Origin of the sequence: Sulfurivirga caldicuralii, from assembly GCF_900141795.1 — a bacterium.
Lineage (GTDB): Bacteria > Pseudomonadota > Gammaproteobacteria > Thiomicrospirales > Thiomicrospiraceae > Sulfurivirga > Sulfurivirga caldicuralii.
In genome coordinates this window covers 1-115,343 of the sequence record NZ_FSRE01000004.1, presented here as the reverse complement: position 1 = coordinate 115,343, position 115,343 = coordinate 1, and the positions used below count along the sequence as shown (strand labels likewise).

Below are 115,343 nucleotides of genomic sequence, written 5' to 3'. Positions count from 1 at the left end.
GCGAGCTCCGCTTCCTCATCCGGATAATCCAGTTTCACATGAAACATGAAACGATCCAGCTGTGCCTCTGGCAACGGATAGGTGCCGGCATTTTCCAGCGGGTTCTGCGTAGCCAGCACCATGAACAGTTCCGGCAACGGACGTGTCTCGCCCCCTGCGGTAATCTGATGCTCCGCCATGGCCTCCAGCAATGCGGCCTGCACCTTGGGCGGGGCGCGGTTGATCTCGTCGGCGAGCACCATTTCGTGAAACAGCGGCCCCGGCACGAAGCGCAGTTCGTGCGTTTCCGGGTCGATGATCTCGGAACCGGTCAGATCCGACGGCATCAGATCCGGGGTAAACTGAATGCGCTGAAAGCGGGCGTGCACCGCCGCCGCCAGCGCCTTCACCGCGGTGGTTTTGGCCAGCCCCGGGGGACCTTCCAGCAGCACGTGTCCGCCGGCGAGCAGGGCGATGATCATGCGGTCCACCATGGCCGCCTGGCCAATAACCTGCTCGCTCAACTGGGTGCGCAGCTGCTCGAACTGTTGCCGCAAGGTGTCGGACATGGACAATACTCCCTATTTGAATCCCTGCATTCTATTGCGGTCACAGGGCTGCTGCCATCAACTTTTTCCATCTGGCCATAAGGCCTATCCCGACTACAATAAACCCCATGCTGGAAGACCGCAATTTCGACAACCTGGTCGATAAATTCGAACGCCGCATTTACGGCACCTTCAAGGGACAACTGCGGCTGGAACTGCTGCAGCAGGATCTTGGCGCCCTGCGCAATTGCCCGCCCCTGCACGTGTGGGATGCCGGCTGCGGGCTGGGGCAGATGGCATGCTGGTTTGCCGAAGCGGGGCACGAGGTAATCGGCTGCGACATCTCCCAGCGCATGCTGGAACGGGCGCAGCAGAGCGCGCAAGAACGTGACCTGCCCATCACCTTTCATCACGCCCCGGCGCAGGCCATCGCCCCGAAGCTACCGCCGCAGGATCTGGTGCTGTTCCACGCCGTCATCGAATGGCTGGCGCAACCGCTGGAAACGCTGCAGACCGTAGCCGACAAGGTCAAACCCGGCGGCCACCTGTCGCTGCTGTTTTTCAACCACCATGCGCTCATTTACCGCAACGCCCTGCGCGGCACCTGGCGGCTGCGCTACATTCTGGATGAGAAGTGGCTCGGCAAGGGCAAAAAGCTCACCCCGCCCCATCCGCAAAAGCCAGAAGCGCTGTGCGACTGGCTCGCTGCGCACGGATTTGAGATTATTGCCCACACCGGCATCCGCGTATTTCACGACTACATGGACGAAAGCGTGCTGGTGCAGACCGATCTCAACGAATTGCGCGAGGTGGAACTGAAATACTGCCGCGAACCCACTTTTCGCAATATGGGACGCTACATCCACCTGCTGGCGAGGCGCACGGCATGAAACGGCGCACACTGCTGACGCTGCTCGGCGGCGGGCTGCTCAGCGGCTGCACGCCCAGTGAAATCCGCCGCGGCATTTCCGCCGCACAGCATCTGGCGCGCAAGGACGTGGCCGGCGCCATTACCAGCCAGGTCCCCAGCGTGGGCGTGCCTGTGGTGGACAGCCTGCTGCGCCGCCAGCTAGCGCAGCTGCTGAAACAGGCCGGCATCGTCTGGGGCGACAAAAAGGTGCCCAGCCGCCGCGAAGTGGTGAAATACACCGACCACTACCAGTCCCGCGCCCTGATCGACTTCAGCCGCGGGCAGATCACCGTGGAGACGCAGCGCGACCGCGCCGCCCTCAGGCAGGCCATCGTCGCCACCCTGCTGGCACCGCAAGACCCGACCCAGTTCGACCTATTCAGCGACGCGCCACCCATTACGCTGAAAAGCGAGCCGTTTCTCTACCAGCTGGTGCTGGACCAGGACCGCAAGCCCATCCGCACTTTGTGGCGGGCGCGCCGCTACGCCGACTGGCTCATCGCCCACCGCCTGCAAAGGGTCACCATCAATGGCAAACCGCGCCTGCGTGTGCAGTTCGCCATGGTGGACAATATTCCCGGCGTGCAACAGCACCGCTACGCCGCCTACGTGCTGCGCCACGCGCGCCGCTACCACCTGCCTGCTTCCCTTATCTGGGCCATTATCGAAGTGGAGAGCAGCTTCAACCCCTACGCGGTCAGCCCCGCGCCCGCCTATGGCCTGATGCAAGTGGTGCCGCGCACCGCCGGACGGGACGCGCACCGCTACCTCACCGGGCGCGACGGCATCCCCTCACGCACCACCCTGTTCAAACCCGCCAGCAACATCGAATACGGCAGCACCTACCTGCACCTGCTCAACAGCCGCTATCTGGCCGGAATCCATAACCCCACCAGCCGCCGCTACTGCATTATCGCCGCCTACAACACCGGCGCCGGCAATGTGCTGCGCGCCTTCAGTAGCCGCCGCAGCCACGCCCTCGCCCGCATCAACGCCATGACACCCGCACAGGTGTATGCCCACCTGCGCCGCCACCTGAGCCATGCCGAAGCACGCCGCTATGTGCAGAAGGTAGTCGCCGCCCAGCGCAAATACGCCTGAATGAACGCTCAACCTGTTGGCCACCTTTCAGCCCCTACTACCCCAGCGGCGAAATATTAAAATAACCTGACTCACGGCAACCCCGCTGCGAACGGTCGCCAAAAGCACCACCATCCGAAAAAACGCGACACTCTAAAACAACTTTGCTAACATATGCCTGCACAGACAACCTTGCAAGGTTTTTTAATTTCGATGGGGCACTTATTGAAAATAAAGCACTTTCAAAATTTAATCCACAGAGTTATCCACAGAAAAACGCTATTATTGATAATCATTTTCAAAATGGCGTTTCGACCGTTCCAAAACCCCTTGCAAGCAGCTGTTAAGACTGTACTGTTCGAGTGTCAATCGACACTCCAAAGTCCCGGGACCCCTTAGCCGACAACGGCGAAGCCGTTGGGCGCCGGAGCAATGCGACGGCGTCACAACCACCAGGTGGGCGCCGGAGCAATGCGACGGCGTCACAACCACCAGGTGGGCGCCGGAGCAGCGCGACGGCGTCACAACCACCAGGCGGGCGCCGGAGCAACGCGACGGCGTCACAACCACCAGGTGGGCGCCGGAGCAACGCGACGGCGTCACACCCACAAGGTGGGCACCGGATCAACGCGACGGCGTCACAACCACCAGGTGGGCGCCGGAGCAAGGCGACGGCGCAGGCCCAAAGGGCCGTCAAAGGCTGTTAAGAGGATCCGCCTTCTTACTCACAACCCCCGGGTTTATGGTCCCGGACCCCGCAGCCGGCAAGCGCACTGCCAGGTTGCAGCTCCTCTCGGAATCTTGCTCTGCCGTGAAAATGGTTGCAGTTTGCCGCACGGCTCGTATGATGAACCCATGATTGAATTACGGCTTTTCCCATGCTGCTGAGTCACCTGCAGCATGAACTGTGGTTCCAGCTGCTGCTGGTGCTTGTGTTCGGTTTCCTTACCGGGCTCGAAATCCGCGAATACCGTCGCAATTTCGGTAAGGAGGAGCCGCAGCTCTACCTGGGCAGCACGCGCACCTATACCTTTATCGCGCTAACGGGCTGGGTGCTCTACAAGCTGACGCCCATCAGTTTCTATACCGGGCTTGGGGCGTTGACGCTGCTGTATGCGCTGCTCTACTGGCGGCAGTTGCGCCTGTCGTTCACCAGTATGTTCACCTTCATCATCGCTGTGCTGGTGTATCACTACGGCATGCTGGTGGACAAATACCCGCTGTGGCTGCTAGTGGCGGTGTTCGTGGCGATCGTGTTTCTGCTGCACATGCGCGAGCAGTTCGTGCGCGTCAGCCGCGCGCTGGCCCCGGTAGAGGTCTTCACCCTTGCCAAGCTGCTGCTGCTTTCGGCGGTCATTCTGCCGCTGCTGCCGGACCATCAGGTGGCGGCGTGGCTGCCGGTCACGCCGTTCAAGACCTGGCTGGCGGTGGTGGTGGTCTCCGCCATCAGTTATCTGGGCTATGTGGCGCAGCGCTATCTGTTCCCCGACAAGGGCGTGCTTATTACCGCCCTGTTCGGCGGCATCTACTCCTCCACCGCCACCACGGTGGTGCTGGCGCGCCAGTCCAATCAGCTGCCGCGCCCCTACCGCAAGTGGGCGGCCGGCATCGTGCTAGCCACGGGGATGATGTATCTGCGCCTGATCGCCATCGCCGCCTTGTTCGATCTTGCCATCGCCCGCCTGATCGCCGTGCCGCTGGCGGCGATGGCTCTGCTGGCCCTTATTGTGACGGCCGGGCTGCTGTGGATAGAGCGGCGTGATGGCTTCAAGCCGGTGGCGATCGAGCACAGCCACACCAATCCGCTGGAACTGAAGGTGGCATTCGTCTTTGCCGGCCTGTTCGTGCTCATGGCGGTGATCACCCAGCTGGTCACCCAGCATTTCGGTGAAATGGGGCTCAGCATCCTCTCGCTGGTGGTGGGCTTTACCGACATTGATCCGTTCGTGCTCTCCATCCTCAACGGCCAGTTCCACGCCAGCACCGCGCAGCTGGCCAGCGCCATCGTCCTCGCCGCCGGCTCCAACAACCTGCTCAAGGCGGCCTATGCCGTCTGGTTCGGCCACCGCGATAGTGGGCTGCTCAGCGCGCTGTGGCTGGGCATTCTCGGTCTGCTCACCATTGTGCTCGGCTTCATGCTGTTTTAAGGGGGGTCCCCGACTTTTTGCGCGGCCGATTTTTCGCCGCTACGCCAAAGCCGCTAAAATGCCCTGCATGGACACCTTTGACCCGCACAACACGCCCCGCGACACCCTGTTTGCTCAGCCCGCTGAAGCACTGGGCGCGTTTCAGTTCGACCAGTCGGTGGCGGCGGTCTTTCCTGACATGATCCGCCGCTCTGTGCCCGGCTATCAGACCATCCTGGCAGGTATCGGCGAGCTGACGGCGCGATACTGGCAGCCGGGCAGCCGCCTTTACGATCTGGGCTGCTCGCTGGGCGCGGCGGCGCTGACCATGCGCCGCCAGCTGCCGGAAGAGGCGGAATGCACCATCGTGGCGGTGGACAACAGCGAGGCAATGCTGGTGCGCGCGCGCGAGTATGTGGACGCCTATCGCTCGGACATCCCCATCGAACTGGTGTGCGCGGACGTGTGCGACATCCCCATCGAGAACGCCTCGGTGGTGGTGATGAACTTCACCCTGCAATTTATCGACCCGGCCCAGCGCGAAGCCCTGCTGCAGCGCATATACGACGGCCTACGCCCTGGCGGCGTACTCATCCTGTCGGAAAAGATACACTTTGACGATGCGGCCATTCAGGACGCCATTGAGCACCTGCACCTGCAATTCAAGCGCGCCAACGGCTATTCCGAGCTGGAGATCAGCCAGAAGCGTTCCGCGCTGGAAAACGTGCTGATCACCGATACGCTGGACACTCATCTTGCGCGGCTGCACCGCGTCGGTTTTGCCCATGTGGCGCCGTGGTTTCAGGCCTACAACTTCGCCTCGCTGCTGTGTATCAAGGGTGAGGCCCCATGATCGCCGTTTTTTATCAGCACCTTGCCACCCTGTGGCCCCTGCTGGAGCAGGACAGGGCCTTCAAACCGTGGCTTACCCGCTTGCCGCGCCGCTTGGCCGAGGCGATGGACCCGGATAGCAACGGCCATCTGCCCCGCTTCAGCGAAGCGGTCGTGACGGCGCAGGCACTGCCCCAGGCGGAACGAGTGGAACTGGACATGGCAGCGATTACGGCCCACGGCACACTAAACGAAGCACAGCGCACGCAGCTGGTGGCCGCGCTGAAAAAGCTGATGCCGTGGCGCAAGGGGCCCTATCGACTGTTCGACATTTTTATCGACACCGAATGGCGCTCGGATGCCAAGTGGGATCGCCTCGTGCCCCACCTGCCACCCCTTGCGGGCAAGCGCATGCTCGATGTGGGCTGCGGTTCCGGCTACCACCTGTGGCGCATGCGCGGCGTAGGCGCCGAGGCAGTGATCGGCATCGACCCGACGCAGCTGTTTCTGGCGCAGTTTCTGCTGGTCCGCAACCTGCTGGGTGAACACCCCGTGTGGTTTCTGCCGTTGCCGCTGGAAGCCCTGCCCGAACCGCAGGGCGGTGCCTTCGATCTGGTGTTCAGCATGGGCGTGCTCTATCACCGCCGCAGCCCCATCGACCACCTGCTGGAGCTGAAGGCGCAACTCAAGCCCGGCGGCACGCTGGTGCTGGAGACACTGGTCGTGCCGCAAGCCTACGGCCAGCTGCTGGTGCCGCAGGACCGCTACGCGCAGATGAAAAACGTCTGGTTCATCCCCTCCGTGGCCGAACTGAGTCGCTGGCTGGCGCGCTGCGGCTTCAACAATATCCGCTGCGTGGATGAAACACCCACCACAGCGGACGAGCAGCGCACCACCGCGTGGACCAAGGGCCAGTCCCTCAGCGATTTCCTGGACCCCGCCGATCCCACCCGCACCGTGGAAGGCTACCCCGCCCCCCTGCGCGCCATTGTGCTGGCTGAACGCTGATCCCCTGTAAAATAAGCGTAACCAATTTTGGACGCCATCATGCAGATACATTTCAATCGAATTGTCGATGCGCTCAACCACCACATCATCGGTCAGCCACACCTGACCAGCCGCATGCTCATCGCCCTGCTGGGCGAAGGCCATCTGCTGGTGGAAGGTCCCCCCGGACTGGCCAAGACCAAGGCGGTGCGCACCCTGGCACAGCTGGTGGAGGGCGACTTCCACCGCATCCAGTTCACACCCGACCTGCTGCCCTCCGACATTACCGGCACGGAAATCTTCCGTCCGCAAACCGGCACCTTTGAGTTTCAGCCCGGCCCGATATTCCACAACCTGATTCTCGCCGACGAGATCAACCGCGCCCCCGCCAAGGTGCAATCCGCCCTGCTGGAGGCCATGGCCGAGCATCAGGTCACCGTGGGCAACCGCACCCTGCCCATGCCAGAGCTGTTTATGGTGATGGCCACTCAGAACCCCATTGAGCAGGAGGGCACCTACCCGCTGCCGGAAGCGCAGCTGGACCGCTTCATGCTCAAGGTGAATATCGACTATCCCCGCGACGCCGACGCCGAGCGGCGCATTCTCGAGCTGGTGGAAAGCGAGGCGCGCCACAGCGACGACCCCCTGCCGCAGCCGCTGACGCAGACCCAACTGTTCGAGGCGCGCCGTGCCGTGCTCGATCTGCACCTGGCCGACAGTGTGAAAACCTATATCGTGCAGCTGATTCTCGCCACGCGCAGCCCGGCAGACTACGACGCCCAGCTGGCGCAGTGGCTGCAGTATGGCGCCAGCCCGCGCGCCACGCTGGCGCTGGCCCGTGCCGCCCGTGCCCATGCCTGGCTGGCCGGCAAGGACTTCGTCAGCCCCGACGACGTGCAGCAGGTGGCCGCCGATGTGCTGCGCCACCGCCTGCTGCTCAGTTTCGAGGCGGAAGCCGACGGCATCACCCCTGACGCCGTGGTAGAGAAACTGCTGGCGACGGTGCCCGTGCTCTGACCATGGACGGCCTCTACCCCAGCCTGCAGGATCTGACCCGCTGGCGCACGCTGCTGGCGCATCGCAAGCTGGCGCACCAGCAGCAGCTGATCGCACAACTGGGTGGCCAGCAGCGCAGCCCGCGCAAGGGCCGCGGCATGGAGTTTGCCGAAGTGCGCCCCTATCAGGCTGGAGACGAAGTGCGCCACATCGACTGGAAGGTGACCGCGCGCAGCCAGAAGCTGCACACCAAGGTGTTTACCGAAGCCCACGAGCGCCCCACCCTGCTGCTGCTCGACCAGACCGGCGCGCTCTGCTTCGCCAGCCAGGGGCAACTGAAATCCACGCTGGCGCTGCACGCAGCCAGCATCCTCGGCTGGCTCACGCTGGCGCAGAAAGATCGCATCGGCGGGCTTACCTTCGATCAGCAGCGCCACGCCTGGATTGCACCACAGCGCCATGAACGCGCCCTGCTGGAACTGCTGCGCCACGCCAGCGCCCTGCAACAGGCCGCCCGACCGACCCCGCGCAGCCCGCAGGCGTGGCAGCAGGCACTGGAACAGACGGCACGGCTGGCGCCCACGGCAAGCAAGGTATTTCTCGTCGGCGACGGGCTGGCGCTCAACGAGTCCGCCTTCAAGCTGCTGGGCCAGCTGCGCCGCCATCACGATATCGTCCTGCTGCACGTGCAAGACCTGCTGGAGAACCACCTGCCCGACATCGGCGTGGTGGGTGTGCGCCAGGGCGAACGGGCGCTGTATGTGGACACCCACGATGCCCGCCTGCGCCAGCGCTATGCCCAGCACGCCGCCGAACGCTGGCAGCAGCTGCGCAGTCGCCTCGCCCAGCTGCGCATTCCGGTGCTCCGCCTGCACACCCACGCCGAGCCCCTCGGCCAGCTGATGCAACAGGGCGTGGTGCGATGAACGACCCGCTCGCCAGTCTGCGCGACATCGTGCTGCCGCCACCGGTGGGCTGGTGGCCGCTGGCGGAGGTATGGTGGTTCATTATCGTCGGTACCATCGGCTTTGTGACCTGGTTCGTGTGGTTCCTGTGGCGCAACTGGAAGCTGGACGCCTACCGCCGCGAAGCGCTGCAGCAACTGAACGCCATCGAGCGCCGCTGGCGGGACGGCGAGCTGGACAACCCCGTGGAAGCCGTCAACGCCCTGCTGCGGCAAGTGGCAGTCACCGCCTATACGCGCGACCGCATCGCGCCCCTGCACGGCAAGGCGTGGGCGGCCTTTCTGCGCAACAATGCGGTACGTGTCATCGCCCCGGACGATCTGGACGAACTGCTGGCGCTGGCCTATCAGGCGGATGTGTCACGTGAAACGGAAAAGATCGAACGCCTGCTCACCTTCGCCCGCGAGTGGATACGGAGGCATCACCAGTGACGGTGTGGCTGGACGCAATCAAACAGCTGGACTTTCTGTGGCCGTGGGCGATCGCCCTGCTGCCGCTACCCTGGTTCGTGCGTCAGTGGCTGCCGCCCGCCCCACAGGAAGCCCCCATCGAAGCACCCACGCTCATGGAGGGGCTGAAGGCCGCCGTGGGCGGTGAAAAGGGCCTGCTGCAACAGCGCATCCGCCGCGAACGCATTCCCATCTGGGCGTGGTGGCTGTGGGCGCTGGTGGTGCTGGCGGCAATGCGACCCGTATGGTACGCCACGCCCACCGACTTCACCCAGCGCGGCAAGGATATCCTGCTGGCGGTGGATCTGTCCGGCTCCATGGAAAAGCCGGACATGCGCGTGCGCGGCCAGCCGGCGGATCGTCTCACCGTGGTCAAGCAGGTGGTGCGCGACTTTATCGCCAAGCGCAAGCACGATCGCGTCGGCCTGATCGTGTTCGGCTCGCGCGCCTTTTTTATCAGCCCGCTCACCTACGACCTGAACACGGTGCAGACCCTGTTGGATGAATCGGAAATCGGCATGGCCGGCAACAATACCGCCATTGGCGATGCCATCGCCATCGCCCTGAAACACGCGGTGGAACAGGATGCGCACAAGCCGGTGCTGATCCTCCTCACCGACGGCGCCAACACCGACGGCATCACCGACCCGCTAGCGGCCGCACGGCAGGCGAAGAAACAGGGTCTGAAGATCTACACCATCGCCATCGGTCGCGACAACACCCTCGGCAAGCTCCTGGGCGGCGGCTACGACTACGACGAAGAGATCCTGAAAAAGATCGCCACCCAGACCGGCGGTCGCTTTTTCCGCGCCAGCGATGCCCAGTCGCTGGCCCAGGTGTACGACACCATTAACAAGCTGGAAAGCGCCCCCTACGCCATTCACAGCCTGCGTGCCCACAGCGAACTGTTCGTGTGGCCGCTGGGGATCGTACTGCTCATCAGCTTTCTCATCGCAGGCAGCCGCCTGCGGAGGCAGCGCACATGAGTTGGGACAGCCTGCACTTTCTGCGACCGCTGTGGCTGATCGCCCTGTTGCCGTCGCTGCTGTTGTGGTGGGGCCTGCTGCGGCGCCAGCATCCGCTGGGACGCTGGGCTGCGGTAATCGAGGAACGCATTCTGCGCCTGCTGCAGCTGGAAACGGGTACCCCGCCGCAACGCTGGCCGCTGCACGGCCTGCTGGTGCTGTGGACGCTGGCAGTGCTGGCCCTTTCCGGCCCCACCGTATCGCAGGTGAGCGTGCCCGCCCACAAGACACGCACCGGCACGGTGATCGTGTTCGATCTTTCCCTGTCCATGCTGGCACAGGATGTGCCGCCTTCGCGGCTGGTGCGCGCCCGCTACAAGCTGCTCGATCTGCTGGAGCGCACCCCGCAGCAGAAGTACGCCTTGGTGGTCTATGCCGGCTCCGCCCATGTGATGCTGCCCATCAGCGATGATACCGCCACCCTGCACAATCTGGTGCCCAGCCTCAGCCCCACGCTGATGCCCCGTCTCGGCAGCCGGCCCGATCTGGCCATGGAACAGGCCGATGCGCTGCTGCGTGGCGCACAGATCGAGCGCGGCCACATTATCTGGATCACCGACGATCTTGATCGCGAACAAGCGCTGCGCAACTTTTTCAAATCACACGACTATTCACTGGCGATTCTGGCCGTGGGCACGCCTGAAGGGGCGCCCATTCCGCTGCCCAATGGGCAGATGCTCAAGGATCGTGACGGCAAGCTGGTCATCGCCCGCCTGCCGTGGGCGCGACTGCAGGCCTTTGCCCGCGAAGTCAATGCCGTGCTGACGCCGCTGACGCTGGATGACAGCGACATCGAACGCATCCGCCCGCCGTTTGCCGTGGGCAAGGCGCAGGATGCCGCCGAAACCGTGCGACAGTGGCAGGATCTAGGCCCATGGCTCGTGCTGCTGGTCGCGCTGGGCAGTGCCCTGCTGTTCCGCCGTGGCTGGGTGTTCGTGCTGCTTACCGCCCTGCCGGTGCTGCACCCCCTCCCTGTCTTCGCGCAGGCTGACAACGACAGGCGCGAAACCAGCCGCAGCGACTGGCGCGACATTTTCCGCACGCCCGATCAACAGGCGTATCAGCAGTGGCAGCTCAAGCATTACGATCTGGCCTGCGACCTGTTTGAAAACCCGCGCTGGAAAGCCGCCGCCTGCTATCGTGCCGGCCGGCTCAAGGATGCGCAACGCGCCCTGCGCAACCCGAAAAGCGCTGAAGACTTCTACAATCTGGGCAATATTCTCGCCCGTCAGCACCGCTACGCCGAAGCGCTGCGGCAGTATGAAAAGGCCCTCAGCCTGCGTCCCGATTTCGGGGATGCCAAGGCCAATGCCGAACTGATGCGCAGGCTCTTGCGCCAGCAACAGGCGCCGCAATCCCAGACAAACGGCAACACGCCATCGGCACAGCAGTCCAATCCCAACACCCCACAGCAAAAACCGGAAAAACGGCCCCCACCACCACAAAACCGCCCACAACCGGCAAAAAAACCAGCGCAGACACCCAGCCCGCAGGCAGCAAAAAAACCGCCCGAAAAAAAATCGGGGACCCCCCCTGCCGGCGGACAAAAGGCACCGGCTCAGCCTGGCACCAGGTCAACCAGGAAGGCCAATCAGGACGGCAGCCCGGATAAAGCGGTTACCGTGCCGGCCAATCCCTCGGCAAAGAAAGCCGACAACAGCAAACAGCTTGACACACGCAAGATCGAACCTTGGCTGCAACAGGTCCCGGATGAGCCGGGTCTCTATTTCCAGCGGAAATTTGAATATCAGCTGCAGCAAAAGGGCCTGCAGCAGGAGGAAGACAAGGCATGGTAAGCGCACTGCGTGGACTGATCCTCATGGGACTGCTCATCCTCTCGGCCAGCGCATTGGCCACGACGCTGGAGGCCGAAGTGGACCGCGCGCAGGTGGAGATGGGCGATGTGATTACGCTGACCGTTACCGCCCGCGATCTGTCCGTCACCCAGTCCCTGCCGGCGCCGGACTTTTCCGTGCTGGATCAGGATTTCAGGCGCTTGGCGCAGGAGAACAACACCCAGCTGATGGTGGCCAATGGCGCCATGCGCAAGTTTGAGCAGTGGCGCGTGCAGCTCTCGCCGAAACGCACGGGCATACTCACGATCCCGCCCATCAGGGTGGGAAAAATGTCCACCCGGCCGCTCACGGTCAACGTCAAACCGGCAAGCAACTCGTTGAAAGATCATCCTGCCTATTTCCTCGACAACAGCGTGAGCCCGCAAACGCTTTATGTGCAGCAGCAGGGCCTCTATATGCTACGCTTCTACTACCGCGGCGATCTGATCAACGGTGCAGTGGCACCGCCCACCTTCGGCACGGCACAGGTTCTGAGGCTGGCCAACCAGGCCACCTACCGCAAGCTGGTGGACGGGCTGCCCTACACCGTATTCGAATGGCGCTATGCCTTTTTCCCCACGGAGGCCGGCACACTCACCATTCCGCCGCAGGGCTTTCAGGGCCAGCTCTATCTGGATCAGCGTCTGCGCCAGGTAAGCGGCAACACGCAGCCGCTCTCGGTGAAAGTGCTGCCGATTCCGAACAGCTGGCCAGATGGCACGCCGTGGTTGCCTGCACACAACCTCACCCTCAAGGCCCGCTGGATCGGCATCGACAAGCCCCTCAAGGCAGGCGATACCGCTACCCTGGAGCTGACCATCGACGCGGATGGACAGCGGGCCACCCTCATTCCCGACCTGCCCATGCCCAAGGTGGACGGTATCCGCTTCTACACAGAGCCGCCGCAGCTGGATAACGATCTGCGCACGGATGGCGTGCATGGCCGCAAGGTGCTGCGCTGGACGCTTCTGTTTGAAAAGCCCGGTGAGCTGACCCTGCCGGCGCTGGCGCTCGCGTGGTGGGACGTGAACGCGAAGCATATACGCAAGGCAACCCTGCCGGCACGCACCTTCCATATTGAGCCGGCAGCCAGCCGTCAGACGCTGAAAGCCATCGAACCTAAAAATAAGGCCCCGGTAGTCCATCCCGGCGCGCCCCAGGACAGTTCGGCTCTGCAGCGCTGGCAGCTGGCCACCGCCGCAGCGACGCTGCTGGCACTGGTTTTCATGGGCCTGTGGTGGCGGCAGCGACGCCTTAGCGTCCGCACCACCCATCAGACGGAGACCGGCGACACTCAGGCCACGCGCCACCCGACGGGCCGAAAGCAGAGCGACCTGTGTCATCTGGCGCCCAAGGCCTTTTATCGTACTCTGCTGCAACAGCGGGACCGCTGGCCCCAGGACCGCAACTTTACCGAAGCTATGCATACACTGGAGCGGGCACTGCTGGTTGAGCCCGATACCCATCAGGCCGAAGCGGCCAAAGAGACCCTTTGTCGTCTGATTGAACAAATCCCTGCCAAAAAAGCGCCACCCGCCTCGACGCTGAAGCCCCTTTATCCCGACGCTTAGCTTTCATATAGTTCAGAAGGTTTTTCACCAAAACAACGAGGAGGATCATTTAATGAAGATGCGTTCACTTGCCCTGGCAATGCTGGTTGCGGCGCCTATCGCCGCCCAGGCGGCGGACACAGTCAATAATGTAGGTGTCGGCATTGTCGGCGGCACCGCAGGCGCCGGGATTGCGCTGGGCTACAGAATTAACGACAAGGTTACCCTGCGCGGCGAATTCACCAAATGGCGCCTGAGTGATACTAAGACCATCGACGACGTGGATTACGACGTGGATCTGGATCTGGGCTCCGTTGGCGCCTATCTGGACTGGCACCCCTTTGCCGGTAACTTCCGCGTCAGCGCCGGGTTTGCCAACAACCTAAATGAACTGCGCGTAAAAAACGCCTCCACAGAAACGACCACAGTAGGTGATGCAACTGTATCGATTAATCCGGGCGACCTTCGAGGCAAAGCAAATTTTGACTCTGCACCCTATCTGGGCATTGGCTGGGGCAACGCAGCACCCAAGGGATGGGGGTTCCGCTTTGATCTGGGTGCCTGGTTCCTCGGAAAAGCCGATGTATCCCTGAGTGCATCAAACACTGTGCGTACGGCAATTCAGGCACAAGGCAAAGATCCTGATACGGAAATCCGCAAGGAAGAGCAGAAAGCCAGAAACGATATCGGCGATGTGGTTTACCCCAATGTCTCCATTGCCGTGAGCTACGGCTGGTAAACCCAGGCTAAAACCTGCATGCTCCAAGCCCCGCTCCTGCGGGGCTTTTTGTTTTCAGGCACACGGCGGGACAATGGGTTGAAAACCGCGGATACACGCCCCATCAGAATAGATGTAAAGCAAAAAAATGAAGTCTGTAGCCGCTTTTTGTTAAACAAAGCAGCACGCGCAAAAGTGGATAGTGGTAAACTATTTTAATAAAAAATTTGATTAACTATAAAGATTGCCCATGAATGACAAGACACTTCTCGACTGGGATGCGCTGATTGCGCTCAAGGCCGTGGGAGAAAAGGGCACCCTCAAGGGTGCAGCTGATTCCCTCGATCGCGTGCCCAGCGCCATCAGCTATCAGATCCGCAAGCTGGAAAAACAGGTGGGTGCCAAGCTGCTGGAAAAGACGGGCAAGCGCGTCATCTTCACCCCGGCGGGTCGGGCACTGATGAAAGAGATCCCCGAGCTGATGGATGTGATGCAGCAGACCATCCATCATGTGCAGCAAGTGGCCCACGGCTGGGAAGCGCAGCTTACCATCGGCATCGAAGCCATGGTGCCAATCCAGCCGGTACTGGATGTCATCAGGCAGTTCCAGGCGCTGGAAACGCCTACGCGCATTAATATCCAGCGCGAAGTGCTGGCAGGCGCATGGGATGCGGTAATGACCGGACGCTGCGATATCGTCGTGGGTGCACCCGCACCCATGCCGGAACAGCGGCAGCTGCTGACCAAAGCCTTGGGCAAGACGGCGATGGTGGACTGCGTCGCACCGGATCACCCCGTGCTGCAAGATCAGGACAATGCGGACGACTATCCCATCATCGTTCTGGAAGATACCGCCTGTCAGCTGCCGCGGCGCAAGGCCAAGACGAACGATCACCGCAACAACCTGCGGGTCAGTACCCTGGACGACAAGCTGCAGGCCCAGCTGGCCGGGCTCGGTCACGGCTGGCTGCCGCAGTGGCTCGCCGCCCCCTATCTGGAACGGGGTGAACTGGTTGTGCTGGGCGAGCCGGAACCCACCAGCGAACAGTATCTGGTGTGGCGCAAGACCGACCGCGGTCAGGCGCTGAAGTGGTTTGTAGTGGCCCTCGGCGAAATCACGCTGAGCTGATGGTTGAATGAGTGGACGAAAATGATGCTGTTTTATCTGAGTGATCGCGCCCAGGCGCTGTTTGAAAAACGCTTTCCTCTGGAAGCCACGCCCGCAGAACTGCCCCGCGACAGCCTCAACTGGAGTGTCGAGGTGCGCGCCGTGGATGATGTCGACGGCAAGCAGGTCCCGGTGTGCGTGCTGGTGGAGGAAGTCACCCAGTTCGGGTTGCTGTTCACCTTTGCCGGTGAGCAGTTTGTGGCCCACTTCCCGGAAGTGTTTGCGCGACGCCTTACCACCCACCTGTCCGCGCTGCTCTCCAACTACCGTGGCCATTGCGAAAGCGAGCTGGAGCACCTGGCTGATCTGACCAGCGCACTGGCGCACGAAATCACGCGTGAACTGGTCTTTACCCGCGGCGTCACCAGTGCCGATGCAGCACGCACCATCGATGAAATCTACGCGGAATTGAAAGGCACCGCCCTGCCCGATTCAGAGGCAGCCATGGTGGAAACGGAATCCCGCCTCAACACCGTGCCGCGGGCTGTCGGCCACGAAACTGTGCTCCCCTATCGCGATTTTGGCCAGCTCATGTCGCTGTACGCCACCACGCGCATGATGCGCGACCCCGCCGAAGCGGAGCGCTTTCTCGATCAACTGGGCAAGAGCGTCGGGCTGTAACGCGCGCGTTGCAGGAGTTGGCGGCAGAGGATTGGCGCGAGCCGCTGGGTTTGACAGGGTCAAATGCAAGGCGATCCACAAAGCAGAAATCGCCATTGCGCCGCACCCTGCAGGGGCAGGGTGATTCTCGTCCAATGCAGCGTAGTGGCTCGTCCCCATGAAATGACCCTGACGCGCTCGCCTTGTTCCAAATCAGAATCACCCCGTTCGGTGGCCACTCCGGTCATGCCTGCAGTCTTATTCGACCAGCAGCTCGATACGCGGCGGCTGTTCGGATAGCCTGGCAAGCGGACGACACAGCACCAGGCGCGCCGAATCAATATTGCCAGCTCGCTGCAAAATCGCCCGCTTCACCTGCACCTGACGCTGCCGCACCAGCGAAATCAGCGTTGCAGACACCTTGTCACCAGCAGCACCCTTCGGTAACTGACCCGCCTTCTGCAACGCCTGTTGATCCGCCCTCGCAGCCTGAGCGCACAGTTTCACCACCAGTTTCGGACGTTTCTTCACAAGCGTAGCTATCTTGTCCAGATAGGCGGAAGGCGTTTTCATACGCGTGCTGCCTGGAACGAATTCAATCGGAGCCAGCCGAATGGCGGTAATCTGCTCGTAGAGAAACTTACCAACGGTAAGATAGGTGGCATAGGGCTGCAGCAGTTGCGACAGGCCGGTTACAGCTGCCTGCTGCACCGCCTTTTTGAACAGAATGCGGAACACGTCCATGAAATGGAACTGGGGATCGTCGAGATCGCCACTGATGGGTAGCCGCAGGCGAATTATGCCATCGTCTTCCTCCAGCAGTTTTAGTGCCTGTTGCAGGGCCAGTGCCTCGCCTGCCGTTTGGGAGGACGCCAGCGGATTCGCAGGTTTGCTCGAGTTCGCAGCCGTAGTGTCATCAAATTCCACACCATACAGTGTCAGCTGCGTGTCCACATTGAGCCGACTGCCGCGCAATTGCCCCTTGGCATCCACATTCAGCGTGCCACTGTTGAGCCCCACCTCCAGCACCTGACGAATCCATGGGGTCCAAGCCGTCAGGTCCAGATCCCGAGCCTGCAGGGTGGCGTCAAGCGCATGTTGAGGCAGCCATTGCAACGAACCTGCCGAGGTAATCTTTCCAAATGGCGGCCGCACGGCATCCATCGAAAAGGTTGCTGATCTGCTTGAGACCGTGGAAAAGTCATTCAGTTGCAGTCGGCGCACCAGCAACCGCTCCGCCGCCGGCGCCGGCGCGCGCAAGTGCAGGTCCAGCACCCCCTGTTGCAGTAGGAACTGACCCACGGACACGCCCCACACTGGCGACGTTTCCCCGCTGCTGGCTGCCGGGTGTGGCGTATTGAGCTGGGATGACGATTTTGTATCGGGCGTCTGTGGCTGCTCCCAGTGCAACAGTGCGCCATCGATAGCCACTTTCTGCACGTTGAGGCGCCGCTGCGACAAATCCCCATCCCCAGCGGCCACACGCAACGCATTCACCAGAACCCGATCTTCTCCGTTACGCGCATCGGCCCGATCGACGACGATCGCCTGCCACTGCACGCCCGTCTTGTCATAACTCGCCTCGGCAAGCGCCACTGAACCCACTTGCAGCGATTGCCCCACAGAGGTCGCCTCCACGCCCTTTAGCTGTCCGGAAAGCCCTGCAAGCCCGATTTCAGGCGGCTTGTTCCCCTTGGCAAAAACTGTCGCCCGCAAAAAGTCGGGGACCCCCCCCGAAAAGGCCATTTCCGCCACCTTGAGACGCGTGGCTTCAGTCTGAATTTTTAGCGCTTCGGCACGGAGCTGACCACCAAGACTGAGTTGCACGTGCGAACGCGGGTCCGCCTTCACCTGGACATCCAGCCCATCGCCGCGCAGGGTGTTGAGATGCAGTCGCGTGTCGGCCTGCATCGCCGCCAGGCCTTCAAGGCGCGTCGCACCCTTGAAATGCGCATTGAATGTGTTGCCTGAGCGCGTCACCTGCAGAGCGGTTGCATTGAAGGTCGCCCGGCCAAGCAGGACCTCGGGCGTGCGCAGGTCGTGCGCGCTACCTGTGCCCGCAAAGTTCACACTCAGCTTCTTGTCAGTGTATTCCCCTCGGAGCGTACCCTTGATGTCAACGCGGCCAGCCTGCTGCTTGTTTATTTTTAGCGCCTGAATCGAGCCACTGCCCCACAACTTAAAGTGAGCGGGATCAAGCCCAGTTGCGTCAAAGCGCCAGTTCTGCGTCAGCGTTTCAAACGCCAGCTCAGCAGCGTCTGGCGCATAGTGTTTCAACCACGGCTCGAGCTGAGCGGCGTTGAGCTGCTGAATGCCAATAAAACCCTGGGCGTGCTGCGCGGGCACGTCGACAGTGGCTTCGCCGGAAATGCGGCTGTTTTCCCAGAACAGATCCCAGTCTGCCTTCAGCGGCTGATCCTCGAAGGGCAGATGAATAGCAGCAAGACGGACATTCTGGATGCGCACAGATTGCGTTGTGGTGCCGGGCTTGAGCTCGACGCGCAGATTTTTAACCACCGCCCGTTTTAGCGAAAAGGGAAACGGCAAGGCCGGCGCAGTCGCAGGGGTGTTGGGCTCGGACTGCAGCGGAACCGTAACATGCCCCCAGTGCAGCGCATCCCTGTCAAAGGCAAGGGACACCGCACCGCCGTTGATCTCGATACCATGGACGGCTAAGCGACCCTTCAATGCGGCCGCAACATCAACCGCCAAATGCACCTGTTCAAGATATTGATGCTGGTCAAAGCGAAGTTCGCGAATCCACAGCTGCCCCCGTAGGGGATTGCCACCGACATCGCCGACCCGAGCGTGTGTGAATCCCAGCTCATGCAGAGCCGTTTCCAACCCCATGCGCAGCAGCGGCTGCCAGGCAAGGCTCAACCATACCATCAGCAAAAGGATGGCAAGCAGAACAATGCGAAGCAATTCGGCGATGTGTTTCACGTGAAACATCAATTGCCATTGAAATGGCGTTCAGCAATCTTCTGCACTTCCGGGTAGTTGGTCTTGCCGGTTCCCAGAATCGGCACCTGCTCCACCAGAATAACCGTCTTGGGAATCATGATCTCGGCCACGCCCGCCTTGCGTGCGGCCTCCTTGATGGTCTGCTTGCTCAGCGTCTCGTCATCGGTCACCAGCACCAGCTGTTCGCCGCGCTTCGGATCCGGCACAGAGACCACTGCATGGTGTCCCTCTGGTGAATGTTTGTTGATGTAATTTTCCACCGCCGTCAGCGAGACCATCTCGCCAGCGATCTTGGCGAAGCGCTTGGCACGACCAAGAATGGTGACGAAACCTTCCTCGTCCACCTTGACGATATCGCCGGTATCGTGCCAGCCATCCTTGGGTGGTACCAGCACACCCGGGTTGTCGTTGAACAGATAGCCCTTCATCACATTGGGGCCCTTCACCCACAAGCGACCCCCTTCGGCGATGCCCGGCACCGGCTCGAGGCGATATTCCACGCCCGGAATGAACTGGCCCACTGTACCCGACTTGTGCGACTGCGGAATATTCACCGCCAGCACCGGCGAAGTTTCGGTAACGCCATAGCCTTCGTAAATCGGCTTGCCAAACTTGTCCGCGTACAACTGTCGCGTCTCCGGACGCAGACGCTCAGCGCCGGCCACAAAGGCGGCGATGTTGTAGAAGTCCATGGGATGGGCCTTGCGCGCGTAACCGGTAAAGAAGGTGTCGGTGCCAAACATGTAGCGCGCATTGACCTGATAGGCCATTTCCGGAATCACCTGGTAATGCAGCGGCGACGGATAGAGGAAACAGCGGGCACCCTTAAGCAGCGGCCAAAGCAGCCCCGCCGTCAGACCGAAGGAATGGAAGGTGGGCAGCGCATTGAACACAGTTTCATGGGGCAGCATCTGCAACATGGCGCTCACCTGCTCAATATTGGCGAGAATGTTGGCATGGGATAGCACCACCCCCTTGGGCGCGCCTTCAGAACCGGAGGTAAACAGCACCACCGCCTCATCGTCCGGCTCGGCATAAAAACCCGGCACGCTGGAATCCGAACGCAACACGCCCAGCACCTTGCTCAGGCCGCCGATCTGTTCACGCACGTCTTCCAGAAAGATGATCCGAACCACCTTGGCCAGTTCATCTACCACGGCATGCAGCGCCATGGCATCCACGAACTTGCGCGAGGTAACCACCGTCTCGACTTCGGCCGTGCGGCACGCGGAACACATGGGCCCGGCGCCGGCGGTGAAGTTGAGCATGGCCGGCGTATGGCCATACGCCTGCAGCGCAAAGAAGGTGGCCACCAGCCCGCTCACGTTGGGCAGCAGCACACCCACCCGTTTCTGCCCGGCGATTTCCTTTTCCAGGGCATGACCCAGCACCTTGCTGGCGATGATCAGTTTCTTGCGCGACATCTGCGCCTGGTTGATGTCGTTCAGACAGATTCCCTTGCCATCGTAGAAATCCGCCGCATGGACCAGCTGGGCAAACAGCGAACGCGGCTGATAGCGCGCATAAAAGGCGTTGTCGCGCATCAGCAGGAACAGTTTGTTCTGCAGATAGCGGTGTTTCTGATGTCCATTGAGGTCCGCCGGCGCTGCAATCTCTTTTGGCGGCAGCACCGTCAGCACGATTTTCGGGAACCAGCGCTGACGCACCCACGCTGCTCGCGTACCGTCCAGATAAGAGAATTTGGAGAATTGTGCCCCTTCGATATGAATGGGCACCACAATCGCACCAGTCTTTTCGGCCACCATCGCCGTGCCATCATACACCTTCATCAGCGAGCCGGTGGTAGTGATACGCCCTTCCGGGAATATCATGCACTGCTTGCCCGCCTTCAGCGCCTTGATCAGATGTTTGGTGGCCATGGCATTGAGCATGTCCACCGCCACGTAATCCGCCAGCTTCAGCAGCCACTTGCGCAGGCCGACGATCTGCCGGCTGTCGATCATGAAAGTGGTCCTGCCGGGGATGAAAAGATCGATCAGCGGACCATCCAGCAGCGAGACATGGTTGGCGATGAGCAGAATGGGGCGCTCGCTCTGACGGGCGGCGTGGTAATTTTCCAGCCCGCGCACTTCCACACGGTAAAAGAGCTTGAACAACAGCTTGGCAAGAAATTTCACCGGCTTGACCTCATGCAATCTTCCAATCGTATAAGGATACCACGCCTGTATCCAATCAACTGCCGTGCAGCGCGTGCCATCCCATTGCCAGTCCCGCACCCAGCACCATGAACAGCGCATTCATCACATTCAGTGCGGCAAACAGCTGCCCCCGATGCGCCGCATCCGTATAGCGCTGCAGCCACACATACAGCGGCACGATCCACAGTCCCCCCGCCAGCGCCGCCAGCGCAAACAGCGCCCACCACAGCGTATTGTGCTCGGGAAAGACGAGCCACACCCCTGTCAGTGCCAACGCCGCCGCTGCCTGTGCCCACCATGCCCATGGCAAACGGATGTGCTCACGGTGCAGAAGATAAGCCAGGCCAGCACCTGCAGACAGGGAAATGGCAAAAGTCATCAGCAACCAGGCGGCACTGGCCGGCGCACCCAGCGCATCCGCCATCAGTGGAATCTGACTGAGCACAATGCCGCCCAGCATCCAGAACAGACTGATGGAGAGCATGATCGGCCAGGCGTGATGACTTCGGGCAAAACGCAGACTGGTGTGTACCGCCCGCCACGGATTCCACTGCAGGCACAACGTCCGCGCCGCAGCCGCCACGGGCGGCACCCACAACGCAGCCAGCCAACCGACCACGGACAGGGCCACCACCCCCACCAGCCAGGGCTGTACACCCCAATGGGCATAGCCGGCGGTGCCGGCCAGCGTGCCCAGCAGAATGGCCACAAAAGTCGAGCCGCTCCACCAGCTATTGACCGCCACCAGATCCTCATCTCGGAAGAAATCCGGCAGGATGCTGTATTTCACCGGTCCAAACAGGGCCGACTGTGCCCCCATCAGAAACAGCACCATCAGCAGCAGCCAGGGCGATCCCAACATGAAGCCCACTACCCCCAGCGCCATAATGAACACTTCGCCGCCCTTGATCCAGCGAATCAGCCTGTGCTTTGGCAGACTATCCGCCAGCTGACCCGCCAGCGGCGAGAGCACCACAAACGGCAGAATGAAGATGCCCGCCGCCGCGCTCACCCACACCCCCTTGTGCGGCAGCGTCGCCTCAAAGGTGAGCCACATAACCAGCAGGTTCTTGAACAGATTGTCATTTAGCGCGCCCAGAAACTGCACGGTAAACAGGCTCCAGAAGGCACTCTGCGGTTTCACGTGAAACACAAAATAAACCCCTTAACAAATCAAGAAAAGTTGTGCCAGTCTGTGGGCCTGTTTTGGGCGGTAGCCTTTCAGTCCTGTGTTGCGTCTTAATTTCCGACTGATGGTGGATGGATGTTGAGTTCACAGGCGATCGCGCTGATCCCTTTTCCTGTTATTTTCAGCGCCCAGATCTGGTATCTTTCCTCTTGGGTCAGTCGTTGGTAGTCGGCCATGGCGCACCTCTTTCGTGGTGGTTAGAAGGCGCACAGTCCATGCTATCCCGGCTGGCCCTTCTTGTCACCTCAAGGTGCTGCACTGATTAGTTGAATCCGTGAATAATGACAGGAGTTAAAAATGAAAAGGATAGCGATAGCGATAGCCTTCCTACTGCTGGCGGAACTAGTATATGCAGGCCCATATGAGAATGGTCTCAAGGCTTACGCGAATGGAAATTACAACGAAGCGGTAAAGTGGTTTAAAAAAGCCGCTGATCAGGGGGATGCTATGGCGCAATTCTTCCTGGGGGGTATGTACGCTAATGGCCAGGGAGTGAGGCGAGATTACAAAGAAGCGGCAAAGTGGTTTAAAGAAGCCGCTGAACAAGGGTATGACTGGGCGCAATACGAGCTGGGGCTTATGTACCAGAACGGCCAGGGAGTGAGGCAAGATTACAACGAAGCGGTAAAGTGGTATAAAAAAGCCGCTGAACAGGGGCTTGCCGAGGCGCAAAACAACCTGGGGGTTATGTACGCTAATGGCCAGGGAGTGAGGCAAGATTACAAAGAAGCGGTAAAGTGGTACAAAAAAGCCGCTGCACAGGGGGATGCCGAGGCGCAAATCAACCTGGGGGTTATGTACGCTAAAGGCCGGGGAGTGAGGCAAGATTACAAAGAAACGGTAAAGTGGTACAAAAAAGCCGCTGAACAGGGGGATGCTATGGCGCAATTCTTCCTGGGGCTTATGTACGATAATGGCCAGGGAGTGAGGCAAGATTACAAAGAAGCGGCAAAGTGGTACAAAAAAGCCGCTGAACAGGGGCATGCCAAGGCGCAAAACATCCTGGGGCTTATGTACGCTAATGGCCAGGGAGTGAGGCAAGATTACAAAGAAGCGGTAAAGTGGTTTAGAAAAGCTGCTGAACAGGGGCATGCCGGGGCGCAAAATAACCTGGGGGTTATGTATGTTGAAGGCCAGGGAGTGAGGCAGGACAAGTCGAAAGCGAAAATGCTTTTTGGGCAGGCCTGCGACAATGGCTTCCAACTCGGATGCGACAATTACAGAATCCTGAACGAACAAGGCATACACTAAGGCTTTGCATTCTTTGCCAGGCTGAAAGACTAAAAAATCAAAAAAATTGAATAGCGTTTATTTCAAAAAAGCCTAACGCACTATCGTTTATTGGCGGGGCGGAGATGTTGCCAACCATTCAAGCGATAGCAACCTCTCTTTCCGCCATGCCATTAATACTACCTTTACCATCGGTGGCCAGCAATTGAGTATTTCCACCAGTATCGGCATCGCCTGCTATCCTGATGACAGCGACACGCTGCAAGCGCTGCTGTCCTTTGCCGACAAGGCCATGTTTCACGCCAAGGCGCAGGGGGGCACAACCCTGCGGGGCATTGTGGACATTGCCCGCGCCAGCGATATGCATGTGGTCGCCGAAGGGGTGGAGACGGCCGAACAGCTGTCTGCCGCACGCGAAGCCGGTGTCGAACTGGTGCAGGGCTACTACTACGCCCGGCCCATGCCGTTGGAGGCGTTGATCGATTTTCTGCAGGCACAAAAAACCCGTCCTGAGGACGGGTCAAAAGACTAAGCCGTAAAGCGGCACTCAGCTGTCGTAACGGGCACGCAGGGTTTTGGCCGCGGCCACCATATTGACCAAGGCCGGCTTCACCTCCGCCCAGCCACGGGTCTTGAGACCGCAGTCCGGGTTCACCCACAGGCGCTCTACCGGAATGACTTCGATCGCCTTTTCCAGCAACGCAATCATCTCGTCGGTTTCCGGCACATTGGGCGAATGAATGTCCCATACCCCCGGCCCGATGTCGTTGGGATAGGCATGCTCCACAAACGCCTGCAGCAGCTCCATGCGCGATCGGCTGGTCTCGATGGAGATCACATCCGCGTCCAGCGCTTCGATGGCGTCGATAATGTCGTTGAACTCCGCATAGCACATGTGGGTGTGAATCTGCGTGTCATCCGCCACCCCATTGGCGCTCAGCTTGAAGGCGTGCACCGCCCAGTCCAGATAGGCCGCCCAGCGGGATTTTTTCAGCGGCAGGCCTTCGCGCAGCGCCGGCTCGTCGATCTGAATCACCTTGATTCCAGCCGCCTCCAGATCCTGCACCTCGTCGCGGATGGCCAGGGCGATCTGACGCGCCGTCAATGAGCGCGGCTGATCGTCGCGCACGAACGCCCACTGCAGCATGGTGATGGGCCCGGTCAGCATGCCCTTCATGGGGCGGCTGGTGAGGCTCTGGGCATATTTCGACCATTCCACCGTCATGGGCGCCGGACGGCTCACATCCCCATAAATAATGGGCGGCTTGACCATGCGGGAACCGTAGGACTGCACCCAGCCATGCTGGGTGAAGGTGTAGCCCTTCAGCTGCTCGCCGAAGTATTCCACCATATCGTTGCGCTCCGGCTCGCCGTGCACCAGCACATCGATATCCAGTTCTTCCTGCACCTTGACCACATGGGCAATCTCCGCCTGCATGGCGGCCACATAATCATGCTCCGGCAGCACGCCCTGCCTGTAGTCGCGGCGCGCCTTGCGGATTTCCGGCGTCTGCGGGAAGGAACCGATGGTGGTGGTGGGCAGCAGCGGCAGCTTCATCCAGGCCTGCTGAGCCTGCTTGCGCACGGCAAACGGTGACTGGCGCTCCACGCTTAGATTTTTCGTTTCCTTCAGGCGTTCCTGCACGGCCGGGTCGTGAATCAAAGCAGCTGTTTTTCGGCTTTCCACCGCCCGGGCATGGGTCTGCCAGATCTCACTGTCCACCACGGCAGCATCCTTCAGGCTGTCGTGCAGCAGTTTCAGTTCATCAAGTTTCTGTCTGGCAAAGGCCATCCACTGCCTGATGGTGGGATCCAGCTTGTCTTCCAGCGACAGATCCAGCGGCACATGCAGCAGCGAACAGCTGGGTGCCAGCCACAGGTTTTCACCACGGTCTGCATGCAGCTTCAATAGTCGGCCCCGCAGGGTATTCAGATCCGTTTTCCAGATATTGCGCCCATCAATCCCGCCGACGGACAGCAACTTGTCCTGCGGAAAAGTTTCCAGCCATTCCCACTGATCGTCACCACGGGTGACATCGATGTGCACACCCTCCACCGGCAGCGCTTCGATCAACTCCCTGTGGGCCAGCACGTCATCGAAATAGGTGGTCAGCAACAGCTTCACCCCCTGCCCGCTCAACGCCTCATAGGCACGGGCATAGGCCGCCTGCCAGTCGGCATCCAGCTCCATCACCAGCGCCGGCTCGTCGATCTGCACCCATTCCACGCCCATGGTTTTCAGACGCTGCAGAATCTGCTGATATACCGGCAGCAGCCTGTCAAGCCATGCCAGCCGATCTCCTTCCCCCTTGGACAGATACAGATAGGTCACGGGACCGACCAGAACAGGTTTCACGTGAAACCCAGCCTGCTGCGCATCCGCCACCTGATTGAACAGACTCTCGTCGGTAATAGCGAAGGTGGTATCCGCTTCCAGTTCCGGCACGATATAGTGGTAGTTGGTATCGAACCACTTGGTCATTTCACAGGCGGGCGCCGGCGTCCCCGTGGGGGCACGACCACGGGCCATGCGGAAATAGCAATCCAGATCATAGCTGCCGCCTTCGTTGCGGTGTCGCGCAGGGATATGGCCCAGCAGCGTACTCATGTTAAGCATGTGATCATAGTAGGCAAAATCCCCCACCGGGATCAGCGCCACACCGGCATCCTGCTGCAGCTGCCAGTGACGCAGACGCAGTTCATGTCCCACCGCCAACAGCTCGTGCTGCGACAGCTCACCACGCCAGTAGCGCTCCAGCGCAAACTTCAGTTCACGCTGGGCGCCAAAACGGGGAAATCCGAGGTTATGTATCATGTGTTCATCTCCTGTTTTAGGTGATGAACAGGATAATGAACCCACAACAATAAAAATTGATGATTATTTAATTTAACATGAAATTTATTCATGAGGTAAACCCATGATCTGGCAGGATACCCTTACATTTTCAACTCCCCGCCGCGGCACCTACAACATTACCCGCGAGATCGAGGCTGCGGTAGCCGCGAGCAGCATTCGTACTGGCCTGTGCAATCTGTTCATTCAGCACACCTCCGCCTCGCTGATCGTCACGGAAAATGCCGACCCCTCCGTGCGGCGCGACATTGAATACTGGCTGCAGAAAACCGTAATTGACGGCGATCCCCACTACGAACACAACTATGAAGGCGATGACGACATGAGCGGACACATCCGCACCCTGCTGACGGAAACAAGCCTGAGCGTTCCTGTCAGCCAGGGGCGTCTTGCGCTGGGAACCTGGCAAGGAATTTTCATTTATGAGCATCGCACCGGACGCTTTAACCGCAAGGTGGTCGTGACCATTCACGGAGAGTAAGATCAAGGCTGCAATGTATTCCCCCCCCGAAAAAAGGTACCAGCCGGCAGTGGAATTTTCCGATAAGAGATGACAAGGAGATTCCACATGAAAGAATCCCGCTACAGTGACAGCCAGATCATCAGCATTCTAAAGCAGGCGGAGGCTGGCACCCCCGTGGCCGAACTGTGCCGTGAGCACGGCATGAGCAGTGCTGCCTTCTACAAATGGCGAGTCAAGTACGGTGGCATGGATGCACTCCTTATGAAGCATCTGTGCGAACTTGAAGAGGAAAACCGCCGTCTGAAGAAGATGTACGCCGAACAGCGCCTCATGGCCGAGATCCGCAAGGAAGCCCTGGAGGGAAAGCGCTAAGGCCATCTCAGCGCCGCGAGGATATCCGCCCCGAACAGAACAATATCAACGAGCTGATCGCCATGGTCGGCGGCGTGCCGCTGACCAGCGACGGGGTCATGATCGGCGCCATTGGCGTCAGCGGCGCGCCCGGCGGTGAAAAGGATGAAGCCTGCGCGCTCAAGGCCATCGAAGCACTGGAAGACCGTCTGGAAGGCTTCTCATTGTTTCGGACGGCGCGTGATCAGCCAAGGTAGCGGCGTGTCCAGGCCCAGGCATGGCGCACGATGGTTTCCAGATCGGAATGGTGCGCTCGCCACTGCAGGACCCGCTGGGCCTTGCGGCTGTCCGCCACCAGTTCCGCCGGATCACCCGGTCGCCGCGGCCCCACCTGGACTGGAATGCGGCAGCCCGACTGCGCCACAACCCGCTGACACACCTCAATGACCTCCTTCACGCTGTAGCCGTGGCCGATGCCCAGATTGAAGACATCATAGCCCTTCACGCGGTCTTCCATCAGCGCACTCAAGGCGGCATCATGGGCGGCCACCAAATCCCATACATGAATGTAATCGCGCACGCAGGTGCCGTCGGGAGTGGGATAGTCTTCCCCGTAAATGGTGACGGCCGGTCGCTTGCCCAATGCTGCCTGCAGCACCAGCGGGATCAGATGGGTTTCCGGATCGTGACACTCGCCGAGCTCTCCCTCCGGATCGGCGCCGGCCGCATTGAAATAACGCAGTGAAACGGCGTCGAAGCTGTAGGCCGCCACCGCATCCTCGATCACCTGCTCCATCATGCGCTTGCTGCGGCCATAGGGGTTGATGGGCCGGGTGGGTGCCGTCTCCGGGATGGGCACGCTTTGCGGGTTGCCGTAGGTGGCTGCGGTAGAAGAAAAGATCAGCCGCCGGACGCCCGCCCTGTCCATGGCCGCCAGCAGATTCACGGTGCCGGAGACATTGTTCTGGTAATAAAGCAGCGGATTCTGCACCGACTCCCCCACCAGCGAGCGGGCCGCAAAGTGGATCACCGCATCAAACGCCTGTCCTTCCAGACAGCGTTCAATCGTCTCCGGCCGATTCAAGTCCCCTTCAAACAGGGTGCCATAACGGGCGAGAAAGCGAAATCCGGTGCTGAGATTATCGAAAATCACCACCTCGTGACCTGCGCGCGCCAGCCACTTGGCCATGTGGGCGCCGATATAGCCGGCCCCGCCGGTCACCAGAATCTTCATGGTTTAACCCCCCGCCGGAATGCGGAACAGATCCGCATTGATCCACAGGTGCGCCAGAATGCTGGCGGCATAGCCCAGCGCCACCACAGGCGTCCACTTCAGATGGCTCATGAAGGTATACATGCCCTTCGACTGCCCCATCAGCGCCACCCCTGCGGCGGAGCCGATGGACAGCAATGAGCCGCCGACGCCGGCAGTCAGGGTGACCAGCAGCCAGTCGCCGTGACTCATGTCGGGCATCATGGTCAGCACCGCAAACATCACCGGGATGTTATCGACGAGGGAAGAGAGAATCCCCACGGAAACATTGGCCCACAGCGCACCCCACTGGTCGTAGATGAGGTGAGAGACGCTGTCCAGATAGCCAATGGTTCCCAGACCACCCACCGCCAGAATGACGCCGAAGAAGAACAGCAGCGTGTCCCACTCCGCCCGGGCGATCTTGTTGAAGATGTCAAAGGTGACCGGATGCACCACTTCTGTTTTCGTGCCCTCAGTAGTGACACATTCGATCACTTCCTTTTCACCTGTGACCTTGAGGTAATAACCGTAGAACATCAGCAGGCTGAGACCGGTCATCATGCCCAACACCGGCGGCATGGAAAGGAAGTTGTGAAAGGAAACCGCCATGGCAATGGTGACGAAGAACAGCACCACCACCGCCAGTGCACCCCGCTTGAGCTGAATGTGCTCGTCCAGCTTTTTCGGATTGGATTTGGGAATGGCAAAGTGCATGATTGCTGCCGGCACCACAAAGTTCACCAGCGAAGGCACAAACAGATCGAAGAACTCATGAAACTGCACCACCCCCTTCTGCCATACCATCAGCGTGGTAATGTCACCAAACGGGCTGAAGGCGCCACCGGCGTTGGCCGCCACCACCAGATTGATAAACGCCAGCGCAACAAACTGGGGCGAGTCCTTGCCCACCGCCAGAATCACCGCACCCATCAGCAGCGCGGTGGTGAGGTTGTCGGCCACGGGCGAGATGAAAAACGCCAGAAAGCCGGTAATCCAGAACAGCTGGCGGTAGGTAAAGCCCTTGGCCACCAGCCAGCCGCGCAGCGCGTTGAACACATTGCGCTCGTCCATGGCGTTGATGTAGGCCATGGCCGCCAGCAGAAACAGGAACAGCTCGGCGTATTCAAGGATATTATGGCGCACCGCCTCCTCGGCCACATGCCCCATGCCGTGCTGATTGTAGACCCATGCAATCAGCGCCCAGATCAATCCTGCCGCCAGAACCACCGGCTTGGACTTGCGCAGGTGGGTCACCTCTTCAACCATCACCACCGCATAGGCAATCACGAAAATCGCCAGCGACACGTACCCCACCCAGTGATGGGACAGGTCAAGGTGATGACCGCTCATCTCCGCTGCAATGGCCGCAAACGGCAGCAGCAACACAAGAGACAGCGCACTCCAGGCGCCCAAGGGGGACTTGATCGGGGTATTCATAAGATTCACACGACTCAGATTAAGGTTTTAAGGTTTTAACCGCGTTATTTTAGCGAATACTACAGCTGGCGACGCAGCACAAAGCCGCCCCAGCTGTCCAGTTCGTCCCGATTGGCTGCCGGAAACTGGGCGATCTGCCCGACCCAGGCCACTTGCCAGTGGGACCAGCCGTAAGCGATGCGCAACAAGCCTTTCCACTGCCAGCTTCTCGGCCGAAGCGCCACACCTCCCTCTTCGATCAGCAGCAGGTGCGGCAGCCAGTTAAGCTGCACCCCCAGATCCGCCTGCCAGCCGGTCGAAAGCGGCTCCAGCGCATCGCTGGCGCTGGTGCCCACCATCTGGTCATACAGGCGCACATGCAGCGCCTGCGGGCCCATGCGCAGCAACAGGGACGCCCAGCCTCGATTCAGCAGTGTCCCGGCTTCAGCCCCCATCCCCGCCTGCAGACTGAGCGGCAGGGTTGCATCGTGCCACAGCATGCGCCCCTGTCCGGCCATGACGCCCAAGAGCGGCTGATCCTTGAGTTGATAATGCCAGCCGCGCAGTACATCGTTGCCAACCCAGCGATGGATCTGATTTTGGATCTCTCCCATGCGGGTGCTGGGTCCCAGCCAGCCCAGCTGCACGCCGAGCATGTTCAGACGGCCATGCTGCTGCTGAAACAACACGCCGTTGAGCACGAGCACCCCCGCATAGGACAGATCATCATCCGGCGGCGGCACTGTCTGCGTGTTCAGCGGGGTAAATACCAGGCCCTTGAGCTGGAAAACCTGCACCCAGTCGCGATCGAGCCAGCGGCACGCACCGGCATGCCAGCCTACATCCAACCCACCGGTATAGTGACCGTCACGACCGGCCAGCAGGTCATTTTCCGTGGCCAGATAGAGCTGCTGCGCGTGCGCGGCCTGAACGGCCGTCAGCAGCAGAAGCAGCAGCGCCTTACAGATCGATGTCATCGATATCCTGCGGTACAGGTGGATGGCCGTCGTAGATCAGATCCAGACGGTGCTGGTAGTAGGCTTCGCGAATGAAGATATAGGGGTCCGGCTGGCTTTCCAGCTGATCCAGCAGCACGGCATTTTCCGCATAGCTGCGCGTGGTATCCAGCAGGCGCATGGCCAGTTCCACATCGCCGTCCGCCTCCAGCAGCGCATCATAGACCGGATCCCAAGCCATCTGCGCGCCGGCCCCCACGGCTTCGCGGGTGGTGTAGGGTCCCAGCAGCGGCAGAATCAGGAAATTGGCACGGGGCCATACGCCCCAGGCATACAGGGTCTGGCCCAGATCCTCCTTCTGGTAGTCCATGCCCGCTTCCGTGGCAATGTCCAGCAGGCCGCCCAGACCAAACATCGTATTGATGGCAAAGCGCATGAAGTCGGTCGCTGCCTTTCCCCCTTTGCCCTGCAGCACATCGTTCAGAAACGTCCACGGCACGGACAGATTGGTAAAGAAATTGTGCAGCCCCTTCTGGGCGGGTGCCGGCAGGCTGTCATAAGCCCTGGCTATGGGCCGCCCGAGCGTGCGATGCACGCCCATATTGAAATCGAACATGCTGCGGTTGAACGATTCGTAAGGGTCACTCTGATCAAACGGCTCGGGCTGGGAAGCGGGCTGCGCACCCCAGCTGCCGATCGAAACCAGCAGCAGACCGAACAAAAGCAGGGCCCTCATTGGGCGGATACCGGGGTTACACAGTTCAACTGAATGCTTCTGAGCGCGTCCACAACCACTTCCAGCGCCTTTACGCGCGGAAAGCTGCGTCGGTATGCCAGCGCAACCGTTCGTGCCGGCACGGGGCCCTGAAGCGGCTTGATGACGATGTCTTCCAGGTGGTGCTGAGATGCGGTGCACGGCAGGATGGTGATTCCCACGCCCGTGGCTACCGTGTACATGAGGGTTTCCAGCGAACTGCCCTCCAGCGTGTGTTGCAGCTGGCTGTCCTGCGTCGCAAGGAAGGGATAGGCTTCCAGCACCTGATCGCGGAAGCAGTGACCGGCGCCCAGAATCAGCACCGTATTCTGTTTCAGATGCTTTTTGGTAATCACCGGCTCTTCAGCCAGGGGGTGATCCTTGGCCAGTGCCGCCACGAAGGGTTCTTCGTAGAGTGGAATGGTCTCCATGTTCTGCTCATTGAACGGCAACGCCAGAATGGCCATGTCCAGTGTGCCCTGCGCCAGCTTCTGTGCTAGACCATAGGTATAGTCCTCCTCCACGATCAGTGGCAGCGTGGGTACCTGCTGATGCACAGTATGGATAAAGCGTGGCAACAGGTAGGGGCCGATGGTGTAGATGGCGCCCACGCGCAGTTCGGATGAGAGGCTGTCCTGATCGGCGCGGGCGATTTCCTCGATATCGTGCACCCGCGCGAGGATTTCCCTGGCGATTTCAATGATACGCTGCCCCGTGGGGGTAATGAGGATTTCGCTCTTGCGACGTTCGAACAGCACCACATTGAGTTCGTTCTCCAGTTTGCGAATGGCAACACTCAATGTGGGCTGGCTGATATTGCATGCCTGCGCTGCCTTGCGGAAATGTCTGTGTTCTGCAACAGCGACGATGTAACGCAGTTCGTTTAGAGTCATGGAGTGTGGGTCCTGTTGTCTATATAAGGGTATTTAAGTTTTTGTTTCTTTCTGTTTTTCTTTGCCAGTAACCCGGCTGTTGACAGTATCCGATTTCTCTTTTTTTTCAGTGGCTTGGCGTGTGGTTAAACCGTGTGCAAAGTCCCATGACCTGCGCGGTAGTCGTTGGGGATCATTTGTGGATAAAATCATATTGATATAGTTTAGCCCAATTTATCCACAAAATTCACTCAAGCATTCACAGGACTTATACCCATGACGACCGACTGTTTGAACAGAATTCTGACGCGCCGCAGCGTTTACGATTTCAAGCCAACGCCCATCGATGATAGGGTGATTGAGCGGGCCCTGCTGGCGGCGGTGAGCGCGCCCAATCATGGTCTGACCGAACCATGGCGCTTTTACGTGTTGGGTCGTGAAACGCAAGGGGCCGTGGCAGAGATTTATGCTGATCTGCGCGCCAGCAAGCGTTTCGATCGAGGGGATGCAGCCTGGCAGAAGGCCTACGACAAGGCGTATGCGCGCTTTGCAGCAATTCCCTGTGTGGTGCTGGTGGGTCAGGTGCTGGCCGAGGATCTGGTGCAGCGGGAAGAGGATTATGCGGCGGTGGCGGCGGCCATCGAGAATTTCCTGCTGGCGTTGTGGTGCCAGGATATTGGCTCGCAGTGGAGTACCGGTCCGGTGATCCGCGATTTACGCACCTATGCCCTGCTTGGCATCGATTCGACCCAGGCGCGTCTGCAGGCAGCGCTTTACTGTGGCGAGCCGGCCTGCATGCCGCCGGCGCGTGAACGCAGCTGGGAGACCGTGACGAAATTTCTAAAGTAGCAGTTCGTCGTCGCTTTCGTACAGCAGCGAGGGCTGCAGGCTGCTGCGCAGGCTGCGCTTGAACAGAATCTTGTTCTGCACCACTTCGGGCAGGTCGGTAAACAGAATGAGCCCCTTGTCGATCAGAATATCGATCAGGTCTTCTACCACGCGGACCATCTCCAGGTCCATCTGCTCCAGCACGGCGTCGATCTTGTGCTGATTGGCTTCGTTCTTGAGCCACGCCTGCACGCGGGGATCGCTCAGCGTAGTGGATTCATAGCCAGGCCTGGACACAAAGGAAAAGTCTTCCAGCGTGCCGTCCGCCCCCCATTTCACATACAGCATGACACCTCCTTTGTGCGGACTACTCTTCCGCTTCGCTGAGCACCGGGCCCAGCAGCTCGATCAGGCGGTCGTTCTCGCTATAGTCCACCGGACAGTCGATCACGTGAAGACCGCCTGCCTCCAGGGCCGATTTTAGCGCCGGTTGCAGCGCTTCTGCACGGTCGATGCGGGTGCCCTGTGCACCGAAACTCTGTGCGAGCTGTACAAAGTCCGGATTGCCGAAGGAGACATAGGCGCTGCGGCCAAACTGACGCTGCTGTTTCCACTCGATCAGGCCGTAGCCACCATCGTTCCAGATAAGGACGACCATGTTCACGCCCAGACGCACCGCCGTTTCCAGCTCCTGCACGTTCATCATGAAACCGGCATCGCCGCTGACGGCTACCACCGGCCGTTCAGGATAGGTGAGCGCGGCGGCAATGGCGCCCGGCAGGGCAATGCCCATGCTGGCAAAGCCGTTGGAGATGATGCAGGTGTTGGGCTGTTCGGCGCGGAACATGCGTGCCATCCACATCTTGTGGGCGCCCACGTCCACCACGGTGATGCCTTCCCGCGGCAGCACGGTGCGCAGGTCCCAGATGATCTTCTGCGGTTTCAGCGGCCAGGCGGTGGAATGGCTGCAGCGGTTCATCTCTTCGATCAGCGAATGGCGCAGCTGGCGGCCGATACGGCTATGTTTCGGCGCGATGCCCAGATGGGTCAGGCGGCGCAGGTTCTTGGCGATATTGCCCACCAGTTCAATGTCGGGCAGGTAATCCTGATCCACTTCTGCGGCGGTGGTGTCGATATGGATGATGCGGTGGCTGTGGTGCGGGTTCCACAGATAGGGGTGATACTCCACCATGTCGAAGCCCACTGTAATCACCAGGTCGGCATCGCGAAAGCCGCAGTTTTCGTAGTCGCCCGCCTGCAGCCCTGCGGTGCCCAGCGCCAGCGGGTTCTTGAAGAAGGGCACTACCCCCTTTGCCATGAAGGTATTCACTACCGGAATCTGCAGTGCTTCGGCAAAGGCTTGCAATTCCAGATGGGCATGGGTGCGGATGACGCCATTGCCGGCGAGAATCAGCGGATTTTCCGCCGCATCGATCAGTTCCGCCGCCTTTTTCAGATGGCTTTCCGGTGCCATGGGCAAGCGTTCACGCCGCACCGGCAGCGGTGTATTCGGCACCGGCATCTTGGCGATGTTTTCCGGGAAGTCGATAAAAGTCGCACCCGGCTTTTCGCTCTGCGCCACCTTGAACGCCTTGCGCACCACTTCCGGTACGGTTTCCGGTTCCAGAATCTGCGCGGCGTACTTGCTGATGGGGTTGAACAGGCTCACCAGATCCAGTACCTGGTGGGATTCCTTGTGCATGCGCGTGGTAGCAGCCTGCCCCGCCAGTGCCACAATGGGCGCACGGTCCATGTTGGCGTCGGCGACACCGGTGACCAGATTAGTGGCGCCGGGACCGAGAGTGGAGATGCACACGCCCGCCTTGCCGGTCAGGCGGCCATACACATCCGCCATGAAGGCGGCACCCTGTTCGTGGCGGGTGGTGATGAATTGGATGGGGCTGTCGGCGAGGGCGTCGATCAGGTCCAGATTTTCCTCGCCGGGAATACCGAAGATGAAGCGAACCTCTTCCGCTTCAAGACACTGGACCAGCAGTTGTGCGGCGTTTTGCAAGGGGGTGTCCTATTTGTTGGCCAGCAGCCAGTCGACGGTCTGCCACAGGCGCGTGCGGCTGCCGTTCATCACCACGTCAGTGAGCCACTGTCCGTTAACCACGATGGCCGGCACGCCATCGATGCCGAAATCCTGCGTCAGTTTGCGCGCTTCCTTCACCTGCGTGTCCACCTTGAAGGACTTGAACATGGTATCAAAGTCCTTGGGATCCACACCGAACTGGCTGTACCACGCGGCCAGTTTTTCTACGCTGAACAGCTTGAGGCGATCGCGGTGCAGGGCATCGAACAGTGCCTTGTGGGACTGCTCCAGCACGCCGAGGTTTTTTGCCGTGAAGAAGGCGCGGGCAAAGAAGATCCATGCCGGGCTGTCGATGACTGCGGGGTAGCGTTCAAAGGTGACGTCAGCCGGCTTTCGCTGCAACCAGGCGTCGATGCTGGGTTCCAGATGGTAGCAGTGTGGGCAGCCGTAGAAGAAAAACACGGTGACGTGCTTCGCCTTGGGATGCGGACGGGGTACCTTCTTGTATTCCACCCCTTCCATGGGAGGTTCGATCTCGTCAGCATGGGCTAGCGGCGCCAGTGCGGCGGCACCCAGCAGGGTGGTGAAATGGCGTCGGGTCAGTTTCATCATCGGCTCCTTACAGTTTGCCGTAGGAATGCAGGCCGGACAGGAACATGTTCACGCCCAGAAAGGCGAAGGTGGTGACCAGCAGACCCACCAGCGCCCACCACGCCATGGGGCGGCCGCGCCAGCCCTTGGTCATGCGCAGGTGCAGCCAGGCTGCATAGTTGAGCCACACGATCAGCGCCCAGGTTTCCTTCGGGTCCCAGCTCCAGTAGCCGCCCCAGGCCTCGGCTGCCCACACCGCGCCGAGAATGGTGGCGATGGTGAAGAAGGCGAAGCCGAAGGCGATGGACTTATACATGAGCTCGTCCATCATCTCCAGCGACGGCATCGCCTTGACAAAGGTGCTGTCGGGTTTTTTGCGCGCCAGCGTATCGGTGATCAGATAGGCGGCCCCTACCATGGCCGCCAGCGCAAAGGCACCGTAGCCGAGGAAATTGGCGGGCACGTGCAGCTTCATCCAGTAGCTCTTCAGTGCGGGCACCAGCGGCTGGATGTGATACGCCTCGCGGTCGAAGGTGTACCACAGCAGAAAGGCCACGGCGGCGGAGACCACCAGCATGACGAAGCCGCCCAGTGCGCGGGTGCGGTATTTCTGCTCGAAGTAGAGGTACACCAGTGCGGTGATCACCGAGAAAAGGATGAATACTTCATACAGGCTGCTGATGGGAATATGGCCGTAGTCCGGATTGATCAGATAGGACTCGTACCAGCGCATCATCATGCCGGTCAGGCCAAAGGTGGCGCCCGCCCAGGTCAGGCCCGTGGCTACCTTGCCGGCAAACTCGGAGCGGATGAACAGGGCGAAGAAATAGCCGGCCGTGGCCAGCACATACAGGGCGCTCATCCACATGAAGGCGCTCTGGCTGGAGAGCAGGTACTTGAGCAGGAAGAGCTGCTCCTGCACCTTTACGTCATTGCCATGGCTGCTGTACTGCCACACCCCCAGCAGCGTCAGCGCCGCGACGCCAAGCAGATAGAGACGGATACTGGGCCAGAAGGCACCCAGGGCGATGAGGCCTGGCACGGCACCGATCAGGATGGCCTTTTCATAGACATCCATGTAGGTGTGCAGATCCAGCCAGACAGCCACACCGGTCACAATGACCAGCAGGCTCCAGACAATGCCGAACAGGCTGAAGCGTTCCTTCAGGGTCGGGTTGGTCTGCATATGCTCTGCATAGGTGTCATTAACGGTATTCACGGGGTCCCTCCGCAGGTTTGCTGTAGCCGCGCCAACAGGCGTTTGAATTCCTTTTCCATTTCCGGCGTATTTTTATTGTCTTTCGCCGCGATCACCACAGTATGACCATTGTCTGAAGTGGTTGATTTGTCAAAGTATACCCAAACCCGGCGCTGACGTACGTAGAAGAGCAGGAACACGCCCAGCGTCAGCATCAGGCTGCCGAAATAGACAATGTCCTTGCCCGGTGATTTGGTGACCTGCAGGCCGGTGGCCATCAGCAGCTTGAAGCTTTCCAACTTGACGAAGATGGGATAACCGAACTTCGGCAACGCCAGCACGGCGTTGATGGCGTCCTCAAACCAGGTCTTGTCGAAATCGGTCAACTCGTCGCGGGACTTGATCCTGCCCTGCTGCTTGAGCATTTCCACATACAGCACCTGCAGCCCGTCGGTGAGCTGCGCCAGGTAGAAGTCCTTGATCGACTTCTGCTTGTCCTCGGGCACATTGGTCTTGATGAAATGTTCGATGCCCTTGAAGCCGGCGTCGCGGAACAGGCGGATCAGGTTCTGCCACAGCTGAATCTGCAGCGCCTGCTCGCGCACGCTCAGCTTGCTGAACTGCGGATCGCTTTTGATGTACTGCGCGAAGATTGCCAGCCGCTTCTGATCGTTGTTGAGCAGTTCGATAAAGGCCATGAAGCGCTTGAGACTGCGTTTTTCGTCGGCCGGAATGAACAGGTAGCGGTAGGGCTCGGCTACCGAGTCGCGCACGCCGGCCACGAAGAATTCGCGTCCCTGCTGTTTGAGTGGCAGCATGTAGGTTTCATACTCCTTGGCGGTGCCCTGCTCGTTGCGGATCTTGTAAACCAGTTTCGGACCGTTGTTGTGCATCTTGCGGCCGGTCTGTTTCTCTTCTTCCGGTGTAGTCGGCACCACATTGTGCAGCTTGAAGTCGTCAAATTCGAAGCGCAGCTTGCCCTGTGTGGTTTCGAGAATTTCCTTCTGGCCGATGCGGCTGGTCATTTCCATCGGCTGTGTTTCTGCACCGGTGAGCGGATAGAGCTTGAGCTGCAGCTGGGTGCCGCCGTCCTCAAAGGAAGACTGATAGATGGCTATGTCGCCCAGAATGAGAGGATGGTTCACTCGCAGGGTATGTTCGACGGTCTTGCCGGTTGCCTTGTCGCGCACCACCAGATCGGTGATGAAGTCCTTGGGCATGCCGGTGTCGTAATAGTTGATGTGGAATTTCTTCACGATCATTTCGAACGGCAGCTGCTGCAGGAAGTAGCCGCGGTCGTAGGGCAGGAAGATAAAGTCGGCCTTCTGGCCCTCGGGAATGGTGACGGAGCCGCGGAAGGAGATGTTGTCCTGCGGCAGCACGGCCTTTGGATTGATCTGACTGATGGGCACATCGCGGGTTTCCGGCACGGCCTGGCCGGTCATCACCTTGTACTTCAGCATCAGGTTGGAATCCACCACCGCGCCGAGCAGGATCACCACGATGCCGATATGGGTGAGGAAATAACCAAGGCGGTTCCAGCGCCCTTTCATGCCGGCGATCATCACGCCCCGTTCGCTTTCTTTGCGCTTGAGCTTGAAGCCCTCCTGTTTCAGCGCCGCTTCCATGGTCTGCAGGGCGACATCCGACTGAGTGCAGGCCACTTCGGCGTGGTTGGGCTGGTGCAGCAGCGCCGTGCGCGAGAGGTTTTCCGCATGGCTGTTCATGTCGCGCAGGAAAACCGGCACATGGCGGATCACGCACGTGGTGGTAGAGACAATCAGAAAGAGGATGACAAGAACGAACCACCAGGTGCTGTAGATGTGGAAGATGCCGATTTTCTCGAACAGCTCTGCCCAGAAGGGGCCGAACTTGACCACATAGTTCTGATAGGGCTCGCCCTGTTTGACCACTGTGCCGATGACGGAAGCAATGGCCAGCATCACCAGCAGGGTGACGGCCAGACTCATGGAGCTGAAGAAGTCGTAGACTGCGCGGGCGCGGGAAACGGGTTTGGCCATATCGGTTCACTGCGATTGATAAGAATCAGCAAGTATACGGGCAGCACGCCTTCAAGGCAAAAAGATCACCGTCGATCATGGGGATACCGACACGCCTTGCGCTACCATATAGGCTTCATTATCACAGGAACAATTTCATGCAGCATCCGCTCTATCAGCAGGCGCGTTTTCTCAAAAGCGCGCCCAGCATCAAGCAGGCCCCGCCCGATGAAGGCTGGGAAGTGGCCTTTGCCGGGCGCTCCAATGCCGGCAAGTCTAGCGCGCTCAACACCATCACCTCGCAAAAGTCACTGGCGCGCGTGTCCAAGACGCCCGGGCGCACCCAGCTGATCAACTTCTTCGAGCTGGACGATCAGCGCCGTCTGGTGGACCTGCCCGGTTATGGTTTCGCCAGGGTGAATGAGGCCATGCGCCGCGAATGGGAACGGCATCTGAGCGAATATATCGAAAAGCGCGAATCCCTCGCCGGGCTGATCGTGCTGATGGACATCCGTCACCCGCTTACCGAGGTGGATGAGCTCATGCTCGGCTGGACGCAGGGACTGGAGCTGCCGGTGCACGTGCTGCTTACCAAGGCAGACAAGCTGAAGCGGGGGCCGGCCAAGGCCACTGTGCTCAAGGTACAGAAGTATCTGCAGGAACACTATCCCCACGCAACCGCCCAGACTTTCTCCAGCCTCAAGCGCGAGGGCCTGGTGCAGGTATGGGCCAAACTGGATAAATGGCTGCACTATGAACGCCCAGCCAAAAAGGCTGACTGAATCGACAGAGAGGGGGGTCCCCGACTTTTTACAGAGCTGATTTTTTTCGGCTGAAAAAAAGGCGCTATTTGCAGCGAAAATGCACTAAAAATCGTTAAAAGAGGCACATCATGCAGTTTTCATCACCCTTGAGACACAACGCCCGCCGCATGCTGCTGCTGGGCGCCGGCGAGCTGGGCAAGGAAGTGGCCATTGAGGCGCAGCGGCTGGGACTGGAAGTGATCGCTGTGGACCGCTACGAAGGCGCGCCGGCGATGCAGGTGGCACACCGCGCCCATGTGATCGACATGCGCGATGCCGATACGGTGCTGGAAGTGATCCGTCGCGAGCAGCCCGACTGGATTCTGCCGGAGATCGAGGCCATTAGCATTGAGGCGCTGTTTGCCGCCGAAGCCAAGGGCTTTACTGTCATTCCCAATGCGGAAGCGGTCAACAAGACCATGAACCGCAAACACATCCGCCAGTTTGCGGCCGAAACCCTGGGGCTGAAAACTGGTGCCTACCGTTTTGTGCGCTCCGAAGCGGAGCTGGCACAGGCGGCGGCTGAACTGGGCTGGCCCTGCGTGGTCAAGCCGGTGATGAGCAGCTCCGGCCATGGCCAGAGCGTGATTCATTCTGCCGATGAGGTAGGGAAGGCGTGGCAGTTTGCGCAGGCAGACGCCCGTGGCGATGCCAGCGAACTAATCGTGGAGGCCTTTATCGATTTCGACTATGAAATCACCCTGCTCACTGCCCGCAATGGCCGCGAAACGGTGTTCTGCGCGCCCATCGGGCATATTCAGCAGGATGGCGACTACATCTTCAGCTGGCAGCCGCACCCCATGGAGGACAGCGTGCTGGCGCAGGCGCAACAGATCGCCCGTACCATTACCGACGGCCTGGGCGGTCGTGGCATTTTCGGCGTGGAGCTGTTCGTCAAGGGCGATGAAGTCTATTTCTCGGAAGTGAGCCCGCGCCCACACGACACCGGCATGGTGACGCTGATTACCCAGAACAAGAGCGAGTTTGCCTTGCATGTGCAGGCGGTGCTGGGCCTGCCGCTGGACTTTACCTTCATGACTCCGGGTGCCTCGGCGGCCTATAAGGCCAGTGGACATAGCAGCGCGCCGGTGCTGGACATCCCGGAAAATCTCTTTTCCGCCGATGGATTGGTGCGCGTATTCGGCAAGCCGGTATCCCATTGCGGTCGGCGCATGGCAGTGGTGCTGGCCCAGGCGGAAACCGCCGAGGCGGCGCTGGAAAAGGCACGGGCGCGGGTGGCGCCCATTTCAGATCATTGACCTGGCTATCCACGCGCACGTGGGCTGACGCCGCTTCAGGCGCCGGCGCGCTCTTTCAGTGCGCGGCTTCCCAGTTGGGGCCGATGCCCACATCGGCCACCAGCGGCACGCGCAGCGTCATGGCCGATTCCATGGTTTCCCTGATGGTTCTGGCGATGGGGTGTTCCAGTGTTACCTCGCCGGGCACCTCGAACACCAGTTCATCGTGCACCTGCAGGATCATGCGCGTGTCGCCATAGAGGGCATCCGCCGGCAGATCCTCGCGCAGCCAGGCGTCGATGCGGATCATGGCGGTCTTGATGATATCGGCCGCAGTGCCCTGCAGCGGGGCGTTGATGGCGGCGCGTTCGGCATACTGGCGCACCTGCGGGTTTTTGCTGTGGATGTCAGGCAGATAGAGGCGTCTGCCCATGAGGGTTTCCACATAGCCCTGCTGCTTCGCCTTTTCGCGGATTTCGTCCATGTAGCGCCTCACCCCGGGGTAGCGCTCGAAATAGGTGTCGATGTAGGCCTGGGCTTGCTTGCGGTCGATCTCCAGCTGCTGGGCGAGGCCATAGGCGCTCATGCCGTAGATGAGGCCGAAGTTAACCGTCTTGGCGTGGCGGCGCATCTCGGGCGTGACCTCATCCACGGGCACGCCGAAGATTTCGGCGGCGGTGGCCCTGTGGATGTCCAGCCCCTGTTCAAACGCCTTGATGAGGTTTTCGTCGCCGCTGAAATGGGCCATGATGCGCAGCTCGATCTGCGAGTAGTCGGCGGCGAGGATTTTTGAGCCTTGCGGCGCGATAAAGGCCTGGCGGATGCGCCGACCCTCCGGCGTGCGCACAGGGATGTTCTGCAGGTTGGGGTCGGTGCTGGAGAGGCGTCCGGTGGCGGTGACCGCCTGCTGGTAGCTGGTGTGCACCCGCCCGGTGTCGGGGTCGATCTGCTTCACCAGCGCATCGGTGTAGGTGGACTTGAGTTTGGCCAGGCCGCGGTATTCCAGAATCAGCTTCGGCAGCTCATGGCCCTGCTCGGCCAATTCCTGCAGCACGCTTTCGGCGGTGGAGGGCTGACCCTTGGGGGTCTTCTTGAGCACCGGCAGCCCCAGCTTGTCGAACAGAATCGTCTGCAGCTGCTGGGGCGAATTGAGATTGAATTCTTCGCCCGCCAGTTTCCACGCCTGTTGCTCCAGTTCCTTGAGCCTTTTGGCCAGCTCCTTGGAATAGGCTTTGAGCTGCTCGGCGTCCAGCAGCACGCCGGTATGCTCCATGCGCGCCAGCACCGGCTCCAGCGGAATTTCGATCCCTTCATAGATGTGGCGCAGCTTCTCGTCCTGTTCCAGCTTCGGCCATAGCACCTTGTGCAGGCGCAGCACCAGCTCGGCATCCTCGGCGGCGTAGGGGGCGGCCTGTTCGAGCGGGACCTGGGCGAAGTTGATCTGCTTGCGCCCCTTGCCGGCCACGTCGGTGTAATGGGTGGTGCGGTGGCCCAGATATTTCAGCGCCAGCTCGTCCAGCCCGTGGCGTTCAGTGCTGTTGAGCACATAGGATTGCAACATGGTGTCGTGGGTAATGGGTTCTAGCGTGATGCCGGCATTCTTGAACACATGCCAGTCATACTTGAGGTTCTGTCCCGCCTTGGGCGCCTGTTCCAGCAGCGGGCGCAGCGTTTCCAGCACCTGATCTATGGGCAGCTGCTCCGGCACGCCGGGGTAGTCGTGGGCCAGCGGCAGGTAGGCCGCTTCCACATCGTCATCGTCGGCCACGGCGAAGCTGATGCCCACCAGTCTGGCGCGCATGGGATCCAGTGCGGTGGTTTCGCAGTCGATGGCGAACAGCTCGGCTTTTTTGAGGCGCTTGACCCACACATTCAGTGCAGCGTCATCAAGGATGACCGGCACATCCTGCGTGGTATTGGTCTGCGCCGGGGCGTTCTTTTCGTCCTCGCTGCCGCCGAACAGGGGATGCCCGGCCAGCTTGCGGTTGAGCCAGCTGTTGAATTCATAGCGGCGGATCAGTTCCAGCAGCTTTTCGTCGTCCTCCGGCTGCTTGACGAGATCCTGCCAGCGGATGGGCAGGTCCAGATCGGTGCGGATGCGGGTCAGCTCGCGGGACAGCCTGAGCTGATCCAGGTGGGCGCGCAGGTTTTCGCCCACCTTGCCCTTGATTTCGTCGGCGTGGGCGATGAGGGCGTCTAGATCGCCATACTGCTGCAGCCACTTGGCGGCGGTTTTCGGCCCCACCTTGGGCACGCCGGGAATATTGTCGGAACTGTCGCCCATCAGCGCCAGATAGTCCACCATCTGCTCAGGTGCCACGCCGTATTTTTTGATCACGCCGTCGCGCTCGAGGATCTGATCCTTCATGGTGTCGATCAGGGTAATGTGATCGTTCACCAGCTGGGCCATGTCCTTGTCGCCGGTGGAGATGAGCACCTGCTTGCCTTCCCTGGCGGCCTGCGTGGCCAGCGTACCGATCACGTCGTCCGCCTCCACGCCGTCGATCACCACCACCGGAATGCCCAGCGCGCGGATGAATTGGTGCAGCGGCTCGATCTGCTGGGCCAGGTCGTCCGGCATGGGCGGGCGGTTCGCCTTGTAGGCCTCGTACATTTCGTGACGGAAGTTCTTGCCGCGGGCATCGAATACCACCGCGATGCGCTGCGGCTGATAGGTGTCCAGCAGCTTGCCCACCATATTGATCACGCCGTACATGGCGCCGGTGGGGGTGCCGTCGGAGGTGGTCAGCGGCGGCAGCGCGTGATAGGCGCGGAACAGGTAGCTGGAGCCGTCAACGAGAATGAGGTCGGGTTTTTGCATGGGGCCTTCCTGAAAGACTGGATCAGGCTGAAATAATGGCACCATCGCTGCCTTTTGGCAAATCCCCGCTGGGGGCTCGCTGTCGATTTGCAGTAAAATCCTGTTGATCGACGATACGGCAGGAAATCATGTCCGTTTACACCACTATTACCGAAGACGAGCTGTCACAGTTTCTCACCCGTTATGATCTGGGCACCCTGCGCAGCTTCGAGGGCATTTCCGAAGGCATCGAAAACACCAACTATTTCGTGGACACGGAAGCGGGGCGCTACGTGCTCACCATTTTCGAACAGCACAGTTTTGACGAGCTGCCCTATTTCCTCAATATCATGGCCTTCATGGCCGAGCACGCCATTCCTACTGCGCATCCCATTGCCGACAGGGAAGGCAATTACCTCAACCGCCTGCACGACAAACCGGCGGCGCTGGTGCAGCGTCTCGATGGCTGCGGTGTCGAGCAGCCCAATGTGCGCCAGTGCGCCGTCATGGGCGAAACCCTGGCGCGCTTTCACCTGGCCGGGCGCGATTTCGACGGCTACCGCGCCAACGACCGCGACCTGAGCTGGGCCGAGCGCACCTTTGCCGAGATTGAGCCCTATCTGGATGAGGAAGACAAGGCACTGCTCAGGGACGAGCTGGCCTATCAGCAGGCGCAGGACTGGGCGCATCTGCCGCAGGGGGTGATCCATGCCGATCTGTTTACCGACAATGCCCTGTTCCGCGGCGACGAACTGGCCGGTATTATCGACCTCTATTACGCCTGCAATGCGCCGTGGCTCTACGATCTGGCAGTGATGGTGAACGACTGGGCGCGGGATGAAGAAAACCGTTACGATCTGGAGCGGGTCCGCGCCATCATGCAGGCCTATCAGCAGGTGCGTCCGCTGACCGAACTGGAGCAGGCGGAATGGCCGGCGGCGCAGCGCATGGCGGCGTTGCGGTTCTGGCTGTCGCGTCTCAAGGACAAGGTGTTGCCACGGGAGGGCGCGCTCACCATGATCAAAAACCCGGATGTGTTCAGGCAGGTGCTGTTGCACCACCGCACCGAACCGCTGCCCCATTTCGCATGAACAGGCTCAGCTGCGAGCAGGGCGCAGCAGCGCTCCAGGCGGGCGAAATCATCGCCTATCCCACCGAAGGGGTGATGGGTCTGGGTTGCGACCCCTGCAACGAAGCGGCGGTGATGCGCCTGCTGGCCCTAAAGCGCCGCCCTATCGAAAAGGGGTTGATTCTGGTGGGCGCCGATCTGGAGCAATTGCGCCCGCTCATGGATGCCTCACGCATCGAAGCCGATCACTGGGCGCGGCTTTCGGCCGGCTGGCCCGGGCCTGTCACCTTTGTGGTGCCCGCCAGTGAAAGGGTGCCCGCCTGGATTCGCGGCCGCTTCGTCAGCGTCGCCCTGCGCGCCAGCGCCCATCCCGTGGTGCAGCGGCTCTGCCGCGAATTTGGCGGCCCCATCGTCTCCACCAGCGCCAACCTCAGCGGTGAAGCCCCGGCGCGTGCCTGCGACGAACTCTCGCCCGAGCTGTTGCAACACCTTGCCGGCTGCGTGGCGGGTGCAATCGGCGATTTGCAGGGCCCGACGCCGATTATTGATGTGTTGACGGGCCGAACCTTGCGCTGATACGACTCAACCGCTTTCGAGCGGTTTTTCGTTTGGCAAGGAATTATCTGGGTTGAAATCTCATCCACCCACCAAGCCGGGGACTTCGTTGGCGATCTGCCAGATGCGCCGCAGCAGTTCGGCGCGTTGTCGGGTGTTGGTCATGTTGACGCCTTTTTATGCAGTGCATTCAGAGTGTGCGTAAGGCCGGACAGCCGCCGGGTGCGGTTGTGCACGGCGGCTTCGAATACATTCTGTTGGGCAAAAATGATAAAGCCTTTTTTGGCGCGGGTGAGGGCGGTATAGACCAGTTCGCGGGTGAGCAGTGGCTTGTTCTCGTCGGGCAAAAGCAGCAGCACGCGTTCGAATTCGGCGCCCTGTGCCTTGTGCACGGTCATGGCCCAGGCGGTTTCCCATGCGGGCAGCTGGCTCGCGGGGATGGCGCGCAGGCCGGTGGGCGCGTCCGCGTCTTCGAACCACGCCATGGGGGTGCCGCGCCAGGGCAGAACGATGCCCATGTCGCCGTTGTAAAGGCGGAGGCTGTAGTCGTTTTCCTGAATCAGGATGGGCTGGCCGGTGTGGATGCCGTCCTGCAGCGGGGACAGGTGCGTGCGCCAGTGGTGCAGCAGCTGCTCGTTGAGGGCGTTGGCGCCGACGCTACGATCGTGGCGCAGGGCGGTGAGGATACGGAACCGGCTCAACGCCTGCATTAGGGCCTGTGCCTGTGCGGCAACGGCATCGAAGCTGTCTGCCGGTTGCAGCTGCTGCAGTTGCGCCAGATAGTCGGCAAAGCCGTCATCGATGGCCTGCAGCAGTTCCCTGCGCTGCGGCGGCAGAACCTGCAGGGCCTCATCGCCCGCCTGCAGCTGCGCCCAGGCGGCCTCGGCCTCGCCTGCTAGCACGGCATCGGCCAGTGCGCCGATGGTGCGGTTGAAGCGGTGGCTGCGTTGCAGCCTGCAGTGCACCTGCGGCAGGGCGGCGACCAGATCACCCAATACATTGCCCGCCTCCACCGAGGCAAGCTGGTTGGGGTCGCCCATGAGAATCAGGCGCGTGTCGGCCTTGAGTGCGCGGCACAGTTTGGCCAGGGTGAGCGCATCCACCATGGAGGCCTCGTCCACCACGATCAGGTCGTAGGGCAGTGGATTGTCGCCATCATGGCGCGGCTGTGGCGTGCGGCCAATGCCCAGCAGGCGGTGCAGGGTGCTGGGGATGAGCCGCTGCAGGTGGGCTTTCTGTGCATCGGAAAGTGGCAGATGAGCAATGGCCTTGTCCAGCGACTCTTTCATGCGCTGCGCGGCCTTGCCGGTGGGTGCGGCCAGGGCGATGGTGAGCTTGGGCTCCCCGCGCAACAGGGCAGCCAGCTGCCATGCCAGCGTGGTGGTCTTGCCGGTGCCGGGGCCGCCGGTGAGCAGGGTGAGCGACTGGCCAAGCGCGCGCTCGATCTGGGTGAGCTTTTCGGGATCGAGGGCCTGGGCATCCGCCTGCGCGAGAAAGTTATCATCCAGCTGAGCGGGCGTTGTGTGCCGGAGCCGCGGTGCCAGCGCCTCGGCGATGTCGCGCTCGGCCTGCCAGTAGATATGAAACTGTGCCAGATTGTGGTGCAGGATCACCGGCGCGGGTTCGCTGCCGTCGCTCACCCACGGCTCGTTGCGTAGCGCAGCGGCGGTGGTTTCATCCACGGGGATGGCGGTGTCGCCGCGCTGCTGTGCCTCAAGCAACTGCCCAAGCACACTGCGGGCAAGGCTGCGATCCGCAGGCCTGAGGCTTTTGAGCAGCGCAGTGAGTACGGGGCTGGAGAAAGGGGGGTCCCCGACTTTTTCAGCGGCGATTTTTTCGCGGTGTTCGTTCATGCCTGCCTAACCTTGATATTGAGCGCATTTTGCGCGTTTTTAAGCTCATCTGGCGTAAATTGGATGCGATAGACGCCATTTTGTTCACCTGTGCGCATGCCGCGCACGAACAAGTAACGCACGCCTCCCAGATGCTGTGCCGGGTCGTAGCCGGGTAGGGTGGCGCGCAGGTGAGCGTCCACTGCGAGGGTGTAGATGAGTGCTTGCAGGGTGTAGTGGTGTTCCGCCATGGCCGCGGCGAGGGTGTCGGGGTCGTAGGCGGGCAGGCGGTTGGTCTTGTAATCGAGAATGTAGTAGCGCCCCTCATGCTCGGCGATCAGATCGATATAGCCCTGCATATAGCCGCGCACGGCCTGGGCAGGCAGCGGCGCCCAGTCGGGACGGTGGCCCAGCAGCGCGTCCAGCGCGTGGCTGTCGATGCGGGGGGTGTGCAGCACGAAGTGATGTTCACGCCAGTTGCGGTGCGCGGGCAGCTCGGCGAGGGCGAAGGGATCGCAGTTGCCGTGCAGGGTGTGGCTGAGTAGGGTGCGCAGTTCTGCAGGCGCCTGTTTGCCAAAGCCGTAGCGCTGCCACAGGGTTTTCAGACGCGACCAGTCGGGCTGTTGAAAGTCGGTCTTTTGGAGAAAGTCGTGCACAAGCTGGCCGAATACGGCACCGGCGGGCAGGTTGTCCTGCACCGGCGCGCTGGGGCCTTCGTCCAACCAGCGCGACCACGGGGTGTCGTCGTCGCTGTGGCGCGTCAGCGCGCTGTAGCTGGTGAGGCGGCGGCTGTTGCGGCGCATGGCGGCAAAGTCCGGTGCGGGTGGCGGCTCAAGATCGATTTTCATCGGCGGGCGCTGCCACGGGCGCAGGGGTGCATTGTCGTATTTGTGAAAGATAAACGCGGGATGCGTTCGCAGCTGTGCTTCCTTGGGCGGCAGGATGCCGTCTAGGGCATTGCCGGCCTTGTCGCTTTCTTCGGGTTGGATGGGGTTTGGCCAGTAAATCGTGAGGTGGCTTTCGGCACGGGTGCAGGCCACATAAAACAGGCGGCGCAGCTGCTGTTCTTCCTGTTGCTTGAGCGTTTCCTTGTCGTCCCCGCTGAAGCTGGCGCGGGTGCCTTGCGGGGTGGGCACACCGATGGGGAAGGATTTTGAGTTGGTGCCGGAGCCTTTCCACGCGCCATAGACGAACACCACCGGATACTGCAGACCCTTGGCACTGTGCATGGTGACGATTTCCACGGCGTCGTCGTCCCGCTCCAGCCTCAGCACGGCCTCGTCACCGGCGCCATGATGCTGCTGCAGCGCCCAGCGCAAAAGCGCCTGTGGCGTGCAGCGGTTGAGCTGCGCCTGCTCGTGCAGCAGCTCCAGCAGGTGGCGGGTGTCGGCGATGCGCCGGTCGCCGTCCGTCAGGCGCGCCAGCCGCGGCCAGGTGTCGGCGTTTTGAAACAGATCCAGCACCGCGGCGAGCGGGCCGTTCTGTTGCCATTGGCTATGGGCGTGGGCAAAGGCCTGCTGCATGGCGGCGTAGTGCTGCGGGTCGTCCAGCTGCGCCAGCGTGTGCTGAAAGTAGGGGCCGATCAGTGCGGCGCGCACGAGGTCGCGGTGGGTTGGCGTGAGAATGGCCTGCAGCAGGCGCAGCAGATCCACGGCGCTGTCGCTCTGCCACACGCTGTCGCGGCTGGTGAGCACGCTGGGCACATTCACCTTGCGCAGGGTCTGCTGGATGGCGGCGGCATCGCTGTTGCTCTTGGCGAGGATGGCGATGTTGCCGGGGCGCAGCGGTTTGCCGCGCAGCTGACCTTTTTCAAGGGTATGAACCACATCCCGCGCCAGCTGTGCAAGGGTGGCCTGCTTGCGGTCGGACAGCGCTTCGCCGATGACAATGCGTATCCTTTCTGCTGGTTCGCCATTGAGGGCAAAGGCGGTTTTTTCTTGGGACTGACCTGCTTTGACAGGCTGATACACGCAGCGGTCATCCATAAAGGTGTTCTTGCCTGCGAACAGGGCATTGAAGCCGTCGATCAGGGTGGGGTGGGAGCGATAGTTGGTATCCAGCGTGTGGCGGTGCTGCGCCGTTTGCGTGGCGGCGAAATAGGTTTCCAGATTGGCGCCGCGGAAGGCGTAGATGGCCTGCTTGGGGTCGCCGATAAGAAACAGCCGGTGTGCATCGCTGTCGCTGAATAGGGTGCTGAACAGACGCCACTGATCTGGGTCGGTGTCCTGAAATTCGTCGATGAGGCAGGCCTGATACTGCTGGCGCAGCGCCTCGTGCAGCGACGCATCCGTGCCGACGCGCTCAGCCAAGCGGTGCTTGAGGCTATGGTAGGTAAAGGCGCCGCGGCGGTCCAGTTCCTGTTCGCGCAGGCGCTGCCACGCGGTGTATTGGTCGCGGAACCAGGCTTGCACAAATTGGTGCAAGTCGGGGAGAGAAGCTAAATCCTGACTTAAATTGAGCAGCTCCTCAAGGTGTTCGGATGACAGGGTTTCTTCCAAGGTGTGCCCGGCTTTTTCAAGGCGGATTCTTAGATAAGTTTCTAGTGTTGTCTTCTCCTTGGCGGGAAGTTTAGGAAACTCGCCGTTTTTAAGAGGGGTCAGCACGGCCTTGTTACACGGGCCTTTGTTGTATCGATCGCAGTGTTGATACAGGGACTCGGCGACGGATTCCCCCAGCGCTTTCAGTCTTTCAGGCGTCCATCTGCTTAAAATCTTTGCTCGGCGCTGTTGCAGGGTCTGCAAAGAATCTAAAGTAAAAGTGGCCCCTTCCCCCAAATTATCAAAGCGCTCATAAAGTTTGTCGGGGTTTTGCCAGGTATTGACGATTTCCCTGCGCAGTGCCGGGTCATCGAGCTGTTCGATGCCATGCCACAGCTGATCCACCAGCGCCCTGTCCAGCGCCTTGTGGTCGTCTATGAGCGACGCATCCCATGCCAGCCCGAGCGCCAGCGCATGCTCGCGCGCCACCTGCATGGCAAAGCTGTCGATGGTATAGATGGCGGCCTGATCTAGCATCATTTTGGCGCGCAGCAGCGCGGTGCGTGCCTGTTCGGGATCCTGTCTCTGCAGCCAGGCGAGCAGCTTGGCGTCGTCCGTGGTGCCGCACTGCAGCGCCTGCTCCACTTCGCCCAGACGCTGATAGATACGCTCGCGCAGTTCGGCGGCGGCGGCGCGGGTAAAGGTGACCACCAGAATCTGCTCGATGGGGACGTTCTGCTCCACCACCAGCCGCACCACCAGCTGCGCCAGCGTATAGGTCTTGCCGGTGCCGGCGCTGGCTTCGATGCTGTGCACGCCGGGGGGCAGGGGGACGTTGTAAAGATCAAGGGGCATGGCGGTCATTTGAGCATCTCCTCGTGTGCACGCCATGGGGTGATAAGCGTCGTCAGTTGTTTCAGCGCCGATTGCAGTTGCGCACGGATTGCCGCATCGTCCAGATGGCGCAGCGCGTGCAGCAGTGTGGCATCCGGCCCGCCGCCACCATAATCGTCAGCGGGTCGCAGACCACAGGCAAGTTCGGCGGTGTGCCACCACTGCTCCTCATCCTTGGGCGGGTCTTCCCGCAACAGCGGGGTGAGCCAGTCGGCGTGATAAACCGGCGGCTGCTTAAGCGTTTGCTCGAACAGCGCCAGCCAGCCGTTGAGCAGGGTAAGGGCCCGTTCCTGTTTCAGCGGCCGGAAATGCAGCACGGCGGGATAGCGCTGCTGCTTGCTGGATTTGGGGGTTTCGCGATAGGTGATCCAGCTGCTGCGGGGGCCAAGCACCGCGTTGATAAGCAGGTGCTCGAGCCAGAAGCGCAGCCGTTGCGACCCCTTCAGGCTGTGGGGATGAAAATGGGCGGCGCCGTGGCGGTGCAGGCTTTGGCTTTCATGGGTCAGTGTCCAGCGTCCCAGCTGTAGCGCAAGCGGCTGCGGATCGGCTTCGTCGGCGAGCGGCAGCACCCCTTTGGCGTGCTTGCTGCGCAGGCGTTCCATTTCGTTGAGGGTGCTTTGGGCGACCAGCTGCCCCGCACTGTTGCCGGGCCAGCGCCCCAGCGCCTGCCAGTGGGCCAGCACCGCTTCGGCAGGTGCGTCCTTGAGGGCTTCGCGCAGCTTCCATTCATCCAGTGCGTTGACACTTAGTTTTTCCCGTGGCTGTGGCGGCTCTTGCGGTTCATTCAGGCGGATATTGGCCTGCTGCAGCGCCCAGTGCACCGGTCTGGCCAGGGCATTCGCCAGCGTTTCCAGCGGCAAAGTGTCCTCGGGCCACTCAAGTGGTTGCTGCCACAGAGGTTCTGGCGGCGCGGGCTGCGCCTGCAGGGCTTCGCACACGGCAAAGTCGGCGGGCATGCGCCCGCGCCGGTGTGGCGGCGTGTCTTTGGAAAAGGCGCGCGGGCTGAAGGGCTGCGCGGGATGCAGGCTGGTGATGACGTCCAACTCCACGCCGTAGTGATTCTGCAGCGTGTCCATCAGTTCCAGCACCACCTGTGCGGGCGGTTGCGGCTGGTTCTTGTCGGCACTGAGCCCTTGCCAGAAGATCTCTAGCCGTTCGCGTACGCCTAGCAGCAGTTCAAGGAAGGTGTAGCGGTCTTCGGCGCGCAGGTCGCGGTCGCCGGCTCGGAAATGCTGCTGCAGCAGATTAAAGGTGGGCGTGGGCCGTGGGCGTGGATAGGTGCGGTCGTCCATGCCGAGCAGAAAGGCGACGCGCACCGGAATGGCGCGCATGGGCAGCAGATCGCAGAAGGTAATGCCGTTGGAGAGAAAGCCGCTGGAGGCACGGCGTTCCTCGCCCAGTGTTTGTGCCCATGCAGCCAGAGTATCCAGCGTAATGGGTGTATCGCCCAGCGGCGCGCTCTGTTGCTGCAGTTGGTCCAGCGCGTCGTCCAGTGGCAGGCGCTCGGGGTGATCGGCAAAGAAGAAGTCGGCCAGTTGGTTGATTTCTTCAAGCCACTGCGCCATGGGCAGCCCCTCATTGCGGCGGGCGAGCGCGTGCCAGTGCTCCAGCTGTTCAAACAGCGCCAGCAGCGGGGAGAGCTGCTGAAGCGACTGGCCTTCCAGTGCGGTAATGGGCGCGGTGTCGTGCCACAGGGCATCGGGGGCGTGCATGAGTCCGCCCAACAGGATGCGGTCGAAGCCGTTGCGCCAGTGGTTGCGGTGATTTTCGCCGTCCAGTCCCCAGCGGACCTGACCCTGTTCCACCAGTGCTTCATACAGGGTGTCCAGCTGGGCGGGCGAAAGATGCAGGGCCTGACTGACCCATTCCTGCTGCAGGAAGGCGAACACGGCGTCCCACTCCAGCCGGCTCTGCGCTAGCGCGAACCAGTCGGCCTGCAGCTGCAGCGCAGGGGCGTCGTTGGCCAGGGTGCGGTCGGCGATGGTATGGGGCAGCTCGGCGAATAGCGTTTCGATAAAGGGGCGGTAGCGCTCCAGCTGCGGCGACATGACCACAATATCGTTGGCACTCAGCTCGGGGTTGTCGGCCAGCAGCGCCACAATGCGGTCGCGCAGCACTTCTACTTCCCGTTGGGGCGTGTGGCAACGGTGGAAGTGGATATTGGTCTGCGTCCCGTCCGGCAGCGGCGTGATCGCATTGTGGCGCAGGTCGTTCTGAATATGGCCAAGCAGGGTCTGTTCGGGTGCTGTGGCGAAATAGGGGGTGTCCTGATGCAGGGCGCTCTCTTCTTCCAGCAACAGATGCTGAAAGTGCGCGCCCTGGCGCCCCAGCGCCAGCAGCAGCGGGTGATGGTCGAGATCCGGCAGACTGTCGGGCTGCGACAGCAGGGCAAGGCGCTGTGCGCGGCTGGGCAGGTCGCTCCAGAAGACTTCGCTGGGCGAGAGGGTGAACAGATGCACGGCGCAGTGGCGGCTCAGCGCCTTGAGCACCTGCAGCATCAGCGGCGGCATGAAACTGACGCCAAACACAAACACCTGTGTGGGCAGGGTGTCCGGGGTGTGGATCTGTTCGAGCCGGTCGATGAGCCGCTGCCACAGCTGGCCGCGATGGGGGTTAAGATCCAGTGCGCGCCACAGATCCTTCTGCCAGTCGGCATGGGGATTGCCGATCAGTTCCTGCGGCTGCTGGTCATGGGTCCAGGCTTCCAGCCAGTCCATGCGGCTGATCTGATACTGGTCGTACAAGTTGGCCAGCTGCTCGGCCAGTTGAAAGCGGCGCCGCGCGTGGCCGTCACCCTGCAGCAGGGCCTTCAGCTGCGGCTGCTCGGCAAAACGGGGCGCGCGCAGCAGTTTCTCGATGCGCCAGCGCACCGACTCGCGCGCCAGCGCATCGTTGGAGAGGGTCAAGCTCAGTTGCTGTGCCAGCTGGTCAAAAAAGTGCTGTGGGAAGAGAAAGTCGCCGCTGGCCCAGACGCCGAAATGCTCGCTCAGGCGCTGCTGCAGCCAGCGCTCCATGCCGCGCCCCTGAATCAGAAATGGAATGCGCTCGAACGGCAGCGGCGGGGCGGCCTCGAGCAGGTTGATCAGCCCTTCGAGCAGGCGTTCGGAGCGGTTGCCGGTATGGATGAACAGGTGGTGTGTTTGCATGCGGCCACTATACTCAAAGGGCGCGCGCATTTCCAAATGATGCGAAAGGCGTGCGACACCTTCTGTCGCATGCAAAAAAGCCAGCACGGGGGCTGGCTTGAGAAGGGGATTGATGGTGAAGGCTCAGGCGTTGTCTTTGCCGCCATCTTCCTTGCCTTCGGCCTCGTTGTGGGCGCGGGCCAGATACTGGTCGAACAGATACAGCGCCTCACCGCTGCTCTGGCCGGTGTAGCCCAGCACTTTGGCCTTGTCCAGCACCTTGATGAACAGGGTCTCTTCCTCGTGCTGCTCGGCCACGAACCACTGGATGAAATTGAAGGTCTGGAAATCCTGCTCGGCAAAGCTCTTCTCGGCGATGTTCTTGATCATGCGGGTCACGTTTTTCTCGTGTTCGTAAGCCGCTTCCACCACTTCCAGCAGGTGGGCATAGTCGTGTTTCGGTGCAGGGATGTCGCCGAGAATGACTTCCTGGTCGCATTCGTTCAGATAGTCGAACAGGCGGTCGCGATGGGCTTCTTCTTCCTGGCTGTGAATGCGGAAGAATCTGGCGGCGCCTTCGAGGCCCTCCTTTTCCGCCCACGCAGCCATTTGCAGATACTTGTAGGCTGCGATCTGTTCTTCGGTGACCTGACGGTTGAGAAGTTGATAAATGGAAACCGACAGCATGGCGCACCTCCTTTTGGATTGATTTGTTAGGCACCCCGCAAAACCTCTGCATGCGCTCGCCACGCCTTGCTTTGAACCAGAATCGCCACTGTCGCGACCGTTCAAAGGTTTTGCGGGGGTGCCTTACAAGTTATGGAGGCATGGATTCAGCTTTTCAATCCTTTCGCTTGCAAATACAGTGGATAAACCTTCGCCGCGTACTTTTTCAGGTCCTTGATGCGGCTGGTGTGGCTGGGATGGGTGCTGAGCCACTCGGGCGGATTGCGCTTGCTGAGGCGCGTCATCTTTTCCCATACACGCACGGCCGCATAGGGATCGTAGCCCGCCCGTGCCGCCAGCTCCACGCCGATGCGGTCCGCCTCCTGCTCGTGCAGGCGGCTGAACGGCAGCCCGACGGTGACCTGATACAGGGTGCCGGCCAGCTGGCGCGAACCACTGTCCAGACCCAGAAAGGCAGCACCCAGATCCAGTGCCAGATTGGCCGCCAGTGCCTGGCTGGTGCGTTCGCGGGCGTGTTCACGCAAAGCGTGGGCGATTTCGTGGCCGAGAATGGCAGCCAGCTCGTCGTCGGTCAGCCTGAGCTTTTTGATCAGGCCGGAATAGACTACGATCTTGCCGCCGGGCATGCACCAGGCGTTGAGTTCGTCCGAATCGATCACGTGCACTTTCCAGCGCCAGCGCGGTGCATCCGGGCGGAAGACACGGGTCTGCGGGATCAGTCGCTGCACGATACGGCGCACCCGTGCCACCATGGCGGGGTCGGTATCCAGCTTGCCCGCCTTGCGGGCCTTTTCCAGCACCTGCGCATAGGACTGCTGTGCGGCTTTTTCCAGTTCCTGCTCGGACACCAGCATCAACTGGCTGCGCTGCACGCCCACGGCGCCGCTTTGCGTGGTCTTGACCGTGGCGCAGCCGCTCAGGCCCAGAAACAGCCCCAGCGTGCCGCCCAGCAGGGCATTTTTCAGCGCGGCAAAAACATGGCCGCGAAAAAGTCGGGGACCCCCCTTGGTGGCCATGGCAAAACCCCTCTACAATTTGAGACACCGCCGCAAAACCTCTGAATGCACTCGCGTTGCCGGCGCAATCGCATCCGATGCGGGCAGCAAGCGCCACCTGTGGTGGCGACAGGGCGGGGCGTGAGCCGGCCATTGCGCCGCAACCAGCAGGGACAGGGTGATTCCGGCTCAATGCGGTGTTACATCTCGCTCGCATGGAATGACCATGCCACGCTCGATGCGCCTTGACTTGAATCGGAATCATCACTGTCGCGACCGTTTAGAGGCTTTACGGCGGTGCCTGTACTAATACTAATGCGATTTTAGGAGCACACCATGGATTTGCAAGCAGTCAAACAGACTTTGCTGGATTTGCAGACGCATATCTGCGCACGCCTGAGCGCGGTGGATGGTAAGGATTTCATCACTGATGAATGGGAGCGGCCGGCGCCCGAGGGCGAGATGCAGCTCACCGGCGGCGGCATTACCCGTGTGCTGGAAGACGGCAATGCGATCGAAAAGGGGGGCGTCAATTTCTCCCACGTGCATGGCGCGCGCCTGCCCGCCTCGGCCACGGCGCACCGACCCGAACTGGCCGGGCGCAGCTTTCAGGCCATGGGTGTGTCGCTGGTGATCCATCCGCGCAATCCCTACGCGCCCACCAGTCATGCCAATGTGCGTCTGTTCGTGGCGGAAAAGGACGGCGAGGCGCCGGTGTGGTGGTTTGGCGGCGGCTTTGATCTCACGCCCTACTACCTGTTCGAAGACGATGCCCGTTTCTGGCACGAAGAGGCCCGCGCGGCCTGCGCGCCCTTTGGCGAGGCGGTCTATCCCCGATTCAAGAAGTGGTGCGATGACTATTTCTACCTGAAGCACCGCGGCGAGACGCGCGGCATCGGCGGGCTGTTCTTCGATGACCTGAACGAATGGGACTTCGACACCTGCCACGCCTTCATCAAGGCGGTGGGCGAGGCCTATATCCGCGCCTACGAGCCCATTCTGGCGCGGCGCAAGGACATGGAATACGGCGAGCGCGAGCGCCAGTGGCAGCTGATTCGCCGTGGGCGCTATGTGGAGTTCAACCTGGTTTATGACCGCGGCACCATCTTCGGTCTGCAGACCGGTGGACGCACCGAATCCATTCTCATGTCCATGCCACCGCTGGCTGTGTGGAAATACGACCATCATCCCGAGCCAGGCTCGGAAGAAGCCCGCCTGCTCGAGGTTCTCCGCCAGCCGCGGGACTGGCTGAATGACTGACAGGGTGCGCCTGGACAAGTGGCTGTGGGCGGCGCGTTTTTTCAAGACGCGCGCTCTGGCCACCGAGGCGGTCAAGGGCGGCAAGGTGAAGCTGGATGGTGCGACCCCCAAGCCGAGCCGAACCCTGCAGCCGGGCGACCGGCTGGAAATCACCCAGGCGCATCGCAAGGTGTGGATCGAGGTCGTTGCTCTGTCGGACAGGCGCGGCCCGGCAGCGGAGGCGGAAAAACTCTACCGTATCGACAAGGAGCTGCTCAACCAGCGCAAACCTTCGCCCGAACAGGCGCTGGCCGGCTTTCGCGAAAAGGGGCGTGGCCGCCCCACCAAGCGGGAGCGCCGTCAGATTTTGCGCTGGACCGACCAGCTGACGCTTGATTAGTTTTGTTTATTTTGCATATAAGTATTTTATTGTTTACTGTTATATCCGCTCGCTACAATCAATTTGCGAGTATCAATCAAATTCAAGCAACAGGAGTTACCTCATGAAGATGATGTGGAAGTCAATCGGTCTAGCGGCTGTGTTTGCTGCAGGCAATGCCTATGCGCTGAACGTGCCCGGCCCGCTGGTGGATCCGGCGTGGGTGAATGCCCACAAGGGTGAAGTGAAGATTCTGGAGCTGACCAAGAAGAGCGACAAGGCCAATATCCCCGGTGCCGTTGCGTTCGACAGCAAAAAAATGCGCGTCAAGCGCATGGAAGAGGGTGTCAAGGGCAAGGGTCTGGTGCCGAGCGCCGAGCAGTTCGAAAAGCTGGTGCAGGCTGCGGGCGTGAACAAAGGTGACGCCGTCGTGATTGTGGATGCCGGCAAGGGGGCGTCCGACGCGTCCAATGCGGCACGTCTCTACTGGCAGTTCAAGTACTTCGGCCATGACAATGTCACCATCCTGAATGGTGGTGAAATGGTGTGGGCCAAGGCCAAGCTGCCCTACAACAAGAAAGCGGTGAAGGCGGTTGCAGCCAAGCCGGGCAATTGGAAGGCGGGCAAGCCGCGCACCGATCTGATCGCCAAGAGCGCAGACGTGGAAGCGGCGATGAAGAACGGCACCCAGATTCTGGACAACCGCGACATGGGGCAGTATCTGGGTACCTGGCACAAGAACTACGTGTTTGCCCCGGGTCATATCCCCGGTGCGAAGATTTTCCCGCTGACGGTGTTCACCCCGGGCAAGTCCTCCAAGTTCTTCGATGCAGACACTTACAAGAAGGCGGCTCAGGCGCTGAATATCGATCCTGCCAAGCCAGCCATCACCTACTGCAACTCCGGCCATCTGGCTGCAGGCAGCTGGTTCATCCTGCATGAGATCCTGGGCAACAAGGACGTCAAGCTCTACGACGGTTCCATGAACATCTGGACGCTGAAGAAAAAGCCGACCGTGGCCTTCAAGCTGGAAAACTGATCGCCAGCTGAATCCGCCATTTGGCAGCCCCGCCCCGTGCGGGGTTTTTTGTATCGGTGCAGCGGATCACGGATAACTCGGGCCGGAAGTGACATATGTCGTCGGGTAAAAAGTAGGTAAGTGCTTGCTTTTTGGCGGCATTTGGGTATCATTCCGCTTTTCCCCGAATTTGATCTGCAGACAGACAAGGATTTAACCCATGAAAAGAACATTCCAGCCCAGCGTGCTCAAGCGCAAGCGCACTCACGGTTTCCGTGCGCGCATGGCCACCAAGAATGGCCGCAAGGTTCTGGCGCGCCGTCGTGCAAAAGGCCGCAAGCGCCTGACACCTTAAGTCGAACCAGCCTTGATGGCATCACGCCAGAACGCTGATTCTCCAGACAAGCCGGAAGACGCCTCAGCTGCCCAGGCAGCGCAGTCCCAGACTGCAGAGTGCGCTTCCGGCTTGCTTGATTATGATGCCCTGCTTGCCGGCGAAACCTTTCCCAAGGCGCTGCGCTTGCGCAAGCCCGGCGAGTTTCGCCACGTCTTTGCCAATGCCACCCGCTTTGCCAACCGGCACTGGACCTTTCTGGTGCGCGAAAACGGCCTGCCGATTCCGCGCATGGGGCTGGCCATCGCCCGCAAGCAGGCCGGCAAGGCCCACGACCGCAACCGCATCAAGCGCATTGCGCGCGAGTGCTTTCGCAAGCAGAAGCGGGCACTGGTGGGCTATGATATTGTGATTTTGGCCCGGCAGGGGGTCGCCGACGTGGATAACGCCACGCTGGTGCGCAGCTTCGAGCATCTGGTGCGCAAGATACGAAAACATTTTCAGACGAAGGACACGCAATGAATACCCGAGCCCTTTGGTGGATCGCGCTCGCCTTTACCCTGATGTGGATCTGGATGGAGTGGATGAAGTTCACTGCACCCAAGCCGCCCGCTCAGCCCGCTGCTCAGATGCAGCAGGATGTGCCGGCTGCTTCGCAGGCGGGTGCCGTGCCCACAGGCAGTGGCAACGGTGGTGCGGTGCAGGCAGACGCACCTAGCGTACAGGCTGGTGCCGAAAGTGCGGGCCGCGTGCACGTGAAAACCGATGTGCTCGACATGGAATTCGACCTCAAGGGCGGCGATCTGCGTGTCGTCAAGCTGCTCAAGTACGCGCACAGCAGCGAGGAGAAGGACAAGCCGTTTTTGCTCATGTCCGACAGCGGGCCGCTGTTCCACATTCTGCAGAATGGTCTGACCACGCCGGACAAGGACGCGCCTGCGCCCACGCACAAGATGACCTGGCGCACGCTCAAGAAGGACTACACGCTGCAGGGCGACACCCTGCAGGTGCCGTTCGTGTGGGAAGGCAATGGCCTCAAGGTCACCAAGGTCTATACCCTGAAGAAGGGCCACTACGACCTGACTGTCACCTATACGGTGGAGAACCATACTGCCAGGCCATGGCAGGGCTCGCTCTACAGTCAGCTCAAGCGCAATCGCTACGAGCCCAACAAGAGCCGTCTGATCTGGACCTATACCGGCCCCGCCTTCTACGATCCGGAAAACAAGTATCACAAGGTTTCCTTTGACGATCTGCTCAAGCAGCCCGTGACCGCCAAACAGGCGCAGGGCGGCTGGGTGGCCATGATCCAGCACTATTTCCTCTCTGCGGTGGTGCCGGATCAGCAGGCGATCAATACCTACTACGCCAAGCCGCTGGCCAACGATATTTACGTGGCCGGTGTGGTGGGCCCGCTGAAGCAGGCGCCGGTGAATGGCAGTGTGCAGTTCAGCCATACCTACTATGTGGGCCCCGTTATCGAAGAGAACCTGGCGCCGCTGGCGGAAGGTCTTGAGCTGACCAAGGACTTCGGCATGCTCACCTGGCTGGCAGAACCCATCTTCTGGGTGCTGAAGGCGATCCACAGCGTGGTGGGTAACTGGGGCTGGTCCATCATCCTGCTGGTGGTGCTGATCAAGCTGGCCTTTTACAAGCTATCGGAAACCAGCTACCGCTCCATGGCGCGGTTGCGCAAGTTCCAGCCCAAGCTACAGCAGCTGAAGGAAAACTACGGCGACGATAAGCAGCTGTTCCAGCAGAAGCTGATGCAGCTGTACAAGGAAGAGAAGATCAACCCCATGGGCGGCTGTCTGCCCATACTGGTGCAGATGCCGGTGTTCATCGCCCTCTACTGGGTGCTGCTCTACTCGGTGGAACTGCGTCAGGCGCCGTGGCTGGGTTGGATTCAGGATCTGTCCGCACCGGATCCCTACTACATCCTGCCGGTGATCATGGGCATCAGCATGTGGCTGCAGATGAAGCTGAACCCCACTGCCATGATGGACGAAACCCAGCAGAAGGTGATGCAGCTGATGCCATTCATCTTCACCATTTTCTTCCTGTGGTTCCCGTCCGGTCTTGTGCTCTACTGGGTGGTGAACAATATCCTCACCGTTGCGCAGCAGTGGTACATCACCCGTAAGATCGAACAGGAAGATTGACCGCGCTGACTGTTCGAGAAAAAGCCCTCGCCTCGGCGGGGGCTTTTTTGTTGCGGCAGCGAAAAGGGCCGAGCCGTTAAACTAACCTCACGACAGAATGGGAATGGACACCATGAGTTTACGCGATCAGGACACCATTGCCGCCATCGCCACCCCGCCCGGCCGTGGCGGCATCGGCATTGTGCGCGTCAGCGGCTCCAAAGCCGGCGAGATTGCCAGTGCGGTCACCGGGCGTACGCTCAAGCCTCGCTACGCCCACTACGGCCCCTTTTATGGCGAAGGGGGTCAGCTGCTCGATCAGGGTATCGCGCTGTATTTCCCGGGACCGCACTCCTTTACCGGTGAGGATGTGCTCGAGCTGCAGGGCCACGGCGGCCCGGTGGTGTTGCAGTGGCTGCTGGAGCGGGTGGTGGCGCTGGGCGCGCGCCTGGCGGAACCGGGCGAATTTTCCCGCCGCGCCTTTCTCAACGACAAGCTGGATCTCACCCAGGCCGAAGCCATTGTAGATCTGATCAACGCCAGCACCGAGCAGGCGGCGAAAAGTGCGCTCAAAAGTCTGCAGGGGGAATTTGCCGCCGCCGTGGACGTGCTGGTGGATGGGCTGATTCATCTGCGCATGTATGTGGAGGCGGCCATCGATTTTCCCGAAGAGGAGATCGACTTTCTCAGCGACGGTCGCGTTGCAGGCGAGCTGGAGCAGCTCATCGACCAGTTGCTGGATCTGCTCGACCGCGCGCAGCAGGGCGCACTGCTGCACGAGGGCATGACGGTGGTGATTCTCGGGCGCCCCAATGCGGGCAAGTCCAGTCTGCTCAATGCCCTTTCCGGCCGCGAGAGCGCCATTGTCACCGACATTGCTGGCACCACCCGCGATGTGATCCGAGAGGCCATCCAGGTGGACGGCCTGCCGCTGCACGTGGTGGACACTGCCGGTCTGCGCGAAACCGCCGATACGGTGGAGCGCATCGGCATTGAGCGCGCCTGGCAGGCGATCGATCAGGCGGATCGCGTACTGGTGGTGGTGCCGGCCGATGAAGACATTGCGCCGGAGGATCAGGCCATTCTCGAGCGCCTGCCCGCCCACCTGCCAGTGACGCTGGTGCGCAACAAGATCGATCTTGTGGGCGAGTCGCCGCGCATCGAAGAAGACGCTGAAGGGCGCACCGTGGTGTGGTTGTCGGCCAAACAGGGTGCCGGGCTGGACCTGCTCAAGCGGCATCTCAAGGAGAGTGTGGGCTATGCCCAGACCACGGAAGGCGTCTTTATGGCGCGCAAGCGGCACGTGGATGCCCTGCGCGAAGCGCTCACCGCCCTGCAACAGGGGGCACATAACCTCAAGGAATTTGCGGCGGGCGAACTGCTTGCAGAAGATTTGCGCATGGCACAGCAGGCGCTGGAAGGCATTACCGGGCGTTTTACATCGGACGATTTATTGGGAGAAATCTTCGCAAGTTTTTGTATTGGCAAGTAAAAAGTTGATACAAATCAACTTTATAAAAATTTATAAAAAACAGTTCTTTTCTATCTATAAAATTTGCAAAATTATTTTTAGCCTCAATAATAGAAAAATGCCGCGCCAGGGGTGGTTCTGACAACCCGACGAAAAACCGACCATGTTTCAAGAATATGCTCCGCTGATCGACGCCATGCCCATGGCGGTGGCACTGATCTGCAAGGAAGAACTGGCCTATGCAAATCGTGCCTTTTACCAGCTCACTGGGTGTGAAGCCACCTCTTCCATCCAGCAGTGCCCGCAGAACCTGCTCGAGCTCCATCGCATGGCGCGCGCCAGCGCTGCCCCCCTGGAATTTGCCCCCTTTAACGTAGGTGATCGGCACTACCTGCTGCAGGTGGAGGTCAAGCCGGTTGCCGTTGATGGCTGTGAGCAGGGCGAGCTGCTGATTCTTGAAGAAGTCACCGAACGCTATTGGGAGCTGCAGCGCATGGAGCTGGCGCGTGAGGTGCTCGACGCCAGTCTGGATGGGGTGATGGTCACCGATGCCAACCAGCGCATCTTGATGGTGAACCCCGCCTTTACCGAAATCACCGGTTATCGCGAAGAGGAAGTCAAGGGCAAGACGCCGCGCATTCTCCTGTCCGGCCTGCAGACCAAGGCGTTTTACGAACGCATGTGGGCGCAGCTGAATAATACGGGCGTGTGGGAAGGTGAGCTCTATAACCGCCGCAGGAACGGCGAAATCTACCTGGAGCGTTTGCGCATCACCGCCATTACCAACCATCAAGGCGAGGTGCAGCATTATCTGGGCGTTTTTTCGGATCTGTCACCGCTAGAGCGCGCCCGCCGCACCATTCAGGATCTGCGTTATCAGGACAGTCTTACCGGTCTGCCAAACCGCAGCTATTTCATGGAGTATCTGGAGAAGCGCCTGGCGCGGGTGCAGCGCGATCGCCTGCCCTTCTGGATCATGCTCATCAATCTGCGCCGCTTTCGCCAGATTAACGACAGCCTGGGGCAGCGTATGGGGGATGAGGTGCTGCGGACGGCCGCGCAGCGTCTGGAGCAGGCGCTGGGACGAGTCTGTTTTCTGGCGCGGCTGGGCGCGGACGAATTCGGCGTGGTCTGCTCCACCGAGCTGGATGCAGCGGCCGTACAGCAGAAAGCGCAGCGCATTGTGGAGGCATTTGATGCCCCCATTACCGTAGGGCGGACGACGATTCCGATGTCGGTGGCGATTGGTGTTGCCGAGGCGACGCCCACCGAACTGTACGAGCGGGAAGCACTGCTGCGCTGTGCCGACCTGGCCATGACGGCTGCCAAAAAGTCCCCCAGCAGCAGCATCGGAAACTGCGATACGGCACACATGCGCCACGTGGAGCACCTCTATCAGCTGGGTGCGGCGCTGCGCCACGACCTGGACGCGCAGCCGCAGGCATTTTCTGCCTGGCTGCAACCCAAGGTGTGCGTGCATACGGATGCGGTGGCTACCGCTGAATTGCTGGCGCGCTGGCGCCATGATGAAAACTGGGTCAGTCCGGCGGAATTTATCCCTGTGGCAGAAGAGCAGGGCCTGATCGACCGCCTCTTTCGCATCATGCTGCAGCAGGCATGCGAACATCTCGCAAGGCTGGATGCGCATGGCCATCCTCTCCGTCTGGCCATCAATATTTCCCCTCTCCAGTTGGTGAAGCCCACTTTTGCGGGTGACCTGCTGCACGAGGTTCAGGCTGCCGGCATAGAGCCCTCGCGCCTCATCCTGGAAATCACTGAGAGCTCACCCGTTTGGCAGGAAGGACCGGCCCGTCGCGCCCTCGATCAACTGACCGAGGCTGGATTTGAGCTTTCCATGGACGACTTCGGCACCGGCTATTCGTCGCTGGCGCTGCTCAAGCAGCTACCGGTGGGTGAACTTAAGGTGGATCGGGCTTTTGTTGATGGCCTGCCGGATGATGCAGAAGATCGTCAGATTGCGCGGGCGATCATCGGCATGGGCCGGGCACTGAATAAACGCATCGTGGCGGAAGGTGTTGAAACGGAAGCACAGTACCGCTGGCTCAAACAGGCCGGTGTGGACCTGATCCAGGGCTATTATTGTGCCCGCCCCATGCCCATTGACGATTTCCTCGCCTGGCTCGACGCCCATGATGTGGGCGTGGGCAGGTGCCCGACTTTGCAGAGCTGATGCATTTATCCCGTCATTTTCGCTATGCTATCGGGATTAGCTTATCAGGACCACGCCATGACCGATCCCTATGCACAGCTGCCGCTTGGCAAGCCTACCGCCTATTGCAGTCAGTATGACCCCACGCTATTGTGCCCGCTGCCACGACAGGCCAAGCGCGACGAGCTGGGCATTCAGGCCGAAGCGCTGCCGTTTGTGGGCGTGGATGTGTGGACCGGCTACGAGCTCTCCTGGCTCAATGCCCAGGGCAAGCCGCAGGTGGCGGTGGGGCGCTTTAGCTTTGATGCCGCCAGTCCCATGCTGGTGGAGTCCAAGTCGTTCAAGCTCTATCTGAACTCATTCAACAATACCGTGTTTGCCAGCGAGGAAGCGGTGCGCGACACCCTCGCACGCGATCTGTCAGAGGCCAGTGGCGCGCCGGTACAGGTGGCGCTGTACGATGTGGAAGCGGCGCCACCCTGCGCGCCGGCGCCAGAGGGCATGCGTCTGGATGATCTGGATATCGCCTGTTCGGACTATGATCTGGCACCGCAGCACCTGCGCAGCGGTGGCGAAACCCTGGCAGAAACCCTCTATTCCCACCTGCTCAAGTCCAACTGTTTGGTCACCGGCCAGCCGGACTGGGGTACGGTGGTAATCCATTACCGAGGCCCGCGCATCGATCACGCCGGTCTGCTGCGCTATATCGTCTCCTTCCGCAATCACTGGGAGTTTCACGAGCAGTGCGTCGAGCGCATCTTTGTGGACATCCTGCGCCATTGTCAGCCGCAAGAGCTGCTGGTGTATGCCCGCTATCTGCGCCGCGGCGGTCTCGACATCAACCCCTACCGCAGCACCCATCCCTTCGAGCCGGACACCTCCCGTCTGTTGCGTCAATGAGGGGGGGTCCCCGACTTTTTGACGGCGATTTTTTTTGCCCGTTTCGCCGCTGCCGTCTTCGGGCGGCAGCGGGGCGTTTTTTGCTAAAATTCAATGTTTTGGGACGGGTGAGCCATGGATCGAGACATTCAGCACTATGACGTGATCGTGGTCGGCGGTGGTCATGCCGGCACGGAAGCGGCGCTGGCGGCGGCGCGCATTGGCGTGCGCACGCTGCTACTCACCCACAATATCGACACCCTTGGTGCCATGAGCTGCAACCCCGCCATCGGCGGCATCGGCAAGGGGCATCTGGTCAAGGAGGTGGATGCGCTTGGCGGGGCCATGGCGCTGGCCATTGACGAAGCCGGCATTCAGTTCCGCATTCTCAATGCCTCCAAGGGCCCGGCGGTGCGTGCCACCCGGGCGCAGGCCGACCGCGTGCTGTACCGTCAGGCCATCCGCACCCGTCTGGAAAATCAGCCCAATCTGGATCTGTTTCAGCAACCGGTGGAAGACCTGATTCTGGAAGGCGACCGCGTCACCGGCGTCATCACCCGCATGGGGCTGAAGTTCTACGCGCCGCAGGTGGTGCTGACCGTGGGCACCTTCCTCGCCGGGCGCATTCATATTGGTCTGAACAATTACGAGGGCGGGCGCGCCGGTGACGAACCCAGCAATCGGCTGGCCGAGCGCCTGCGCGAGCTGGATCTGCCGGTGGGTCGCCTCAAGACGGGCACGCCGCCACGGCTGGACGCGCGCACGGTGGACTTTTCCGTGATGACCGAACAGCCCGGCGATGAACCGCCGCCGGTATTCTCCTTCATGGGCTCGCCGCAGATGCACCCTGCGCAGGTGCCCTGCTGGATTACTCACACCAACGAACGCACCCACGAGATCATTCAGGGCGCGCTGGACCAGTCGCCCATGTACGCCGGCGTAATCGAAGGCGTAGGACCGCGCTACTGTCCTTCCATCGAGGACAAGGTGGTGCGCTTTGCCGACAAGCCCAGCCATCAGGTGTTTATCGAGCCGGAAGGTCTCACCTCCAACGAACTCTATCCCAACGGCATTTCCACCAGTCTGCCCTTTGAGGTGCAGGTGCAGATCGTGCGCTCCATAAAAGGGCTGGAAAATGCCCGTATCGTGCGTCCGGGCTACGCCATCGAATACGACTACTTCGACCCGCGCCACCTCAAGCCGACGCTGGAAACGGGCGCCCTCGAGGGACTCTATTTTGCTGGCCAGATCAACGGCACCACCGGTTATGAAGAGGCGGCGGCACAGGGGCTGTTGGCAGGCGCCAATGCGGCGCTGCGTGCCCAGGGGCGCGAGCCGTGGTATCCCCGCCGCGACGAAGCCTATATCGGCGTGCTGGTGGACGATCTTATCACCCTCGGCACGCAGGAGCCTTACCGCATGTTTACCTCCCGCGCCGAATACCGCCTGATGCTGCGTGAGGACAATGCCGACCAGCGCCTTACGCCCGTCGGTCGTCGGCTGGGGTTGGTGGATGACGCACGCTGGGCCGCCTTCGAGGGCAAGATGGAGGCGCTGGAACGGGAGTTGCAGCGGCTGCGCGACACTTGGATTCACCCCCATCACCCCGAAGCGAAAAAGGCGGAACAGCTCATGGAGCTGCCGCTGTCCAAGGAGCAGAGTCTGTTCGATCTGCTCAAGCGCCCCGGCGTCAGCTATGAGGCACTGGCGCAGCTGGATGCATTCGGTGAGCCGCTGGCGGACGAGAAGGTGGTGGAGCAGGTGGAGATCGAGGCCAAGTACGCCGGCTACATCGCGCGCCAGAAGGAGGAGATCGAGCGGCTGCGCAAGGCAGAAAACACCCCGCTGCCGGAGGATCTGGACTATGACGCCATCAGCGGCCTGTCCAACGAAGTGAAGCAGAAGCTGAAGACACATCGACCAGCGACACTCGGGCAGGCCAGTCGCATCAGCGGGGTGACGCCGGCGGCCATTTCCCTCCTGCTGATCCACCTGAAAAAGCGCAAGGCGCAGCAGGCGGTCAATGGCTGACTGGCGCGAACAGGCCCAGCACGATCTGCTGCAGGGGGCTGCACAGCTGGGGCTGACGCTCTCCGAAACCCAGCAGGCGCAGATACTGGACTATGTTGCTCTGCTGCACAAGTGGAATCGCGCCTATAATCTCACCGCGGTGCGCGAGCCGGTGGAGATGCTGCGCCGCCATGTGCTCGACACGCTGGCGGTGGTGCCGCATATCCCGCAGCGGCACCTGCTGGATGTGGGCACGGGGCCGGGCATCCCTGGCATTATTCTCGCCATCGTGTGGCCGGACGCCGCGCTGACCCTGCTGGACAGCAATGGCAAGAAGGCACGCTTCGTGCGCATGGCAGTACGCGAACTGGGGCTGCAGAATGTGCACGTGGCGCAGGCGCGGGTGGAGCAGTTTGAAGTGGACACGCCGTTTACGGGCATCATCTCGCGCGCCTTTGCCGATCTGGGCGATTTTGTGTGCCTGACCCGCCACCTGCTTGCCGATGACGGCCGCTGGTGGGGCATGAAGGGCCACGTGGAAAACGAGCTGGACCACCTGCCGGACGATGTGGCGGTGGTGCGTATCATTGAACTTGCCGTGCCGTTTGAGACGGCGCGGCGCAGTCTGATCGAACTGAGGAAACGCTGAGGCATGGGACGCGTCATTGCAGTGGCCAATCAGAAGGGCGGGGTGGGCAAGACCACCACCGCGGTCAATCTGGCCGCCGCGTTGGCGCGACTGGGCAAACGCGTTCTGCTGGCGGACATGGACCCGCAGGGCAACGCCACCGTCTCTCTTGGCGTGGACAAGGATGCCCTTGAACGGACGCTGTATGATGCGCTCATCGGTGAGGCCAAGCTGAGGCAGGTACTGGTGCCAGCCGAGGAGGCGGGTGTGGATGTGGCGCCCGCCAATGGTGATCTTACTGCCGCCGAGGTGGACCTGCTCGAGGAAACCCTTGGGCCGAAGCGCCTGCGCAAGGTGCTTGAAAAGGTGCGCGGCGATTACGATGCCATTATTATCGACTGTCCGCCCACGCTCAATATGCTTACCCTCAACGCACTGGTGGCGGCGGATGGCGTGCTGGTGCCGGTGCAGTGCGAATACTTTGCGCTGGAAGGGCTGTCGGCGCTGATGGATACCATTGAGAAGGTGCAGGCCGGCTTCAACCCCGACCTGCAGATCGACGGGCTGCTGCGCACCATGCACGATCGGCGCAATAACCTGGCCAACGACGTCTCCAATGAACTGCTGGCCCATTTCGGCATGAAGGTGCTTTCCACCATTGTGCCGCGCAATGTGCGCCTGGCCGAAGCGCCCAGCTACGGTCAATCCATTCTCGACTACGACGCCAGCTCCACTGGCGCCATGGCCTATCTGGCGCTTGCCAACGAACTCACCCGACGAACCGGAATTTAGGACAACGCAGATGGCAAAGAAACGACGCGGACTGGGCAACGCCCGAGGAATCGACAAGCTGCTGGGTGAAAAGGCGGTACGCGCTACCAGCGGCGGTGACCAGCGCATCGAGCAGCTGCCAGTGGAGCAGTTGCAGCCCGGCCAGTATCAGCCACGCCAGCAGTTCGATCAGGTAGCGCTGGACGCGCTGGCGGACTCCCTCCGTGCTCAGGGTATGGTGCAGCCCATTGTGGCGCGCCGCCTTGAGGACGATCGCTACGAAATCATTGCCGGCGAGCGGCGCTGGCGCGCGGCGCAGAAAGCGGGTCTGGTGACTGTCCCGGTCATCGTGCGTCAGGCGGACAATCAGGCCACGCTGGCCATGGCGTTGATCGAAAACCTGCAGCGCGAAGACCTCAATCCCATAGAACAGGCACAGGGGCTGGCGCGCCTGCTGGACGAGTTCAGCCTCACCCACGAGCAACTGGCCGAAGCGGTAGGTGTGTCCCGGGCGCAGGTGAGCAACCTGCTGCGCCTGCTCAAACTGCCCGAGATGGTGCAGGCCTGGGTGCACGACGGCCTGCTGTCCATGGGGCATGCCCGGGCGCTGCTGACCCTGCCGGAAAGTTCGCAGCTGGCGCTGGGGCAGCGCGCTATCGACGAAGGCTGGAGCGTGCGCCAGCTGGAGGCAGCAGTGCAGCGCCAGCAGGAGGAAAAACCGAAAAAGCGCACCAAAAAGGACCCCAATATTACCGCGCTGGAGCAGCGACTGGCCGAGCAGTTGAGTGCAAAGGTGGCCATTCACCACGGTGCCAAGGGGCGCGGTAAGCTGGAAATCCGCTACAGCGATCTCGATGACCTGCAGCGCATTTTGGATGCCTTGGGGGTTCAGGGCGACTGAGCACCATATGTTGTGGCTACCTGCTGTGCTATAGCCGCCCAGATGATAAAAGCCCATTTATCCTCCCATTTCAATTGCTGATGGGGGGTTAATCGGTATAAGATATGGTGAATTTGTCTGGTCTTTTGAACTGAGAAGGACACGTGAGCGAACCACACGATAGCCCGCGCCCCAAAGGGCCCAATTTTCTCCTCATCGGGGCCGGCACCATGTTTACCGCCATGGTGATTTCAGGCTTTCTTGTGGGTTATGTGTTTGACGAGCTGCTGGACACCCGACCGATTGCCATGCTGATCTGCGGCGTGCTGGGCATGATCGGCGGGATGATGAAGGTTCACGAAGTGACCCGACTGCAGGACCAGGTGCCTGCGGCGGATGAAAACGAACAACCGGGTGACGACAGCCGGGACAAGGATACGCCACGCACATGAACGGACCGCAGAAGGCCATTGCGATCCAGCTGATACTGGGCCTGATTGTCGTCGCCGCGTTTGCCACGCAAGGCAGTGAAATGCTGCTGTCGGCCCTGTATGGATGGGCGATCGGTGTGGCAAACCTGCTGCTGCTGGGTGGCACGTTCCGCATCGCCAATCGACAGGCGGCGAACAACCCTAAGCAGGGCATGACCGTCTTATATATGAGTGCGGTAATCAGGTTTATCCTGCTTGCCGTGTTTTTTGCATTAGGGCTGGCGCTCTTCGCACTCAAGCCGATGCCGATGGTGCTCACCTTTGTGGTGATGCAGTTGGGCTCGGCGCTGAGTCTGCGGGGCAAGCGCCGTTTGACTGACTAAGGAGAGTGGACCTTGAGCGCGGAGAAGTTAAGCACCGTCGAATACATCCAGCACCACCTCACCAATGCGCACATCGGTGAAGGGTTCTGGACCATCAATGTGGATACCGTCATCTACAGCATTCTGCTGGGCGTATTCCTGCTGTGGGTTGGCAAAAAGGCTGTTGCCGAAGCCAGCGATGGCACCCCGAGCGGCCTGCAGAACTTCTTTGAAATGCTGATCGAATTCGTTCAGACCAATATCAAGGACGCCTTCCCGGGCGCACCCAAATTTATCGGCCCCATGGCGCTGACCATTTTCGCCTGGGTCTGGCTGATGAACTTTATGGACCTAATTCCGGTGGATCTGCTGCCGTGGCTGGGTCAGCTGGTGGGTATCGAGCACATGCGTGTGGTACCGACGACCGACCTGAACACCACACTGGCGCTGGCCTTCACCGTATTTGGTCTGATCATTGTCTTCAACCTTAAAGCGAAAGGCGTGGGTGGTTTTATCAAGATGTTCCTGACCCATCCCTTCGGACCGTATCTGGCGCCGATCAATGTTGTGATGACACTGATCGAAGAGATCGCCAAACCCATTTCCCTGGCATTGCGACTGTTCGGCAACATGTTCGCAGGGGAGCTCGTGTTCATGCTGATCGCACTGATCGGCGGAACCTTGGCAGTGGGTGCCGCTGCACTGTTCTGGGCGCCGTTGCAGGCTGTGTTGGATCTTGGCTGGCTGCTTTTCCACCTGCTAGTCATTACCCTGCAGGCCTTCATCTTCATGGTGCTCACCATCGTTTATCTTGGCATGGCACACAGCACGGATCACTGATCCGTGAGGGCTGGCTCGCCGGCCCGGATAAACACGGCGCCACAGGCGCAAACAGAGGCGGCCCTGCCAAGGGCCAAACCGACTTTTTAACTTTGTAACTTTAACTTTGTAACTAGGAGTAAGACCATGGAAGTAACCGCTGCTATGATCGCTGATATCTATTCTGCGACTGCAATTGGTGTAGGTGTGATTCTGGCTGCTGCAGGCTTGGGTTCTGCAATCGGCTGGGGTCTGATCTGTTCCAAGACACTGGAAGGGATTGCACGTCAACCTGAAATGCGCCCTCAGCTGATGACCAACATGTTCATCTTCGCGGGTCTGATGGAATCCTTCCCGTTCATCATTCTGGCTTTCGCAATGTGGTTCCTGTTTGCCAACCCGTTCGTTGGCGCAATGAAAGCGGCTCTGGGCGCTTGATTACAAGCGGAGTGCACGTCACCCCGATTGTTTAAACCACTAACGAGGACACCACAGTGAATATTAACGCCACCCTTCTCATCCAAATCGTAGCGTTCATCCTTATGATTTGGTTTGTGAACAAGGTGCTGTGGGGCCCGCTGACACGGCTGATGGCTGAACGGCAGAAACGCATTGCCGACGGCCTTTCAGCCGCCGAAAAGGGTAAGCATGAGCTGGAGCTGGCAGAACAGCGCGCCAAGGAGGTCCTGAAGGACGCCAAGGCACAGGCTCAGAACATTCTTGCCCAGGCTGAAAAACGTGCCAATGAAATCGTGGAAGACGCGAAGATCAAGGCACAGGAAGAAGCCGAGCGGGTCAAGACAGCCGCACAGGCCGAAATCGAACAGGAAATTGCGCACGCACGTGAGCAGCTCCGCAAGGAAGTTGCAGAACTGGTTGTCACCGGTGCAGAGAAGATTCTGCAGAAAGAGGTGGATGCCAAGGCACACGAGCAGCTGCTCAATTCCCTGGTTCAATCAATCTAAGGGAACAACGGTATGGCAGATACATTGACCATTGCTCGACCTTATGCCGAAGCGGCGTTTGAGCACGCCAAGGCGGCCAATCAGCTTTCGCAATGGTCAGAACTTCTGGAAACCCTGGCATTGATCGCGCAGGAAGAAACGGTACGCAAGGTACTGAAAAACCCTGAGATCAAGCGCAGTGTCAAGGTGCAGCTGTTCGCGGACGTCCTGGGCGACAAGCTGCCTAAGGACGGCCTTGCGCTGCTGCAGACCATGGCGGATCACGATCGTCTGCTGTTGCTGCCAGAAGTGGCCAAAGTGTTCGAATCCATGCGTGCGGCGGCCGAAGGCCGCATTCAAGCGCACGCCGTTTCGGCCATGGAGCCAACGGTCGAGCAAAAAGAGAAAATCGCTGCTGCACTTAAAGCCAAGTTCAACGCCGATGTGGACATCGACTACAGCGTTGACCCTGATCTGATCGCCGGCATGCGTATTCGTATCGGCGACTGGGTTGCGGACGGAAGCGCCCGCATCCAGCTGCAGAAGCTGCGTGCAGCAATCGCCCAATAATTCTGGAGAGGAAAGCATGAAACTGAATCCCTCTGAAATCAGTGACCTGATCAAAAACCGCATCGAAGGTTTTGAAGTCACTGCCGAGAAAGGCAGTGAAGGCACTGTCATCAGCATCGCCGACGGCATCGCACGGATCTACGGTCTGTCCGACGCCATGTACGGCGAAATGGTCCAGTTCGACGAAAACACCTACGGCATGGTGCTCAACCTTGAGCACGATTCCGTGGGTGTCGTTGTTCTGGGTGAATATGAACACATTTCCGAAGGTGACACCGTACGTTGTACTGGTAGGATTCTGGAAGTGCCGGTTGGTCCCGAGCTGCTGGGCCGCGTCGTTGACGCGCTGGGCCGTCCCATCGACGGCAAGGGTCCCATCGACGCCAAGACAACTTCGCCGGTTGAGCGTATTGCGCCGGGCGTTATCGACCGTCAGTCCGTTGACCAGCCGCTGATGACCGGTATCAAGGCGATCGACTCCATGATTCCGATCGGCCGTGGCCAGCGTGAGCTGATCATCGGTGACCGTCAGACCGGTAAGACCGCAATTGCTATCGACGCTATCATCCGCCAGAAGGGTACCGGTGTTAAATGTATCTACGTGGCCATCGGTCAGAAGGCTTCCACCGTTCGCAATATTGTGACCAAGCTGGAAGAGTATGGCGCGATGGAGTACACCACTGTTGTGGCGGCCAACGCCTCCGATCCGGCGGCTCAGCAGTATCTGGCAGCCTATGCGGGTTGTGCCATGGGTGAATATTTCCGTGACCGCGGTGAAGATGCCCTGATTGTTTACGATGACCTGACCAAGCAGGCCTGGGCCTACCGTCAGATCTCTCTGCTGCTGCGTCGTCCGCCGGGCCGCGAAGCTTATCCGGGTGACATCTTCTACCTGCACTCCCGTTTGCTGGAGCGTGCGGCGCGTGTGAACGCCGAGTATGTTGAAAACTTCACCAATGGCGAAGTGAAAGGCAGGACCGGTTCACTGACCGCGCTGCCGATCATCGAGACGCAAGCCGGTGACATCTCTGCATTTGTTCCGACCAACGTGATTTCCATCACCGACGGTCAGATCTTCCTGGAGACTTCTCTGTTTGCACAGGGTATCCGTCCTGCCATCAACGCCGGTCTGTCTGTATCCCGTGTTGGTGGTGCTGCGCAGACCAAGGTTATCAAGAAGCTGGGTGGCGGTATCCGTGTTGACCTGGCACTGTACCGTGAACTGGCAGCCTTCGCGCAGTTCGCCTCTGACCTGGACGCGGCAACCCGTGCTCAGCTGGAGCGCGGCAAGCGTGTAACTGAGCTGATGAAGCAGCCTCAGTACTCACCGCTGTCCATTGGTGAAATGGCCGCATCTCTGTATGCTGCCAATGAAGGCTTCCTGGACGATATCCCTGTCGAGAAGGTTGGCGACTTCGAGCGTGCCCTGCATGCCTACCTGAACAGCAACAACGCTGACCTGATGGCTAAACTTAACGAAACCGGTGACTGGAACGACGAGATCGAAGCGGAACTGCGCAAGGCGATCGAGGAATTCAAGGCCAACGGTGTCTACTAAGAGGGTTTAGCCATGGCAGGTGCAAGTAAGGAAATCCGGGGTAAGATCAACTCGATCAAGAATACCCAGAAGATCACCAAAGCCATGGAAATGGTGGCTGCGGCAAAAATGCGCCGTGCACAACAGCGCATGGAAGCCAGCCGCCCCTATGTGGAAAAGCTCAAGCGCGTTATCGGCCATGTGGCCAATGCGCACCCTGAGTATAAGCATCCTTATACTCAGCCAAGCGAACACAAGAAGATCGGCCTGATCGTCGTATCTTCCGACCGTGGCTTGTGTGGTGGCCTGAACAACAACCTGTTCCGTAGATGTATCCGTAGCATCAAGGAATGGCAGGAAAACGGTGCAACCGTGGAACTGGCATTGATCGGCCGCAAGGCCGAGACCTTTTTCAAACACGTGGGCGGCAATGTGGTTGCCTCCGTAGTGGACCTGGGTGATGCACCCCATGCAGAAGATCTGGTCGGTGAAGTCCGCGTCATGCTGGACAAGTTGGACAGTGGCGAGCTGGATACGCTCTATATCGCTTCCAACGAGTTCGTCAACACCATGACTCAGCAGCCGAAGATCGAGCAGCTGGTGCCCGTTGTCGCCGATGCGGCCCAGCAGGAGAAGATGCCGGTCTACTGGGATTACATCTACGAGCCTGATGCCAAGACAGCCCTGAACACCCTCATGAACCGCTATATCGAGGGGCTGGTTTATGGGGCTGTAGTGGAAAATGCCGCGTGCGAACAGTCTGCACGTATGATCGCGATGAAAAACGCGACCGACAATGCCGGCAAAATCATCAAGGAACTGCAGCTTGCGTACAACAAGGCCCGTCAGGCCGCGATTACGCAGGAGATTTCCGAGATCGTGTCCGGTGCTGCGGCAATCGAAGGCTAAGGGTTTGGAATTTAAAGACAAAGGTACAAGATCATGAGCGGAAAAATCGTACAAATCATTGGCCCGGTTATCGACGTCGAGTTCGACGGCGAAGCCCTGCCAAACATCTATGACGCTTTGATTGTCGACGACGCCAACCTGACGCTGGAAGTTCAGCAGCAAGTCGGTGATCACGTCGTTCGCGCAATCGCCATGGGTCCGTCCGATGGCCTGAAGCGTGGCATGAGCGTAAGCAACACGGGCAACCCCATTTCTGTTCCCGTGGGCAAGGCCACTTTGGGCCGCATCTTTAACGTGCTGGGTGAAGCCATCGACCACGCGGGCGATGTCAACGCCGAAGCCAAGTGGCCCATTCACCGCAAGGCGCCTGCGTTTGACGAACTGGCCCCTGCGACCGAGCTGCTGGAAACCGGCGTCAAGGTTATCGACTTGGTTTGCCCCTTCGCGAAGGGTGGTAAGGTCGGCCTGTTCGGTGGTGCCGGTGTAGGTAAAACCGTAAACATGATGGAGCTGATCCGCAACATCGCCATCGAGCACAGCGGTTACTCCGTATTCGCCGGTGTGGGTGAACGTACCCGTGAGGGTAACGACTTCTACCACGAAATGAAGGAGTCCAACGTACTGGACAAGGTAGCCCTGGTTTACGGTCAGATGAACGAGCCGCCAGGTAACCGTCTGCGTGTAGCTCTGACCGGTCTGACCATGGCGGAATACTTCCGTGACGAAGGCCGTGACGTACTGCTGTTCATCGATAACATCTACCGTTACACGCTGGCCGGTACTGAAGTATCCGCCCTGCTGGGTCGTATGCCTTCTGCGGTAGGTTATCAGCCTACGCTGGCGGAAGAGATGGGTATGGTGCAGGAGCGTATCACCTCCACCAAGAAAGGTTCCATCACCTCCGTGCAGGCGGTATACGTACCAGCCGATGACCTGACCGACCCGTCTCCTGCGACCACGTTTGCTCACCTGGATGCGACCGTGGTACTGAACCGTGCCATCGCCGAAATGGGTATCTACCCTGCGATCGACCCGCTGGACTCCACCTCTCGTCAGCTGGATCCGCAGGTTGTGGGCACCGAGCACTACGAAATCGCACGCGATGTGCAGAAGACCCTGCAGCGCTACAAGGAACTGCGGGACATCATCGCCATTCTGGGTATGGACGAGCTGTCTGAAGAAGACCGCCTGACCGTAGCTCGTGCGCGTAAGATTCAGCGTTTCCTGTCTCAGCCTTATCACGTTGCAGAAGTCTTCACCGGTCAGCCCGGTGTGTACGTACCGCTGAAGGAAACCCTGCGCGGTTTCAAAATGATCCTCAGCGGTGAACTGGATGATCTGCCGGAGCAGGCGTTCCTGTACGTGGGCGGTATCGACGAAGCGATCGAGAAAGGGCAGAAGCTCAAAGATAAGGGGTAATCAGTCATGGCAGTCTCAATGCAAGTCGACATCGTAAGCGCCGAGCAACCGCTTTTCTCCGGGAAGGCGAACGAGGTGTTTGCGTTGGCTGCCGAGGGTGAGGTGGGCATCCTGCCCCACCATACCCAGTTTCTTTCCACGTTGAAGCCCGGGCTGGTGCGCATTGTCAGCGGTGATGAAGAAGAGCACTTCTTCGTTGCCGGCGGCATTCTGGAAGTACAGCCCGAGGTGGTCACCATCCTGGCCGACTCCGCCATCCGTGCGGATGATCTGGACGAGGCCAAGGCGCTGGAGGCCAAGCAGCGTGCCGAAGAGGCGATGAAAAAGGCCGAGTCCGAAGTGGACTTTGCCAAGGCGCAGGCGGAGCTTAGCGAAGCCATTGCTCAGCTGGAAGCCATCTCCAAGCTGCGCGAGCGCCTGGGGAAACGGGGACTCACCGTTTCCCACTGATTTCCCCCTCGACAGCTTCAATACAAAAGCGCCTCCGGGCGCTTTTTTTTTTTTAGGCACAGGTGCCCATTACAGGCCTCTGCCATGATGCGCTTGGCCGGGTAAAATGAAGAATCATCCCGGGAGAAGTGAAGTGATTCAGCCCATTATCCTTGCGGCCGGCAAGGGAACACGCATGAAATCGCGCTTGCCCAAGGTGCTGCAGCCACTGGCGGGCCGTCCTCTGTTGGCCTATGTTCTGGATGCGGCCCAGGCCGTGGCGGATGTTCCCCCACTTGTGGTGATCGGTTACGGTTCCGGTCAGGTGCAGGCACGTTTTGACGGCCCCCGCTGGGTGCTGCAGGGCGAGCAGCTGGGCACGGGGCATGCTGTTCAGCAGGCCGCCATGCATGTGGCCGATGAAGCCATTGCGCTGATTCTTTATGGTGATGTGCCATTGGTGCAGCCGCAGACGCTTAAGGATCTGGTGTCGCTGGTGGATGAGAACCATCCACTGGCGCTGTTGACGGTGGCGCTGGAGGATCCCACCGGCTACGGGCGCATTGTGCGCGATCAGCATCATCAGGTGGTGGCAATCGTGGAGCAGAAGGACGCCACGCCCCAGCAACTGGCCATCCGCGAGGTGAACACCGGCATGATGGCGGTTTTTGGCCGTCAGCTGAAGCGCTGGCTGGCGCGGCTGGATAATGACAACGCTCAGGGCGAGTATTATCTGACCGACATTATCCGCTTCTGCGTCGAGGACGGCCATGAGATTCACACCACCTCGCCATCGTTGCAGCTGGAGGTGATGGGGGTCAACGACAAGGCGCAGCTGGCGCAGCTGGAGCGCGCCTGGCAGCGCCATCAGGTGGATCGGCTGCTGGCGGCAGGCGTGACCGTAGCGGATTCGGCGCGGCTGGACATTCGTGGCAGCGTGTCCGTGGGGCAGGATGTGTTCATTGATGTGAATGTGGTGCTGGAAGGGGATGTGCACCTGGCCGATGGCGTGCACATCGGTCCCAACTGCGTATTGAAAGATGTCTCACTGGGCGAAAATACGCAGGTGCATGCCTTCAGTCATCTGCAGGGGTGCAAAACCGAACCGGATGTAAGCATCGGCCCCTATGCACGCATTCGTCCGGACACTACGCTGGCGGAAGGCGCGCGCGTGGGCAATTTCGTGGAGATCAAGCAGTCTGCCATCGGTGCAGGCAGCAAGGTCAATCATCTCGCCTATATTGGCGACACCACCATGGGTGCGGGCGTGAATATCGGTGCTGGCGTGATTACCTGCAATTACGACGGCGTCAACAAGCACCGCACCGTTATTGGAGACGGCGCCTTTATCGGCTCCGACTCGCAACTGGTGGCGCCGGTGGAAGTGGGCGAGGGTGCCACCATCGGCGCCGGCTCCACCATCGTGAAGAATGCACCGGCGCAGCAGCTGACGCTGTCGCGCGCCAAACAGGTGACGTTGAAAAACTGGCTATCGCCCAAACAGCGCTGCAAGGGAGACGAATGATAGACGAGAGCGCGCTCTCAGAAGTCCAGTTTGCCTGCCTGCAGCAGACGCTGCCGCAACTGGGCTGGACGCATACTGCCTCAGATGGCGGCCAGAATCAGTTTGTCGGCTGGGAGGCGCACCTGCGCTATGAAAAGGAGGGTGCCATCCTGACCCTGATTCAGGGGGAGCGTGCCGGACAGGCCTACTACACTTATGAGGCCAACCCGAAAGCGCTGGTACAGGTGAACGCACTGCTTGCCAAGTGCGCCGAGGATTGACGCCATGGTTACGAAGCTTTCCGCCTATATTCGTCTCATGCGTCTGGATCGCCCGGTGGGCATCTGGCTGGTGCTGTGGCCGGCGCTATGGGCGCTGTGGCTTGGCGCTGGCGGCACGCCCGATCCGTGGACGCTGTTCGTTTTCGTCATGGGGGCGGTGCTGATGCGCTCGGCAGGCTGTGTCATCAACGACTACGCCGACCGCAATTTCGACCCCCATGTAAAGCGCACCTGCACGCGCCCCATCGCCTGTGGCGAGGTCTCGCCCAAAGAGGCGCTGGTGCTGTTTGCGCTCCTCATCGCGTTGGCGTTTGCGCTGGTGCTGACCCTCAATCGCGAAACGGTTCTGTGGTCGCTGGGCGCCTTTGTGCTGGCGGCACTGTACCCTTTCACCAAGCGCTGGACCTACTGGCCGCAGGCCTTTCTCGGCGCGGCGTTTGCCTGGGCGATCCCCATGGGCTTTGCGGCCACGCGCGGCGAGGTGCCCCCTGAGGCGTGGCTGCTGTATGCCGCCACACTGGTGTGGGCGCTGATCTACGACACCTACTACGCCATGGTGGATCGGGAGGACGACATCAAGATTGGCGTGAAGTCGCCGGCGGTGCTGCTGGGCGAACGGGTACTGCAGGTGGTGGCGGTGCTTCAATGGGTGATGATTCTGCTGCTGATTTTCGCCGGCATGGCGTTTGGTCTTGGGCCGTGGTATTTCGCTGCGGTGCTGCTGGCGGCGGCGCAGTTTGTCTGGCATCAGCGTCTCGCAGCCAGCGGCCGCCCCTTCGAGGCCTTTCTGCGCAACCACTGGGTCGCCTTCACCATTTGGATCGGTATCGCCCTGCAGTTAAGGTAAAAGCGCGGATTAAACTAGCCAGTGCAACACCTTGAGGTGACAAGAAGGGCCAGCCGGGATAGCATGGACTGTGCGCCTTCTAACCACCACGAAAGAGGGGTCCAATGGCCAACTACCAACGACTGACCCAAGAGGAAAGATACCAGATCTGGGCGCTGAAGAAAGCAGGAGAAAGGATCAGCGCGATCGCCTGGGTTATGTCCCTATAGTGCTGTAAATTGAATTGGCCACCGTGGCCTCCTCACCGTAGGATTGATGTTGCAAAGCATTAACCAACCGAGAGGAGAAAACACGATGGCCGAGTACAAGATTACGGTAAACGACACCCTGTTGTCCAATCTGCTCACAGGTGACAGACAGGGACTGGGAGAACTGGTGGAGAGCGTACTCAATCAAATGCTTGAAGCACAGGCCGAAGAATCAAGGTGCGCGAACAGCAGCGGGTTGTGACCAAGGCGGCCCTGCTGGTCTCGGGCATTAATGCCGAAGGCTATCGCGAGGTGCTCGGCATCCCCATGGGCGACAGCGAATCGGAAGGCTTCTGGCCTGACCTGTTCAACGGGCTCAGGCAACGGGGTCTTGAGGGTGTGACCTTCGTCGTCTCGGACGAACACAAGGGCCTGGTGAATGCCATTCAGCGCTGTTTCCAGGGTGCCATCTGGCAACGCTGTCAGGTGCACTTTCTGCGCAATGTGCTCACCCATACCCCAGCTCGACACAAAACGGCCATGACAGAAGGGCTCAAGCGCATCTTCAGAGCGCAGACGGCACAGGAAGCACGACAAAAGGCCCATGCCCTGATGGAGGAGATGGAAAATGCAGCCCCCAAGGCGGTGGCCTGTCTGGAAGAAGGGCTGGAAGACGCCCTGGCGGTGATGGCCTTGCCGGAGAAATACTGCCGACGGCTCAAATCAACCAACATGCAGGAGAGGCATCGGCCGAACGGCTAATTGGGGCACTGCTGGCCGAGATACATGAGGATTGGCAGGACAGGCGATACCTGGACATGAGAGAGTTTAACGAATGGTGGGAAGCGCAACAGGCTTCCGAGCGAAAGACGGATAAGGTGGTCGGTATCGATCACTGAGACTGGCGCAATGTCAAACCTGCGGAAGGGAATTTACAGCAGATTTGGGACTTGACCGCGTCTGCGCGAACTTGAAGAGGAAAGCCGCCGTCTGAAGAAAATGTACGCCGAAGAGCGGCTCATGGCCGAGATCCGCAAGGAAGCCCTGGAAGGAAAGCTTTTAGGCCATCTCGGCGACGGGAGATGGCCAAAGTCGAGTTTATTCGGGAGGCAACCCAGAATTACCTTTTTATAACCCTTTGTTTTCTTTTTCTTAATACATGGCCATTACTGCAGGCGGCCGCCGGGGATTTCCGCTTCGGCATGAAAGAGAGCATGCAGATCCCACTGCGCCTTGTCGCTTCCCGTCTGCAGCAGCTTGAGCAGCGTGTGGTTCAGCTGGGGCTGATAGGGCAGCACGATACCCTGCCCACTGGCGGGCTTGATGATCATCTGCGCTGGTTTCTCTGCACTGGCAGTGTTGTAGGTGATCTCCACCGCTAGAATCGGCGCTTCACCCAGTGGATACTCGTAGGCTTCAGCCTGTTTTTCCAGCGGCGTATCCTCCACCGGCTGAATGGCGTCAGCCTGCTCGAGCGGCAGGGCGGGCGTGTCGGCAAAGCGTTCGCCGGTCTGGGGATGTACCCCCTGCAGGATGGGCACCCACAGCTTGATGAAGCGGCGCGTCAGCCAGGCGCGGTAGAGCTGATTGCCACTGCGCAACTTGAGCAGCAGGCGGTCCTCGTTGGCTACGAAATCGATCTGAATCTGCTCAAGCGTCTGGCTCAAAGAGAAATACCTCCGTCAGGATAAGTGGTGCTTCGTTGCGCTCGAAGCGGCTGTGCCGCCCCCAGCGGCCGTGCCAGAGAGGGGGGTCCCCGACTTTTTCGGCGGCGAAAATTTTACCGGTCTGCAGCGGACTGCGTGTAATCCCCTGCAGGGTAAAAAGCACCTCTCCCAGTGGTTTTTCACCGATTTTTGCCAGCTCATACCAGGGGTTTCCCGGATTGAAGTCCGGAATGTAGGTGCGCGCCCACAGCAGGGGGTCATCGGTGCGGGGATGGTGCAGGATCACTTCACGCACCCACCCTTTCGCGGCCAGTGGTCCGTAGGCTGCCTGTTCGTGCTCGCAGATGCGGCCGATGCCTTCGCGCTGGCGCACCACGCGAATGGGCGCGCCGCACAGGGCATTCAGCCGTGCGGTGAGGCTGCCGGTTTCCAGCAGCCAGTCGGCCAGAGCAGCAGGGTAGTCGGTGCGCTTGTGCCAGATCATGCCAGCGCGTAATCCTGTCGGTTGTGCAGCCAGCGCGCGTGCAGCGCATCGGCCAGTTCGGGACTGTTGTGGAGCAGCCACTGCGCCCACTGGCGCGCCGTGGGCAGCAGCGCTTCATCCCGCGGCAGTTCGGCGAGACGGAAGGTGAGCCCACCGGTCTGGCGGGTGCCGAGCACTTCGCCGGGGCCGCGGATGGCCAGATCCTCTTCTGCAATCTTAAACCCGTCTGTGGTTTCGCGCATGATCTGCAGGCGGCGTCTGGCGGTGTCAGACAGTGGCGGCTGATAGAGCAGCACGCAGTGACTCTGCTTGGCGCCGCGGCCGACGCGTCCGCGCAGCTGGTGCAGTTGCGCCAGGCCGAGGCGTTCGGCATTTTCAATCACCATCAAACTGGCATTGGGTACATTCACCCCCACTTCGATGACGGTGGTGGCCACCAGCAGCTGCAGGTCGCCTGCCTTGAAGGCCTGCATGATGGCATCCTTGTCCTGTGCTTTCATGCGCCCGTGCACCAGCCCGACCTGCAGGTCGGGGTGGCGCTGCGCAAACAGTTTCAAGGTCTCTTCGGCAGCCTGGGCATCCAGTGCGTCGCTCTGCTCGATCAGCGGGCACACCCAGTAGGCCTGCACGCCTTCGCGGCAGCGCTCGGCGAGATGATCCATCACCTCGAGGCGCTTGTCCATGCTCATCACTGCGGTGTGCACCGGCTTGCGCCCGGGCGGCAGTTCGTCGATGACGGAAACGTCCAGATCGCCGTAGGCGGCCATGGCAAGCGTGCGCGGGATGGGCGTGGCGGTCATGATCAGCTGATGGGGATGCAGGCCCGCCGCCTGCCCCTTCTGATGCAGGGCGAGGCGCTGATGCACGCCGAAGCGGTGCTGCTCGTCGATGATGACCAGCCCGAGGCGGGCGAATTCGACCTCCTTCTGAAACAGGGCATGGGTGCCGATGACTACTTTCGCTTCACCCGATGCAATGCGCGCCAGCTGTTCGCGCCGTTGCGCAGCGCTCAGGCGGCCGTTGAGCCAGGCGACAGGCACATTGAGCGGTTCCAGCCATTCGAGAAAATGGTTGCGGTGCTGTTCGGCGAGGATTTCCGTGGGCGCCATGACCGCAGCCTGATAGCCGGCATCGGCTGCCTGCAGGGCGGCCAGGGCAGCGATGATGGTCTTGCCGGAACCCACGTCGCCCTGCACCAGTCGCTGCATGGGGTGGGGCTTCTGCAGGTCGGCCTGCACCGCCTCCAGCACGCGCTGCTGCGCACCGGTCAGCTGGAACGGCAGGGATACCAGCAGGGCATTGACCAGATTGGAGGGCGGGAGCACCGGGGCATTCAGCTGCGCCTTGTGGGCGCGCAGCCGCGCCAGCCCCAGCTGGTGGGCCAGCAGCTCTTCCAGAACCAGTCGGGTCTGCGCCGGGTGGGTGTGGTTCATCAGCGCGTCCAGATCGTCGTCCGGCTCGGGGCGGTGCACCGTATGCAGTGCCTGATTGAGGCTGGGCAGGGCGTGTTCCTGCACCAGCGCGTGGGGCAGCAGCTCCTCCAGCGGGTGCTGGCGCAGCAGCGACAGTGCCTGCTCGGTCAGCTTTAGCCAGGTGCTCTGCCCCACCCCCTCGGTGGAGTGGTAAACGGGCGTGAGCGTGCTTTGCAGTGGCGGTGGATTGTCCGGATCGAAAATGCGGTACTGGGGGTGCACGATTTCCAGCCCCGTGGGACCGGGACGCACCTCGCCAAAGGCGCGCACCTGCTTGCCGCGCAGGAACTGGCGCGCCTGATTGTGATTGAAGTGAAAAAAGCGCAGCGTCAGCGCCCCGCCGTCCAGCTCTACCAGTAGGCTGGCCCTGCGCCCCTGCGTGAAGCGTTGGCTGGTGATGGTGCCTTGCGCCAGCTGTTCGGCAAAGGGGCGCAGGGCGTGCAGCGGCGTCAGCCGCGTCTTGTCCTGATAGCGGTAGGGCAGGTGAAGCAGCAGATCCTGGACAGTGGTGAGGCCAAGGCCCGCCAGCTTTTGCGCCAGCTTGTCGCCCACACCCTTCAGGCTGGTTAGGCGCTGCTGGGCGAGCATCAATAGCTGCTGATGACCATCACGCCATCGGCTTCGATGTCGGTGCCCTTGGGCAGTTCGGCCACGCCTACGGCGGCGCGTGCCGGATAGGGCTGGTCGAAATACTGCGCCATGATCTCGTTGACGGTGGCGAAGTGGCTGAGATCGGTCAGGTAGATGTTGAGCTTGACGATGTCCTTCAGGTCGCCGCCGGCCGCTTCACACACGGCGCGCAGGTTCTGAAACACGCGGTGGATGCGGTTTTCGATGGGGCCGTCCACCAGTTCCATGGTGGCAGGATCCAAGCCGATCTGACCGGACAGATAGACGGTGTCGCCTACACGCACCGCCTGGGAATAGGTGCCAATGGCCTGCGGAGCCTGGTCGGTTGAGATGATTTCGCGCATGATGAAGTCTCCTTTTTCAGTGACGATTGTGCGCCTGTCGATAGATCTGACTGCGTTCGCGCTTTCTGATGGCCAGCACCACAACGATCAACTGCTGATCCTTTACCTCATAGACCAGACGATAACCGCTCTGGCGCAATTTAATCTTATAACGGCAGGGATGCCCAGTCAGTCTATCGGACGGCACATGAGGGTTTTTCAGTCGTTCAGCCAGCTTCTTTTTCAGCTGGGTTTGCAGCGTTCCATCCAGTTTTTTCCACTCGCGCAGCGCCTGAGGATGGAAGGCCAGTTTATAGCTCATCCAGAGAAACCTTGATGGGCTGGCTGCCATCCTGAGCCCGTTGCTCGGCCATGGCGTTCAGTTCCAGGTCTTCAAGACGTTCTAGCATAGCTTCAAAGGTATCCGCCGGCACGCAGTAAAAGGCCGGGTCGTTGCGGCTCAGAATCGCCACCGGTTCGCCCTCGCCACTGGCGACTGTTCCCATGGGGTCTCGTTTCAACTCGGTAATGCTGGCAATAATGCGGGTCTGGAGGGTATGGGCCATGACTGCTCTCCGTTGTTATAGGAGTGTATTATACAGAGTGTCTTTAAGCGCACTCTAAAAAGCTTCTTACGATTGCTGCGGTCTGATCCGGATGGCTGCGAAACGGCAGGTGGGCGGCGTTTTCGATGACCCGTACCTGCGCATGGGGCTGCAGTTGGGATAGTGTCTGCACCCACTTTACCGGGATAAGCGGATCCTTTTCCCCCAGCAGCCACAGGGTGGGCTGGTGAATGTGGGGCAGGTCGTTGCGGAAGTCCAGCGTGCGCAGCAGCGCCAGCCCCTGTTTCAGGCCGGAGAGCGTGGGCAGCCGGCGGCCCTTCATCTCCGCCACGAACTGGCGCATCAGCTGCCGCGCCAGCGGATCGCCCTGCCACTGCATCACCCAGAAGCGCTTCAGCAGCGCGGCGGTGTCGCGCACCACCGTCTCCAGAAACTCCTGAATCAGCTCCGGCGGCACGCCATGGCGCCAGCTTTCCGCCTGCACGAAGCGGGGCGAGGTGCACAGGCCGATCAGGTGGGTGATGCGCTCGGGTGCATGCAGGGCGATATCCTGCGCCATGAGCCCGCCCAGTGACCAGCCCAGCAGTGCGGTGGGCTGCGGCGGCAATGCGTCGATCAGGGCTTCACGCCAGCGGGTGTGGATTTGCTCGGGCGTGTCGGCCTCGATGGGTGGGCTGTTGCCAAAGCCGGGCAGCTCGATCAGATGGCAGGTGAAATGGGGCGCGAGCCAGCTTTCCACCCACGGGCGCCACACGGCATTGTCCGCCGCCCAGCCGTGGATGAGCGTCAGATTCGGCCCCTGGCCGAGGGTTTCATGGTTCAGTGTGCACATGTCTGTCCAAACTGTTGGCGACGCCACGCCACAATGGCCTGATAGTCTTCCTCTGCAGCCTGTGTCAGGCGGACTGTCCAGGACATTTTTCAGCGCATCAAGATGCTTGCGCAGCGCTTCGGGCGAGTCGAATGCCGAAAAACGACCATTGTCCAGGTCATCGACCCCTTTCTTTGCAAATCGGGAGGTAGAGTCACGATTTGCAAGGATAAAGAGCGGCCAGTGCCTCCAGCAGGCGCGCTACATCTTCCAGCGTGTGGCAGGCGCTGAAGGTAATGCGCAGGCGGGCGCTGCCTTTTGGCACCGTAGGCGGGCGGATGGCGGGCACGTGAAAGCCCTGTTCAAACAGGGCGCGGCTCCAGGCCACAGCGGTGGCGGCATCGCCGAGAATGAGCGGCTGGATGGGCGTTTCGCTCTCCCACAGGGTGAGGCCGAGGCTTTCGGCTTCTGCACGGAAGTGCTGGATCAGCGCACGCAGGTGGGCGCGCGCCGCATCGGCCTGCTGCACCTTTTTAAGCGCAATGCGCGCCGCCAGCGCATTGGCCGGCGGCAGGGCGGTGGTGTAGATCCATGGCCGCGCCAGATTGATGAGGGCATCAATGGCGATCTGGCTTCCGGCTACAAAGGCGCCGAATACACCGAAGGCCTTGCCCAGTGTGCCTACGCGCAGGGTGTCGTCATCCGCCTGCAGGCCAAAGTGTTCGAAGCTGCCGCGGCCGTGTTCGCCCAGCACGCCGAAGGCATGCGCTTCGTCCACCAGCAGCCAGGCGTCGTGTTTTTCCTTCAGTTCGAGGATGTCAGGCAATGGCGCCATGTCCCCGTCCATGCTGAATACGCCGTCGGTGACGATCATGGCCTGACCTTCTGCAGCCCGCAGACGCTTTTCCAGCATCGCCATGTTGCGGTGGGGATAGCGTTTCAGCTCTGCCTCGGACAGGCGCGCACCGTCCAGCAGCGAGGCGTGATTGAGCTTGTCGTGAATCAGGGTGTCGCCGCGCTGCATGAGCGCCTGCTGCACCGCCATATTGGCCATGTAGCCGGTGGAAAACAGCAGCACGCGTTCCACGCCGAGCCAGTCGGACAGTTCGTCTTCCAGCAGGTGGTGGTGCAGGTGATGGCCGCTGATCAGATGTGCGGCACCGCTGCCGAAGGTGGCGTCGTCTGCGGCACAGACCTGCCTGCGGATATCCGGGTCTTCGCTCAGGCCCAGATAGTCGTTGGCGGCAAAGTTGACCAGGGTTTTGCCGTTGAGTTGGATGCGCGTGCCGATGGGGCTGGTGACCAGCGGCACGCGGCGGAACAGCTCTGCCTGCTTACGCTGTTGCAGAAGCGGCTCAAAACGATCGCGCAGGCGCATGTTCAGGCGACGCTGGCGCTGCTGTCCTCGTCCAGATGGGCGTGGGCGCTCTGCTGCATGCGCAGCCCCAGCTTGGCGAACAGGGCGCGGTCGTGGTCTGCGTCAGGGTTGTCGGTGGTGAGCAGCTTTTCGCCGTAGAAGACGGAGTTGGCCCCCGCCATGAAGCAAAGCGCCTGCGCCTCGTCCGACAGCTCCATGCGCCCGGCCGACAGGCGCACATAGGACTTGGGCATCATGATGCGTGCGGCGGCGATGACGCGCACCAGTTCGATGGGGTCGGTCCTGCCGCGCATCTCTGCCAGCGGCGTGCCCTCGATGGGCACCAGCAGGTTGATGGGCACCGAGTCGGGGTGGGCGGGCAGATTGGCAAAGGTGCGCAGCAGCTCGGCGCGGTCCTCGGGCTTTTCACCCATGCCGATAATACCGCCGGAGCAGACGTGAATGCCGGCTTCCTGCACGCGGCGGATGGTGTCTAGGCGATCCTCATAGGTGCGGGTGGTGATGACCTTGGGGTAGTAGGCTTCGGAGGTGTCCAGATTGTGGTTGTAGTAGTCGAGGCCGGCGTCCTTGAGCTGCTGCACCTGCTCGTCGTCCAGCATGCCCAGCGTCAGGCAGGTTTCCATGCCCAGCGCCTTGACCATCTTGACCATCTCCAGCACCACAGGGAAGTCCTTTTTGTTGGGATTGCGCCAGGCGGCGCCCATGCACAGGCGCGTGGCGCCCTTGTCGCGGGCCTGCATGGCCTTGTCCAGCACCTCCTGCAGGGTCATCATGGGCTCCTTGACCAGGCCGGTGTTGTAGCGCGAGGATTGGCTGCAATAGGCGCAGTCCTCGGCGCAGCCGCCGGACTTGATATTGACCAGGGTACTCACCTGAATCTCGTTGGGGTCGAAGTGCCGGCGGTGAATGCGCTGCGCTTCAAACAGCAGGTCGTTGAGCGGCATGTCCAGCAATGCCTGCACTTCGTCGCGGGTCCAGTCGTGGCGGATATCACCCAGAGCGGCCATTTTCGGTATCCTTGTGGCTATGTTTAACGGCATTATATCAGCGCTGACCCGCTGGCTGTTTCCGCCCAGATGCGTGCTGGACGCGGGGCCGGCCAGCCGGTTTGATCTGGCGGACCATCTCGTCGCATCCCTGCAGTCGGTGTCGGCACAGCCCCACTGCAGCCGCTGCGCGGTCAATCTGCCGACCAATGGCGTCTGTCCGGCTTGCCTGCAGCACCCACCGGCCTTTGATCGGGTGCTGTCGGCCTATTTTCTGGATGACACCCTCAAGACGCTGCTGCACCGCATGAAATACGGCCGCGGCGATCTGGCTATCACGCGGCTGTTGAGCAGTCTTGCCATCGAACCATTGCAGCAGCAGGCGTCGGACGCCATGGCATTGATTCCGATCCCCCTGCATGCCGAGCGTTATCGCAAGCGCGGTTTCAATCAGTCCGCCTTTCTGGCGCGGGACTGGGGGAGGGCATTTGACCTGCCGGTGCGGGAAGATGTGCTGGTGCGCACCCAGGATACGGGACAGCTGGCGGGGCAGGCTCGAAAGCAGCGGCAACGCCTCATGCAGGGTGCATTCTGCCTTGCAGATGACAACATTGATCTTCCGCCGATTGTGGCACTCGTGGATGATGTGCTCACCACAGGCAGTACCGCTGACGCAGCCGCCACTGCCCTGAAAGCAGCGAATCCCGATCTGGTCGTAGAAATTTGGACGGCGGTGCGCACACCGATGATAAAATAATGCTATTAAAAATAATAGTTTGATAAGAGAAATGCGTATTAATCTCAATACCGATTGCGACGCGAATCCGGAAAGCTGCACCCCCGTGCAGCCGGTATCGCCCCATCACAACCATGTGAAAGCGGTGGATACCGAAAACCAGCGCAAGGTGATGATCGCCGCGCTGCTGACCGCTTCCTACATGCTGGTGGAGATCATCGGCGGCTGGTGGGTGGGTTCGCTGGCGCTCATGGCCGATGGCGTGCACATGCTCACCGATGCGGCCGCGCTGCTGATTGCCTGGTGGGGCTTTTATGTCGGCAGCCGTCCACCCAATGATCGCTATACCTTTGGCTATCAGCGCTTTCAGATCATCACCGCCTTCGTCAATGCGCTGTTTCTGCTGGTCATTGTGGTGGGGATTATTGCGTACGCCATCGAGCGCTACTTTAACCCTGAACCGATTATGGGCAGGGAAATGTTCATCATTGCGCTGATCGGTCTGATCAACAATCTGGTGGTGTTTCTGATTCTGCACAGCGGCGACAAGCACAACATGAACATGCGCGGTGCGGCACTGCACTTTCTTGGCGATACGCTCAACTCGGTGGCAGTGATTATCGCTGCGATTGTCATCTACTACACCGGCTGGGTTGCGCTGGACCCCATTCTGTCCATCTTCGTCAGCCTGGTGATTGGCTATCACGCCTGGCATCTACTGATGGCGTCTGGTCATATTCTCATGGAGGGCGTGCCGGCGGGCTATGAGCTGGAGGCGATCAAGGATGATCTGCAGAAAAAATTTCCCTTCCTGACCGACATTCACCACCTGCACCTGTGGGCCATCGCCGAAGACCAGGTGATGATGAGTCTGCATGCCAAGACGGATCTGAATCACATCAACGACGCCACCCTGGCGAAGGTGAAAAAATACCTCAACGATGAGCACGGGGTGCACCACGTCACCCTGCAGCTGGAATCCAAAAACTCACACTGTGTGGAGGAATCGCATGACGGTGCTGTATCCTGAGCTGAACAACAAGCGTGTACTGATTACTGGTGCTTCGTCCGGCATCGGCGCTGGCATCGCGCGGGTGCTTGCGCGGGAAGGGTGTCGGTTGGTGCTGCACTACAACCGCAATGAGGCAGGGATTGAAAAGACCCTGAGCGATGTGCAGGCGCTGGGCGCTGAAGCCGAAGTGCTGCACTGTGACTTTCGCGAGTTGGACCGCGTCGTGCCCTTTTTTGAGGCAGCATGGCAGGCGTTTAACGGCCTCGATGCGCTGATCAATAACGCCGGTATCGTCAGCAAGGTCACCAGTCTGAAGGATCCCCACGGCGAAGCTTTCGATGAGGTGCTTGCCGTCAACCTGCAGGCCCCCTATCGACTGGCCACTGCCTTTGCGCAGCACTGCATTGAAGCCGGCCACGGCGGCGTGGTGGTGAACAACAGCTCCATCCACGGGCAGAAAAGCTGCGAGTGGTTCAGCGCCTATGGTGCCGCCAAGGCGGGGCTGGATCGACTCACTGAAGTGCAAGCGATCGAGTGGGGGCCGCACGGCATCCGCTTGGTGGGCATCGCCCCCGGCGTGGTGCCGGTGGAGCGCACCGAAGTAATCCTCAGCCAGCCCCCTGTAAAGGATCGCTGGATGAAGTGCACGCCGCTGGGCCGCTACGGCACCACCGACGAAATGGGTGAGGCGGTGGCCTTTCTGATCTCCGACCGTGCCGCCTGGATGACCGGCAGCATCCTCACCGTGGACGGCGGCCTGATCGCGCGGGGCAACTATCCCTTCCGCGACGAGATGACCAAAAGTTAATCGCCCAAGGCCCTGAAAGCGTCCAGCTCTTGCGGGCGGTTCAGGTTGGTAAAACAATAATCATCTTCTATGGACACCACGGCATGGCGCTGCTCGCGTACCCAGCGTCCCAGCGCCAGATGGCCGGCATCGATGGCCTCCTCCAGCGCGGGCAGCAGCCCCTGATGATAAACGCCAAAAAGTGGCTGCAGCTTTTCCTCATTATCTACAGGGACATGAATCAGCGCCTCGCGGTTGTCGCTTACACTGCGACAGATGCCCTTGATGAGCGACTCACACACAATGGGGGCATCGCAGGGCCACACGAAAATGCGATTGGTCTGACTGTTTTTCAGCGCAGTATAGATGCCCATCATTGGGCCCAGATAGCCGGGGGTATCATCGCTGATGACGCGGTTGACGTAAGCCGCATAGCGGGGTTGGTTGCGGTTGGCGACGGCGATGACCTCAAAAGGGGAGAGGTGAGCGCGCAGCTGCTGAGCGATGCGTTGCACCAGCGGCTTGCCGTCAAGACATATGAGCCCCTTGTCCTGCCCGTCCATGCGCTTCCCGCGGCCGCCGGCGATGAGTGCGACAGTAAGTGTCTGTTCCATTGAGATATTGTGGCCGATTCAATGCTGGCATTGCAGGGTTTTATGAAGTAAACTTGCGCGTTATGTTCGACGGGAAATAACGTCATGGCTGAGCTGATCGACCCCTTCAACCGCAGAATCGAGTATCTGCGCGTTTCGGTGACCGACAAGTGCAACTACCGCTGCGGCTACTGCATGCCGCCGCAGGGTGTGCACCCGGACGGACGCCATACCGAGTATCTGGACGCCGACGAGATCGAACGTATCGTGCGCGCCTTTGCCGAGCTGGGGGTGAAGAAGATCCGGCTCACCGGCGGCGAACCGCTGGTGCGCAAGGATCTGCCCGATATCGTGCGCCGTATCGGCGCCATGGACGAGATCATCGATCTGGCGCTCTCTACCAACGCCCATCATCTGGCCCGCCATGCCGAAACCCTGAAAGCCTACGGTCTGCAGCGCATCAATGTGTCGCTGGACTCCCTCAAGCCGGAGCGCTTTGAAGCCATTACCCGCGGCGGCGACTTGAACAAGGTGCTCGCCGGCATCGAAGCCGCTCAGCAAGCGGGGCTGAATCCGGTCAAGATCAATATAGTGGTGATGAAAGGCACCAACGACGATGAAATCGAGGCCATGGTGGACTTCGCCCGCGAGCAGGGCGTGCAGGTGCGTTTTATCGAAACCATGCCCATCGGCCAGGCAGGCATCGGCGTCATGGATCAGCACTATCCCATGGAAAAGATTCTCGCGCGCGTGCGCGCCCATGTGGGCGATGAACTGGTGCCGCTGACCAGCCGCAGCCACGACGGCCCGGCGCGCAACTTCCGCCTGGGCAACAGTGACACCACCATCGGCGTCATTTCTGCGGTGTCGCAGCACTTCTGCGAGACCTGCAACCGCGTGCGCCTCACTGCCCGCGGCGTGCTGGCCCTCTGCCTGGGTCAGGAAGACAGTGTCAATCTGCGTGACCCGCTGCGCGACGGCATCAGCGACGATGAGCTCAGGCAGCTCATCATCGACGCCATCGCCAAAAAGCCGGAGCGCCACTTCTTCAACGAGAATGTGCACAATATCCAGTTCCGCGAAATGGTCAATCTGGGCGGGTGAAAAGTTCGGTTTTTCTAACGCGTTATCTCGATGTTCAGCCTGTGCGCACAGCGATTTGTGGAGGCGTCTTGGATTGCTGTTGGCGCAAGCAACGGCGTTAGCGCGGCAGTTGTCTGAGCGCAGCGAGTTCTGCCGCGCCCGCTGCAAGCCCTAGGGCAACCTGACCCCGTAACCATGAGCGAGCAGCACAGGCTGAATAGGATATATTTCTCAGCTATGGCCTGAAAATCTGCGAAAAAATCACCTTTTAAAAAGTCGGGGACCCCCCTTTCGAGAGGCATTATGGCAATCAAGATTCTCTACTTTGCCAGCCTGCGTGAGCAGCTGGGAACCAGCGAAGAAACCCTGGACATCGAAGCGGGCCTGCGCGTGCAGGATCTACTGCAGCAACTGTGCGCCCGCGGCGATGCGTGGCAGCTGGCGCTGTGCGACAACCCGCACCTGCAGGTGGCGGTGAACCAGGCGGTGGCCGGCATGGATACCGTGCTCAACGACGGCGACGAAGTAGCCTTTTTCCCGCCGGTGACCGGAGGCTGACATGAGCGAATGGGTGCGGGTACAGGAAGCGGATTTTGACCTTTCCACCGAAGTGGCACGCCTGCGCGGCGGCCGCCGCGACGTGGGCGCGGTGGTGGCCTTTGTGGGCACCGTCCGCGACATCAATCAGGGCGACAGCGTTTCCACCATGGAACTGGAGCACTACCCGGGCATGACCGAAAAGGCGCTCACCGAGATCCGCGAGCAGGCCCATGCCCGCTGGCCCATTGAAAACAGCCTTATCATTCACCGTGTCGGGCCGCTGCAGCCGGAAGACCAGATCGTGCTGGTGGCTGTGGCAGCGCGCCACCGCGGTGATGCCTTTGAGGCGGCCGAGTTCATTATGGACTACCTGAAGACGCGCGCACCCTTCTGGAAAAAGGAAACCACGCCGCAAGGCAGCCGCTGGGTAGATGCGCGCGAGACGGATCAGGCCGCCGCCGCCCGTTGGGAAAAGGAGTAATCATGCTGACATTTGAACAGGCCTGGCAGACGCTGATCGACGCGGCGCAGCCGCTTACTGAAACGCAAACCGTTGCACTCGACGAGGCGTATAACCGCGTGCTGGCCGAGGATGTGGTGGCCGACATCAATGTGCCGCCGCGTCCCGTCTCCACCATGGACGGCTATGCCCTGTGCGCACTGGACTACGCCCCTGGGCGCCGTTTTGAGATCAGCCAGCGCGTGCCGGCGGGCAGCACCCCCGAGCCGCACAAAAAGGGCACGGCGGCGCGCATCTTTACCGGTGCGCCGGTGCCGGATAACGCTTTTGTGGTCATTCCCCAGGAAGAAGCCGAGGTGCACGACGATGGCACCGTCTCCTTCACCCCGCCGGCGGTGAAGCCGTGGCAGAACATCCGCCGCACCGGCGAGGACATCGCCGAGGGCGATGTGGTGGTGGCTGCCGGCACGCGCCTTGTGCCGCAACACGTGGGCCTGATCGCCTCCCTCGGCATTGCGCAAGTCAGGGTGTTGCGCCGCCTGAAGGTGGCCACATTCACCACGGGTGACGAGCTGGTGATGCCGGGCCAGCCGCTAGAGGAAGGACAGATCTACAATTCCAACCGCTTTGTCCTGCACGGTCTGCTGGAACGCCTGGGGGTGGAAGTGGTCGATCTGGGACAGGTGCAAGATACGCTGGATGCCACTGTGGCGGCGCTGAAAAATGCTGCGCAGCAGGCGGATGTGGTCATGACCACCGGCGGCGTCTCCGTGGGCGAGGAGGATCACCTCAAGCCGGCGGTGGAGCAGCTGGGCGCGTTGGACATGTGGAAGGTGAAAATGAAGCCGGGCAAGCCGCTGGCCTATGGCCGCATTGGTGAGACGCCCTTTATAGGTCTGCCAGGCAATCCCGTGTCCGCCTTTGCCACCTTTCACCTGCTGGCCGGTTTTTTCCTGCGTGCGCAGGCGGGCGAGCGGGTCAGCTTCCCCGAGCCGATCTGGGTCAGGGCCGGTTTCAGCCGTAACCGAGCCAATTTCCGCCGCGATTTTGCCCGCGCGCGACTGGAAAACCGCGGGCAGGAAAGCTTCGCCGTGCTGTTTCCCAATCAGGGCTCCGGCGTGCTCACCTCGGTTGCGTGGGCGAGCGGCTTTGCCGTGATTCCGGAAGATACCACCGTTGAGGTGGGAGATGCCATTGCCTTTTATCCCTTCAGGAGACTGCTGCCATGAGTGAACTGACCCATATCGACAGCCGCGGCCAGGCGCGCATGGTGGATGTCACCGACAAGGCGGAAACCTTCCGTGAAGCCAGCGCCGAGGCGCGCATCCTCATGCAGCCCGAGACGCTGGCCATGATTACCGAAGGCCGCCACAAGAAAGGGGATGTGCTCGCCACCGCGCGCATCGCCGGCATCATGGCGGCGAAAAAGACCTGGGAACTGATCCCCATGTGCCATCCGCTGCTGCTTACCGGCGTCAAGGTGGAGCTGACGCCTGAGCCGGGCGATCCTGCGGCAGTGCATATCGTCGCCACCTGCAAGCTGAAAGGGCAGACAGGCGTGGAAATGGAAGCGCTTACCGCCGCGTCGGTGGCGGCGCTGACCCTCTACGACATGTGCAAGGCGGTGGACCGCGGCATGCGCATCACCGACGTGCAGCTGCTGGAGAAAAAGGGCGGCAAGTCCGGCCACTGGGTGCGCGAGGGCGACGAGGTTTAGTCACCCGCTTCCTTCGTCCCATCAGCGGGCGCTGGATAGCACCTTGGAAAAGCTTTTGAAAATTTCATCCCAGTCAATCTGTGCTTCGCAGCCTTGCGACAGGGGCAGCTTCAACACGCCCTGCGGCCGATCATTGGCAAGCACGAACTGGCCTTGTTGGTTGCGCACATAATGGCGCACGCGTTTTTCCTCACCGTAAACCAGCAGATAGTGGCGCACGCCTTCAATGGCGTAGCGCTCGAACTTGTAATGTTCATCGATGGCAGCCGTGGACGGGGAAATGATTTCCACCACAACCTCCGGCGCCCGGGTCAGATACTGTTGAGGCTGATAGCAGATGACGACGCCATCAGGACGCAGGACGGTATCGGAGTCAATGCGCCATTGCGCGTCGGGTATGGCCTGACACGCTTCACACGCTGCAAGGCTGTTTTCCAGCGCCATCATGATCAGAAAATTGAGCCGTTGATGGGCGAGCGTGGGTGCTGGGGACATGGCTACGGGATGCCCCTCTATCAGTTCCCAGTCGCCGGGCCACTGCTCGTAATCCTTGACGGTGTAGTGAAGGTAAGGCAGTGCGGGCATGGCGATCACTCCTGCGATGAAGGCTTATCATGGCATGCCCGCGGCAGGGTTTGCAAGCTCAGGTGGTGTAGTCTTCCGGGTCGTAGCCCAGATTGGGGGCGAGCCACTTTTCCGCCTCGTCGATGGTCCAGCCCTTGCGGCGGGCGTAGTCTTCCACCTGATCGCGCCCGATGGCGCCGACGCCGAAGTAGCGGCTTTGCGGATGGCTGAAGTAGTAGCCGGAGACCGCCGCGGTGGGCGTCATGGCGTAGCTTTCGGTCAGATGCAGGTCGATGCGCGCATCCGGTTGCAGCAGTTGCCACAGGGTGCCCTTTTCGGTGTGATCCGGGCAGGCGGGGTAGCCGGGGGCGGGGCGGATGCCGCGGTACTTTTCCTTGATGATCTCTTCGTTGCTCAGATTTTCATCCGGCGCATAGCCCCAGAATTCCTTGCGCACGCGCTCGTGCATGCGCTCGGCAAAGGCCTCGGCGAAGCGATCTGCCAGCGCCTTGAGCATGATGCTGTTGTAGTCGTCGCCGGCGGCTTCAAAGCGGGCGAGGTGCTCGTCGATGCCGATGCCGGCGGTGACGGCGAACAGGCCCACATAGTCGGCCAGCCCGCTCTCTTTCGGTGCCACATAGTCGCTCAGGCAGTAGTTGGGCGCATCGGCGCGCTTTTCCATCTGCTGGCGCAGCATGTGCAGGGTGGTGAGCACCTCGCTGCGGCTGTCGTCGCTGTAGAGTTCGATGTCGTCGTCATTGACGGTATTGGCCGGCCAGAAGCCGATGACGGCACGCGCTTCGAGCCACTGCTCGTCGATGATCTGGCGCACCATCTTCTGTGCATCGCTATACACCTTGCGCGCCTGCTCACCCACCACCTTGTCGTCCAGAATGCGCGGGAACAGACCGTGCAGCTCCCACGCCTGGAAAAAGGGCGACCAGTCAAAGCGTTCCAGCAGTTCTTCGAGGTCATAGTGGTCGAACACCTTGATGCCGAGCAGATTGGGTCTGGGAGGCGTATAGCCGTCCCACTGGATGGGCACCCTGTTTTCGCGTGCCTTCTTGATGGGCACGCGACGGGTCTGCTGCGCACGCGCCTTGCGCTCAATGCGGATCTGCTCGTACTCCTTGCGCACTTCTTCCAGGAAGGGGCCTTTCAGTTCGTCGGAGATAAGGTTCTGCGCCACGCCGACGGCGCGGGAGGCGTCCTTCACATAGACCACGCCGTGAGGGTATTCCGGTTCGATCTTGACGGCGGTATGCGCCTTGGAGGTGGTGGCGCCGCCGATGAGCAGCGGCAGGGTAAAGCCCTGGCGCTTCATCTCCTTGGCTACGTTCACCATCTCGTCCAGTGAGGGGGTTATGAGGCCGGAGAGGCCGATAATGTCGGCATTGTGCTCCTGCGCCGCCTTGAGGATGGTTTCCGCCGGCACCATCACGCCCAGGTCGATCACCTCGAAGCCGTTGCACTGCAGCACCACGGCGACGATATTCTTGCCGATGTCGTGCACGTCGCCCTTGACCGTGGCCATGATGATCTTGCCCTGGGCGCTGGAGCCCACCTTTTCCGCTTCCAGATAGGGCTGCAGCCAGGCGACGGCCTTTTTCATCACCCGCGCGGACTTGACCACCTGCGGCAGGAACATCTTGCCGGCACCGAACAGGTCGCCCACCACGTTCATGCCGTCCATCAGCGGGCCTTCGATCACCTGCAGCGGGGACTTGAGCTTTTCCAGTGCCTCGGCGGTGTCCTCGTCGATGTAATCGATAATGCCTTTTACCAGTGCGTGCTCAAGGCGCTTTTCAACCGGCGCGTTGCGCCATTCGGTGTCCTGCTCCTTGCTCTGCACCGAGCCGTCGCCGCGATATTTCTCGGCGATTTCCAGCAGTTTTTCCGAGGCGCCCGCATAGCGGTTGAGGATCACATCCTCCACGGCATTGCGCAGTTCTTCGGGGATTTCGTCATATACCGCCAGCTGGCCGGCGTTGACGATGCCCATGTCCATGCCTGCCTGGATGGCGTGATAGAGGAATACGGCGTGGATGGCCTCGCGCACCGGGTTGTTGCCGCGGAAGGAGAAGGAGACGTTGGAGACGCCGCCGGAGACCTTGGCGTGGGGCAAGTTCTGCTTGATCCAGCGCACCGCTTCGATGAAGTCCACGGCGTAGTTGTCGTGTTCCTCGATGCCGGTGGCCACGGCGAAGATGTTGGGGTCGAAAATGATGTCTTCCGGCGGGAAGCCGTTGGCCACCAGCAGATCATAGGAGCGCTTGCAGATTTCGATTTTGCGCTCGAAGGTGTCCGCCTGCCCCTCTTCGTCGAAGGCCATGACAATGGCGGCGAAACCGTACTCGCGGATCTTTTTTGCCTGCTCAAGGAACTTCTCCTCGCCTTCCTTGAGCGAGATGGAGTTGATGATGCCCTTGCCCTGCACGCACTTCATGCCGGCTTCAAGCACCTCCCACTTGGAGGAGTCGATCATCACCGGCACGCGCGCGGCTTCCGGCTCGCCGGCGAGCAGATTGAGAAAGCGCACCATGGCCGCCTTGCCGTCGAGCATGCCCTCGTCCATGTTCACATCGATGATCTGCGCGCCGTCATGCACCTGACGAATGGCGATCTCGATGGCTTCCTCGTAGTTTTCTTCCAGAATCAGGCGCTTGAAGCGGGCCGAGCCGGTGACGTTGTTGCGTTCGCCCACATTGACGAACAGGGAGTCGTCGCCGATGTTGAGCGGTTCGAGGCCGGCGAGGCGGGTTTCCACCGGCAAAGTGGGCAGTTTGCGCGGCGGGTGCGCCAGACAGACCTCGGCCATGGCGGCCACATGGTCTGGGGTGGTGCCGCAGCAGCCGCCGATGATGTTGACCCAGCCCTGCTCGGCCCAGTGCTTCACTTCGGCGGCCATCTGCTGCGGGGTTTCGTCGTATTCGCCGAACTCGTTGGGCAGGCCGGCGTTGGGGTGCACGGACACATAGGTTTCGCACACCTTCGCGAGGGTTTCCACATAGGGGCGCAGCTCTTCCGGCCCCAGGGCGCAGTTCAGGCCGATGGAGAGGGGTTCAGCGTGACGCACCGAGTTGTAGAAGGCCTCGGTGGTCTGGCCGGAAAGGGTGCGGCCGGAGGCGTCGGTAATGGTGCCCGACAGCATGATGGGAAGCTCTTCGCCCAGTGCCTTCTCATACTGCTTGACGGCGAAGATGGCCGCCTTGGCGTTGAGGGTGTCGAAGATGGTTTCGATAAGGATCACATCCGCGCCGCCCTCAATCAGACCGCGTACCGCCTCGTCATAGGCGGCGACCAGTTCGTCGTAGGTGACATTGCGGTAGCCGGGATCGTTCACGTCCGGCGAGATGGAGGCGGTGCGGTTGGTGGGGCCGAGCACCCCGGCCACAAAACGCGGTTTGCCGTCTTCCGCTTGCGCCTGATCGGCCGCTTCGCGCGCCACCTTCGCCGCAGCAATGTTCAGCTCGGTGACGATCCCCTCCATGTCGTAATCCGCCTGGGCGATGGTGGTGGCGTTGAAGGAATTGGTCTCGATAATGTCCACACCGCGGCGCAAAAACTGCAGGTGAATGTCCTTGATCAGCTGCGGCTGGGTCATGCACAGGATATCGTTGTTGCCCTTGATATCCATGTGCCAGTCGGCAAAGCGCTCGCCGCGGAAGTCTTCTTCGGACAGGTTCAGTCCCTGGATCATGGTACCCATGGCACCGTCGAGCACGACGACGCGCTGCTTGAGCAGGTCCTTGAGCTGTTGAATTCGGGTCAGGCGATTGGACATGACATGTTCCTGGTCAGAAAAAGGCATTTTACCAGAGAGATGGGGAGGCATTTTGTGGCATAGTTTCGATAAATCAATAGCTTGAGATATGAATGACTTCTGCCTCAACGCCAAGGAGGAGTGGGAACATGCACGGGTTTCGGCGCTTGGTTGTTTACGACTGCAGCGCTTCCGGCCTGCGGATAATGAGTCGTTTGTAATCCTTTTCGATAATGCCCTCGCGGCACCAGCGCGCTAATGTGCGCGAAACAGTTTCCCGGCTGGTGTTGGCCATGCTCGCTAATTGTGCCTGGGAAGGCAGGTTTTCCACGGCAACCAACCCGGAGGCGTAATGCTTCGCCTTCATCATCAGCAGTGCCTTGAGGCGCTCTTCTGCGCTGGGACGGTTGAGCATGTGCAGGTGCTGGTTCTGCTGCTTGATAGTGCGCGCCAGCTGTTGGAGCATGCGCTGCGCTACCGTCGGGTTTTGCGTGAGCAGCTTCATGGCCTCCTCCCGCGGCAGGCGTGCAAATTCGGCTGTTTCTATCGCCACGGCATCTGCTGAGCGGGTGGTTTCGAGGATCAGCCCCAGTTCGCCGAAAATGTGGCCGGGCTCGATGGTGGCGATCCAGGTGGCATTGCCCTCGTCATCGAAGTCGACGATATTGACCAGGCCGCTGAACAGAAAATAGAGATGGCGGCTGGGCGAGCCCTTGTGAATGAGGATGTCGCCCTTTTGGGCGGTCTGGATGCGCAGCTGATTTCTGAGTCTTTGCAGATCCGTCTCATCCAGGCCCTGCAAAAGCTCAAAGTCTTCCAGTTTTGCCCTTATCATAACTTTCTATGAAACCCTCGCAGCTTGCCTGGTATCGTCGTATTCTGGCCCTGCTGGCTATTATAGCCACCCTTTTTTTCGTTCAGGCTCCCTCCGGGCAGCGTCTGAATCATGCCGTGCTGGACGTTTTTACCCGTTGGCAGGTCGTTTCCGATGCACCAGACGATATCGTGATTATCGACATTGATGATGCCTCCCTGCAGCAGGTGGCGCCCTGGCCCTGGCCGCGGGATTTGATGGCATCGCTGATCGAGCAGCTTTACCAGCAGCACCATATCAAAGGTATGGCGCTGGATATTGTGTTTCCAGAGCAAAAGGATCGGGCAGCGGATGCGCGCCTTGCCGAAGTGGTTGAGCGGTATGGTGTCTGTATCGCCCACGCCTTCGACACCCAGCCACCGGGCCGCCGCATCGGTTATCTGGCGTCGCCCAGCCCCCTGAGCGTGCAGCATCCGCTGCAGGCGAGTGGTTATGTGGGTAATTACGCGGCGCTGGCGCAGGTGGCACGGTGCAGCGGTCACATCACCCCGCAGGCGGATGAAGACGGCATCGTGCGGCGTATGCCGTCCGGATTCCGCCTGGAGGGACAGACCTGGCCCTGGCTGGCTGGCGCGCTGGCCTCGCACCAAGTGCCAACCGCCGTGGCAGCCCGCTGGCAGCCCATCCCCTTTCGTCACAGCGTGGGCAGCTGGCGGGCCGTACCGGCGTATGCGCTGCTTTCCGGAGCGCTTGCACCCCAAGCGCTGGATGGCGCCTGGGTACTGATCGGCTCCACCGCTCTGGGGCTGAACGATGCCGTGGTGACGCCGCTGAGTAACTGGACGCCGGGCATCGTGCTCCATGCCGAACTGCTGGATGCGCGGCTGCGCCCGCTGCCTGCACCTGCTCCTTTGCTAACGGTCTGGCCCTGGCTGGTCAGCCTGCTGCTGGTGGTCGGTACGCTGTGGGCCTTGCGCCACGAAAGTCTGCTCAAGGGTGCGCTTGTGCTGCTGGCCCTCAATGGGCTCTGGCTTGGACTGGCCTATGGGCTCTGGCGAGCCCGCGTGGACTTTGCCGTGATTGCGCCACTAATGACGACCGCGCTGCTGCTGGTACTGCTGCTGCCATTCGAATGGCGCTGGGTGCTGCGCCGTCACTGGCGTCTGGCGCGGCTGTTTCGCGGCTATCTTGCGCCGGCAGTAGTAGAGCGTCTGCTACAGGCCGATGATGCCGGCCAGGCTGTCCTCACCCCGCAGAAGCGGGAAATCACCGTCATGTTTGCCGATATCGAGGGCTTTACCCAGCTTTCCAGGGAGATGCCGACGGACCAGCTGGCACAGCTGACGCGAGAGGTGCTGGCCTTGCTCACTGATCAGGTGCACCGCTTTGAAGGCACGCTGGACAAATACATCGGCGATGCCGTCATGGCGCTGTGGAACGCGCCGCTGGAGCAGCCGGATCACGCCGACCGGGCCATGCGCTGCGCCATGTCCATGGTGGCGGCGCTGGAACAGTGGAATATCGCCCATCCCGAGTGGCCGGATATTAGAATACACATCGCCATCAACACAGGCGAGGCCATGGTCGGGGATTTGGGCACGCCGTTGCGCCATACCTACACGGCCATTGGTCATACGGTCAACCAGGCAGACAGGCTGCTCGGCTGCGCGCGCGATGCGCAGCGTTCGGTTGTCATCTCCGTCAACACCGAGGCCAGATTGCAGATGGCGTACGAATCGGAAGCCTATTGCGTATGCAGAGAACAACAGGGGTGTGTGCACACCTCAAAACAACAGACCCTGCTGTGAAAGCCCTTCGTCTGGTCTGGCTCGGGAAGTCCCATCACGCTCTGGATACATGGTTGCAGGCGGGCGGCAAGCAGCCGGCTGCAATATGCGGCTTTCAATCTGATAGTGCCATTTCCAAATCCATTTCGTTTGCCTTTCTGCTTGAAAACGAGCATCTGTATGATGGCGTGATTCTGGCACCGGATCATGATACGGACTGCCTGCATGCACTGGAACGCACAACCTTGAGTGTATGGGTGTTGCCACAGGCGTTTGCGCGTCTTCATTCCTGGAGCGGTGCCTGGCTTTCGCCTGAAGCGCTGTTGATTCCCTTGCTTACGACGCCGGCCTGGCGCCCCGGTTTTCGTTATGGAAAGCGTTTTTTTGATTTCACCGCCGCTCTGTTAGCGCTGATTTTTCTCTTGCCGGTTTTGCTGTCAGTCGCGCTGGCCATTAAGCTATCTTCTCCCGGGCCGATCATTTACGTTCAGAACAGGGTGGGGCTGCGCGGGCGTAGCTTTACCATGTACAAATTCCGCACCATGCCTGTAAATGCGGACAGGGAACTGGTGTGGGGGCAGGCAGAGCAGAAGACCGTTTCGGCTGTCGGGCGTTTTCTGCGCCGAACCGGTCTGGACGAGTTGCCGCAGTTGTTCAATGTGCTGAAAGGGGATATGTCCCTGGTCGGGCCGCGACCTGAACGCGTGGAGTTTGTCACAACATTCAACAATGAGATTCCCCATTATATGCAGCGCCATATGGTTTTGCCGGGGCTGACCGGATGGGCGCAGATTCATGGCTGGCGAGGCGATACGCCGCTTGAGCCGCGTATTAAGCATGACCTGTGGTATATCGCCAACTGGTCTTTCTGGCTGGATGTAAAAATCATGCTGAAAACATTTCTTATTGTGTTCAAGGGGCGCGTAAGCCAATGAGCGAAGTTCTGCAGGGAGATGTGCTGCAAAATATTCTGCTGGTGCCGCAGGTCGTATCAGACGAATCCCTTTATTTTCGGGCGCAGGGGGACTATGTCTGCGAAGCGGAAGGACTCAGGCTTGGGCAGGGCGCACAGGTCAATTTCTTTACATGGTTCGGGCTGTTCAATCTTGATGCCTGGCGCAATCACACAACCTATGAGCATTTTATCCTTCAGGGTGAAGCGCGGGGCGAACTGGTCGTGGAGATCTGGCATCATACAGGCCCTGTCAGTGCGTATTGTCTGATGCGGCGTCATGTCAAGAGTGAGGACGGCACGACATTTGATCTCCACATCCCGGACGAGATTTTTTCAGGGCTTCTATCCGTACGTGTGCGGTCTCTGAAGCCATCGGTGCTTTATGCCCTAAGTTGGAAAGGCGTTTCCCAGACGCCTGCCCGGGCGGTGCGGCTTGGACTCTCCATAACCACCTTCAACCGCCAGCAGGCTGCGCGCGCCTCTGCCGAGCGCATCAGTGCTTTCATTCAGCAAGTGGCGCCGTTGCTGCCTGATGATGCCGAGCTGGCCCTGGCGGTGGTTGACAATGGCCGTAATCTTGAGCTGCCCCCTCTGCCCCATGTAACCTATATTCCCAACCGCAACCTGGGCGGTAGCGGCGGGTTTGCCCGGGGGCTCTATCATTTCAAGGAAGAGCGCCGCTTCACGCACTGCCTGTTCATGGATGATGACGCCGCCTGCGAAACGGAGTCCATCTGGCGGACGCTGCAGCTGCTGCGTCATGCCCGTGAGGCCGATTTGGCCGTTGCGGGCACGCTTTTCGCTCAGCAGCCACCCTATCTGCAGAAGGAGCGGGGTGCACGTTTCGAAAATCACTGTGTCAGCTTGGGAAAGAACCGGGATCTGCGCGCCGCGCGGCAACTGTTTAACAACGAAAAGCCGCAGTCATTCGACTATGGTGGCTGGTGGTTTTTCGCCTTTCCGCTTGAGCATGTGGCTTATCCCTTCCCCTTTTTTGTTCGTGGGGATGATGTGCTTTTCGGCCGCTACAACCGTTTTACCAAAATCACCCTTGCCGGCGTCAGTACCTGGGGGGATGACTTCAGCGCCAAAGAGTCCCCCATGACCCGTTATCTGGATATGCGCCATCACCTCATGCAATACCTGCTCGACTCAAAAGACCGTCAGCCCTGGTGGCGCTGGGCGCGCGTGATTCTTCCGCCGGTTCTGCGGGCCACGCTCACCATGCGCTATGCCACTGCCGAAGCGCAACTACTGGGGGTGCGGCATGTATTGCAGGGCCCCGCATTCTGGAAGGAGAACCCTGCTCTGGAGTGTGTCTGGCCGACGATCCGCGCTCTCAACGCGCAGGAAGCCGCAAGGCCAGTGGCAAGCGGGCAGGTGTTGGTACCGCCGAGTGGATTCAGCTCAAATCGCAAGGTGTTGCGCCGGCGTCTGATGAAGCTATTGACATTGAACGGCCACCTGCTGCCCAGCTCGATGTGGAAGGAGACGCCCGTCACCATTGAAAAAGGCAGTCATATTCTGGAGCAGTTCATGCCCTACCGCTGTGTCTTCCTGGTGTCCCCCCACATCAAGGGAGCAGTCAGGCTGTGCAAGGACCGCATGCGGCTGTTGGCCATTCTCTGGCAGGCGGTGCGCCTCACTGGTAGAATGACGCTGGCTGCGCCTGCCTTGCGCAGAGCTTATGCCGCTCAAGCGCCCGCATTGATGCACGAAGCGTTCTGGCGAGAACAATTTTCCAAAGAGGATGCATGACCGCTACTTCCTGTACCATCGTGCCCGTCGTGGTGACGCATAACCGCATCAAGAGTCTGCAGGGCGTCATGGATCGCCTGTTGGCGCAGCCCTTTGCGCACCTTGTGGTGGTGGACAATGCCTCCACGGATGGCAGCGGAGCCTATCTCGACGCGCTCGCGCAGACGGACAGGCGTGTGCATGTCCTCCATTTGCCGGAGAACACCGGCGGCGCCGGCGGGTTTTATGCCGGGGTGCGCTATGCCCATGAAAACCTGCACTATGATTACCTGCTCTTTCAGGATGACGACGCCTGGCCCGAATCCAATGTGGTCGAGCAACTGTGTCGGCGCCACGATCGACCCGATGCCGTGATTGCAGCGGTCTACTACCCCAACGGTCAGGCTTGCCCCATGAATATTCCGGGCTACCACCCTTTCAAGGGGGCGCGCCAGACCCTGCGCACGCTGCTCAGGGGAGCGAAAGGCTTTCATGTCACCCCGTCGGATTACGCTACCGCCCAGCCGCAGCCTGTGGATTTCGCCTCATTCGTAGGGCTTTTTGTTCACCGGCGCGTTATCGAGGCAGTGGGCTATCCCGATGCCAGGTGGTTTCTGTATGGCGACGATCTAGAATACACCCTGCGCATTCGCAGCAAAGGGTTTCGTCTGGAGTTTGACCCACGCATACGCTATGTGCACGACTGTCATACCCTGCAGGACGGCAAAAAGATCTATCGACCCCTGTGGAAGGCCTATTTCACCTACCGCAACAATCTGCAGGTGGCCCGCCAGGTAGCGGGCGGATGGTATCCGCTTGTCGTGCTGTACCGCCTTGTCAGCTGGCATGTGGCCATGTTGCGCTATCCCGTCAGGGACTGGGGCAGGTATCTGCGCTACACCTGGCGTGCACTGGGCGATGCGCTGCTGCAACGCTGGCCCACCCTGGAACAGATCCGCGACAACATTATCCGCCCATGAACCGCCTGCTATTTGTGCAACTGCTCAAGCAGGAGTTGGCATCCCGTTATCGCAATTCTCTGCTGGGCATGTTGTGGATGGTTTTTCTACCGCTGATTGCGCTTGTGCTGTATACCTTCGTTTTCGGTGTGGTGCTGCAGTCAAAGTGGGGAGGCGATAGCGGCGATCCTTATGCATATGCGCTGGCCATCTTTATCGGCCTGAGCGTTCATACCTTATTTGCTGAAACAATGGATGGCGCCAGTCATGTTTTTCTGCAGAATGCGCATCTGGTCAAAAAAGTCGCAGTCCCGCGGCTGTATCTTGTATTGGTGCGCTTGACAGGCATTATTCTTCATAATCTGGTCATATGGCTGCTGGTGCTTGGTTTTGCGCTCTGGATGGCGGGCTTTGATCCACACGTGTTGCTGCTTCCTCTGCTGCTGCTCCCGCTTTATGTGGGTGCCATCGCCCTTGGACTACTGCTTGCGCCGCTTGCAGTTTATGTGCGCGACCTGTTGCAGCTTGTCCCCGGTCTGATCCTAGCGGCGCTGTTTCTTTCGCCGGTGTTCTACACGGTGGACCGCCTGCCGCAAAGCGTCCGCCCCCTTGCCTGGTTCAATCCGCTGACAGTCCCCATCGAGTCCATCCGCGCCCTGCTTCTTGAGCATCGCCTGTACGATGTCAACACGCTGGTGGCCTATGCAGTCGGGATCTCGCTTTTTGCAGGGCTCGCCTACTGGTTTTTTCGCAGAGTAGAACAGGGCGTTGCGGATCTGGTATGAGTATGCTGTCGAACCTGTGTCATCGTCATGAGGCTTTTCTGCGCGCAAAAACCTGTACGCCGCAAGCCTTTGACGCAGATTATGAGCGCCTGGTTCCATGGCTTTCCTCGTTGCCGCAACCCCTGTGTGATCAGCTGAGCCGTCTGCGGGCCCGTTTCAACGCCTGTCTGCAGCGGGATGTACTGGACTACATCATTCAGTCACCGCCGACGGCTGCGCAGCGAGTTGTCCAGGCCGCGCAATACTTGGCCCCCCGCGTGCAGCGCTCCGAGCAGGCGCTCATCTATGGCTATCGCTATCACAAGTCGTTGCTGGACGTGCTGGATCTGCGCGTGCAAAGGCTGCAGCGCTTTCGGGTCGAGTGGGTGGGTCAGGCGCCGGAGCCTGACCCCCGGCCCCGCCTGTGGGTCGGCATGCACTGGAGCATGTCCATACCCGGTTTTGCCCTCATCGCTGCCCGGCGCGGCAGACGAGTCAACGCCATCGCCACGGCGGCGACGATTGATCCCGTTGTCCCGCAAGGGTTTCGCCGGCACCTTGCCCGGCGTTACCATGTGCTCGAAAAAAGCTTTCACGGTGGGCGGGTGCTGTTCAAGGAACAGTCCATGATCGAGATCGCCAGAGCCTTCAGCCGCGGTGAGGATATGGTTGTCCTGTTCGACCTGCCTGCGCCGAAAGCCTCTCAGGCTGTCTATCTTCCTTTTTTTGGCGAGATGCGGGCCTTTTCCGGCGGTGCGCTGAAAATGGCCCGCCGCTACGGCTACAGGATTCATCCTTACTGGGTAGACTATCTCGGCAGGGATCGGGTGCGCATCTGGTGCGGCGAAGCGGTGGCGGCAGACGATGAAGCAGGTGTTGCGGCGGCCTTGCGCGCCCCGATCGAGCAGATCGAGCGTCAGCCGGAAAAATGGTTCGTGTTTGAGCAACTCCCCTTTTTCGCGGTGCGCCCATGAATCAGCCTGTCATGCGCTGCGAGCATCTCAGCAAGACTTATCCTGCCACAGCCCACCCTGTCAAAAAGCTGCTGGCCTATGCCTTCCCCCGCCTGATCGGCGCACGGGTGCCCCATTTTACCGCGTTGCAGGATGTGTCTCTGACCCTTACTGCCGGGCAGGTGCTCGGGCTGGTGGGGCTCAACGGCGCCGGCAAGTCCACGTTGTTGCAGCTGATGGCAGGCGTGCTGGCCCCCACGGGCGGGCACATCGAGCGCCGTGGTCGCATAGCCGCCCTGCTCGAGCTGGGTGCGGGATTCAATCCAAACCTCACCGGCCGGGAAAACATCTGGCTCTATGGTGCGCTTCTTGGCCTGCGGCGAGAAGAAATCGCCCGCGAGCTGGATGCCATTATCGAATTTGCAGAAATCGGCGAATATATCGATCAGCCGATTCATACCTACTCGAGCGGCATGTTCGTCCGTCTGGCGTTTTCCATCGCCACGGCGCTGAAGCCGGATGTGCTAATCATCGACGAAGCGCTGAGCGTCGGCGACGGCCTGTTCGCGCAAAAGTCTTTCAAGCGTATCATGGCGCTGAAGGAGCGGGGCGCGGCGATTATTTTCTGTTCCCATATGCTCTATCAGGTGGAGGTGCTGAGCGATCAGGTCATCTGGCTGCATGAGGGGCGCATCCGCCAGCAGGGCGATCCGCAGCGCGTGATTGGCGCCTACAGTCGCTTTATCGAGGCGCAGCAGCAGGCCCAGGTTCGCGCATCTTCCGACCAGCCGCCAAGAGAGGAGGGTGGCGGCGCGCCCTCTTCAGGGGCCTATGTGCGCGCACGCATCGAACGGGTGGCGCTGCGCTGCCAGGGCGCAGCGGCGCAGGATGGCGCCGTGCTCTGCCTGCCTGAGCGCAGCGACCTGATTGTCGACATCCACTACAGCTATGACCCTGCCGGGCAGCCGCCGGTGATCGCGGTGGTGATCAACGACGAGCTCATGCAGCCCATTTCCAGCTGCGCCACCTCCTATGATGGCGTGTCGTTGTGCTGCGATGCCCGGGGCAGGGGGGGCGTGCAGCTGGTCTTTGCGCGCCTGCCGTTGCTTAAGGGTGTCTACACGGTGAGCGTCTATCTCATGTGTGAAAACACAGTGCTGGTGATCGATCAGGCCGAGCATGCAGCTCAATTTGAAGTCCGCCAGCAAACGCCGGAAATCGGGCGCGTACTGCTGCCCCGCCGTTGGTTGCCGCTTGAACCTGAGTAAGGTGACGAAGGTCACATTTTCGTGCAGGGAATATGTAAAATTGGTAATAACGAGTGAATCCGAGGAAAAGTGGATGAGGGGATGGTGGATTGGATGCTGCATGGTGCTGCTGCTGGCCACCCGGGCGTGGGCGGCGGATGAGGTGGTGGGCCGCGTGCAGCTTCTGATCGGGCAGGCCGTTCAGGCAAAAACCGCCGCCGGCACAGAAAGCGTCCTGCACCAGGGAGATGCCATCCTGGAAGGCATGGTGTTGAGCACCGCGGCGGGCACTGTTGCGCACCTGAGCATGAGCGACGGCGCCTATATCAGTTTGCGCCCAGACTCAACCCTGCAGATACAGTGCTATCGTGCCGAACCCCGCCCCTGCATCCGCCTCAACCTTATCCGGGGCGAAATGCGCGAGCGCACCGGCGCCATTGGTCAGGCTCACAAAAGCCGCTTTCGTCTCAACACGCCGGTGGCCGCCGTGGGCATCCGCGGTACGGACTTTGTCACGCGCGCCTACCGGAACGAAACCCTCATTCGGGTGATACAGGGTGAGGTGGTGGCCGCACCGCTGGGAGGTGCCTGCACGGCGGGCGGACTGGGGCCGTGCAACACGCCGCTGGCTGCCAGTCTGGCTGCGGGCGACCACGCCATTTTGCAGGTCCGCCGCGGCGAAGCGGCCAGGCGCATCCTAGTAAGTAGCGAACGTGCCTCGCTGGCGCACCCGCCCGTTCACCACAATGATGACCTCACGCTTGCAGACCTGTCCCAGAATCCCGAGCGGGTGGCGTACTTTCTGGCTCAGCATGGCCTCAGTCCCGCCGATGGTAGCGGCGCGGGCAACGGCGACGACTCCCTTGCCCGCTATGGCGACATGGTGTTCGCAACCTGGACGACCGCCGCGGACGGAATCAGCCTGCCCTATGCGCAAGCACAGCAGCAGCGCGAGGTGACCGTGGGCAATGCCGAAGGCGCCCTCTGGCGTGCGCAGGGGCCCTACCGCCCCCCACAGGGCACGGTGAAATTCAGCCTGAGCAAGTCCGAAGCGCGTGTCACCACGCTTGCGGGACGGCAGGTGAGCGCGCTTATCAGTCACCCCCAGTTGCAGGTGGACTTTGTCTCCAGCAGCATGCAGACGCGCTTTCAGGCCCAGCGGCATGACAACGGTGAGCTGACCACGGTGTCGGCCAGTGTGCCGGTCAGCAGCGTTTCGGGCATATTCGTGGGCAAGACGGATGCGGGCGGCAGCATCGCCGGCGCCCTTTCCCATGACGGCCGCCAGGCCGGCTACTTTGTGCAACAGCCGTGGGGGCAGGACCGTCTGGACGCCAAACTGCTGTGGCAAGGCCGCTAGCGCGCATCACTGCCGCATTTCTGGCAGGGCTACTCCTTGGCGCCGCAGCGCGGGCCGACTGTCTTGACCGTATCGACCGGATTGAGGCCCATCTTTTTACCCATCCCAACGACCGCAACGCCAAAGCCCTGCTGGAAAAGCTGCTGCAAAGCCCCCGCTGCCGGCCGGATGCGCGCCCTGCAACGCCGCCGGCGCTGCTACGCAAAACCGCCGCCCTTGCTCTGCAGTGGCTCTCCAACCCCTACTATCTGCCGCAGGGGGGGCGTATCTGGCTTACTACGACGCAGCAGCGCATACGGCTGCAGCTGCCCACCCCGCCCCCCGCGCAGCCGGCGCTGCGGCTGGATTTTGCCTTTGAGGATGTGACCCACCAGCGCTTTGGTGTGCTGATGCTGCGCCAGATCAACGGCTATTCGCCCGACTTCCGCCTGCGCCTGGGCGGGCGGCTCGCTGGCGGCATGTGGCGCCTGCAGGCGATGCGGCTGTATGATGTGCGCAGCCTCCACATCGGCTGGGGCCATCCGCTCTCGGGCACGCACAGGCTGACCGCCTGGTTCGGCGCAGAAAGCAATGCCGACAACCACGCCTTTGACAATCTGCAGGCAGCGTTGGTGTATGATGACCGGCATGGGGCCGTGCACGACTTCGCGAGCATCGGCTTTACCCACGGTATCAATACAGACTATCCCGGGCGAGGCACCTTCAGCCTGGGGGGCGGCGTGGAGATGAGCAGACCGCTTGCGCTGGGGCCGACGCTTCAGCTGCGCACCGAGCTGCAGGGCGAACGGGATCTGCAGGACTGGAGCGCCCTGCTGCAGGGTTACGGCGCAAGAGAGAGCCTGATACTGGCGCTTGAGGCAAGACTTGTCATGCCGCGATCACCCTCAGGGCAGTGGTATCTGTCGGCGCGCTGGGCGCGGCAGATGAGCAATATTCCGCTGTTTGACTGGCAGGCAGTCGAAATCAGCCTGGGTGCGCGCAGCCGATGATAGACGCATCCGAGGGAGAACGTGCTTTTTTGTGATTTGTGTCACAATAAGGGGGGCGGTGTGCTATAGAATTACAACTGCCATAATTTGGCGCATTATCGATAATGCAAGTGCATTAACTGCAAATCTGTCAACAAAGAAAGGAGCAATAGCAATGGCTATTACCTTAGCAGAAAGAAAGGCGATCATCGAAGTAACCGTTGCCATGTTCGGCGCGGCCCCCGGTGGTTATATGGACGACCTGGTCAATATGTACGAAGCCGCAGGCAAGAATTTGACCCAGTTCGCCAAGGATCTGGCGCACACGCCTGTATTCCAGGATACGGCCCGTTATCCCAACTATCTGGCCGTAGAAGAAATCGCAGCCAAGATGACCCAGGCCTATGGTCTGGATCCGAATGATGATGCTGATGCTGATGATGGTGATAATACACCAGGTGCGGATGCCTACAACTTCTTCCTGGCGCAGCTGAATGGGGCCACCGGCGACATCTACGACACCATCGGCGAGCTGTTCGTGCAGGCCAATGACTATCTGAACAATGTGGCGGCAGCCGATCCCAACAACCCATTCCACGCTACAGCGCTGGCGCTGAGCAACAAGGTGACTGTTGCCGAGTACTACACCATCACAATGGCCGCGACATCCACCGACCTGGGTGTGCTCAGCGCCGCGGTTGCGGATGTTGACGCCACCACCGATGTGTCCGATCCCGCTGCCGTGATCAACAGCAACCTCGCCGCAGTGATAGGTCAGACCTTCACGCTCACTACTGGTGAGGACAACATCGTTGGCACCGCCGGCAACGACACCATTCGCGCCCTGATCATCGACGGCACCGGCGCTCGTGCCACCACCCTGAGCGCTTTCGACGCTATCGACGGCGGTGCTGGCACCGACACTCTGAACATCTATAGCGACGGCACTCACAACAAATCCCTGCCGACCAGCGCGACCGTGTCCAATGTTGAAATCATCAACATTTACAACGACACCACTGCTTTCAGTACCGACGGCACTGGTAACATCGACGCCTCCAAGTTCGCTGGCGCTACCAACATTAACCAAGTCGGTCTGGCTTCAGCCACGATGACCAATCTGGCTGCCACCACTACCGCAACCTTCACCGAAGTGGTCACCGATGCTGCGCTTGACGTGACTGCCGCTGCTACCGCTGCTTCTGTTAACGTTGCGCTGGATGAAGTGGCTGACGGTGACTTGTCGGACGGCAACGAGATTACTCTCAAAGTCGCTGGTGATGCGCTGACTACCGTCAACGTCACGGGTACCATCGCTGCAGGTACCGATGAGTCGGCTACTCAGGCGCTGAACATCAACGTCAAAGGTGGCGTGGACGTGAAGACCGTCACCCTGAACACCGCGATCGATGCCACCGTGACGGTTGATGAAAACGCAGATGTGAACGCAATCAATGCCGCTGCTTCTACTGGCAGTATCACATTCGCCGGGGATACAGACGTGGCCTCCATCACTACCGGTGCAGGCGAAGATGATATCGATCTGAACTACGCTGCTATCGCTGGCGCTAAAGCAGCTACCGTCTCCACCGGTGACGGAGATGACACCTTGTCTATTCTAGTTGATGCTAACGGTCTGACCGGTGTTACCGTCACTGCTGACGCAGGCGCGGGCGATGACGTTGTGGACATTGATACCACTGGCGCTGTTGCCGTTGATTTCACTGCAGGTGCTGGCAATGACCGCGTTGTGCTGGGTGATGCTCTGACTGCTGGCGCTACGGTTGACGGTGGCGACGGTGAAGACACCATCGCTGTCGTTTCCGCAAATGTTGGTACCGACCACTCTGACGTGATTAGCAACTTCGAAGTTCTTGAAGTGACCGATGCGCTTGCTCACGACCTGGACGTTGCCAACTTCGATGACATCCAGAATGTCGTTCTGGCTGCTGGTTCTGGCGCTTTCGCGATTTCCGGCATCAACAGCAACGCGACGGTGACCTACGGTGCTGATAACACCGGCAAGAGCACGCTGACCGGTACGGCTGACGTCATCAATATCGTGCTGAATGCAGATGACTCGGCTGACTTCGATGAAATCGAAGCTGCCAACGTTGAAACGGTGAACCTCGAGTCCACCACTACTGCTGCTGATCCGACCACGGTGACCAACACCGTTGGCCTGACCATCGCCGCTGCCGAAACGCTGAATGTGACCGGTGATGCGAAACTGGAGATTGATACCGCCCTGACTTCGGTTGAAACCGTTGCTGCTGCTGACTTCGACGCTGGTCTGACCGTTAATCTGACGGGCAATGCCAACGACGCCACTGTGACCGTGGGCGATGGTGATAACGACGTGATCGGCGGCGATGGTGCTGACACCATCACGGTTGGCGATGGCAATGACGCGATCGATGGCGGCACTGGTGACGACACGATCGTTGCTGGTAACGGCTCGAACGACATCATTGGTGGCGCTGGTGCTGACACCATCACGGTTGGCGATGGCGATAACACGATCGATGGCGGCGCTGGTGACGACACGATCGTTGCTGGTAACGGCTCGAACGACATCATTGGTGGCGCTGGTGCTGACACCATCACGGTTGGCGATGGCGATAACACGATCGATGGCGGCGCTGGTGACGACACGATCGTTGCTGGTAACGGCTCGAACGACATCATTGGTGGCGCTGGTGCTGACACCATCACGGTTGGCGATGGCGATAACACGATCGATAGCGGCGCTGATGATGACATCATCACCGCTGGTGCTGGCGACGACACGATCGATGGCGGTGATGGTAACGACACGATCGTTGCTGGTAACGGCGCTAACAACATCACTGGCGGCGCTGGTGCTGACAGCCTGGCCGGTGGTGAAGGCAACGACACCTTCCGCTACTACGCTCAGAACGAGTCGGCCATGGACATGGGTTCGTCGTTCGCAGGTGACACCATCGTGGGCTTTAACGCAGGCGATGGCACAGCAGCGGGTGTGGTTGACAGGATTCAACTGCCGTACGGTTGGACTGCCACGACGATCTCCACGGTGACCGTAGGATCGGCCAACCTGGCGACCTTCAGTGACGATATGAAGGCCAGCGGCAACCTGACGACCGCACTGGCTCAGACAGGTGGCGTGGCTGTGGTGACGGTGTCCAACGGTACGGCCGCAGGCACCTACATCATGACCAACAATGGCACGGCTGGCGGCTATAGCTCAGACAACACACTCGTGGTCAAGCTCGACAGCGCGACCAACCTCGACAAGCTGAGCGTAAACAACTTTGCTAAGACCAATGCGCTGACACCGGATGTGGCAACGGCAATGGCCCATGCTGCTTATGCTGAGGCTGACACGGTAATCGTGACAGATAGTGGCAGTAACATCGCGGCTGCAGACTTTGCGACTCTCCAGGCCAAGAGAGTAGATTTCCTGGATGCGACAGACAATGTTGTTTCGCTCACGACAACACAGGCTGACAATGTGCGCAACGCAGGCTTGAAGTTCGCTGCCAACGATGCTCTGACTGTGACTGGTCAAGGTTCTGCGCTGGCTGCTCTGGAGCATAGCGACTATGCTACGGGTGCACTGGGAGGCGCTAGCGTTACACTTGATGCATCAGACGATGCAGCAACGCTGACTGTTACGCAAGCTGACAGCGTGCGCACGAATGCGACCAAGTTCGATAGCATCGACACTCTAACGGTAACGGCTACGGGTTCTGAGCTGGCTGTTCTGACGTATAGTGACTATGCTACGGGTGCACTGGGAGGCGCTAGCGTTACACTTGATGCATCAGACAATGCTGTTTCGCTCACGAAAACACAGGCTGACAATGCGCGCAACGAAGGCTTGAAGTTCGATAGCAGCGACGCTCTAACGGTAACGGATACGGGTTCTGCGCTGGCTGGTCTGACGTATAGCGACTATACTACGGTTGCACTGGGAGGCGTTAGCGTTATACTTGATGCATCAGACAATGCTGTTTCGCTCACGAAAACACAGGCTGACAATGCGCGCAACGAAGGCTTGAAGTTCGCTGCTAACGATACTCTGAATGTGACTGGTCAAGGTTCTGCGCTGGCTGCTCTGACGTATAGCGATTATGCTACGGGTGCACTGGGAGGCGCTAGCGTTACACTTGATGCATCAGACAATGCTGTTTCGCTCACGAGAACACAGGCTGACAATGCGCGCAACGCGGGCTTGAAGTTTGATAGCAGCGACGCTCTAACGGTAACGGGTACTAAGGGTTCTGCGCTGGCTGGTCTGACGCATAGCAACTATTCTACGGTTGCACTGGGAGGCGCTAGCGTTACACTTGATGCATCAGACGATGCAGCAACGCTGACTGTTGATCAAGCTGACAGCGTGCGCACGAATGCGACCAAGTTCGCTGCCGACGATGCTCTGACTGTGACTGGTGAAGGTGCTGATCTGGCTGCTCTGGACCATAGCAACTATGCTACGGGTGCACTGGGAGGCGCTAGCGTTACACTTGATGCATCAGACGATGCAGCAACGCTGACTATTACGCAAGCTGACAGCGTGCGCACGAATGGGACCAAGTTCGCTGACGACGATGCGCTGACTGTGACTGGTGAAGGTGATGATCTGGCTGCTCTGGACCATAGCGACTATTCTACGGTTGCACTGGGAGGCGCTAGCGTTACACTTGATGCATCAGACAATGCAGCAGA

The 115,343-nt window shown here is 60.4% G+C and carries 104 protein-coding genes and 2 pseudogenes (1 of these 106 running past the window's edge); 71 read left to right on the top strand and 35 right to left on the bottom strand.

Annotated features, from left to right (window positions below; all coding sequences use genetic code 11):
• On the bottom strand, positions 1-548 hold the 5' portion of the coding sequence (locus BUQ81_RS08265) for an AAA family ATPase (RefSeq protein ID WP_074201935.1). It extends 436 nt beyond the left edge of the window; the window shows 548 of its 984 coding nt (coding positions 1-548); the start codon lies at positions 546-548; the stop codon falls past the left edge of the window.
• Positions 549-655: 107 nt separating this feature from the next.
• On the opposite strand from BUQ81_RS08265, the gene BUQ81_RS08260 reads away from it, so the two are divergent.
• From BUQ81_RS08260 to BUQ81_RS08195, 14 genes are all read left to right on the top strand, one after another.
• Positions 656-1,417: a methyltransferase domain-containing protein gene (locus tag BUQ81_RS08260; RefSeq protein WP_074201934.1), complete on the top strand. Its 762-nt coding sequence runs from the start codon at positions 656-658 to the stop codon at positions 1,415-1,417.
• A complete protein-coding gene (locus tag BUQ81_RS08255) occupies positions 1,414-2,538 on the top strand; it encodes a murein transglycosylase domain-containing protein (protein WP_074201933.1) in 1,125 nt (374 codons plus the stop codon). The genes BUQ81_RS08260 and BUQ81_RS08255 overlap by 4 nt, the downstream gene beginning before the upstream one ends.
• Before the next feature lie 857 nt (positions 2,539-3,395).
• Positions 3,396-4,664, top strand: coding sequence for an MgtC/SapB family protein (locus tag BUQ81_RS08250; protein ID WP_074201932.1), 1,269 nt, complete (start codon positions 3,396-3,398; stop codon positions 4,662-4,664).
• A gap of 67 nt (positions 4,665-4,731) precedes the next feature.
• Positions 4,732-5,496 (top strand): carboxy-S-adenosyl-L-methionine synthase CmoA, encoded by a 765-nt coding sequence (gene cmoA, locus BUQ81_RS08245; protein ID WP_074201951.1) that lies wholly within the window; start codon positions 4,732-4,734, stop codon positions 5,494-5,496.
• Positions 5,493-6,482, top strand: a complete 990-nt coding sequence (gene cmoB, locus BUQ81_RS08240; RefSeq protein WP_074201931.1) for a tRNA 5-methoxyuridine(34)/uridine 5-oxyacetic acid(34) synthase CmoB — start codon at positions 5,493-5,495, stop codon at positions 6,480-6,482. The genes cmoA and cmoB overlap by 4 nt, the downstream gene beginning before the upstream one ends.
• A gap of 39 nt (positions 6,483-6,521) precedes the next feature.
• Positions 6,522-7,478: an AAA family ATPase gene (locus tag BUQ81_RS08235; protein WP_074201930.1), complete on the top strand. Its 957-nt coding sequence runs from the start codon at positions 6,522-6,524 to the stop codon at positions 7,476-7,478.
• 2 nt (positions 7,479-7,480) lie between these two features.
• Positions 7,481-8,383 carry a DUF58 domain-containing protein gene (locus BUQ81_RS08230; protein ID WP_074201929.1) on the top strand — a complete coding sequence of 301 codons (903 nt, stop codon included), beginning with the start codon at positions 7,481-7,483 and terminating at the stop codon, positions 8,381-8,383.
• Positions 8,380-8,853 (top strand): DUF4381 domain-containing protein, encoded by a 474-nt coding sequence (locus tag BUQ81_RS08225; protein WP_074201928.1) that lies wholly within the window; start codon positions 8,380-8,382, stop codon positions 8,851-8,853. The genes BUQ81_RS08230 and BUQ81_RS08225 overlap by 4 nt, the downstream gene beginning before the upstream one ends.
• A complete protein-coding gene (locus BUQ81_RS08220) occupies positions 8,850-9,857 on the top strand; it encodes a VWA domain-containing protein (RefSeq protein WP_084188328.1) in 1,008 nt (335 codons plus the stop codon). Before BUQ81_RS08225 ends, BUQ81_RS08220 begins: the two co-directional genes overlap by 4 nt.
• The gene (locus BUQ81_RS08215; protein WP_074201927.1) at positions 9,854-11,692 is read left to right on the top strand and encodes a vWA domain-containing protein; all 1,839 of its coding nucleotides are present in this window, start codon (positions 9,854-9,856) and stop codon (positions 11,690-11,692) included. Before BUQ81_RS08220 ends, BUQ81_RS08215 begins: the two co-directional genes overlap by 4 nt.
• A complete protein-coding gene (locus BUQ81_RS08210) occupies positions 11,686-13,302 on the top strand; it encodes a BatD family protein (RefSeq protein WP_074201926.1) in 1,617 nt (538 codons plus the stop codon). Before BUQ81_RS08215 ends, BUQ81_RS08210 begins: the two co-directional genes overlap by 7 nt.
• Positions 13,303-13,354: 52 nt before the next feature.
• Positions 13,355-14,020: a hypothetical protein gene (locus BUQ81_RS08205; RefSeq protein ID WP_074201925.1), complete on the top strand. Its 666-nt coding sequence runs from the start codon at positions 13,355-13,357 to the stop codon at positions 14,018-14,020.
• 229 nt (positions 14,021-14,249) lie between these two features.
• On the top strand, positions 14,250-15,128 hold the full coding sequence (locus tag BUQ81_RS08200; RefSeq protein ID WP_074201924.1) for a LysR family transcriptional regulator: 879 nt from the start codon (positions 14,250-14,252) through the stop codon (positions 15,126-15,128).
• A 21-nt stretch (positions 15,129-15,149) separates the two neighbouring features.
• The gene (locus BUQ81_RS08195; RefSeq protein WP_074201923.1) at positions 15,150-15,788 is read left to right on the top strand and encodes a hypothetical protein; all 639 of its coding nucleotides are present in this window, start codon (positions 15,150-15,152) and stop codon (positions 15,786-15,788) included.
• 237 nt (positions 15,789-16,025) lie between these two features.
• Here the strand turns inward: BUQ81_RS08195 and BUQ81_RS08190 are convergent, their stop codons facing one another.
• From BUQ81_RS08190 to BUQ81_RS08645, 4 genes are all read right to left on the bottom strand, one after another.
• A complete protein-coding gene (locus BUQ81_RS08190) occupies positions 16,026-18,710 on the bottom strand; it encodes a DUF748 domain-containing protein (RefSeq protein ID WP_159432282.1) in 2,685 nt (894 codons plus the stop codon).
• An 8-nt stretch (positions 18,711-18,718) separates the two neighbouring features.
• Positions 18,719-20,869 (bottom strand): AMP-binding protein, encoded by a 2,151-nt coding sequence (locus tag BUQ81_RS08185; RefSeq protein ID WP_074201949.1) that lies wholly within the window; start codon positions 20,867-20,869, stop codon positions 18,719-18,721.
• A gap of 55 nt (positions 20,870-20,924) precedes the next feature.
• Entirely contained in the window at positions 20,925-22,043 is a 1,119-nt protein-coding gene (locus BUQ81_RS08180; protein WP_074201921.1) for an MFS transporter, read from the bottom strand.
• 86 nt (positions 22,044-22,129) lie between these two features.
• On the bottom strand, positions 22,130-22,255 hold the full coding sequence (locus BUQ81_RS08645; RefSeq protein WP_143598490.1) for a helix-turn-helix domain-containing protein: 126 nt from the start codon (positions 22,253-22,255) through the stop codon (positions 22,130-22,132).
• Positions 22,256-22,376: 121 nt separating this feature from the next.
• Between BUQ81_RS08645 and BUQ81_RS08940 the strand changes: the two genes are divergently transcribed.
• Together BUQ81_RS08940 and BUQ81_RS08165 are read left to right on the top strand one after the other, a co-directional pair.
• A complete protein-coding gene (locus BUQ81_RS08940; RefSeq protein ID WP_074201920.1) occupies positions 22,377-23,330 on the top strand; it encodes an SEL1-like repeat protein in 954 nt (317 codons plus the stop codon).
• A gap of 82 nt (positions 23,331-23,412) precedes the next feature.
• Complete coding sequence (locus BUQ81_RS08165) at positions 23,413-23,841, top strand: EAL domain-containing protein (RefSeq protein ID WP_084188327.1); 429 nt, start codon at positions 23,413-23,415, stop codon at positions 23,839-23,841.
• 15 nt (positions 23,842-23,856) lie between these two features.
• Here the strand turns inward: BUQ81_RS08165 and metE are convergent, their stop codons facing one another.
• Positions 23,857-26,124 (bottom strand): 5-methyltetrahydropteroyltriglutamate--homocysteine S-methyltransferase, encoded by a 2,268-nt coding sequence (metE, locus tag BUQ81_RS08160; RefSeq protein ID WP_074201918.1) that lies wholly within the window; start codon positions 26,122-26,124, stop codon positions 23,857-23,859.
• Positions 26,125-26,227: 103 nt separating this feature from the next.
• Between metE and BUQ81_RS08155 the strand changes: the two genes are divergently transcribed.
• The 3 genes and pseudogenes from BUQ81_RS08155 (at position 26,228) to BUQ81_RS08570 (ending at position 27,234) form a co-directional block, all read left to right on the top strand.
• Positions 26,228-26,644 carry a secondary thiamine-phosphate synthase enzyme YjbQ gene (locus BUQ81_RS08155; protein WP_074201917.1) on the top strand — a complete coding sequence of 139 codons (417 nt, stop codon included), beginning with the start codon at positions 26,228-26,230 and terminating at the stop codon, positions 26,642-26,644.
• Positions 26,645-26,731: 87 nt separating this feature from the next.
• Positions 26,732-27,018 (top strand): annotated as a pseudogene (locus BUQ81_RS08150) (transposase); the annotation flags it as partial.
• 42 nt (positions 27,019-27,060) lie between these two features.
• The gene (locus BUQ81_RS08570) at positions 27,061-27,234 is read left to right on the top strand and encodes a heme-binding protein (protein WP_084188330.1); all 174 of its coding nucleotides are present in this window, start codon (positions 27,061-27,063) and stop codon (positions 27,232-27,234) included.
• Here the strand turns inward: BUQ81_RS08570 and galE are convergent.
• Genes galE through BUQ81_RS08120 form a run of 5 tightly spaced genes read right to left on the bottom strand, consistent with a single transcriptional unit; the run spans position 27,222 to position 32,251 of the window.
• Entirely contained in the window at positions 27,222-28,211 is a 990-nt protein-coding gene (gene galE / locus BUQ81_RS08140; RefSeq protein WP_074201915.1) for a UDP-glucose 4-epimerase GalE, read from the bottom strand. The two genes, BUQ81_RS08570 and galE, sit on opposite strands and share 13 nt — an antisense overlap.
• A gap of 3 nt (positions 28,212-28,214) precedes the next feature.
• Positions 28,215-29,669: a sodium:proton antiporter NhaD gene (gene nhaD / locus BUQ81_RS08135; protein ID WP_074201914.1), complete on the bottom strand. Its 1,455-nt coding sequence runs from the start codon at positions 29,667-29,669 to the stop codon at positions 28,215-28,217.
• Between the two features lie 59 nt (positions 29,670-29,728).
• The gene (locus BUQ81_RS08130; RefSeq protein WP_074201913.1) at positions 29,729-30,625 is read right to left on the bottom strand and encodes a lipid A-modifier LpxR family protein; all 897 of its coding nucleotides are present in this window, start codon (positions 30,623-30,625) and stop codon (positions 29,729-29,731) included.
• Positions 30,609-31,340: an MlaA family lipoprotein gene (locus BUQ81_RS08125; protein ID WP_074201912.1), complete on the bottom strand. Its 732-nt coding sequence runs from the start codon at positions 31,338-31,340 to the stop codon at positions 30,609-30,611. Before BUQ81_RS08125 ends, BUQ81_RS08130 begins: the two co-directional genes overlap by 17 nt.
• Positions 31,337-32,251, bottom strand: coding sequence for a LysR substrate-binding domain-containing protein (locus tag BUQ81_RS08120; RefSeq protein ID WP_074201911.1), 915 nt, complete (start codon positions 32,249-32,251; stop codon positions 31,337-31,339). Before BUQ81_RS08120 ends, BUQ81_RS08125 begins: the two co-directional genes overlap by 4 nt.
• 255 nt (positions 32,252-32,506) lie before the next feature.
• On the opposite strand from BUQ81_RS08120, the gene BUQ81_RS08115 reads away from it, so the two are divergent.
• Positions 32,507-33,079 carry a nitroreductase family protein gene (locus tag BUQ81_RS08115; protein ID WP_074201910.1) on the top strand — a complete coding sequence of 191 codons (573 nt, stop codon included), beginning with the start codon at positions 32,507-32,509 and terminating at the stop codon, positions 33,077-33,079.
• Here BUQ81_RS08115 and BUQ81_RS08110 read toward each other — a convergent pair.
• Genes BUQ81_RS08110 through BUQ81_RS08090 form a run of 5 tightly spaced genes read right to left on the bottom strand, consistent with a single transcriptional unit; the run spans position 33,071 to position 38,903 of the window.
• Positions 33,071-33,406 carry a hypothetical protein gene (locus tag BUQ81_RS08110; protein WP_084188326.1) on the bottom strand — a complete coding sequence of 112 codons (336 nt, stop codon included), beginning with the start codon at positions 33,404-33,406 and terminating at the stop codon, positions 33,071-33,073. The genes BUQ81_RS08115 and BUQ81_RS08110 overlap by 9 nt on opposite strands.
• Before the next feature lie 19 nt (positions 33,407-33,425).
• Positions 33,426-35,072: an acetolactate synthase large subunit gene (locus BUQ81_RS08105; protein WP_074201909.1), complete on the bottom strand. Its 1,647-nt coding sequence runs from the start codon at positions 35,070-35,072 to the stop codon at positions 33,426-33,428.
• A gap of 9 nt (positions 35,073-35,081) precedes the next feature.
• Positions 35,082-35,702, bottom strand: a complete 621-nt coding sequence (locus BUQ81_RS08100; RefSeq protein WP_074201908.1) for a thiol:disulfide interchange protein DsbA/DsbL — start codon at positions 35,700-35,702, stop codon at positions 35,082-35,084.
• Positions 35,703-35,712: 10 nt separating this feature from the next.
• A complete protein-coding gene (gene ccsB, locus BUQ81_RS08095) occupies positions 35,713-36,870 on the bottom strand; it encodes a c-type cytochrome biogenesis protein CcsB (protein WP_084188325.1) in 1,158 nt (385 codons plus the stop codon).
• A 29-nt stretch (positions 36,871-36,899) separates the two neighbouring features.
• On the bottom strand, positions 36,900-38,903 hold the full coding sequence (locus BUQ81_RS08090) for a cytochrome c biogenesis protein ResB (protein ID WP_084188324.1): 2,004 nt from the start codon (positions 38,901-38,903) through the stop codon (positions 36,900-36,902).
• A 137-nt stretch (positions 38,904-39,040) separates the two neighbouring features.
• On the opposite strand from BUQ81_RS08090, the gene yihA reads away from it, so the two are divergent.
• On the top strand, positions 39,041-39,664 hold the full coding sequence (gene yihA, locus BUQ81_RS08085; RefSeq protein WP_074201906.1) for a ribosome biogenesis GTP-binding protein YihA/YsxC: 624 nt from the start codon (positions 39,041-39,043) through the stop codon (positions 39,662-39,664).
• 110 nt (positions 39,665-39,774) lie between these two features.
• Positions 39,775-40,944: a formate-dependent phosphoribosylglycinamide formyltransferase gene (gene purT / locus BUQ81_RS08080; RefSeq protein WP_074201905.1), complete on the top strand. Its 1,170-nt coding sequence runs from the start codon at positions 39,775-39,777 to the stop codon at positions 40,942-40,944.
• 55 nt (positions 40,945-40,999) lie between these two features.
• Here the strand turns inward: purT and polA are convergent, their stop codons facing one another.
• Positions 41,000-43,744, bottom strand: coding sequence for a DNA polymerase I (polA, locus tag BUQ81_RS08075; RefSeq protein ID WP_074201904.1), 2,745 nt, complete (start codon positions 43,742-43,744; stop codon positions 41,000-41,002).
• A gap of 128 nt (positions 43,745-43,872) precedes the next feature.
• Here polA and BUQ81_RS08070 point away from each other — a divergent pair, with 128 nt between their 5' ends.
• Both BUQ81_RS08070 and BUQ81_RS08065 read left to right on the top strand, forming a co-directional pair.
• Positions 43,873-44,814 carry a homoserine kinase gene (locus tag BUQ81_RS08070; protein ID WP_074201903.1) on the top strand — a complete coding sequence of 314 codons (942 nt, stop codon included), beginning with the start codon at positions 43,873-43,875 and terminating at the stop codon, positions 44,812-44,814.
• Positions 44,811-45,368 carry an L-threonylcarbamoyladenylate synthase type 1 TsaC gene (locus tag BUQ81_RS08065; RefSeq protein ID WP_074201902.1) on the top strand — a complete coding sequence of 186 codons (558 nt, stop codon included), beginning with the start codon at positions 44,811-44,813 and terminating at the stop codon, positions 45,366-45,368. The genes BUQ81_RS08070 and BUQ81_RS08065 overlap by 4 nt, the downstream gene beginning before the upstream one ends.
• 140 nt (positions 45,369-45,508) lie before the next feature.
• Here the strand turns inward: BUQ81_RS08065 and recD are convergent, their stop codons facing one another.
• The 5 genes from recD to BUQ81_RS08040 form a co-directional block, all read right to left on the bottom strand.
• Positions 45,509-47,200 (bottom strand): exodeoxyribonuclease V subunit alpha, encoded by a 1,692-nt coding sequence (recD, locus tag BUQ81_RS08060; RefSeq protein WP_074201901.1) that lies wholly within the window; start codon positions 47,198-47,200, stop codon positions 45,509-45,511.
• Entirely contained in the window at positions 47,197-50,520 is a 3,324-nt protein-coding gene (locus BUQ81_RS08055) for a UvrD-helicase domain-containing protein (RefSeq protein WP_074201900.1), read from the bottom strand. Before BUQ81_RS08055 ends, recD begins: the two co-directional genes overlap by 4 nt.
• Positions 50,517-53,696, bottom strand: coding sequence for an exodeoxyribonuclease V subunit gamma (locus tag BUQ81_RS08050; protein WP_159432281.1), 3,180 nt, complete (start codon positions 53,694-53,696; stop codon positions 50,517-50,519). Before BUQ81_RS08050 ends, BUQ81_RS08055 begins: the two co-directional genes overlap by 4 nt.
• A gap of 123 nt (positions 53,697-53,819) precedes the next feature.
• On the bottom strand, positions 53,820-54,362 hold the full coding sequence (locus tag BUQ81_RS08045; RefSeq protein ID WP_074201898.1) for a ferritin: 543 nt from the start codon (positions 54,360-54,362) through the stop codon (positions 53,820-53,822).
• Positions 54,363-54,508: 146 nt separating this feature from the next.
• Complete coding sequence (locus BUQ81_RS08040; protein ID WP_074201897.1) at positions 54,509-55,378, bottom strand: M48 family metallopeptidase; 870 nt, start codon at positions 55,376-55,378, stop codon at positions 54,509-54,511.
• 315 nt (positions 55,379-55,693) lie between these two features.
• Between BUQ81_RS08040 and hemF the strand changes: the two genes are divergently transcribed.
• The 29 genes and pseudogenes from hemF to BUQ81_RS08640 all read left to right on the top strand — a co-directional run.
• Positions 55,694-56,617: an oxygen-dependent coproporphyrinogen oxidase gene (gene hemF / locus BUQ81_RS08035; RefSeq protein WP_074201896.1), complete on the top strand. Its 924-nt coding sequence runs from the start codon at positions 55,694-55,696 to the stop codon at positions 56,615-56,617.
• Complete coding sequence (locus tag BUQ81_RS08030; protein WP_074201895.1) at positions 56,610-56,996, top strand: RNA-binding S4 domain-containing protein; 387 nt, start codon at positions 56,610-56,612, stop codon at positions 56,994-56,996. Before hemF ends, BUQ81_RS08030 begins: the two co-directional genes overlap by 8 nt.
• Positions 56,997-57,099: 103 nt before the next feature.
• Positions 57,100-58,014: a sulfurtransferase gene (locus BUQ81_RS08025; protein ID WP_074201894.1), complete on the top strand. Its 915-nt coding sequence runs from the start codon at positions 57,100-57,102 to the stop codon at positions 58,012-58,014.
• Between the two features lie 199 nt (positions 58,015-58,213).
• A complete protein-coding gene (rpmH, locus tag BUQ81_RS08020; RefSeq protein WP_074201893.1) occupies positions 58,214-58,348 on the top strand; it encodes a 50S ribosomal protein L34 in 135 nt (44 codons plus the stop codon).
• A gap of 15 nt (positions 58,349-58,363) precedes the next feature.
• Positions 58,364-58,849, top strand: coding sequence for a ribonuclease P protein component (gene rnpA, locus BUQ81_RS08015; protein ID WP_084188322.1), 486 nt, complete (start codon positions 58,364-58,366; stop codon positions 58,847-58,849).
• The gene (yidC, locus tag BUQ81_RS08010; RefSeq protein ID WP_074201892.1) at positions 58,846-60,489 is read left to right on the top strand and encodes a membrane protein insertase YidC; all 1,644 of its coding nucleotides are present in this window, start codon (positions 58,846-58,848) and stop codon (positions 60,487-60,489) included. Before rnpA ends, yidC begins: the two co-directional genes overlap by 4 nt.
• A 112-nt stretch (positions 60,490-60,601) precedes the next feature.
• The gene (gene mnmE, locus BUQ81_RS08005) at positions 60,602-61,960 is read left to right on the top strand and encodes a tRNA uridine-5-carboxymethylaminomethyl(34) synthesis GTPase MnmE (protein ID WP_074201945.1); all 1,359 of its coding nucleotides are present in this window, start codon (positions 60,602-60,604) and stop codon (positions 61,958-61,960) included.
• Between the two features lie 142 nt (positions 61,961-62,102).
• Complete coding sequence (locus BUQ81_RS08000) at positions 62,103-64,130, top strand: putative bifunctional diguanylate cyclase/phosphodiesterase (protein WP_074201891.1); 2,028 nt, start codon at positions 62,103-62,105, stop codon at positions 64,128-64,130.
• Between the two features lie 57 nt (positions 64,131-64,187).
• Positions 64,188-65,009: an NADPH-dependent 7-cyano-7-deazaguanine reductase QueF gene (queF, locus tag BUQ81_RS07995; RefSeq protein ID WP_084188321.1), complete on the top strand. Its 822-nt coding sequence runs from the start codon at positions 64,188-64,190 to the stop codon at positions 65,007-65,009.
• A 114-nt stretch (positions 65,010-65,123) separates the two neighbouring features.
• Complete coding sequence (mnmG, locus tag BUQ81_RS07990; protein WP_074201889.1) at positions 65,124-67,019, top strand: tRNA uridine-5-carboxymethylaminomethyl(34) synthesis enzyme MnmG; 1,896 nt, start codon at positions 65,124-65,126, stop codon at positions 67,017-67,019.
• Positions 67,012-67,647 (top strand): 16S rRNA (guanine(527)-N(7))-methyltransferase RsmG, encoded by a 636-nt coding sequence (rsmG, locus tag BUQ81_RS07985; RefSeq protein ID WP_074201888.1) that lies wholly within the window; start codon positions 67,012-67,014, stop codon positions 67,645-67,647. The genes mnmG and rsmG overlap by 8 nt, the downstream gene beginning before the upstream one ends.
• Positions 67,648-67,650: 3 nt before the next feature.
• Positions 67,651-68,418 (top strand): ParA family protein, encoded by a 768-nt coding sequence (locus tag BUQ81_RS07980; RefSeq protein ID WP_074201887.1) that lies wholly within the window; start codon positions 67,651-67,653, stop codon positions 68,416-68,418.
• 10 nt (positions 68,419-68,428) lie between these two features.
• Positions 68,429-69,298, top strand: a complete 870-nt coding sequence (locus BUQ81_RS07975) for a ParB/RepB/Spo0J family partition protein (protein ID WP_074201886.1) — start codon at positions 68,429-68,431, stop codon at positions 69,296-69,298.
• Between the two features lie 143 nt (positions 69,299-69,441).
• A complete protein-coding gene (locus BUQ81_RS07970; protein WP_074201885.1) occupies positions 69,442-69,729 on the top strand; it encodes an AtpZ/AtpI family protein in 288 nt (95 codons plus the stop codon).
• Positions 69,726-70,091 carry an ATP synthase subunit I gene (locus BUQ81_RS07965; RefSeq protein ID WP_074201884.1) on the top strand — a complete coding sequence of 122 codons (366 nt, stop codon included), beginning with the start codon at positions 69,726-69,728 and terminating at the stop codon, positions 70,089-70,091. Before BUQ81_RS07970 ends, BUQ81_RS07965 begins: the two co-directional genes overlap by 4 nt.
• A 12-nt stretch (positions 70,092-70,103) precedes the next feature.
• Entirely contained in the window at positions 70,104-70,910 is an 807-nt protein-coding gene (atpB, locus tag BUQ81_RS07960; RefSeq protein ID WP_074201883.1) for a F0F1 ATP synthase subunit A, read from the top strand.
• A 126-nt stretch (positions 70,911-71,036) separates the two neighbouring features.
• Positions 71,037-71,327 carry a F0F1 ATP synthase subunit C gene (gene atpE, locus BUQ81_RS07955; protein WP_074201882.1) on the top strand — a complete coding sequence of 97 codons (291 nt, stop codon included), beginning with the start codon at positions 71,037-71,039 and terminating at the stop codon, positions 71,325-71,327.
• A gap of 56 nt (positions 71,328-71,383) precedes the next feature.
• Entirely contained in the window at positions 71,384-71,854 is a 471-nt protein-coding gene (locus tag BUQ81_RS07950) for a F0F1 ATP synthase subunit B (RefSeq protein ID WP_074201881.1), read from the top strand.
• Positions 71,855-71,866: 12 nt separating this feature from the next.
• Entirely contained in the window at positions 71,867-72,403 is a 537-nt protein-coding gene (locus BUQ81_RS07945; RefSeq protein WP_074201880.1) for a F0F1 ATP synthase subunit delta, read from the top strand.
• 16 nt (positions 72,404-72,419) lie between these two features.
• Entirely contained in the window at positions 72,420-73,961 is a 1,542-nt protein-coding gene (gene atpA, locus BUQ81_RS07940; RefSeq protein WP_074201879.1) for a F0F1 ATP synthase subunit alpha, read from the top strand.
• Between the two features lie 12 nt (positions 73,962-73,973).
• A complete protein-coding gene (atpG, locus tag BUQ81_RS07935) occupies positions 73,974-74,849 on the top strand; it encodes a F0F1 ATP synthase subunit gamma (RefSeq protein WP_074201878.1) in 876 nt (291 codons plus the stop codon).
• 30 nt (positions 74,850-74,879) lie between these two features.
• The gene (gene atpD / locus BUQ81_RS07930) at positions 74,880-76,268 is read left to right on the top strand and encodes a F0F1 ATP synthase subunit beta (protein WP_200770575.1); all 1,389 of its coding nucleotides are present in this window, start codon (positions 74,880-74,882) and stop codon (positions 76,266-76,268) included.
• A gap of 6 nt (positions 76,269-76,274) precedes the next feature.
• Positions 76,275-76,718, top strand: a complete 444-nt coding sequence (locus tag BUQ81_RS07925; protein ID WP_074201876.1) for a F0F1 ATP synthase subunit epsilon — start codon at positions 76,275-76,277, stop codon at positions 76,716-76,718.
• A 106-nt stretch (positions 76,719-76,824) separates the two neighbouring features.
• A complete protein-coding gene (glmU, locus tag BUQ81_RS07920) occupies positions 76,825-78,222 on the top strand; it encodes a bifunctional UDP-N-acetylglucosamine diphosphorylase/glucosamine-1-phosphate N-acetyltransferase GlmU (protein WP_074201875.1) in 1,398 nt (465 codons plus the stop codon).
• Positions 78,219-78,482 (top strand): hypothetical protein, encoded by a 264-nt coding sequence (locus tag BUQ81_RS07915; RefSeq protein ID WP_074201874.1) that lies wholly within the window; start codon positions 78,219-78,221, stop codon positions 78,480-78,482. Before glmU ends, BUQ81_RS07915 begins: the two co-directional genes overlap by 4 nt.
• Positions 78,483-78,486: 4 nt before the next feature.
• Positions 78,487-79,329, top strand: coding sequence for a 4-hydroxybenzoate octaprenyltransferase (gene ubiA / locus BUQ81_RS07910; RefSeq protein ID WP_074201873.1), 843 nt, complete (start codon positions 78,487-78,489; stop codon positions 79,327-79,329).
• Between the two features lie 294 nt (positions 79,330-79,623).
• On the top strand, positions 79,624-79,779 hold the full coding sequence (locus BUQ81_RS08740; RefSeq protein ID WP_159432280.1) for a hypothetical protein: 156 nt from the start codon (positions 79,624-79,626) through the stop codon (positions 79,777-79,779).
• Positions 79,755-80,279, top strand: coding sequence for an IS256 family transposase (locus tag BUQ81_RS07905; RefSeq protein WP_074201872.1), 525 nt, complete (start codon positions 79,755-79,757; stop codon positions 80,277-80,279). The genes BUQ81_RS08740 and BUQ81_RS07905 overlap by 25 nt, the downstream gene beginning before the upstream one ends.
• 195 nt (positions 80,280-80,474) lie before the next feature.
• Positions 80,475-80,608: pseudogene (locus BUQ81_RS08640) on the top strand (IS3 family transposase); the annotation flags it as partial.
• Positions 80,609-80,683: 75 nt separating this feature from the next.
• On the opposite strand, the gene BUQ81_RS08635 reads toward BUQ81_RS08640, so the two are convergent.
• From BUQ81_RS08635 to bioB, 9 genes are all read right to left on the bottom strand, one after another.
• The gene (locus BUQ81_RS08635) at positions 80,684-81,184 is read right to left on the bottom strand and encodes a hypothetical protein (RefSeq protein ID WP_074201871.1); all 501 of its coding nucleotides are present in this window, start codon (positions 81,182-81,184) and stop codon (positions 80,684-80,686) included.
• Positions 81,168-81,668, bottom strand: a complete 501-nt coding sequence (locus tag BUQ81_RS07890) for a chorismate--pyruvate lyase family protein (RefSeq protein ID WP_074201870.1) — start codon at positions 81,666-81,668, stop codon at positions 81,168-81,170. Before BUQ81_RS07890 ends, BUQ81_RS08635 begins: the two co-directional genes overlap by 17 nt.
• A complete protein-coding gene (gene recG, locus BUQ81_RS07885; protein ID WP_234947420.1) occupies positions 81,665-83,728 on the bottom strand; it encodes an ATP-dependent DNA helicase RecG in 2,064 nt (687 codons plus the stop codon). The genes BUQ81_RS07890 and recG overlap by 4 nt, the downstream gene beginning before the upstream one ends.
• Positions 83,728-84,114 (bottom strand): RidA family protein, encoded by a 387-nt coding sequence (locus BUQ81_RS07880; RefSeq protein ID WP_074201868.1) that lies wholly within the window; start codon positions 84,112-84,114, stop codon positions 83,728-83,730. The genes recG and BUQ81_RS07880 overlap by 1 nt, the downstream gene beginning before the upstream one ends.
• Positions 84,115-84,130: 16 nt before the next feature.
• A complete protein-coding gene (locus tag BUQ81_RS07875; RefSeq protein ID WP_074201867.1) occupies positions 84,131-84,415 on the bottom strand; it encodes a type II toxin-antitoxin system RelE family toxin in 285 nt (94 codons plus the stop codon).
• A complete protein-coding gene (locus BUQ81_RS07870) occupies positions 84,405-84,659 on the bottom strand; it encodes a type II toxin-antitoxin system Phd/YefM family antitoxin (RefSeq protein WP_074201866.1) in 255 nt (84 codons plus the stop codon). Before BUQ81_RS07870 ends, BUQ81_RS07875 begins: the two co-directional genes overlap by 11 nt.
• Positions 84,660-84,702: 43 nt before the next feature.
• Positions 84,703-85,491: an alpha/beta fold hydrolase gene (locus BUQ81_RS07865; RefSeq protein WP_074201865.1), complete on the bottom strand. Its 789-nt coding sequence runs from the start codon at positions 85,489-85,491 to the stop codon at positions 84,703-84,705.
• 193 nt (positions 85,492-85,684) lie between these two features.
• Positions 85,685-86,848 carry an 8-amino-7-oxononanoate synthase gene (gene bioF, locus BUQ81_RS07860; protein ID WP_074201864.1) on the bottom strand — a complete coding sequence of 388 codons (1,164 nt, stop codon included), beginning with the start codon at positions 86,846-86,848 and terminating at the stop codon, positions 85,685-85,687.
• A gap of 2 nt (positions 86,849-86,850) precedes the next feature.
• Positions 86,851-87,855 carry a biotin synthase BioB gene (bioB, locus tag BUQ81_RS07855; protein ID WP_074201863.1) on the bottom strand — a complete coding sequence of 335 codons (1,005 nt, stop codon included), beginning with the start codon at positions 87,853-87,855 and terminating at the stop codon, positions 86,851-86,853.
• Positions 87,856-87,874: 19 nt separating this feature from the next.
• On the opposite strand from bioB, the gene BUQ81_RS07850 reads away from it, so the two are divergent.
• The 3 genes from BUQ81_RS07850 to BUQ81_RS07840 are packed head-to-tail and all read left to right on the top strand — an operon-like array spanning position 87,875 to position 90,390.
• Entirely contained in the window at positions 87,875-88,591 is a 717-nt protein-coding gene (locus BUQ81_RS07850) for a ComF family protein (RefSeq protein WP_084188319.1), read from the top strand.
• A 31-nt stretch (positions 88,592-88,622) separates the two neighbouring features.
• The gene (locus BUQ81_RS07845) at positions 88,623-89,600 is read left to right on the top strand and encodes a cation diffusion facilitator family transporter (protein WP_084188318.1); all 978 of its coding nucleotides are present in this window, start codon (positions 88,623-88,625) and stop codon (positions 89,598-89,600) included.
• Positions 89,581-90,390, top strand: coding sequence for an SDR family NAD(P)-dependent oxidoreductase (locus BUQ81_RS07840; protein ID WP_074201862.1), 810 nt, complete (start codon positions 89,581-89,583; stop codon positions 90,388-90,390). The genes BUQ81_RS07845 and BUQ81_RS07840 overlap by 20 nt, the downstream gene beginning before the upstream one ends.
• On the opposite strand, the gene mobA is transcribed toward BUQ81_RS07840, so the two are convergent.
• The gene (gene mobA / locus BUQ81_RS07835; protein WP_074201861.1) at positions 90,387-90,983 is read right to left on the bottom strand and encodes a molybdenum cofactor guanylyltransferase; all 597 of its coding nucleotides are present in this window, start codon (positions 90,981-90,983) and stop codon (positions 90,387-90,389) included. The two genes, BUQ81_RS07840 and mobA, sit on opposite strands and share 4 nt — an antisense overlap.
• 84 nt (positions 90,984-91,067) lie before the next feature.
• On the opposite strand from mobA, the gene moaA reads away from it, so the two are divergent.
• The 5 genes from moaA to moaC all read left to right on the top strand — a co-directional run bounded on the left by moaA (position 91,068) and on the right by moaC (position 94,762).
• Positions 91,068-92,066 carry a GTP 3',8-cyclase MoaA gene (gene moaA / locus BUQ81_RS07830; RefSeq protein ID WP_074201860.1) on the top strand — a complete coding sequence of 333 codons (999 nt, stop codon included), beginning with the start codon at positions 91,068-91,070 and terminating at the stop codon, positions 92,064-92,066.
• A 282-nt stretch (positions 92,067-92,348) separates the two neighbouring features.
• The gene (moaD, locus tag BUQ81_RS07825; protein WP_074201859.1) at positions 92,349-92,603 is read left to right on the top strand and encodes a molybdopterin converting factor subunit 1; all 255 of its coding nucleotides are present in this window, start codon (positions 92,349-92,351) and stop codon (positions 92,601-92,603) included.
• Between the two features lies 1 nt (position 92,604).
• The gene (gene moaE, locus BUQ81_RS07820) at positions 92,605-93,066 is read left to right on the top strand and encodes a molybdopterin synthase catalytic subunit MoaE (protein WP_074201858.1); all 462 of its coding nucleotides are present in this window, start codon (positions 92,605-92,607) and stop codon (positions 93,064-93,066) included.
• Between the two features lie 2 nt (positions 93,067-93,068).
• Positions 93,069-94,274 (top strand): molybdopterin molybdotransferase MoeA, encoded by a 1,206-nt coding sequence (locus tag BUQ81_RS07815; RefSeq protein WP_074201857.1) that lies wholly within the window; start codon positions 93,069-93,071, stop codon positions 94,272-94,274.
• Positions 94,271-94,762 (top strand): cyclic pyranopterin monophosphate synthase MoaC, encoded by a 492-nt coding sequence (gene moaC / locus BUQ81_RS07810; protein WP_074201856.1) that lies wholly within the window; start codon positions 94,271-94,273, stop codon positions 94,760-94,762. Before BUQ81_RS07815 ends, moaC begins: the two co-directional genes overlap by 4 nt.
• Before the next feature lie 21 nt (positions 94,763-94,783).
• Here moaC and BUQ81_RS07805 read toward each other — a convergent pair whose 3' ends face one another.
• From BUQ81_RS07805 to BUQ81_RS07795, 3 genes are all read right to left on the bottom strand, one after another.
• Positions 94,784-95,347: a Uma2 family endonuclease gene (locus tag BUQ81_RS07805; RefSeq protein WP_074201855.1), complete on the bottom strand. Its 564-nt coding sequence runs from the start codon at positions 95,345-95,347 to the stop codon at positions 94,784-94,786.
• A gap of 58 nt (positions 95,348-95,405) precedes the next feature.
• On the bottom strand, positions 95,406-99,110 hold the full coding sequence (metH, locus tag BUQ81_RS07800) for a methionine synthase (RefSeq protein WP_074201854.1): 3,705 nt from the start codon (positions 99,108-99,110) through the stop codon (positions 95,406-95,408).
• 154 nt (positions 99,111-99,264) lie between these two features.
• Positions 99,265-99,924 carry a Crp/Fnr family transcriptional regulator gene (locus BUQ81_RS07795; protein WP_074201853.1) on the bottom strand — a complete coding sequence of 220 codons (660 nt, stop codon included), beginning with the start codon at positions 99,922-99,924 and terminating at the stop codon, positions 99,265-99,267.
• Positions 99,925-99,932: 8 nt separating this feature from the next.
• Between BUQ81_RS07795 and BUQ81_RS07790 the strand changes: the two genes are divergently transcribed.
• The 10 genes from BUQ81_RS07790 to BUQ81_RS07745 all read left to right on the top strand — a co-directional run.
• Entirely contained in the window at positions 99,933-101,711 is a 1,779-nt protein-coding gene (locus tag BUQ81_RS07790) for a CHASE2 domain-containing protein (protein ID WP_074201852.1), read from the top strand.
• A complete protein-coding gene (locus BUQ81_RS07785; protein ID WP_074201851.1) occupies positions 101,708-102,625 on the top strand; it encodes an exopolysaccharide biosynthesis polyprenyl glycosylphosphotransferase in 918 nt (305 codons plus the stop codon). Before BUQ81_RS07790 ends, BUQ81_RS07785 begins: the two co-directional genes overlap by 4 nt.
• Entirely contained in the window at positions 102,622-104,403 is a 1,782-nt protein-coding gene (locus BUQ81_RS07780) for a glycosyltransferase (RefSeq protein WP_074201850.1), read from the top strand. Before BUQ81_RS07785 ends, BUQ81_RS07780 begins: the two co-directional genes overlap by 4 nt.
• Positions 104,400-105,362, top strand: coding sequence for a glycosyltransferase (locus BUQ81_RS07775; RefSeq protein WP_074201849.1), 963 nt, complete (start codon positions 104,400-104,402; stop codon positions 105,360-105,362). The genes BUQ81_RS07780 and BUQ81_RS07775 overlap by 4 nt, the downstream gene beginning before the upstream one ends.
• The gene (locus BUQ81_RS07770; RefSeq protein ID WP_074201848.1) at positions 105,359-106,126 is read left to right on the top strand and encodes an ABC transporter permease; all 768 of its coding nucleotides are present in this window, start codon (positions 105,359-105,361) and stop codon (positions 106,124-106,126) included. The genes BUQ81_RS07775 and BUQ81_RS07770 overlap by 4 nt, the downstream gene beginning before the upstream one ends.
• A complete protein-coding gene (locus BUQ81_RS07765; protein ID WP_143598486.1) occupies positions 106,123-107,079 on the top strand; it encodes an LpxL/LpxP family acyltransferase in 957 nt (318 codons plus the stop codon). The genes BUQ81_RS07770 and BUQ81_RS07765 overlap by 4 nt, the downstream gene beginning before the upstream one ends.
• Positions 107,076-108,326 carry an ABC transporter ATP-binding protein gene (locus tag BUQ81_RS07760; RefSeq protein ID WP_074201846.1) on the top strand — a complete coding sequence of 417 codons (1,251 nt, stop codon included), beginning with the start codon at positions 107,076-107,078 and terminating at the stop codon, positions 108,324-108,326. Before BUQ81_RS07765 ends, BUQ81_RS07760 begins: the two co-directional genes overlap by 4 nt.
• A gap of 73 nt (positions 108,327-108,399) precedes the next feature.
• Positions 108,400-109,665: a FecR family protein gene (locus BUQ81_RS07755; RefSeq protein WP_159432279.1), complete on the top strand. Its 1,266-nt coding sequence runs from the start codon at positions 108,400-108,402 to the stop codon at positions 109,663-109,665.
• Positions 109,650-110,654, top strand: a complete 1,005-nt coding sequence (locus BUQ81_RS07750) for a hypothetical protein (protein WP_074201844.1) — start codon at positions 109,650-109,652, stop codon at positions 110,652-110,654. Before BUQ81_RS07755 ends, BUQ81_RS07750 begins: the two co-directional genes overlap by 16 nt.
• Positions 110,655-110,808: 154 nt before the next feature.
• A partial coding sequence (locus BUQ81_RS07745) for a beta strand repeat-containing protein (RefSeq protein ID WP_074201843.1) occupies positions 110,809-115,343 on the top strand: 4,535 nt, incomplete at its 3' end.

Bases quoted from the DNA above. Each gene is read 5' to 3' on its own strand.
- BUQ81_RS07805 (WP_074201855.1), bottom strand. From the start codon at position 95,347: ATGCCCGCACTGCCTTACCTTCACTACACCGTCAAGGATTACGAGCAG.
- BUQ81_RS08030 (WP_074201895.1), top strand. From the start codon at position 56,610: ATGACTGACAGGGTGCGCCTGGACAAGTGGCTGTGGGCGGCGCGTTTT.
- BUQ81_RS07850 (WP_084188319.1), top strand. From the start codon at position 87,875: ATGTTTAACGGCATTATATCAGCGCTGACCCGCTGGCTGTTTCCGCCC.
- BUQ81_RS08040 (WP_074201897.1), bottom strand. From the start codon at position 55,378: ATGGCCACCAAGGGGGGTCCCCGACTTTTTCGCGGCCATGTTTTTGCC.
- BUQ81_RS07875 (WP_074201867.1), bottom strand. From the start codon at position 84,415: ATGAGCTATAAACTGGCCTTCCATCCTCAGGCGCTGCGCGAGTGGAAA.
- yidC (WP_074201892.1), top strand. From the start codon at position 58,846: ATGAATACCCGAGCCCTTTGGTGGATCGCGCTCGCCTTTACCCTGATG.
- BUQ81_RS08045 (WP_074201898.1), bottom strand. From the start codon at position 54,362: ATGCTGTCGGTTTCCATTTATCAACTTCTCAACCGTCAGGTCACCGAA.
- rsmG (WP_074201888.1), top strand. From the start codon at position 67,012: ATGGCTGACTGGCGCGAACAGGCCCAGCACGATCTGCTGCAGGGGGCT.
- BUQ81_RS07765 (WP_143598486.1), top strand. From the start codon at position 106,123: ATGAGTATGCTGTCGAACCTGTGTCATCGTCATGAGGCTTTTCTGCGC.
- BUQ81_RS08570 (WP_084188330.1), top strand. From the start codon at position 27,061: ATGGTCGGCGGCGTGCCGCTGACCAGCGACGGGGTCATGATCGGCGCC.
- metH (WP_074201854.1), bottom strand. From the start codon at position 99,110: ATGTCCAATCGCCTGACCCGAATTCAACAGCTCAAGGACCTGCTCAAG.
- BUQ81_RS08235 (WP_074201930.1), top strand. From the start codon at position 6,522: ATGCAGATACATTTCAATCGAATTGTCGATGCGCTCAACCACCACATC.
- BUQ81_RS08260 (WP_074201934.1), top strand. From the start codon at position 656: ATGCTGGAAGACCGCAATTTCGACAACCTGGTCGATAAATTCGAACGC.
- BUQ81_RS08230 (WP_074201929.1), top strand. From the start codon at position 7,481: ATGGACGGCCTCTACCCCAGCCTGCAGGATCTGACCCGCTGGCGCACG.
- BUQ81_RS07865 (WP_074201865.1), bottom strand. From the start codon at position 85,491: ATGTGCACACTGAACCATGAAACCCTCGGCCAGGGGCCGAATCTGACG.
- galE (WP_074201915.1), bottom strand. From the start codon at position 28,211: ATGAAGATTCTGGTGACCGGCGGGGCCGGCTATATCGGCGCCCACATG.
- ubiA (WP_074201873.1), top strand. From the start codon at position 78,487: ATGGTTACGAAGCTTTCCGCCTATATTCGTCTCATGCGTCTGGATCGC.
- BUQ81_RS08025 (WP_074201894.1), top strand. From the start codon at position 57,100: ATGAAGATGATGTGGAAGTCAATCGGTCTAGCGGCTGTGTTTGCTGCA.
- BUQ81_RS08120 (WP_074201911.1), bottom strand. From the start codon at position 32,251: ATGACTCTAAACGAACTGCGTTACATCGTCGCTGTTGCAGAACACAGA.
- BUQ81_RS08210 (WP_074201926.1), top strand. From the start codon at position 11,686: ATGGTAAGCGCACTGCGTGGACTGATCCTCATGGGACTGCTCATCCTC.
- BUQ81_RS07845 (WP_084188318.1), top strand. From the start codon at position 88,623: ATGCGTATTAATCTCAATACCGATTGCGACGCGAATCCGGAAAGCTGC.
- BUQ81_RS08740 (WP_159432280.1), top strand. From the start codon at position 79,624: ATGGCCGAGTACAAGATTACGGTAAACGACACCCTGTTGTCCAATCTG.
- moaC (WP_074201856.1), top strand. From the start codon at position 94,271: ATGAGTGAACTGACCCATATCGACAGCCGCGGCCAGGCGCGCATGGTG.
- BUQ81_RS07780 (WP_074201850.1), top strand. From the start codon at position 102,622: ATGAGCGAAGTTCTGCAGGGAGATGTGCTGCAAAATATTCTGCTGGTG.
- BUQ81_RS08050 (WP_159432281.1), bottom strand. From the start codon at position 53,696: ATGCAAACACACCACCTGTTCATCCATACCGGCAACCGCTCCGAACGC.
- glmU (WP_074201875.1), top strand. From the start codon at position 76,825: ATGAAGAATCATCCCGGGAGAAGTGAAGTGATTCAGCCCATTATCCTT.
- yihA (WP_074201906.1), top strand. From the start codon at position 39,041: ATGCAGCATCCGCTCTATCAGCAGGCGCGTTTTCTCAAAAGCGCGCCC.
- mnmG (WP_074201889.1), top strand. From the start codon at position 65,124: ATGGATCGAGACATTCAGCACTATGACGTGATCGTGGTCGGCGGTGGT.
- BUQ81_RS07790 (WP_074201852.1), top strand. From the start codon at position 99,933: ATGAAACCCTCGCAGCTTGCCTGGTATCGTCGTATTCTGGCCCTGCTG.
- polA (WP_074201904.1), bottom strand. From the start codon at position 43,744: ATGCAAAAACCCGACCTCATTCTCGTTGACGGCTCCAGCTACCTGTTC.
- BUQ81_RS08155 (WP_074201917.1), top strand. From the start codon at position 26,228: ATGATCTGGCAGGATACCCTTACATTTTCAACTCCCCGCCGCGGCACC.
- BUQ81_RS08115 (WP_074201910.1), top strand. From the start codon at position 32,507: ATGACGACCGACTGTTTGAACAGAATTCTGACGCGCCGCAGCGTTTAC.
- BUQ81_RS07965 (WP_074201884.1), top strand. From the start codon at position 69,726: ATGAACGGACCGCAGAAGGCCATTGCGATCCAGCTGATACTGGGCCTG.
- BUQ81_RS08250 (WP_074201932.1), top strand. From the start codon at position 3,396: ATGCTGCTGAGTCACCTGCAGCATGAACTGTGGTTCCAGCTGCTGCTG.
- bioF (WP_074201864.1), bottom strand. From the start codon at position 86,848: ATGCGCCTGCGCGATCGTTTTGAGCCGCTTCTGCAACAGCGTAAGCAG.
- BUQ81_RS07760 (WP_074201846.1), top strand. From the start codon at position 107,076: ATGAATCAGCCTGTCATGCGCTGCGAGCATCTCAGCAAGACTTATCCT.
- atpA (WP_074201879.1), top strand. From the start codon at position 72,420: ATGAAACTGAATCCCTCTGAAATCAGTGACCTGATCAAAAACCGCATC.
- BUQ81_RS07795 (WP_074201853.1), bottom strand. From the start codon at position 99,924: ATGATAAGGGCAAAACTGGAAGACTTTGAGCTTTTGCAGGGCCTGGAT.
- nhaD (WP_074201914.1), bottom strand. From the start codon at position 29,669: ATGAATACCCCGATCAAGTCCCCCTTGGGCGCCTGGAGTGCGCTGTCT.
- BUQ81_RS07975 (WP_074201886.1), top strand. From the start codon at position 68,429: ATGGCAAAGAAACGACGCGGACTGGGCAACGCCCGAGGAATCGACAAG.
- queF (WP_084188321.1), top strand. From the start codon at position 64,188: ATGACCGATCCCTATGCACAGCTGCCGCTTGGCAAGCCTACCGCCTAT.
- BUQ81_RS07980 (WP_074201887.1), top strand. From the start codon at position 67,651: ATGGGACGCGTCATTGCAGTGGCCAATCAGAAGGGCGGGGTGGGCAAG.
- BUQ81_RS07890 (WP_074201870.1), bottom strand. From the start codon at position 81,668: ATGATCTGGCACAAGCGCACCGACTACCCTGCTGCTCTGGCCGACTGG.
- BUQ81_RS08125 (WP_074201912.1), bottom strand. From the start codon at position 31,340: ATGAGGGCCCTGCTTTTGTTCGGTCTGCTGCTGGTTTCGATCGGCAGC.
- BUQ81_RS08645 (WP_143598490.1), bottom strand. From the start codon at position 22,255: ATGGCCGACTACCAACGACTGACCCAAGAGGAAAGATACCAGATCTGG.
- atpG (WP_074201878.1), top strand. From the start codon at position 73,974: ATGGCAGGTGCAAGTAAGGAAATCCGGGGTAAGATCAACTCGATCAAG.
- BUQ81_RS08090 (WP_084188324.1), bottom strand. From the start codon at position 38,903: ATGGCCAAACCCGTTTCCCGCGCCCGCGCAGTCTACGACTTCTTCAGC.
- BUQ81_RS08065 (WP_074201902.1), top strand. From the start codon at position 44,811: ATGAACAGGCTCAGCTGCGAGCAGGGCGCAGCAGCGCTCCAGGCGGGC.
- BUQ81_RS08070 (WP_074201903.1), top strand. From the start codon at position 43,873: ATGTCCGTTTACACCACTATTACCGAAGACGAGCTGTCACAGTTTCTC.
- BUQ81_RS08205 (WP_074201925.1), top strand. From the start codon at position 13,355: ATGAAGATGCGTTCACTTGCCCTGGCAATGCTGGTTGCGGCGCCTATC.
- BUQ81_RS07755 (WP_159432279.1), top strand. From the start codon at position 108,400: ATGAGGGGATGGTGGATTGGATGCTGCATGGTGCTGCTGCTGGCCACC.
- mobA (WP_074201861.1), bottom strand. From the start codon at position 90,983: ATGGAACAGACACTTACTGTCGCACTCATCGCCGGCGGCCGCGGGAAG.
- BUQ81_RS07925 (WP_074201876.1), top strand. From the start codon at position 76,275: ATGGCAGTCTCAATGCAAGTCGACATCGTAAGCGCCGAGCAACCGCTT.
- rpmH (WP_074201893.1), top strand. From the start codon at position 58,214: ATGAAAAGAACATTCCAGCCCAGCGTGCTCAAGCGCAAGCGCACTCAC.
- recD (WP_074201901.1), bottom strand. From the start codon at position 47,200: ATGAACGAACACCGCGAAAAAATCGCCGCTGAAAAAGTCGGGGACCCC.
- BUQ81_RS07870 (WP_074201866.1), bottom strand. From the start codon at position 84,659: ATGGCCCATACCCTCCAGACCCGCATTATTGCCAGCATTACCGAGTTG.
- purT (WP_074201905.1), top strand. From the start codon at position 39,775: ATGCAGTTTTCATCACCCTTGAGACACAACGCCCGCCGCATGCTGCTG.
- BUQ81_RS08255 (WP_074201933.1), top strand. From the start codon at position 1,414: ATGAAACGGCGCACACTGCTGACGCTGCTCGGCGGCGGGCTGCTCAGC.
- ccsB (WP_084188325.1), bottom strand. From the start codon at position 36,870: ATGCAGACCAACCCGACCCTGAAGGAACGCTTCAGCCTGTTCGGCATT.
- BUQ81_RS07770 (WP_074201848.1), top strand. From the start codon at position 105,359: ATGAACCGCCTGCTATTTGTGCAACTGCTCAAGCAGGAGTTGGCATCC.
- BUQ81_RS08225 (WP_074201928.1), top strand. From the start codon at position 8,380: ATGAACGACCCGCTCGCCAGTCTGCGCGACATCGTGCTGCCGCCACCG.
- hemF (WP_074201896.1), top strand. From the start codon at position 55,694: ATGGATTTGCAAGCAGTCAAACAGACTTTGCTGGATTTGCAGACGCAT.
- BUQ81_RS07775 (WP_074201849.1), top strand. From the start codon at position 104,400: ATGACCGCTACTTCCTGTACCATCGTGCCCGTCGTGGTGACGCATAAC.
- atpE (WP_074201882.1), top strand. From the start codon at position 71,037: ATGGAAGTAACCGCTGCTATGATCGCTGATATCTATTCTGCGACTGCA.
- cmoB (WP_074201931.1), top strand. From the start codon at position 5,493: ATGATCGCCGTTTTTTATCAGCACCTTGCCACCCTGTGGCCCCTGCTG.
- cmoA (WP_074201951.1), top strand. From the start codon at position 4,732: ATGGACACCTTTGACCCGCACAACACGCCCCGCGACACCCTGTTTGCT.
- BUQ81_RS08195 (WP_074201923.1), top strand. From the start codon at position 15,150: ATGATGCTGTTTTATCTGAGTGATCGCGCCCAGGCGCTGTTTGAAAAA.
- moaA (WP_074201860.1), top strand. From the start codon at position 91,068: ATGGCTGAGCTGATCGACCCCTTCAACCGCAGAATCGAGTATCTGCGC.
- recG (WP_234947420.1), bottom strand. From the start codon at position 83,728: ATGCTCGCCCAGCAGCGCCTAACCAGCCTGAAGGGTGTGGGCGACAAG.
- BUQ81_RS07945 (WP_074201880.1), top strand. From the start codon at position 71,867: ATGGCAGATACATTGACCATTGCTCGACCTTATGCCGAAGCGGCGTTT.
- BUQ81_RS08110 (WP_084188326.1), bottom strand. From the start codon at position 33,406: ATGCTGTATGTGAAATGGGGGGCGGACGGCACGCTGGAAGACTTTTCC.
- BUQ81_RS07880 (WP_074201868.1), bottom strand. From the start codon at position 84,114: ATGCGCGAAATCATCTCAACCGACCAGGCTCCGCAGGCCATTGGCACC.
- BUQ81_RS08215 (WP_074201927.1), top strand. From the start codon at position 9,854: ATGAGTTGGGACAGCCTGCACTTTCTGCGACCGCTGTGGCTGATCGCC.
- metE (WP_074201918.1), bottom strand. From the start codon at position 26,124: ATGATACATAACCTCGGATTTCCCCGTTTTGGCGCCCAGCGTGAACTG.
- BUQ81_RS08000 (WP_074201891.1), top strand. From the start codon at position 62,103: ATGTTTCAAGAATATGCTCCGCTGATCGACGCCATGCCCATGGCGGTG.
- rnpA (WP_084188322.1), top strand. From the start codon at position 58,364: ATGGCATCACGCCAGAACGCTGATTCTCCAGACAAGCCGGAAGACGCC.
- moaD (WP_074201859.1), top strand. From the start codon at position 92,349: ATGGCAATCAAGATTCTCTACTTTGCCAGCCTGCGTGAGCAGCTGGGA.
- BUQ81_RS08130 (WP_074201913.1), bottom strand. From the start codon at position 30,625: ATGACATCGATCTGTAAGGCGCTGCTGCTTCTGCTGCTGACGGCCGTT.
- BUQ81_RS07815 (WP_074201857.1), top strand. From the start codon at position 93,069: ATGCTGACATTTGAACAGGCCTGGCAGACGCTGATCGACGCGGCGCAG.
- moaE (WP_074201858.1), top strand. From the start codon at position 92,605: ATGAGCGAATGGGTGCGGGTACAGGAAGCGGATTTTGACCTTTCCACC.
- BUQ81_RS08055 (WP_074201900.1), bottom strand. From the start codon at position 50,520: ATGACCGCCATGCCCCTTGATCTTTACAACGTCCCCCTGCCCCCCGGC.
- BUQ81_RS08940 (WP_074201920.1), top strand. From the start codon at position 22,377: ATGAAAAGGATAGCGATAGCGATAGCCTTCCTACTGCTGGCGGAACTA.
- BUQ81_RS08200 (WP_074201924.1), top strand. From the start codon at position 14,250: ATGAATGACAAGACACTTCTCGACTGGGATGCGCTGATTGCGCTCAAG.
- BUQ81_RS08100 (WP_074201908.1), bottom strand. From the start codon at position 35,702: ATGAAACTGACCCGACGCCATTTCACCACCCTGCTGGGTGCCGCCGCA.
- BUQ81_RS07915 (WP_074201874.1), top strand. From the start codon at position 78,219: ATGATAGACGAGAGCGCGCTCTCAGAAGTCCAGTTTGCCTGCCTGCAG.
- bioB (WP_074201863.1), bottom strand. From the start codon at position 87,855: ATGGCCGCTCTGGGTGATATCCGCCACGACTGGACCCGCGACGAAGTG.
- BUQ81_RS07840 (WP_074201862.1), top strand. From the start codon at position 89,581: ATGACGGTGCTGTATCCTGAGCTGAACAACAAGCGTGTACTGATTACT.
- mnmE (WP_074201945.1), top strand. From the start codon at position 60,602: ATGAGTTTACGCGATCAGGACACCATTGCCGCCATCGCCACCCCGCCC.